We start from the raw sequence: 115343 nt of genomic DNA, 5'->3' as shown, positions 1-115343 counted from the left end.
ACCAAACTTATTTACTTAAACTATAATTATTTGATTAGCAAGTTAGGAATTATCTGAACAAGCCTAGCTTGCTGCATACCCAAAGAAAAGCAATAAAGATACCGAAATATGTTAGTAAAAAAATAAGGAGATTAATAAAGTCATTATATTCAGGGTCTTTAGAGTCTTTAATCTTAAACAGTTCAAATATAAACCCAATAATAGATTCCATAACTACGATTACCTCCGAGTTTATTAATATTTATCCCATACTTTATGAATAAGTTATTTAGCCATATTATACCATCATGTTCTTATTTAATTATACAAATTCCTAAATTAATTTTAAATAATTTAACATTATTACATAGAAATAACTTATACTTTATGGAAAATAGTATTTAATATAAAAGAGTTGTAATGACCAATATTAAAGACTTCAGAAGGAGATTTATACTCCTCCTGAAGTTTTTTATTTTAAGTTAATCTATTTTTATAAGTTCATCTTCACTATAGCCTTCAATAGTTCTTTTGACGAGGCCTAAGTCCTTCGCATAATACATTTTAGATTTAAAGGTATCCCTAATCGATGTAACTTCTATGGCGGAGAAGGAGCCTGCTGGAGCATTTACTGGAACATTAATTCCAGTAATCTCATATTTTAACTCTGAGGCATCAGTCCATCTTGTGCCAACTTCTAGAGGGGTTTTCAATATAATATCATTTGCGTTAGGTTCAACTAGCCCTATATAGTTCTCTTTAAACTTTCCCTCGGGCTCTTCCTTACTAAATATTAATCTTATATCCGTATCGGAAACTTGGTAAATAAGTATTACTCCAGTTGCTGTATCTTGTTGCTTTATCTGAAATTTATTTCCATTTATTTTATCAATTATTTGGGTGAATCCTGAATTTTCGAAACCACCACTGAACTTTTTTATCATTCCTTTCTTTGGAAAATAGTCTTGAATCCTAAGCACTGTGTCTTTGCTATTTTTAGCACAGGAACTTATTGTTATAATTATGGATATCAGGATTAAAATAATTACTGAAATTGATAATTTTGTTTTCATAACAAATCCTCCTAAGTGCATAATTTTTATGATGAAAATTTTATAGTTATAACTTTAGTATACATAACTTTCCATATAACCACAATATATGTATTCAGTAATTATGGCTTTTGGACATAACTACAATTCATTATGGGAAGGTTAATAAAGAGGTGATATTTATGCTATTAGAATTCCACTTTATCCTGCTGTTAAGGTAAATGGGAAATTTTTAAAGACCTTAGTACATGAAGTTTATATAATAATTTCTGAAAGCCAACCAGCATTTTTTATGATTTTTGAAGATGAAACTAAACTATTATGTTTCCCTTTTGAAGGTAACATTGATGAATTATCAAAAGTTTTAAACTTCAAATTAAAAGCGAATAATCTGGATATTAAAGAATAATAAGTAGTGTAATTTATATATCATAGGTTTTTCTAAAATAATAAGATTGAATTTCTCAAAACAGCTATATTTTAGTATAAGAGTGCTATAATACTAAATACTACTTAATCATATTTCCCTTAGTATTTTTGAATGGGAGTTTTAATATTACTCAAAAAAAAGGGGGCGAATGCACGAATCTGACTATCTCATAAATTAAATTATGACGAAATATAGATATAAGACCAAAATCATAAGTAGTGTTTAAGGTATAGTATATGTTTGAACTGAAATATAGAGTATAGAGAGAAGGTAATCGAATGAAAAAAAGAATAGCTTTTATAGTAATGTTACTTACAATGGTAAGTTCCAAAGTCGCACTTGCTGATAGTGGAGTTGTGAATACAGCCTCACTAAATGTTAGGCAAAAACCTTCACTGACCTCTGCTATTACAGGTTTTATTTTGAAGAATACAAAGATAAATACCCTTGGAAAAGAAGGGGATTTTTATAAAATAAGTTATAGTGGGAAAACTGGATATGTACATACTTCATATATAAATATAGTAAAAAGTACTTCTCCTGATAATAGTGCGGTAAGTGTAAAACCCGCTAACGTAGAAAAATATGGAGTTATAACAACAAGTATTTTAAATGTAAGGTCTGGAGCTGGGACAACCTATCCTGTTACTGGGACTATTAAGCTTGGAAGCAAAGTGACGATGCTTGAAAATACAAATGGTTTTTATAAAATAATTTTTTCAGGTAAAACAAGTTATATAAGTGCTTTGTATGTAAAAGTTACAGGGCAAAAGATTGTGAATACAAATGGTACAAGCAGTCCTACTGTACCTGTAACTAAACCAGCAACTGTACCTGCAGTAAAGCCTACGGGAGTTGGAACTGTTACAGCCTCAGATTTTTTAAGTGTAAGAAAAACAGCTTCATTGACTAATAATATTACTGTAATGGGAAAAATATATCCTAATGATAAAGTGGATATATATGGAACTGAAGGCGAATTCTATAAAATTAAATATGCTGGTGACTGGGGATATATATATAAATCTTATGTAAGCATGGTTACGGATACATCAAACAAAGCTCAATATGTTGAAAATGGACAACAATATGATACAAAAACAACTGGAAATAACTTAGTGTCATATTCGAATACATTTTTGGGGTCTCCTTATTTATGGGGTGGCGCAACACCAGCAAAATTCAACGCTACTGGCGGATATATAAGTGGTGGATTTGATTGTTCGGGCTTTGTACAGTATAGTTATAAAAACTTTGGTATAAGCTTGCCTAGAACAACTATGGATCAGGTAGATAAAGGTGCATCTGTTAAAGTAAATAATCTTCAAAATGGGGATTTAGTCTTTTTTACTACAAACACAGCTGCTCCTGCTGAAGTATCTCATGTAGGAATATATATTGGTAATAATAAATTTATGCATTCTCCTAAACCTGGTGATGTTGTTAAAATATCTGAATTAACTGGCTATTATCAAGATAACTTTGTAATAGGTAAAAGAATAATACAATAAGTAAAATTTAAGCTAAAATATACGGTATGAAATTTCTCCAGCGTGATTTGCAATACGAACTTGAAACTGGAAATTTGATTAAGAAATTCTAATGCTTTGCTCATGTAAAATTCTCTAACGCTCACATTCGGCGTCCTGCCTCAGGTTCGCTAGCTTGCCTTCCTGGCAAGCTTACGAGAATTTTACATTCGCAAAGCAAGAATTTCTAAATCAAATTTCAATAGTTTTGTCGTTTCGTATTGCAAATCACTACGGGGAGGTTTCATACCTGTTTTTATTTTTAGCATGCTATAAGTATTCTTTAGGTGGGACATAACGATTATTAGTTGTTAAGCATATCTTTATGCTAATATTTTAAGCGCCATGTGAGTATTCTTATGAGTATGTAACAATTATTAATTGTTTAAATTTAAGATAAAAAGTGAATAATATTTAATGAATAGGGACTTAGTTTCCTATTTTTTTATTTAATCTATAATATAAGAAGGAACAGAATTATGTATGACTTAATGGTTATAATTTGTTAACATTATTGACACCTGACTGTAACAATTATCTAGTAATATGAACTAATAGGATAAGATGTTATTAAAAAATAATATCAACTCAGTATTAAATTGAAATTATAATGTAGCCTTAAAGGGCGGAAATGGGGACAAATTATTATGGGAATTAAAGAAAAGAATGTATCTAAAAAACTTAAAGGATCTGCTATTTCAACTGTTATGTATGTTGCAGCATCAGTTGTTGCACTGATTGGAGTTGCTTTATTAGTAAATAACATTTTATTGTATAAAACTACTGTTAGTCAAGCTGTAACTCAGGGGTACGATGTTGCTACTGTAAGAAAAGCATTATTGACATCACAATTGCTACCAGGAATGTTTGAACCAATTGGTATATATGGAGGTATCGCATTTCTAATATTTGGTGTGGGTAAAGTCAATAAAAAAGTTTCGAATTGCTTTATGCTACTAACTAAAGCAGAGGTTTGTAACGATATTATTGAAGAGAGCATTGTGCAGCAAAATGTAGTTGATGTTGAAAATATAGAGGCAACAGAAATGGCTGAAACAACTGAACAGATAGAAATTGTGGAAGAAGTTGAAAAGGCGTAATTGAAATAAACAAAAGGACTTGCCAATTAAGTAAGTTTTTTTCTTAGAGGATGATATAACTAAAAGTATATATTGCTAAAATGCGTTCACTTGGCCAAGTAATTCTAAAATTTATTTTACTTCCAGCTGCTAATAAACATAAACTTACGCTCAAACATATGTTTTTCTTCACGTAGCTGCAAATAAAATAAATTGTGAATTACTAAGGCTTGTTCAACGTATTTTACGCAATATATACTTTTGTTGCATCCTCTTGAAAAAAGAGCTAATCTAAAAACTAGAATTTCTTAATGGAATTTCTAGTTTTTAGTTCGTTTACAAGGCACGTATGACAAATTTCATACTCGCTATTAACATTAATTACTGGCAAATTAGTTGTAGGAGATATTGACATATCAAAAACTTATAGTTAAAATGTAATAGACGAACAAATGTTCAGATACATGATAGCAATTAATAGTTGTTATCGCACAAGGCGGTGTTTTTATGAATGAATTTAAATTACATTCGAAGTTTAAACCTACGGGAGATCAACCACAGGCTATTGATAGTCTTGTAGCAGGGCTTGAAGAAGGTAAAAAATTTCAAACTCTTAAAGGAGTAACTGGTTCAGGTAAGACTTTTACTATGGCTAATATTATTGAAAGAGTTCAAAAGCCTACCTTGGTGCTGGCTCATAATAAGGTTTTAGCGGCACAGCTTTGCTCGGAGTTCAGAGAATTTTTTCCTGACAACTGTGTGGAGTATTTTGTGTCTTACTATGATTATTACCAGCCTGAGGCTTATATTGCACAAACGGATACTTTTATAGAAAAAGATTCATCTATTAATGATGATATAGATAAATTAAGACATTCAGCTACATCGGCACTACTCGAGCGTAATGATGTTATTGTGGTGGCTTCAGTTTCATGTATATATGGACTTGGAAACCCTGAAGAATATAAAAAACTTACAGTTTCCCTTCGGGAAGGCATGGAAAAGGATAGAAATGAAGTTTTAAGACAATTAGTAGATATACAGTATGAGAGAAATGACATTAATTTTATTCGCGGAACCTTTAGAGTAAGAGGGGATACTGTTGATATATTTCCGGCTTCATCGAGCAGTGAAGGAATTAGAGTAGAGTTTTTCGGTGATGAAATTGATAAAATTAGATCCTTTGATTCGCTAACAGGAGAAATTATTGGAGCTAGGAAGCATGTATCTATTTTCCCGGCTTCTCACTTTGCAACTTCAAAGGAGAAATTAGAGCCTGCCATAGAACAGATAGAAGAAGAATTAGAGCATAGGTTAAAGGAGCTTATATCACAGGATAAATTACTAGAAGCTCAAAGGCTTAAGCAAAGAACTAACTTTGACATTGAAATGATAAGAGAAGTTGGCTATTGTAGTGGTATAGAGAACTATTCTAGAATTTTAGATGGTAGGCCTGCTGGAACAGCGCCTCAAACCTTGATGCACTATTTTCCAGATGATTTCTTAATGTTTATAGATGAAAGTCATGTAACGCTACCACAGGTTAGGGCGATGTTTGGGGGAGATAAATCTAGAAAAACTAATTTAATTGAGTATGGATTTAGACTTCCTTCTGCCTTTGATAATAGGCCTCTCACCTTTGAAGAATTTGAGGGTACTATGAACAAGACAGTTTTCGTAAGTGCAACCCCGAACGTCTATGAGGCAGAGCATAGTGAGAATACTGCAGAGCAGGTGATAAGACCTACAGGCCTATTAGACCCTGAAATAGCTATTAGACCTGTTAAAGGGCAAATAGATGATTTATATGCGAGTATTCAGGACACAATAAAAAGAGGGTTTAGAGTTTTAGTTACAACGCTTACAAAAAAAATGTCAGAGGATTTGACTAAATACTTTAGAGAAATGGATATGAAAATTACCTATCTACATTCGGATATTGATACTATAGAAAGAATGAAGATTATTCAAGATCTTAGGCTTGGTACATTTGATGTACTAGTAGGTATTAATCTTTTAAGAGAAGGCTTAGATATTCCAGAAGTAGCTCTTGTGGCAATCCTGGATGCGGATAAGGAAGGGTTTTTGCGTTCTGAAACCTCTCTAATTCAAACTATAGGAAGAGCTGCAAGAAATTCAGAGAGTAAAGTAATAATGTATGCTGACAGAATCACAAAGTCTATGAAAAAGGCTATAGATGAAACTAATAGACGTAGAAAACTTCAAATGGATTATAATGAAGAACATGATATTATACCAACTACTATTATTAAAGACATTAGGGAAGTACTGGGAGCTGTCACAGTGGCTGAGGAAGAAGCGGTATATGAAACCCTTGAGGCTGCAATGGAAGCAAACTACGATGAAACAAAAAAGCTAATGGATAGGTATGAAGGTGAAATGAAGCAGGCGGCTAAGGATTTACAATTTGAAAGAGCAGCGCAGCTTAGAGATATAATTTATAAACTAAAGAAACAGATTAAAAATATTTAAGAGTTAATAGCCGAGAGAGATGTTAATTATTTAAGGGAAGTATACGAGGAGTGAAATTATGAGGGATAAGATTTTTATAAAGGGTGCTAAGGTTAACAATTTAAAAAATGTAGATTTAGAGATACCAAGAGATAAATTTGTAGTGTTTACTGGACTTTCAGGATCTGGTAAATCCTCACTAGCTTTTGATACATTATATGCAGAAGGTCAAAGACGGTATGTAGAGTCACTGTCAGCTTACGCAAGACAGTTCTTAGGTAATATGGATAAGCCAGATGTTGAGTACATAGAGGGGTTATCTCCGGCTATTTCAATAGATCAGAAAACTACTAATAGAAATCCACGTTCTACAGTAGGTACAGTAACTGAAATTTACGATTATTTGAGATTGCTTTATGCTAAAGTTGGAACGCCTCATTGTCCTAAATGTGGCAAGGTGATTTCTCAGCAGACTGTAGATCAGATGGTGGACAGAATAATGGAGATGCCACCGAAAACTAAGCTTTTGATCCTCTCACCTATAATACGAGGGAAAAAGGGTGAGCATGTTAAGATAATAGAAAATATTAAAAAGAATGGTTTTGTTCGTGCTAGAATTGATGGCAGTATAGTAGAGCTTATGGAAGAAGAGATAAAGCTAGCAAAGACTAAGAAGCATAGTATAGAAATAGTTATTGATAGAATTTCTGTAAAAGAAGAAATCCGTGGTAGACTTTCTGAATCCTTAGAAAGTGCTTTAAAATTAGCAGAAGGAACTGCAATAGCAAGCGTTGTAGATGGAGAAGACGTGCTTTTTAGTGAACATTTTGCTTGTCCGGATTGTGGTATAAGCCTGGGAGAATTGGCACCTAGGATGTTTTCTTTCAATTCCCCTTTTGGTAAATGTGATACCTGCGATGGACTTGGTACTCTTATGGAAATTGATGAGGATTTAATTATTCCAGATAAAAGTAAGAGTATTTTAGGGGGAGCTATTTTGTCTTTTGGAGAAGGAAGCCTTAAAGAGGATTCTTGGACTTTTGCAGTACTAAAGGCACTAAGTGAAAAATATAAGTTTAATTTAAATACGCCTATAGAAGAATATGATCCAGAAATCCTTAAAATACTATTATATGGAACTAATGGAGAGCGAATAAAGGTAGAGTACGTTAAAGAGTATAGAACAGGTACCTTTAATCATATTTATGAAGGAATTATAAATAATTTAAAAAGGCGATATTTTGAAACCTCTTCTGATTATATAAAAAGAGAAGTTGAACAGTATATGGGGGATAATGCATGCCCTAAGTGTAATGGTGCAAGGCTTAGCCCCGAAGCACTAGCCGTAACTGTTGGGGAAAAGAATATATATGAATTTTGCAACATGTCAATTGTAGATGAAGTGAATTTTTTAGGAAAAGTAAAGTTATCAGAAAAAAATGAGATGATAGCTAATCAAATTTTTAAAGAAATAAGTAGTAGACTCAGTTTCCTTACCAATGTGGGACTTGATTATCTAAATTTAACAAGATCTGCAGGTACCTTGTCCGGTGGAGAAGCGCAGAGAATAAGACTAGCAACTCAAATAGGTTCAAGCCTCATGGGAGTTTTATATATTTTAGATGAACCTAGTATCGGACTTCATCAAAGGGATAATGAAAAGCTTATTAAGACATTAAAACATCTAAGAGATTTAGGTAATAGTTTAGTTGTTGTAGAACATGATGAGGACACTATGATGGAAGCAGATTATATCGTAGATATTGGGCCAGGAGCTGGGGAACATGGAGGAGAAATTGTGGCAGCTGGAACAATCGACGACATAAAGAACTGCGAAGCGTCAATTACAGGGCAATATTTAAGTGGTAAAAAGAGAATTGATGTTCCGGAGAAAACTAGAGTGTCCAATGGATCATGTATAAAAATAATCAATGCGAAGCAAAATAACCTTAAGAATGTTAGTGTAGATTTTCCACTGGGCGTTTTTACTTGTGTTACTGGTGTCTCAGGCTCTGGAAAGAGCACTTTAGTAAATGAAATTCTATATAAAGGTCTTAACAAAAAACTAAATAACTCTAAAAAGAATGCAGGGCTGCATAAAGATATTTTAGGGGTAGAGAATATTGATAAAATTATAGATATTGACCAAGGTCCTATTGGACGTACTCCAAGATCCAATCCAGCTACGTATACAGGGGTATTTGATATAATTCGAGATGTTTTCTCCATGAGCTCAGAAGCGAAAATACGTGGCTATAAGCCAGGTAGATTCAGTTTTAATGTAAAGGGTGGAAGATGCGAGGCTTGCAAGGGTGATGGAATAATTAAAATAGAAATGCAATTTTTATCTGATGTATATGTACCTTGTGAGGTTTGTAAAGGCAAAAGATACAATAGAGAAACCTTAGAGGTTAAGTATAAAGGTAAAAATATCGATGAAATCTTAAATATGACCGTGGAGGAAGCTGTAAGGTTCTTTGAAAATATTCCAAGAATCCATAGTAAATTTAAAACACTTATTGATGTTGGATTAGGTTACATTAGACTAGGTCAGCCTTCCACTCAATTATCTGGTGGTGAGGCCCAAAGAATTAAACTGGCCTCAGAATTATCTAAGAGAAGCACAGGTAAGACTTTTTATATTTTAGATGAGCCTACTACAGGACTTCATATTGATGATGTTAGCAAACTTATTAAAATACTTCAAAGATTAGTTGACGCGGGTAACACTGTAGTGGTAATAGAACATAATTTAGACGTTATAAAGTGTTCAGATTATATTATAGATTTAGGTCCTGAAGGTGGAGATAAGGGAGGTTACATCATGTGCAGCGGAACTCCGAAAGAAATTTCCTTAAATGTAAATTCATATACAGGACAATATTTAAAAAAGATGTTATAATTTATTCAAGGCTAGCATATTAATTGAATGCTAGTCTTTGATTATTTTTATAAAGAGGAGAAAGTGACTTATGACTATTATAAGCTCGATCATGAAGTATGTAATTATAGCGATTATTTACCTCATAATAATATTTGCTTTGAGAATAATGTATAAAGACATAAAAGGTGGGGCAAAGAAGAAAACTGTAATAAAGAAAACTATGGGACTTGAGGTTATAGAAAGAGGAGAAAATTTCAACTTAAGAGTTGGTGCGGTCATTCCTCTGAATGACGAACTTTCCGTAGGTAGAAAAGCAGATAATCTTTTAATATTGGGTGATAAATACGTGTCTTCTCAGCATGCAAGAATATATAGAAAAAATACAGATTATATTCTGCAGGATTTGGGGAGTACTAATGGTACATTAATGAACAAGAAAAGGGTGAAGGACAGGGTTGTTATAAAAAAAGGCGACGAAATTAAAATAGGAACTTCAATTTTTAAGGTTATAGGATAAATTTCAGCACCGAGGGTGATGAACAGCTGCTAAGGTGATGATTAGGGAGGTGATATCATGGAAAGTATAAAGGAAGAACGGAAACTTCTAAGGTATACTTATCTTTTATGTATAGTTTTGTTTGTAAATATGTTTTTTATTGGTAAAGATGGTCTTGATAATGGCGCCTTAATAATGGGTGTAATAATATGTATACTTTTTGCCTATTCTCATTTTATAATAAGAAGATTTTTCCCGGACGGAGATAAATATATATTACTATTTTCAAATGTTTTGGCGGTTATAGGCATGGGGATGTTATATAGGTTAGATTCAGCTGTGGCGCTAAAACAACTTATATGGTATACCGTAGGCATAGCCATATTCATTTTAGTGGTAGTGCTTTTCCCGAGTTTAACTAATTTCGGAAAGTACAAATGGTTTTATTTGGTATGTACGCTTGTTCTTATGTCACTAGGAAGTTTATTTGGGAAAGAGGTTTTTGGAGCTAAAAACTGGATATCTGTTGGTGGCTTTAGTTTACAACCAACAGAATTTGGTAAATTATCCTTGGTGGCATATTTAGCTGCGTCACTACAGGATTATGGTAAGGATATTAAACAAAAGTCAGAGCTTATGAAGCTAAAAGATTTGATTGAACCTGGATTTGTAGTTATGATTTCACTTGGGTTAATGGTGCTTCAGAAGGATTTAGGGTCAGCACTTTTATTTTTTGCTGTTTCAGTAACTATGTTATATATTGCTACATCAAAATTTAGATATGTACTAGTATGTTTAGGACTTTTCATGGTAGGTGGATTTATAAGCTATAAACTTTTTGACCATGTGCGCCTAAGGATCATGATTTGGGGTGACCCATGGAAATACGGGTACGATCAAGGACATCAGGTAGTGCAATCCTTAATTTCTATAGCTTCAGGTGGACTTTTTGGAACAGGTCTTGGGCTTGGATATCCTAAAATGGTTCCTGTGCGAAATACAGATTTTATTTTTGCAGCTATATCTGAGGAAATGGGTATACTTATGGGACTCGCTATTCTTATATTATATTTTTTACTGTTTTATAGATGCATGAGGGTGCCTGTTTATGGCAAGGATAAATTTTCAAGACTACTGGCCGTGGGTTATAGCACAATGATAGCAGCTCAAGCATTAGTTATTGTTGGTGGGGTAGTTGGAGCTATACCATTAACAGGAATAACGCTACCACTGGTTAGTTATGGCGGAAGTTCTATGATAGTAACTTTCTTTTCCCTAGGCATAATTCAAAAAATTTCGGAGGAAGGTCAAAGTTATGAATGATTTTGTAATTAATATAAAAAAAGTCATGTTAGTATTTTTGATACTTTTTATTGCTTTAATTTCTTACATAACTTATATATATATGTTTAGTAGTGAAAAGGCAGTGGCTAGTACCTTTAATCAGAGATTATGGGCAGAAAGGAATAAGGTGCTCAGGGGGACAATTTACGATAAAGATATGACGCCCTTAACTAAAAGTACAAAAATAAGTGAAGTGTCTCAAAAGGAGCAATATTTGCAAGGTGAAGTTTTTGCTCATGCTATAGGGTATATGAATCCTATATACGGACTTGCAGGTCTTGAAAAAAAATATGATGCAGAGCTTATGGGATCTGGAGACACTGTAGTTTCAAAGTTTCTTGATTTTACTAAAAAGGAAGAAGAAAAGGTTGGTAATGGACTGCGAACAACTCTTGATTCTAAGCTTCAAAAGGTAGCTTATACAGCTTTAAAAGGTAAGCGTGGTGCAATAGTGGCCTTGAATCCCAAAACTGGGGAAATTTTAGCAATGGTGTCTATGCCTACTTATGATCCTAATAATTTAGAAAGGGATTGGAAAGCGATAAGGGCAAATAAGGATAGCCCACTGATGAATAGAGCAGTATCTGGCTTATATCCACCGGGGTCTATATTTAAAACTATTACGGCAATAAGTGCTTTAGAAAATCTTCCTGGTGTTTACAATAAAAGGTTTCAAGATAATGGCTCGTTAGTTTTTAATGGAAGTTCATCACTTAAAAATTATGATGGTGAGGTATTGGGGAATATAGATTTTAGAACTGCTTTCCTGCATTCCAGTAATGTGGTTTTTGGATCCTTAGGTATTGAACTCGGAAATAATGCACTTAAGGAAACTTCAGAAAAATTTTATTTTAACAAGGATACTCCAGCATCAGGTTTAGCCATAGAGAATAGCCAATTTCCAAGTTATAAAAGCAATGAAAAAGGTAATATAGCACAAAGTGCTATAGGTCAAGCTCAGGTTTTAGCTTCTCCTATGGAAATGGCGTTAGTGGCAAGTACTGTTGCTAATGGTGGGGTTATGATGCAACCAATGCTTGTTAAAGAGATATTAAGTAGTAAGGGTAAATCACTAAATAAGATAGCACCTAAAGCATTAGGCGAAAACATGTCAAAGGAAACTGCGAAGATTATGAAAGATTTAATGAGGGATGTTGTGGCTGAAGGCACAGGTAAAAGTGCAGCAGTACCTGGCATAACGGTTTCTGGAAAAACGGGCACAGCAGACCATAAGGGTGATGCTAGTAAACAAGTGGGACCACATTCTTGGTTTATTGGTTTTGCACCTTATGAAAATCCTCAAATTGCAATAGCGGTAATCGTAGAAGAAGGTGGAGTTGGTGGTGGAGTTGCTGCCAAGATAACTAGTGATATGATTAGTGCTTATTTGAAATAAAAGCAGAAAGAATTTGAAATGTGCACAAATACTAATATTATAAAGTCAGATATGGAATAATATCTGACTTTATTTTCATATACGGTACCATTATACTTTCAGTGGAAATACTTAGAAGCACTTCAAAGCGGAAGGTGATGACTTGATTACTATTTTAAGTAGAGAAGTCTGGCATTGTTAGAATTATAGCAACGTTATATATGTAGCAATTTGTAATAAATTGCCCAGGAAATAGGAGCATATAAAGAAAATTATGACTATATATGTTTGTGAACATGTGAGAGGGTATATTAATTGATAATTGTTATGCCACAGAGAGGGACTAGGAGGCATAGCAGTTAATAGCTGCTATGTGCTCCAAAGAAATACAAGGGGGTTAATATGTTTGATTTTGGATATCAACTAAAGATTCTTCCAGAGGCGCCAGGTGTTTATCTTATGAGAAACCATCTTGGTGAAATAATATATGTGGGGAAGGCTAAAATTCTAAAAAACAGAGTAAGACAATATTTTCAAACCTCAAAAAACCACTCTGAAAAAGTCAAAGCTATGGTGAAAAATATAGCTGAATTTGAATATATAGTAACGGATTCAGAAATGGAAGCACTAATACTTGAGTGTAATCTTATTAAAAAATATAGTCCAAGATATAATATTTTGCTTAAGGACGATAAGCATTATCCCTTTATAAAAATAACTATAAATGAAGAATTTCCAAGAGTTTTTGTAACTAGAAATATTGCAAATGATGGAGGGAAATATTTTGGACCCTATACAGATTCAGCAGCTGTATATACGGTTATTGAGCTTATAAAAAAAATATTCCCCCTTAGAACCTGCAAGCGAGTTATCAAAGAAGGGTTGCCTTATACTAGGCCTTGTTTGAACTATCATATTGGACTCTGCAAGGCCCCTTGTGCAGGATATATTAGTAGAGAAGAGTATGGAAAATTCATAAAAGGTACTATTGAACTGCTTACAGGAAAAGATAGAAATATCGTGGATGATCTAAAGCATAAGATGGAAAGTGCATCGGAGTCTTTGGAATTTGAAAAAGCAGCGGTATTTAGAGATAAAATTTTGGCCATAGATAAAATAAATGAAAAGCAAAAGATTGTAATAGGGAATTGTGAGAATGAAGATTTTATTAATTTATATGTGGATGAAAAAGATGTATGCCTTCAGGTGTTTTTCCTTCGGGATGGTAAAATAGTAGGACGTGAACATTTTATTTTAAATGATGCAGCGGATGAGATAGATACTGACCTTATAGAAGGATTTATAAAGAGATTTTATGGAGGCACAGCCTTTATTCCCAAAATTATATATGTTCCCTTTATAAATGAGGGAGATATTCTTGAGCAGTGGCTTAGCTTAAAAAAAGATTTAAAGGTAACCATTAAGATTCCTCAAAAGGGAGAAAAGAAGAGAATGTTAGATATGGTAGAAAATAATGCTAAGATAACCCTTGAGCAATTTAAAGTAAAGGATAAACAGGATAAGGAAATTCATAAAATTGCACTGGATGAGCTTGTAGATTTATTACAATTAGATGAAATACCAGAGCGAATTGAATCCTATGATATTTCAAATATAATGGGTGTAGATTCTGTAGGCACTATGGTAGTTTTTGAAGATGGCAAACCTAAAAGCAGCGATTATAGAAGGTTTAAAATAAAATCCGTAATAGGAGCTAACGATTATGATAGTATGCGTGAAATTTTAGAACGAAGATTTAAACGTGGTCTTTACGAAGTTGAAGAAATAAAAGAGAGAAATTTAGAGTTAAGTAAAGGCAAGTTTTGTATATTTCCTGATTTAATTCTTATGGATGGTGGAAAAGGACAGGTTAATGTAGCATTAGAAGTATTAGATAGTCTTAATATAAGTATACCTGTATGTGGAATGGTTAAGGATGATAAGCACAAAACTAGAGGACTTATATATAATAATATAGAGTTGATTATGAAAAGTAATGCTCAAAGCATGCATTTAATTACTAGAATACAGGATGAGGTGCATAGATTTGCTATTACTTATCACAGAACGCTAAGAGACAAAAGAACGCTATATTCTATACTAGATAATATACCTAATATAGGGGAAAAGAGAAGAAGAGAGCTACTTAAGAAATTTGGTAGCATTGATAATATAAAAAATGCAAAGATGGAGGAATTAATGGAAACCCCCTCCATAGATAGTAAAGCGGCGCAATGTGTTTTAGAATATTTTAAAAAACAGTAGATATTTCCAGAGAGATGAATAACGAACAATGTTGATTTAAATTGTTGAAATATATTGTGAAAAAGGTTAAACTAAAAGGGCTATAACTTTCCCCTCAGAATTATATAATTTATGCTAGGAAAGTATATAAATATATCAATATGTTCAAGGAGTGTATATGAATAAATATGTAGAATTATTTAAAAACTTATATGAAGTAATAGACAGGGCTAACATAATGATAGATGAGCCAATGAAAAACCATACTTATTTCAAAGTAGGTGGACCAGCGGATATTTTAGTAACTCCAGATGATATTAGTGAAATTCAAGCTGTTATAAAAATTTGCAAAGAAAACGGAGTTAAATATTATTTAATAGGCAATGGTTCTAATTTACTTGTAAAAGATGGTGGAATTAGAGGGGTAGTTATAAAGCTATCTAAAATTGATAAAATTGAGGTACAAGAGAATAAAATAATAGCACAAAGCGGAGCTACATTATACAATGTGGCGGAAGTAGCTTTAGGCAGTGGACTTAAAGGCATGGAGTTTGCAAGTGGAATACCCGGTAGTATTGGTGGCGCAGCAGCTATGAATGCAGGCGCCTATGATGGTGAAATGTCTATGGTAATTGAAAGTATGATAGCTATTGATGATAAGGGGGAATTATTAACCTTAACAAATGGTGAAATGGAACTTTCTTATAGGAGTAGTGCAATTTCAAAATATGGATATACAGTAGTATCAGTTACCCTTAGTCTCCAGGTGGGAGACGTAGAGGTTATAAAAGCAAGGATGGACACTCTTGCAAAAAGAAGAAGTGATAAGCAACCACTAGAATATCCATCAGCTGGAAGTACATTTAAAAGGCCAGAAGGGCATTTTGCAGGTAAGCTTATAGAAGATTGTAGTTTAAAAGGTACATGCGTCGGGGGTGCTCAAGTATCTGAGAAGCATTCTGGTTTTATTATTAATAAGAATAACGCCAGTGCAAAGGATATTCTGGACTTGATAAAGCTTGTGCAGAGCACCGTGGAAGAAAAATTCGGTGTACAACTTCACACTGAAGTAAAAGTTTGGGGAGAAGAAAAAGAAGCCTCTAAACCTGTTTAAATAAGATTTTAAAACGCACAACGAGTTAATTCGTTGTGCGTTTTTTTTATTCACACATATATTGAAGATGTCATAAAAAAATATCCTAGTAGGGCTAATTTGTTATTATTTTCAGATGCTTAATCACTGTTAAATGTGTTATAATAAAAAAATGAAACTGTATTAGTACAACGAGGTAAAAAAACTATTATCTTATAATTTTATGAAATTAAATTAGTTTGTTTATACCATAAACATATTTGTAGTAATAGATAATATTAATTTTGTAGAGGGGGGTTTTTAAATGAGATTTGTTATATTAACGGGGCTTTCCGGTGCTGGTAAAACACAAACCATAAGAAACCTTGAGGATTTAGGTTTTTTTTGTGTGGATAATTTACCGCCTACTGTAATTCCTAAATTTGCGGAGGCTTGTTATCAAACTAACGGAAATATAGATAAGATTGCACTAGTTATAGACATTAGAGGTGGAAAGTTTTTTGATGACTTATTTGAAAGCTTAACCTTTTTAAAAGAAGAAGGATATAAGTATGAAATATTATTTTTAGAGGCCTCAGATGAAGTGCTTGTTAAAAGATATAAAGAGTCAAGACGAAAGCATCCTCTAGCACCAGAGGGAAGAGTTTTAAATGGAATTGCCACTGAAAGAAAAAAACTTAAGGATGTACGTGAACGTGCTGACCATATAATTAATACTACTAAGCTTTCTGCAAGAGAACTTACAGAAGAAATTAATAATATTTATGGTGAGGAAGGTCAGATGGAAACTAAACTTATGATCACTATACTTTCTTTTGGGTTTAAGTATGGGATACCTGTGGATTCAGATTTAGTATTTGATGTTAGGTTTTTGCCAAACCCATATTATATTCCAGAGCTTAAGCAGTATTCAGGTAATGAAAAACCAGTTAGAGATTATGTGTTAGATTATGAAGGGACTGTAGTATTTATAGATAAGCTTCAAGATATGTTAGAGTTTCTCATTCCAAATTATAAAAAGGAAGGAAAAAGACAGCTAATAGTGTCTATTGGATGTACAGGGGGAAGACACAGATCTGTAGCTATATCCAATAAAATTTATGAACTGCTAGAGCAGAGCGGGCATAATGTTAACATAGATCACAGGGATATATTTGAAGATGTGAATAGAGGTGGCGGGAAGCTATGACAACCAGGGATTTATTGAAGCCTGGTATTAATATAAAAAGGTGGATTTTTCTGGGCATTGTAGGTATTTTGTTTTTGTTTTATGGAACTATTGTGTTTATTAATAAAAAATATTTATGGCCTAAAAACTTAGGTTTTCCTATTTTTTTCATTGTCCTTGGAGTTTTGATCTTATATGTTACCACCCTGCAAATTATTAAATCCTTTATTATACTAATAAACATAGGAAATGTAGATGTAGCCACTGACTCAAAAAACTTTGGGGATTTGATTTATGAAAAGAGGGCACTTGTAAAAGGTCCTAAAATAGTAGTAATCGGGGGCGGTACAGGTCTTGCAACTATGCTCCGAGGTTTGAAAAAATATACCAATAATATAACTGCAATAGTTACTGTGGCGGATGATGGTGGGGGATCAGGTGTTTTAAGAGAAGATTTAGGGATTCTCCCCCCGGGGGATATTAGAAATTGTATGTTGGCCTTAGCGGATACGGAGCCACTAATGGAGGAATTATTGCAGTATAGGTTTAAAGATGGGCGGCTCAAGGATCAAAGCTTTGGTAATTTGTTTTTAGCAGCAATGGATGGGATTTCAAATAATTTCGAAGAAGCTGTGCAGAAAATGAGCTCAGTCCTGGCTGTAACTGGAAGGGTTATACCAGTTACATTAGATAATATGATTTTAAAGGCGAAACTGAAAAATGGAAAAATAATTGATGGAGAATCAAATATACCAAAAGCTGCTCTAGAATATAACAGTCCTATTGAGGAGATTTTTATTGAGCCTAAAGATGCTATAGCAATTAAGGAAGCATTAATTGCTATAAATGGAGCAGATGCAGTAATCCTAGGCCCAGGGAGTCTTTATACTAGTATTATTCCAAATCTATTAGTAACAGAGATAAGAGACGCCTTATATAAGACAAAAGCTTTAAGAATTTATGTGTCAAATATAATGACTCAACCAGGAGAAAGTGATAATTACAGCGTATGCGACCACATAAACGCTATACATCAGCATGCTGGGTGCAAGGTGGTGGATTATGTTTTAGTAAACATAGGGAAAATAAATAATGATTTAGAAGAGAAATATCAAAATGATAATGCTTGTATGGTTAACATAAATGAAAAAGAAGTTACAAAGCTTGGTATAGAGGTAATTAAGAGCGATTTTGTCAAGATCCAAAAGGGATATGTAAGGCATGACGCGGACAAACTTGCAGCTATTATATTAGAAACAATTATGGAGAAAAAGCTGTTTTTCGATAAAAAGAGAATAGTGGAATATTTTTATTTATCACAGAGGCTTAAGGAAAATAAAAATATATAACCAATTAGATTTATTTTTATGTTCCTTCAGGAAAATAAAGATAAATAACTAATCAAATCTATTTTTATGTCTCTTCAGAAAATAAACGCAATAAGGAGTAATATAATGTCATTTTCGTCTAAGGTTAAAAATGAAATTTGTAGATTTACAGAAATGAGTAAGAAAGAAGCCATTGCAGAACTGGCGGCTATAATGAAGGTTAGCGGAACTATTGGACTTGGATCAAATAAGCAAATAAATTTTCAAATAACCACTGAAAATCCTGCAATAGCAAGACTTATATTTAAATTATTAAAGGAGCATTTTTTAATTCATGCTAGATTACTAGTTAAGAGAAGTAATTCACTTAAGAAAAAGAATGTTTATGTGGTTATAATTACAGAAGAAATGGGTGTTAAAGACCTATTGAAGCAAGTGGCAGTACTAGAAGACGAGAATTTTTTTTCCATAGATTATACTATACCAGAAAGATTAATTGATGCTGAAGAGTGCAAACGTAAATATATAAGAGGTGCCTTTTTAGGTGGCGGAAGTATTAGTAATCCAGAGAAAAACTACCATGTAGAATTTGTTACACATGATAGCGATTATGCAGAGGAGCTTTGCGCTCTTATTAATAGTTATGGACTATTATCAAAGATAATACAACGAAAAAGTAGTTTTGTAATTTATATTAAAGAGGGTGAGCAGATTGTTGACCTACTTAACATAATTGGTGCCCATAACTCCTTGTTATTCCTGGAGAATGTAAGAATAATGAAGGAAATGAGAAACAATGTAAATAGGCTTGTTAATTGCGAAACAGCAAATCTTAGTAAAACCGTAAATGCATCTGTAAGGCAAGTAGAAAGCATTAAATTAATACAAAGGGAATTAGGGTTCCAAAGGCTTCCTAAGAATTTAAGGGAGATTGCGGAGCTAAGACTTGATTATCCGGATGAATCTCTAAAAGAACTTGGTGCAATACTTGAGCCACCAGTGGGCAAATCTGGGATTAATCATAGGTTAAGAAGAATAGAAAAGATTGCAGAAGAATTAAGGAAAGAAGGAAGGTAATACGTCTAATGTCAAAGCATGAAGAGATTATTAATTATATTCACTCTCTAGAGATTGGAACTAAAATCTCAGTAAGAGGTGTAAGCAGCGAACTTGGGCTTAGCGATGGTACAGCTTATAGAGCTATAAAAGAAGCTGAAAATATGGGAATTGTTAAGACTGTACCTAGGGTTGGAACCATAAGAGTAGACAAGGTAGATAAAAAAAACATTGAAACCTTGACTTATGCTGAAGTTATAAACATCCTTGATGCAACGATTTTAGGTGGAAAAGAAGGCATAAACAGAAGTTTAAATAAATTCATAATAGGAGCTATGGACGTCGGAACAATTAGTAAATATATAAGTCCGGGTTACCTACTTATCGTTGGAAATAGGGAAGAAGCACAAGAACTTGCTCTTGAAAATGAAGCAGCGGTATTAATTACTGGAGGCTTTGATTGCAGTGAAAAAATAAAGGCCTTGGCAAATGAAAAGGGTATTCCTGTATTGTCTTCATCTTATGATACCTTCACAGTAGCAAGCATGATAAATAAAGCTATTTATGAAAGCATGGTTAAAAAAGATATTATTTTAGTTGAAGATGTGATGGATGTTAATACTACTTGTCTTATGGGCACCGACACTGTTGCTACCTGGAGAAAACTAATGATAGAAACTAATCATGAAAGATATCCGGTGCTAGACGAGAATATGAAGATTATTGGCATAGCTACTTTAAGAGATCTACAAGGACATGATGACGATAATGAACTAATTAATAGAATTATGAATAAGAATCCTATATGTGTAACACCTAAAACAACTGTAGCTTATGCAGCCCATATTATGGGATGGGATGGTATAAAGCTTTGCCCTGTGATTGATAAGAAGAAGTTAGTAGGAGTTTTAACAATAGAGCATGTTATAAAGGCCATGGAGTTTTCGCTAAGGCAGCCTCAAGTATCGGAAACTATAGATGATCTTATTTTAAAGAATTTTATATGTGAAATTGAGGGGGAAAGACTTCACTTTAATGGTCAGATTATTCCACAAATGTTAGACCCGGTTGGGACTGCTTCTTGGAGTTCGCTGAATATGCTTTTATCAACTATGGGAATAATGGCACTCAGAAAAAATAACAATATTAATATTTCAGTAGATAGTATTATGTCTTATTTTATGAAACCAGTACAAATGGGTAGTGATATTGATATATATACAGAAATTCTGGATAAGGGTAGAAATTTTTCTAAGGTAGAAATCAGTATGTACAATAGATTTAAGGAGCCTGTGGCAAAGGCAATGATTTCCGCAAAAATATTTAACAAATAATATGTATTTTTAATATTAATATAATTTTCTAATATAGGAGGTATTTTAATGTTTACACACATAGTATTTTTCAAGTTTAAAAATAGTGAACAAGTGATGGAGGCTAGAAATATATTACTTAGCATGGCGGGAAAGATACCTCAACTTAAGGGGCTAGAAGTGGGAGTGGATGTTCTACATACTGAGCGGTCTTTTGATTTAGCTTTGGTTACTAGGTTTGACTGCCTAGAGGATATGAATGCATATGCAGTGCATGAGTATCATGTAAATGAGGTGCTTAAATATTTAAAACCAATGCTGGAATCGTCCAAAGTTGTGGATTACGAGATTTTAAATGTGGATTATGAGGTTTAATTTGTGGACTAAGTAAGGCGTCTGTGGATAAAAAATATTTTTATATTCCTAATTATAGAGTTTGAGGGGAAGTGAAAAAATATGGAGGTCGAACTAGAGATAAAGGAGAGAGAAAACCTCGGAAGTTTTGTGCATCTTCATGTGCATACAGAGTATAGTTTGCTAGATGGTTCAGGGAAGATTAAAGAGCTTATTTCTAAAACCAAGGAACTGGGGATGAAGAGTCTTGCTATAACTGACCATGGAGCAATGTATGGCTGTGTTGAATTTTATAAGCAAGCAAAAGAGCAGGGAATTAAACCTATTATTGGTTGTGAAATATATGTAGCAGCTAAATCTATGAATATAAAAGAAGCGGATAGGGAGAATGATACTCATCATTTAGTGCTTTTAGTTAAGAATACACTGGGTTATGAAAATCTGATGCAGATTGTATCTGCAGCTTCCATTAAGGGTTTTTATTATAAACCAAGGGTTGATTTTGAATTTTTATCAAAGCATAGTGAGGGAATAATTGCTAGTAGCGCTTGTCTTGGTGGTGAAATTCAAAGAAATCTTCTAAGGGATAATTATGAAAAAGCTAAGGAAATAGCTTTAAAATATAGAGGAATATTCAAAGATGGTTTCTATTTAGAATTACAATATCATGGTATGCAGGACCAACTTAAGGTCAATGAACTTTTAATTAAACTTTCAAAGGATACAGGAATCCCTTTAATTTGTAGCAATGATACTCATTATATTAATAAAGAAGATGCTAAGGCTCATGATGTGCTCTTATGTATCCAAACAGCGAAAACTGTAGATGATGAAAATAGAATGAGATACCCATCAGATGAATTTTATTTAAAATCTCCAGGAGAAATGGAAAAGACTTTTTCCTATGTTCCAGAGGCTTTAAGTAACACAGTGAAAATTGCAGAGCAGTGTGATTTTGACTATGAATTTCATGTATCTAAATTACCTAAGTTTCCATTGCCAGACGCGGTAGATCCTTATGAATTTCTAAGAGAATATTGCTACAAGGGCATGGCGTCACTGTATAAAGTATTTAGTGAGGTGGAGGAAAAGGGTTTTTCTATAGAATATATAAATGAGATAGCTGAGGGGAATGACCAGGCTAAGGAGTATGTAGTCAGACTGGAATATGAACTTAATATAATAAAGCAAATGGGTTATATAGATTATTTTCTTATAGTATGGGATTTTATAAAGTTTGCAGTAGAACATGATATTCCAACAGGTCCTGGTCGTGGCTCTGCGGCAGGTTCTATAGTGGCTTATGCCTTAGGGATAACTAAGATAGACCCTATAAAATATAGTTTGATTTTTGAAAGGTTTCTAAATCCAGAAAGAGTTTCAATGCCAGATATAGATTCGGATTTTTGCTATGAAGGACGTCAAGCTGTAATTGATTATGTAGTTGAGAAATATGGCTCGGACAATGTGTCGCAAATTATAACCTTTGGAACTATGGCTCCAAGAGCTTGTATAAGGGATGTAGGAAGGGCTATGAACTATTCTTATGCAGAGGTAGATAGAATTGCTAAGATGATTCCAACTGTAATTGGTATAACTATAAATAAGGCTCTTGAGATGAATGCAGAACTCAATGAATTATATGAAGATGATATACGGGTGGAAGCACTTATAGACATTGCAAAAGCACTAGAGGGACTTCCAAGGCACAGTTCTACTCATGCAGCAGGAGTAGTTATTGCATCTCAGCCACTAGTAAATTATGTTCCTCTTCAGAAAAATGAGGAAATGATAGTAACACAATTCCCTATGGGAACCTTAGAGGAACTTGGTCTTTTAAAAATGGATTTTTTAGGGCTTCGAACACTTACAGTTATGAGGGATTGTGTGGACTTCATAAAACAAAATAGAAATGTAACTATAGATATAGATGATTTAGACATTGAAGATCACAAGGTCTATAAGATGATTGGAGAAGGGAAAACTGTAGGGATATTCCAATTAGAATCTGCAGGAATGACCAGCTTTATGAAGGAACTTAAGCCAGACAATTTAGAAGATATTATCGCCGGTATAAGTTTATATAGACCAGGCCCTATGGCGGAAATTCCACGCTATATAAAAAATAAAAATAGTATGGATAAGGTAGAATATGAAACACCGCAATTAGAAGAAATTCTTGGTGTTACCTATGGCGTAATGGTATATCAAGAACAAGTAATGGAGATTGTTAGAAAACTTGCTGGGTATTCCATGGGAAGATCAGATCTTGTACGGCGTGCTATGTCTAAAAAGAAGCACAAGGTTATGGAAGAGGAACGATATAACTTTATCCATGGAATAGTACGAGAGGATGAAACTATAGAAGTAGAGGGTTGTTTAAGAAATGGGATTACAGAAAAGGCGGCAAATCGCATCTTTGATCAAATGATGGATTTCGCCTCGTATGCCTTTAACAAATCCCATGCCGCAGCCTATGCAGTGGTAGGTTACCAAACAGCATATTTAATGTGTTATTATCCTACAGAATTTATAGCTTCTATGCTAAACAGTGTAAAGGGCGCTAGTGAGAAAATAGCCTTTTATACCAGATATGCAGTGCAAATTGGAATTGGAGTGCTGCCTCCTAGTATAAATGAAAGTTTTGCTGGTTTTACTGTAAAAGGAGATACTATAAGATTTGGTCTTACAGCACTAAAAAATGTAGGAGTAAATGTAATAGATAGTATTGTGAAAAATCGAGAAGAGAAAGGTGATTTCACCGGCTTCATGGATTTTTGCAATAAAATAGATACTTCCTGTGTAAGTAAAAGAGCAGTAGAAAGCCTTATTAAAGCAGGAGCCTTTGATGATTTTAAAATTCATAGGTCTCAGCTACTAGCAATCTATGAAAAAGTATTAGATGGAGTGAATAATGATAGAAAGAGAAATATCTCAGGACAAATAAATTTGTTTTTAGATTTTGAAAATGATTATAATAATTTCGAAATAGAGTATCCTAATATTAAAGAATTTAAAAAGAAACATCTTTTAGCTATGGAAAAAGAAATGACAGGAATATATTTATCTGGTCATCCACTAGATGAATATGAAGAGACTCTCAAAATACAAACGGATACAAGAATATCGGATATTGTGGTAGATGAAAGCCTTGAAGAAGGCAATGAAATATTGAATGAAAGCTTTAAACTTCAAGATGGTGATAAAGTTATTATCGGAGGCATAATATCAACTGTTTCAAGAAAAGTTACAAAGAATAATGCAATGATGGCTTTTATTAATTTAGAGGACTTATATGCAAGTGTAGAAGTAATAGTTTTCCCTAAGACATTTGAAAAATATAAATCCTTAATAGAAGAGGATGAAATAGTAATAATAAAAGGAAGAGTAAGCATTAGGGAAGAGGAACAACCCAAGATATTATGTGAAGATATTAAGCCACTATTAAAGATTAATAGTGAAAAAATTTATATTTTAATAGAAAATGAGACTATGATGAAGGATACACTAAAAAAATTAAAGCAAAACTTGTCCATATATAGAGGATATACTCCGGTGTTTCTTTGTACAAAACAGCCAAGAAAAATGTATGCTGTGGATAAAGCATTGTGGCTCAATGAGGAAACTGATACCATGGAGGTCCTAAGAAGCATATTTGGTGAAAGTAACGTAAAAATACAATAAAATATTCAGTTTTTATAAGTGTAACCTATGGTAACAATAGTGGGGGAAATATTTTTCTCCCGTTTTTGTTCATTGAAAGGTTTACAATGGCACCATAGTATGCTGATTGATAAAAATTTTATTTTTATCAATATAAAACGTTGAATATTTCGCGAATTTTGTATAAAATTAGAGTATAAGAAAAAAATAATCAGTATTAATATTACTGTCAATGAATATGGATATATTATAACCAAAGTGGGACTGGGTTTGACCCATCGGTACAGGGATTGTCCCAATAGTGTATGGAAGAAAGCTAAAGGAGGAATGTTTATGAAAACAATTGCGGTATTAACAAGTGGAGGAGACGCACCTGGAATGAATGCAGCCCTTAGAGCGGTAGTTAGAATGTCTATCTATAAAGGCATAAGAGTTATGGGTGTACAAAGGGGATATGCTGGGCTTATAAACGGTGAGCTTTTTGAAATGGATAGACGTTCTGTTTCTGATATAATTCATAAAGGTGGGACTATTCTTAGAACTGCCCGTTGTGAAGAATTTAAAACTCTAGAAGGAAGAGAAAAAGCAGCTAATGTACTAAGGGTATTTGGCATTGATGGGTTGGTGGTAATTGGAGGCGATGGTTCTTTCACAGGAGCACAATATTTATCAGAAATGGGTGTTGCAACTGTTGGTATTCCTGGAACTATAGATAATGATTTGCCTTATACTGAATATGCTATAGGCTTTGATACAGCATTAAATACAGTACTTGATGCTATAAACAAGATAAGAGATACTTCAAGTTCCCATGAAAGAATTAGTGTAGTTGAGGTAATGGGAAGAAATTGTGGAGATATAGCCTTATATGCTGGAATCGGTGGAGGAGCTGAAAAAGTAATTATTCCTGAAAAAGGGTATGAAATAGATGATTTATGCAAAACTATATTTGAAGGCAAGTTAAGAGGCAAAATGCACAATCTAATAATACTGGCTGAAGGTGTAGGCGGAGCGAATGAGCTTGCTAAGGAAATTGAAGAAATAACAGGTATAGAATCCAGAGCTACCATACTCGGACATATTCAAAGAGGTGGAAGTCCTAGTGGCTTTGATAGAATGTTAGCTTCGAGAATGGGAGTAGCAGCAGTAGAAGTTCTTATGGAAGGTAAATCAGGAAGAGTGATTGGTATGAGAAACGGCAAAATAATTGATGAAGATATCAATACTGCGCTTGCAATGCCAAGAAAATTAGACGAAGAACTATATGAGATTTCAAAAATTCTTTCCTACTAATTATCACCTACGTCCTGTTATTATCTCCTTCGGAGCTATAACCATCACTTACTAAAGAAAAGAAAAATTACATATTAAATTCAAAAATAATATTCAATAAGGGGAGTAATTTATGAAAAAAACTAAAATTATATGTACAGTAGGACCAGCTAGTGACAATAGTGAAACTATAAAAAACTTAATCAATGCGGGAATGGATGCTTCAAGACACAATTTTTCTCACGGAGATCACGAAGAACATAAGATAAGAATGGATTTAGTAAAGGATCTTAGAATAGAACTTAATAAACATATTGCAATAATACTAGATACTAAAGGCCCAGAAATTAGAACAGGGAATTTTGCAGCTGGTAAAGTTGAATTACAGGAAGGTTCAAAATTTACTGTTGTTTGTGGTGAGGAAGTTGTTGGAGATGCGACTGTTTGCTCAGTAACTTATGATAATTTATATGAGGATGTTAAACCAAATGATATTATATTAATAGATGATGGCTTAGTAGGACTTGTAGTGGAGGAAGTTAAAGGTAAAAAAATCCAATGCAAGGTTGCTAATACTGGAATGATAGGTAATCATAAAGGAGTTAATGTGCCAGGAGTTGCAATAAACCTGCCTTCACTTACAGAAAGAGATATAGAAGATTTAAAATTTGGAGTGGAACAAGAAGTTGATATCGTTGCAGCATCATTTATAAGAAAAGCTTCCGATGTACTTGATATAAGACGTGTGCTTAATGAAAATGGTGGAGCAGAAATACAAATATTCTCTAAGATTGAAAATAGAGAAGGGGTTAATAATATCGATGATATAATTAAGTTCTCTGATGGTATTATGGTTGCTAGAGGAGATCTAGGAGTTGAGATTCCTACTGAAGAAGTTCCAATAGTTCAGAAAATGATTATTGAGAAATGTAATGCTGCTGGAAAGGCGGTAATAACAGCTACTCAAATGTTAGATTCTATGATGAGAAATCCAAGACCAACTAGAGCAGAGTCCTCAGACGTTGCAAATGCAATATTTGATGGTACAGATGCTATAATGCTTAGCGGTGAAACTGCTAATGGAAAATATCCTATAGAGGCAGTACTTATAATGTCTAAAATAGCGATAGCTGCTGAAAATGCACTTAATTACGAAGAGAATTTAAAGAAGAAGAGAAAATCTCATATTCCTAATGTGCCAAATGCTATCAGTTTAGCAACTTGCAACACAGCTATGGAACTTAATGCTTCAGCTATTATTACTGCAACTCAAAGTGGTCATACAGCTAGAAAAGTTTCAGCTTATAGACCAGAATGCCCTGTTATAGCTGTAACTCCTTATGAAAAGGTAGCTAGAAGCCTTGCATTAAACTGGGGTGTATACGCAATATGTTCAGAAAAGGTAGAGTCTACAGATGAACTTATAGATAAATCTGTAAATATTGCACTAGAAGCAGGCTATGTAGAAAAGGGAGATTTAGTAGTTATTGCTGCTGGAATTCCAGCCAATTTTGTAGGTAGCACAAATATGATGAAGGTTCATATTGTTGGAGATATATTACTTCAAGGTAAGGGCAACATAAGTGCATCAGCTTGTGGTACAGCTCATTGTGTGAAAAGTGTAAAACAAGCCAATGACCATATGCAAGATGGAGATATTTTAGTAGTGAGAAAATTAAGTAGAGAATATATAGATATATTAGATAGAGTTTCTGGAATCATAGTAGAAGAAGATGAATTAAGTTCAAGTGTTGTTATTGAATGTACATCAAGAGGAATTCCAATAATATATAATGCAACAGGAGCCGCAGATATTATTAAAACCGGTTCATTCATAACAATGGATGCAGCTAGAGGTATTGTTTATAGCGGTAGAGCTAATATAAAATACTAAAGGGTTGCTAGAAGTTTAGATTATGAGCAACTTATTATTAAGGTAGTTTACTAATAAGCTGGAAAATTAACAATGTTGTTAGTGTGATTGCCAGACATCTGGCAGTCTTTCCTTGAATTTGAAAAATACTTTACAAATTGAATTAAATTATGTATAATTAAAACAAATATGGTTATAATTATAAACAATACTAGGCAACTGATTTCTATTTGAGCATCTATATGGTGCTTTTTTTTATTTCTCTTTGAAAAAAATATAAAAATTATATTTTAATTATCTTTATCTTTCTTATCTATAGTATAATAAAAGTAAAAGATACAAACTATAATTAAAATTAAAATTAAAATTTAATACTGGGAGGGATAAACATGAACGGAGCTTTAAGTTGCACTGCAACGAATTGTGTTAATAATATATCAGCAATATGCTCAGCTAGGACTATCCATGTTTCGGGTTCAAGCGCCCATAGTAGTAAGGAAACACAGTGTGAGAATTTTGCTGAAAAGGGATTAAAGAATTCATTATTGAATGTGCTCAATATGAATGTGGTGGGTGAATTTAAACAAACATTTAACAGTGAAACTATAGAGATGAGTCCAAAGATAAGATGTGAGGCTGAAAATTGTAAACATAATGAAAAAAAATTATGTTTAGCAGATAATATTGTAATATACGGGAAAGATGCATTAAGTCTTGAAAAAACAGAATGTGAGACCTTCGAAGAATAAGGTCATTTTTTAACTCTGGAGTGTGCCATTTTTATTAGATTAGGTTAAAAGGCATCTTGAAAGAAATTATTTTTTCAAGATGCCTTTATTATGGGCAAATAGTTATAAATATAGGTAAAGGTAGAAGTAGGAGGAAAGATAATGAATAATAAGAAAAAATTTGAAAATTATATTGTGCCAGTTGAAAAAAACGTGGACTATATAATGACTATAGATAACATGGGATACGAGGGTGAAGGAGTAGGTAAGATTGACAACTTTACGGTTTTTGTAGCTGGTGCAATTATAGGGGAAAAGGTGAAAATAAAAATTGTTAAGATTTCTAAAAATTTTGCTTTTGGTAAATTATTAGAGGTAATAGAATCATCAAGTAGTAGGATAGAGCCGGTTTGCAGTATATATAAAAATTGTGGAGGTTGTAATCTACAACATATAGATTACAAAGGGCAATTAGATTTTAAAACTAATAGAGTAATACAAGTTATAAGTAGGATAGGAAAGCTAGAAGATGTGATAATACATCCTACAATAGGAATGGCTAGTCCTTATAATTATAGAAATAAGGTTCAATTACCTGTGTCAAATAAAAATGGAGCAGTAAACATTGGATTTTATGCAGCAAGAAGCCATGACATAATAAACATGGAAACCTGCCATATTCAAGATAAGGTGGCAGATATAGTTGTGAAACTTACAAGACAATGGATGAAAGAGCATAATATCCAAAGTTATAATGAGGAAAACCATATGGGATCTCTTCGTCATATTATGATTAGAAAAGGGTTTAAAACAGGAGAAGTAATGGTGGTGCTAGTTACTAATGGTAAAAGCCTTCCACATAAAGAAGAGTTTATAGCATTAATCACTAAAAAAATCCAAGGAATTGTAAGTATAATACAAAACATTAATAGTGAAAAAACAAATGTAATACTCGGAGCGAAATGCGTAACACTATGGGGAAAAGATACTATAACTGATTACATAGGAGAATTTAAATTTGAAGTTTCTCCACTATCATTTTTTCAAGTTAATTCAATTCAAACAGAAATTTTGTACAGTAAGGCACTAGAATATGCAAATTTAAGCGGCGGAGAAGTGGTGCTGGATGCTTATTGTGGTACGGGAACTATATCCTTATTTCTATCTCAGAAGGCAAAAAAGGTATACGGTGTAGAGATAGTACCAGAAGCTATTGAAAATGCTAAAATAAATGCACAAGAAAACAAAGTAAATAATACAGAATTTATTGTAGGAGAGGCAGAAAAAGTTATTCCAAAACTTATTAGCCTTGGAGTACAGGCCGATATAGTGGTAGTTGATCCTCCGAGAAAAGGTTGCGATAAAACCCTTTTAGAAGCAATAAGTAGTATGGGACCTATTACTATAGTTTATGTTTCTTGTGATCCAGGTACGTTAGCCCGCGACTTAGGGATTTTAGATGAACTTGGATATAAGACTTTAGAGATTCAACCTGTGGACATGTTTCCTCAGACGGCTCATGTGGAGTGTGTTGCATTAATACAGAGAAAATAGGAGCCATCCACGTGGCAAGTGGCATGTTGGAAATTATAAGTATAAGTTTGGTTTATCTTCCCTCAGACGAAAGTTTGGGGGATTTCTTTTTTTGTGAGCCACCTTTATTAATTTTAATTGGATCTGCTGCCCGCCGTTATACAATCTCTGTAAACCTAGTAGAAAGTAAATAAATTATTAAATGGGATAAGAGGCATGTAAGTCTAAAATACCTCCTCACCTTGAAAAAAATAGTTTATGATTTATAAGAAATGAAAGATTGCTGGAGTATAAGCCTCAAAAAACTATTTGGCGATTATCTCTCTAGGATATAAAAAAGAAGCTTTACAGTAGAGGGTAATGGCTATAATAGGGCATTTGAGGGGGTAATTTAAAGGTTTAATTGACTAAGGATTTATGAAAAAATTCAATTATTATTTATAAAAATTGAATTTTTTGGGGATTTTTATAAAAGAATTTGTCGGAAAATTCTGATTTATATAATATTCTAAATAGTATACAATAGAAGTGATAAAACTATAAAAGGGGGATTTTTTATGGAATCATTCGGTCAACTAATTGCCCAAATAAATACATGGATATGGGGCCCACCACTTATTGTTATTTTATTCGGTACTCATTTATTTTTAACTTTTAGGCTTAGATTTATTCAACGCTATATTTTTAAAGCTATAAAACTTTCTGTAACTAAAGATGATTTTGGTGTGGGAGATGTAAGTCAATTTAGTGCTTTAACAACGGCACTTGCAGCCACTATAGGAACTGGAAACATAGTTGGTGTTGCAACAGCAATTGGTCTTGGTGGACCAGGTGCAGTTCTTTGGTGCTGGTTAACAGGTGTTTTTGGAATAGCTACAAAGTATTCCGAGGCTTTACTGTCTGTTAAGTATCGTGTTAAAACTAAAGATGGTACAATGGCAGGTGGACCTATGTATGTTCTAGAACATGCGCTTCATGCAAAATGGGCTGGAGTATTATTCGCGCTATTTACGAGCATTGCAGCTTTTGGTATTGGATGCATGGTACAAGCTAACTCAGTAGCAGCTATGGTATATGAAACTTTTAAACTTCCAACTTGGGTTACGGGAATTGTAATGGCTATATTAGTAGCAATTGTTATATTGGGCGGAATAAAGAAAATAGCTAAGGTTTGTGATATTCTAGTTCCATTCATGGCTATATTCTATGTGCTTGGATGTATTATACTTCTTGTAATCGGTTACAAAACCCTTGGAAGTACAATAGTATTAATATTTAGAGATGCTTTCTCACCTCAGGCAGCAGCTGGCGGATTTGCCGGTGCAGGAGTTATGATGGCAATGAGATATGGTATTTCAAGAGGGCTTTTCTCAAATGAATCAGGTCTTGGTAGTGCACCAATAGTTGCAGCTGCAGCACAAACAAGAAATCCTGTAAAGCAAGCGCTAGTATCTGCGACAGGAACTTTCTGGGATACAGTTGTTGTATGTGCAATGACTGGACTCGTTATTGTAAATTCAGGTTTATGGCAGGAGGGGTTGCAAGGTGCTGCACTTACTAAAGGAGCATTCGCAGCAATTCCAGTTATAGGACCTATAATTTTAACAGTAGGACTTATTACATTTGTATTTTCAACCATACTTGGTTGGTCATACTACGGAGAAAAGGCAATCGAATACTTACTTGGTAAAAAAGCTATTATGCCATATAGAATACTTTGGGTTCTATTTGTTTTCATTGGCTCAGTATTCTCACTTTCTCTAGTTTGGAATTTAGCAGATTTATTTAATGCATTAATGGCACTTCCAAATCTAATTGCACTAATCTTACTCAGCCCTGTAATTGTTAGTGAAACTAAGAAATATTTATGGGATGATAACCTTGAAGCAATAGATACTGATCCAATTAGGGTGGTTGATGAAAAAGGAAACTCTTTACCAATGTAATAGAATTTTATAATTATATCTCTAAAACTCCTGACATGTTAAAATGCCAGGAGTTTTAATGGTTTTATAGGTTTAAAATACTGAAAATTTATGGTTTGTTTACATTTACTAAATTTTAAATAATGATATATTTTAGATATTGTGATAAAATATCTATGTATTAGAATTGAGAGGGGATAATCATGGATATTATAAAAAAGATATTTAAAGATTGGATATTACCTATAATAGCAGCCATTATAATAGCATTTATCATAAATAAGCTTATTTTCTTTAACGTTTCTGTTCCAACGGGATCAATGCTTCCAACCATAAACCTAGGGGACAAGATTTTAGTAACAAGGGTCCATAACAAAGATAACCTTAAGCATGGTGATGTAGTAGTATTCCATTCTAATGAATTAAATGAAGACTTAATAAAAAGGCTTATTGGGTTGCCGAGTGATGAGGTAGAAATTAGAGATGACGGGTCACTGTACATAAATAAGAAGAAAATAGACGAGAGCTATGTTAAAAATCCAGGTGGCAAAGCAGGAATGAAATTCACGGTACCAGAAGATAGTTATTTTTTTATGGGAGATAACAGGATAAATTCTTTAGATGCAAGGTACTGGGCAAATCCATTTATATCCGAGAAAGATATAATGGGAAAAGCAAGGATTATAATTAGCCCTTTTAGTAGATTTGGAAAATTAAAATAAGAAAATAGCAGAGTGTGAATGCAAGTTTATACATCTGCTATTTTCATTTTTTGAAAATACATATATTGATATTTATAACTTACTTTAAAAAATAACAGCAGTAGCCTCATAGTAAAAGAAATTTAAGGAAAATACATTACAGAAAAGCTTTACACTTCAATAGTAGCTATTCGGAAGGATGGGAAAAAATTCTTTGTATTATTATGATCATTTTTAAAGAAAATATATATATATTAACAGAATTTTAAAAAAATTAACACAGTTATCTGTATAGTTTCAAAAAACGAAGTAATGCGTTGAAGTTATGAAGTAAAATGATGAAAAGTGGAGTATTTTGTAGATAGTTGCCTAAAAAATTAATATAATATGAGAATTTCGTCAAAAATGAAGGAATTTCACGGTTAGTTATTTTAAAAACATATGTTATTATAAATTAATTAATAAATAATTTACATTTATAATTTAATTTATAATTAAAAGGAGGCCATATCATGGAGAAATCTAAAAAACTTTCTCATACAGCTTACGGTGGTATTAAAGGTGAGGATTATTTACCATTTATACCGGCTAGTCAAGCAATGCCAGAAATAACGGCAATATCAATAATTATAGGTATGGTATTTGCAATGATTTTTGCAGCTGCAAACACCTATTTAGGGCTTAAAGTAGGTTTAACAATTTCAGCAGGTATCCCAGGAGCAATTTTGGCTACAGGATTACTTAAAGGTTTATTTAGAAGAAATAACATATTAGAGGCTAATATGATATCATCAATTGCTGCTATGGGAGAATCACTAGCAGGCGGAATTATATTTATACTTCCAGCAATTATTCTTTGGGGTATGGAATTAAAGCTTTCTACTATAGTTGTAGTAACATTACTTGGAGGACTACTTGGAGTATTCTTTGTTTCACCACTTAGAAGATTCTTAATAGTTGAAGAGCATGGTAATCTTGTATACCCAGAAAGTATGGCAGCCGCCGAAGTTCTTGTAACTGGTAGTGAGGGTGGGCCGGGATTTAAGACAGTATTAACAGGACTTATAGGCGGAGCGATTTATAAGTTATTCGCTGGTGGATTTAAATTTTGGCTTGAAGAAGCTGAATGGACTATCAAGCCAATGCAAGGAACAATGTTTGGTTTTGACACATTAGCATCTCTCATGGGTGTTGGTTATATAGTTGGAGTTAGAACTTCACTTTATATGTTTGGTGGTTCTTTAATAGCTTGGTTTGGACTTATTCCATTAATAATGTATGTTGGACATGGCCTGGCAGACCCACTATTCCCTTCCACAGTAGTTATTGCTAAAATGGGAGCTTGGGATATTTGGAGTAAATATATAAGATATATAGGTGCAGGCGCGGTTGCTACCGGTGGATTTATAAGTCTTGGAAAATCAGCTCCTACAATTATTAGATCTTTCAAATCGGCTATGTCTGGTATTGGAGCAGGTGGGGCTGGTGCTCAAAATAGAATAGACATCGATGCACCACTAAGTTGGGTTATAGGCTCAGCAGTGTTGGTATTCTTACTTTCATGGTTATTACCAATAGTTAATATTGGTATAATTGGAGCATTGCTTGCTGTTATATTTTCATTCTTCTTCTCAGTTGTATCAGCTAGAATGGTTGGTTTAATTGGGGCATCAAATAACCCAGTATCAGGTATGACTATAGCTACATTGTTATTTGTAACATCAGTATTAAAGCTTACAGGTAACGTTGGCGATAAAGGCATGGTTACAGCTGTTATTATAGGTGGTATAGTTTGTGTTGCTATCGCTGTTGCGGGTGGTACCGCACAAAGTTTAAAAACAACTTATATTATAGGTGGTACACCAAAGAACGTTCAAATTGGTATGTATTTAGGAATAGTTGCAGCAGCAGCAGTTGCTGGGGCAGTAGTATTAATGCTTGATAGCACATACGGTATAGGTAGCAAAGACGTTGCCGCACCTCAAGCAACATTAATGTCAATGGTTATCAAAGGTGTAATGACTGGTGAACTTCCATGGGCCTTAGTATTTGTTGGAGTTACCATTGCAATATTCTGTGAACTTGCAGGGATACCAATACTTCCAGTTGCACTTGGAATATATTTACCAATACACTTAAACGCAGCTATCCTTTGTGGTGGTATCGTTAGAGTATTAGTTGAAAAGAAATTCAAGAAAAATGAAGAGCAACAAAAGACACAAGTAGAAAAAGGTATACTTCTAGCATCAGGACTAGTTGCAGGAGATGCACTAATGGGTATAGTTGTTGCAGGAGTTGCAACAGTAGGTCTAGACATAGGATTTGGAGAGAGATTGCTTCCAGGCCTGGCAGCAAGTCCTTCATTCTCTACAATGATGTTCTTTGGACTAGGATTATGGATTTACTTGTATGCTACAAAAATAGACAAAAAAAGTATTTAATGTTATAATTAGATACGGTATAAAATGTGCAATTAAAGAAATAATAAAGATAAAAATATTAGTTAAGGGCCGCTTTGGCTCTTAACTATTTTGTAGGTGAAACGTATGTTTAATAAAAAAAACAAAGAAGCAGCACAAGAAAACTTTTTACTTTATAGACCACTAAGAAAGATTGAGCAATGGGAAGTAAGTGATGGAAAAGTAAAACTATTTTTTAAACATGACAAACCGGTAGAAAGATTCATGAGATGGCTCATAAAAAAATCGAAAGTTAGTGATATAAAACTTGATGAAATGGGTTCTATGGTTTGGCAACTTTGTGATGGAACTAAAACCGTTTATGAAATAGCATTATCCATGGTGGAAAAATTTAATGATACAGAACAGAACGCTATTGATAGATTAATTATGTATCTAAGGTATTTATCTCGTAAGGGATGGATTACTTTTGAAAAATAAATATATATCGTTCCTTAATCAGCTAATTTAGTAGATTAATCTATTTTATTAGATTAATCTACTTTAATACATTAACCCATCTAAAATGGGTTAAACCACTTTAAGTGGATCAAGCTACAAATGTAGACAAAACTACTAGTGTAGACGAAGCTACGGATGTAGACTATAAATGGAGGGAAACTAATATGGAATTAAATAAATTAATTGACGCTATGAAAGAGGATATTGTAAAATCTACTCAAGAAGTCGTAAGGATTAAGAGTATAGAAAGTGAACCAAAACCTGGCATGCCTTTTGGCGAGGGTGTAGCTAAAGCTCTAGAATGTGCTTTGAATACTGCAAAGAATTTAGGCTTTCATACAGTTAACTTAGATGGTTATGTTGGATATGCAGAGTATGGACAAGGTGAAGATTATGTTGTAGCTTTAGGTCACTTAGACGTAGTGCCTGAAGGCGATGGATGGATTTACCCACCTTATGGCGCAGAAATTCATGATGGTAAAATGTATGGACGTGGAACTACAGATGATAAAGGCCCTATAATGGCAACACTTTACGGACTAAAAGCCATTAAAGATGCAAAATTACCTGTTTCTAAAAGAATTAGGGTTTTATTTGGAACTAATGAAGAAACAGGAAGCAAGGAACTTGAACATTACCTAGAAAAAGAAAAAGCACCAGTTGCTGGTTTTACACCAGATGCAGACTATCCAATAATTAATGGAGAAAAAGGTATAACTATTTTCAACATTGTAAAAGATTTTAATAAGGTGAATTCAAGTGAAAATCACATAAAATATATCAAGGGTGGTCAAGTAGCTAATATAGTACCGGATTATTGTGAAGCGGGAATTGTAGCTAAAGACGCAAAAAATATTATTATTGCATTAGATGCTTTTGCAAAACAAATGGATTACAAGCTTTCAGCAGAAGTTAAAGAAGATATGGTAATAATTAAATCTATAGGTGAAGCAGCTCATGGAAGTACACCAGAGCTTGGAGTTAATGCTATAATGCAAGTATTTGCATTCCTTGGAACTGTGAACCTTGGAACAAACGATGTGTCAGCATTTGTAGGGTTTTTAAATAAGAACATAGGTATGGAAACACATGGTGAGTCTTTTGGTGTTTGTCTTGAAGATGAGAATTCAGGAAAATTATCCTTTAATGTTGGAGTTGTACGCATGGATGAAGATTCAGCTACAATGACTTTGAATTTAAGATACCCTGTAACCAAGAAATTAGAAGATATGATGAATCCATTTAATAATAGAATAGAAGGAACTGGAATAAAAGTAGAAAAATTTGTTCATCAAGAGCCTTTATACTTTTCACCAGACAGCCCAATTATAAAAGCGCTTCAAAAGGTTTATACTGAGCAAACTGGAGAAGAAGCTAAATTAGTATCTATTGGGGGAGGAACTTATGCTAAAGAAATGCCTAACACTGTAGCATTTGGACCAATGTTCCCAGGAGAACCAGATACTATTCATAAGAAAAATGAATATATTACAATTGATAATTTAATTAAGAATGCGAAAATATATGCTCATGCATTATATGAATTAGCAAAGTAGACTACATCTTATTTTATAACATGGATGTCTTAGCAAAAATGTAGTAAATTATAGACCTGTATCTTTTAAATAAGATATAGGTCTTAGTATTTAAATAGGGATATATTTTTAAAATAATTAATCTAAAAATTGTAGAATTAAAGTGGATATAGAGGTATAATATAATATTATGAACAAGTGCAACACTGTAAATAATATAAAACTTTTAGCGAGGGATAATTATGAAAATAAAAGAGATTAAAATGGGAAAAATTAGCACTCCTTTAAAACAACCATATAGAGTAGGAAAGAGATTTCTTACATACTCTGATGAAATAGTTATAAAAATGATTACAGATACAGGAGAAGTAGGTTACGGAAGTGCAGCTCCAACACCTTCTATAACGGGTGAAACCGAGAATTCAATTATTGGTGCAATAAATTATATTAAACCTGAAATTCTAGGCCTGGACATTGATAATCTTGAGGAAATTATGAAAGTAATTCATAATTCCATTCACGGAAATAATAGTGCGAAAGCTGCTATTGATATTGCTATATATGATTTGCTTTGTAAAAAATATGGGTTACCTCTTTATAAGTTTTTGGGGGGATATAAAACTTCATTAACTACAGATCTTACAATAGCAAATGATACAGTGGAACAAATGGTAAGGAAATCTTTAGAAGCCGTATTGAATGGGTATACTTATTTAAAAGTAAAAATTGGAAATGATATAGATCTTGATATAGAGAGAGTAAAAGCCGTGAGGAAAGCAGTAAGGCGAGGAACAAAAATAAGGGTAGACGCCAATCAAGGATGGAGACCAAAGGAAGCTGTAAGTATTATTAGGAAATTTGAAGATCTAGGACTGGATATTGAGTTCGTTGAGCAGCCGGTTAATGCTTGGGATATAGATGGATTAAAATATGTTACAGATAATGTAGAAACGAAAATTCTTGCAGACGAAGCAGTTTTTGGTCCTTCAGATGCCTTTAAGATAATTGAAAGAAGAGCAGCGGACCTTATAAGCATTAAGCTTATGAAGTGTGGAGGCATAAATAATGCAATAAAAATATACAATATGGCAGAAAATATGGGTATAAGATGCATGATGGGTTGTATGCTAGAAAGTAGAATTGGCATAACCGCAGCAGCTAGTTTTGCAGCATCAAAATCTAATATGATTAAAGCGGACCTAGACACTATGTTGTTATTTGAGCATGATTCGATAATTGGAGGGGCTAGTGTTACAGGCAATAGAATAAGTATTAATGATTCTCCAGGCCTTGGTATTGCAGATATTATAGGATGGCAAGAAATTTTATAAAAATATAACCATTGAAATGGGGTGATAGTTTTGAGTAATAATGAATATGATATGGATGCTAGTCTCATAGAAGTGGAATTAAAGAAGCAACTAGAATTCAATGTAGAAGAAGAAAAATTGAAGGTTGATGTTGAAATTATTAGTGAAGAAATTCTAAAATATATTGAGAAAAGAAAGGAAATTACAAAATATATTTTAGAATATAGGAAAAAAGTAATTGAAGACTACAGAGATGATGAAGATATGGTAATAGAATATTTTGATCATGAGATATATGTTAAAGAGGAAGCCTTCAAAACTATTGATAGAAGACTTAAGGAATTAACAGAGCTTAAGAGCTCTCCTTATTTTGGAAGAATTGATTTCTCAGAAGAAGATTTTGGTATTAATAAAATGTATATAGGAAGATTTGGAGTTACGCCAGAGGATACATATGAACCATTAATAGTAGATTGGAGGGCTCCAATTGCATCCCTATTTTACACTGGAGCACTGGGAGAGGCTTTTTATGAGGCTCCTAAAGAAAAGGTACTAGTAAACATTCTAGCTAAGAGACAATATATTATAAAAAAAGAAAAACTTATGGGTATGTTTGACTCAGCACTAGATATAAAAGATGAAATACTTCAAATGGTGCTTAGTAGCAATGCTTCAGAAAAATTAAAAGATATAATAATGACAATACAAAAGGAACAAGATGATTTAATAAGACAACCAAGAACCAAAACTATTGTAGTGGATGGTGTAGCAGGAAGCGGGAAAACTACTATCGCACTTCATAGGGTAGCATACCTACTTTATAATTACAGAAAAATACTTCAAGATAAGGTTCTAATACTCGGACCAAACAATGTATTTATGGAGTATATATCTTTAGTGCTTCCAAGCCTTGGGGAATCAGGGGTTAAACAGACAACTTTTAGAGACTTTGCCTTTGATATTTTAGAGGTTCAGGAAGTAATGAGTCTAAAAGAATACATGGAAAAAGTGCTTAGTGGAGAAAGTGAATTTACAGAGGACATCATGTATAAAAATTCTGTAGAGTATAAAAACTTCCTTGATGATGCAGTAGAAAAATTAGATATTGAATACTTTAAAATAGAAGATATATCATTTATGAATGAGGTAATATTATCTAAAGAAGACATAATGGAAATGTTTTATAATTATTTTAAAACTATGCCCTTATTTAGAAGAAGCAAGAAAATTAAAAGAATTATTTACTCTAAAATTAGGGATGTTCGTGATGAAAAAGTTAGACTTATACAAAAGGAATATGAAAGAACTGTAGCTTCATTATCTGAGGAAGAACAGGGTTTTAAAGTAAATGATTTAGAGTTTAATAGGAAACTTGAAATACGAGAAGTTATTAAGCAAATAATAAAATTAAAAAGAAATCTTACTTGGATGGAATATGGAAACTGTGTTGATTTATATAACAAGATTAATGGGTACAAAAGATTAACAGAAAATGATTTAGGTGGTATTTTATATTTTAAAATTAAGTTAGATGGAATAAAGATTTCTCAGCAAATAAAACATGTAGTAATAGATGAAGCTCAGGATTATAATCAACTTCAATTCCTAGTAATAAAGGAATTAACAAAGTGTACGTCTTTAACTATAGTTGGAGATAGCAATCAGAGAATAATTCCATATGAGGGAAGACTTCCTATGCACGACTTGAAAAATATACTCCCACAATGTAATGTTCATGAATTTAAATTAAATACTAGCTACAGATCTACGGTGGAAATTATGGAGTATGCTAATAAATATTTGAGCGCAGAGCCTATTGTTCCCATAGTAAGAAATGGTGAGGCTGTAACTGAAATATCAATTGACCATGTGGATGAATTTAAAAGTTATATGGAACAAAAAATTGAAGATTTTAAAAGTAAGGCATATGAAAATATTGCAATTATCTGTAAAGATATAAGTGAAACAGAAAAAATCTTTAAGCTAATTAAAGATAGTGCTAAGGTTAAAATTATTAGCAATGAAAATGCAGTGTATCATAGTGGCATTGTGGTCATTCCATCCTATTTTGCTAAGGGGCTTGAATTTGATGCAGTTATCATGGTATTAGATCAGCCAAGTGCTTCGGGGTATGAATATAAGCAAGAGGATAAACTTAGATATGTGATGGCAACTAGGGCGCTACATGAGCTTCATGTGGTTAAAAAAAGTTCATTTTAAATTAAAATTTTTTTCTTATATTATGCTATAACGAAAAGTATAGATTGCTAGAATGCTTTCGCTTTGCCAAGTAATTCTAAAATTTATTTTAATTGCAGTTGCTAAAAAATACTAACTCGCTAATGCTCAAACAAGTATTTTTCTTTACGCATCTGCAATTAAAATAAATTAAGAATTACTAAGGCTTGCTCAAATGCATTCCGCGCAATCTATACTTTTGTTAGCATAATCTAAGAAAAAAGAGTTTAGTTCAAAATTCCATATGGTCTCCGTTGTCCTTGAGCTGCTTGCAGGAATTTTACATTCCATAAACTAAGAGACTATATACTATCTTTCACTTCTTACATGACTGCCAATATTAAGTCAATTCTGACATTCATAAAAAGGCATTTTAATTCACCTCTGAAAAAGCGATAGCGTGGCCGTAGGCTTATATATATTAAAAGCCAAATATGTTTGTGTAAATAGATTTTGTTTTCGAAAGTCTTTAAAGGCGATAGCCTGCCTATTTGGAGCAAAAATTTTTATTTTCAAAACAAACTATTTTCTCTAGAGTAATCTAAATTAAATTCTTTAGGCTTTGAGGGTATACAACACTTCTCATCAAAAACTATTTTTGCAATACTTTGATTAATATTAAGTGAATTGGAAAACCCATAATTACTCAATACAAGAATGGTAACTTTATCATCTATATATCTATGAAATTGGTGACTAAAGCCGCTCCCCCCACCACTATGGTGAACCCTTTTACGATTATGGTTTTTATCTATTAACCAGCCATATCCATAATTTTCTTTGTAGGGTGTGAAAATTTCATTCATTGTCTCTTTTGATACAAGTTTATCACTGTATAGAGATTTATCCCAATAAGAATCTTATATTACAAATAAGATCAAATATTGTATAAAATATAAATTGATTTTTGTCTCTGCTACTATAATAGAGCCTTTTAAAATGATTGGGAATAAAGAAAGTATAATGTCTATTTTCAAAACAAACTTTTTTTTCTTATATTATGCTAACAAAAAGTATATATTGCGTAGAATGCGTTTGAACGAGCCTTAGTAATTCACAATTTATTTTATTTGCAGATGCGTGAAGAAAAGCATATGTTTGAGCGAAAGCGAGTTTATGCTTTTTAGCAGCTGTAAATAAAATAAATTTTAGAATTACTTGGCGAAGTGAACGCATTTTAGCGATATATACTTTTCGTTATAGCATAATATAAGAAAAAAATTTAATTTGAGCTTTATAAACTATCGTGTTAGCTCATCCCAATTTTCAATAATTTCATTTAATTCTATTAGTGTACTAGTTTTATCCTCAGAGGATATGGAGCCGCGAAGTCTAGCCAGGTTTAAGCTTATATTATATAGTTCATCTCTTTCAACGCTAAATTGAATGCGTGGTATAATTTTCTTCCAGGCAAAATCTATTCTCTCGATATCTTGCTGAAGCATATCCCATTTTTCAACTTTTGCATGTTTTATAGATAGATTTACAAGAGCAACCACATCTTCCGAAGAGTTATGAGGCTTTTTTAAATAATTACCTCCTAGCATTAATAATACAAAAAATGTTAAAGTAACTATGGGTATAGAATATGATATAAATTTTTTCATAATATTAAGCAGCTCCTTTATTATTTTTTGTTTTCTTCTATATGATCTTCATAGAGATCTATATGTAAGCCACTGGTCGCATTATAGGTAGCTAAGAACACTTCAGAAGCATCGGTAATACCTTGCTTTTTTAATTTCGTCATTAGCCATTTTTCACTCCGATGCATGCTATCTAAGCTGTCTTGCACAATAGATCCATCATAAATTACTTCGAAATCAATACTTGCAGTTGCAGTTTTAATTTTTAAATCTTTTGGAGTAACTGGATCACATTCGGGCTTTTTTAAGATGGATAGTTGGCCGTCTTTTTCCAGTATTGCATAAGCGACTTGGTCTAAGTCAAAAATGTCTTTATCTCTTAACTGCGATAGAAGGTCGCCTATGGTGTAACGAAATTTTTTCATGGATTCCTCGAGTATTTTTCCATTTATAATAACAATAGTTGGTTCACCATCTAGGAATTTTTCAGCAGTCTTTGATTTAAGGGTTATAAGTTGTAAAATTAAGCATAAAGCAGTCCATGTAAATAACCCTACCCAATGAGGCCATGCTCTACTAGTTAAATCTGTAGTTAGAGATGAGGCAGTAGACCCTATAGTTATACCAACTACATAATCAAAAAAAGTAAGCTGACTAACTTGTTGCTTGCCAAGAACACGGGTAAATATTAATAAGGTAAAAAATCCAACGATGCCTCTAACTAGTACTATTAGACCTTCGTCCATGGGAACACCTTCCTTCAATAATATTATCCCCAAATTTATGATTTGTATTTATTTTTGAGGATTTTAATAATATAGTTCAATTAATTGTTAACAGTCCCCATAGCTAGCCGGGAAACTTGCCACTTGCCACGTGGGTGGCACCAGATATATAATGAGGGGGAATTTAAGTAAAAAACAAAAGGATGATTAGGATGGATTTGATAAAAATTGTTTCAAATGTTCAGAAGATTTCTGAGGCAATATCAAGTGTCATAAGGGTTGATGTGACTGTTGTAGATAATAATTATAATAGAATAGCAGGTACCGGAAGATATAGAAATTGTATTGGAGAAAAGGTTGATGAAAAATCTGCTTTTGGATTTTCTTTAACTCGCGGAGAGAGTTTTATTATTGAAAATCCTGGGGAACATTTTACTTGCTTAGAATGTGAGAATGCAGACAACTGCGAGGAATTTGCAGAGGTCTGTTGTCCGATTCATGTAGGGAATGATACTGTTGGAGTTATTGGTCTTATCGCCTTTGAAGAAGAACAAAGGGATGCTATTATAAATAATAAAGAAAATTTAATGAATTTTTTAAATAGAATGGCAGATTTAATATCATCAAAGCTATTAGAACAGGAAAATACAGAGCAGATAAAGCTTTTAGCACGTGAACTTGAGATAGTTCTTGATTCTGTAGATAGAGGGATTATAGCAGCAGATCACTCAGGAAATATTCTTCATTATAATGCCAAAGCAGCAGAGCTATTTAAGCTGCAGGGAAACGAGATCTTAAATACCAATATAAAAAATCTTATTGGCAGTTTAGATTTTGATCTGCTTATTGAGAAACATAAGAATGTAAAAAATAAAGAATTCACTTATAATAGGGATAATCATCATTTTAGGGGAGTTTTTGATGCTAAGCCTATTAGTATTGGTGAAAAAAGTTTTGGCACCGTGTGTTCCTTTAGTAATATTTCTGATTTGCTAAAAACAGTAAATAATATTACCACAGGCACTATGATTACTTCTTTTGACAGTATTATAGGGAGTAGTTCATGTTTAGAGCAGGTTAAAGTAGAAGCAAAAAAAGCTTCGAAATCTACTTCTACAGTACTTATTCAGGGAGAAAGTGGAACGGGAAAAGAGCTATTTGCAAGGGCTGTTCACTTTTATAGTACTAGAGCTAAGGGGCCGTTTATTCCAATAAATTGTGCGGCCATACCAGAAGAATTGCTAGAAAGTGAACTTTTTGGATATGAGGATGGAGCATTTACAGGGGCAAGAAGAGGCGGGAAGGCTGGCAAATTTGAATTAGCAAATAAGGGAACTATTTTTTTAGATGAAATCGGAGATATGCCTATTCATCTTCAAACTAAACTTTTAAGGGTAGTACAGGAATTCGTTATTGAGAAGATTGGTGGAAAAGAGTCCATTCCCATAGATGTAAGAATTATTGCAGCTACAAATAAAGATTTAGAAGAAAAAGTGTTAGAAGGAGAGTTTAGGCAGGATTTGTTTTATAGATTAAATGTAATTCCAATTAATATACCTCCATTAAGAGATAGAAAAGATGACATAGTTATTCTTGTAGATTACCTTTTGGAAAAATGTAATGTTAAGCTAGAAAAGCATATAAGTAAAATAGAGGATGATGTATTAGAAATTTTTATGAATTATCAATGGCCAGGAAATGTACGTGAACTGGAAAATACCATAGAATATGCCGTAAACATGTGTGGTAGTTCAGTTATACAATGTAAGGATTTGCCCAAGAGGCTGAAATTTTCATCAGTTACTTTAGAAATCAATAAAAATGTAGGGATTGTACCTATTAAGGAATTAGAAAAAAAAGAAATTATAAAAGCTTTAGAACATTTTGGGAATAGTAAACAATCAATTACAAAGGCTGCCGAGGCTTTAGAATTAAGTAGGGCAACACTTTATAGAAAATTAAAAGAATATAAAATAAAGCAGTATCAAAATGAGAAATAAATCTCATTTTGATACTGTTTTTACTTGTATTTTATCATTTTGAGAAAAAATAGTATTTAAAGTGCTTTTCCAAGTATTATTTTCTTGGCATGAATATTGCTCTAATATGTATTAGGCATCTCCAAAAAAAACATTCATAAGAACTACATAAGTTTTTGATATATTAGAGGGATATTACTGGAATGCATATTACTATAGCCTAAAGTAGGCTAATACACAGAGGGAGTGATTTTATGAAATTAAGAAATCTTATAGTTGAAACACTGAAAGAAGAAGTTGTTCCTGCCATGGGATGTACTGAGCCAGTAGCTGTTGCGCTTGCTTGCGCAAAGGCTAAAGAATTAGTAACTTTTAATTATATAGAAAGTGCAGAAGTTTTCGTTAGTCCTAATATATATAAAAATGGATTGTCAGTTGGGATACCAAACACTCATGAAGTTGGGCTTTATATTGCAGCAGGCCTCGGTTTTATTGGTGGAGAAAGTCAAAAGGACTTAAGGGTACTTGAAGGAATTAATGAAAAACAAGTTCAGCTTGCAAAAGAACTTTTACATAGCGGAAAATTATCATTGAACATTAAAGATACTGTAGATAAGATTTATGTAGAAGTAAATCTTGTAACAGATAAAGGCAAGTGTAGTGTAATTATAAGCGGTAAACATAACAGATTTGTTTATATTGAAGCCCTTGGCGAAGTTCTTTTAGATTTAAGAATAGAGGATAAAAAAAGCAATGTGGGGAAAAATATTTTATATAGTTTAAAAATTAGAGAAATTATAGTGGAGATTGAAAAAATTCCTCATGAAGATATTGCTTTTATGTTAGAGGGAGTAGTAATGAATGAAACTATCGCTAGGCTAGGCCTTAAAGAAAAAATGGGCATGGGAGTTGGATTTAGTCTTAAGAAAAGCATAGACCAAGGCTTTCTTTCAGAGGACTTAATGACATCTTCAATGATGCTAACGGCAGCTGCTAGTGATGCTAGAATGTCCGGAATAAATTTATCTGTTATGAGCAGTAATGGAAGCGGAAATAACGGACTTACAGCAATATTACCCTTAGTTGCATATAAAAATAAATTTAATGTAGACGATGAGAAACTAGCTAAAGCTGTTGCAATAAGCCATTTGATGAACAGCTATATAAAACATTATATAGGAAGATTATCAGCACTGTGTGCTTGTGGTGTTGCAGCTGGAACAGGGGCAGGTATAGCAATAGCTTGGCTAATGGGCGCAAGTTATGATCAAATAGATGGAGTTATAAAGAATGCCATAGCAAATACCAGTGGTATGATATGTGATGGTGCAAAGGAAGGATGCGCATTAAAACTTTCTACCTCAGCATCAGTTGCTGTACAATCTGCAATTTTGGCTATAAATGATTCTATTGTGCCTGCTAGAAACGGAATTGTTGCAGAAACCGCAGAAGAGACAATAGCAAACTTAGGAATTTTATCTTCAGAAGGCATGAATATTGCCGATGTTATTATATTAAAGTCTATGAAGAAAATGCAAAGGGAGCATGAGGCTACGACTTCACATAAGAATTCGAAGGCATACTTAAAAAAACAAGGCATTATTGCTTAGATCTCACTAAAATAATTAATAAGTGTGAATGATACTATATTTTATATCTTGTGACCAGTTTTTTTTTTCAAAAACCCTTAATTTACTATTGAATTTTATTTTAATTCTGCTATAATGAAATTAATAAATAGGAATTAAACCTACTTGAAAATTTTATATAAATTTATATTTCTGGGATATTCGTGAAGCTCTTATTTTCAACCTACAATATTTATACGGGAGTTCAAGATCTAGGTGCATACTAGGCCTATAAGACCAATATTTAAGTGGCAAGGACTGCTAAACATCTCTGAGGACACCCACCTATCATAAAGATAGGTGCAAAAATTGGGGCAACGGTACCTTGGATTATAAATTTAAAAATTTTTGATTCGTTTATAAAAGAGATAGAAATATCTCTTTTTTTAGTTCGTAAAAAATAATTGAATTTTTGAAATGACCAGAAAATAGTCAGGAAATAGACAAGGGACAGTTAACAACTATTTATATTTTTCGTCTTTATGGTATAATTATATTAAATTAATAAGGCGGTTATAAAAAGATACTAGCGTACAGAATAGTTGATTTTTGGAGATGCCTAGCAGTGAGGTGAATTTTTATGACAGATGATAAAATTCTACAAATGATAGATAGTAACCCAATTATTATAAAAAATATTGAAAATCTTAGTGAAGAAATGAAATTTAGGGCTATAAAAAAAGATGGGATAATGATACGTTATATAAAAAATCCTACAGAAAAAATGCAGGACATGGCAATAAAAAGCAATTGCATGGCCATTGAATTTATAGAAAACCCAAATTATGATATGAAAAAATATGTTGTGTCCAAGAGTTGGAATACTTTGGGATTCATTGAAAATCCTTGTGAAGAATTGATAAAAGTGGGTCTTCTTCAAAAGGGATACGCAATAAAATATGCTAAAAGTCCCAGCGTGGAATTACAAAAACTAGCTATAGAAAAGGATTATGACTCTATAAGATTTATAGACAACCCAATTGAAGAAATACAGCTTTTAGCTATAGAAAAAAATTATGAGACATTAAGAGATATAGAAAATTCCACCACGGGGGCAGAGATATTGGCTATTACTAAAAATGAAGCTGCTATAAAGTTCATTTCAAATATAGATGAAAATAAAAAAATATTGTTTTTAAAACACAATGCCCTGGTAATAAAATATTTTATTAATGACCTACCGAGGGATACAGTAGAAATGGCTTTTAAAGATGCATTATCTAAAGAAGATATATCAGAAAAATACGTAAGGGATTTTATGAACTGTGAAAGTATAAATGAGAAATATGGTAATATATCAATGGATAAAACCATTTTTATTTATAAATATGGAAGTAAAACCTGCAAAAAAATAGCAGTTGATGAAAAACTGAAGCTGATATAAGAGGAGATAAATTATGAATTTTAAGGATACATTGCAAAGTGCTGAGCTTGTTATAGAAACAGATGAGGTTCCAATAATTGTAGGGGAAAGTGGTATAGGAAAAACTGCCTTGGCTAAAGAGTTAGCAAAGAAGAAAGGCTGGAGCCTAGTTATTATAGATGGAAACCTTTTAAAAGAAGGAGAAATCGGCGGTCTTCCAACAGTTGAGGACTATAGTTTTAAGGATGATAGCGGTAGGGTTATTAGTAAAAGAAATACTGTTTATGCCGTTCACACAAAGCTACAAGAAATAGATAGCTTGATACATGATGGCAAGGACGTGTTTTTATTTATTGATGAAATAAATCGTTGCGAGCATACAGTGCAACAAGAGCTTATGAATCTTATACTAAACAGAGATATAAATGGGTATAAGCTTGATGATAAAGTGAAAATATTAGCTGCAATGAATCCTTCTAGTAAATATGGCGATGATGTTGATTATCAAGTAGTTTATATGGATGCAGCACAAGAGAATAGATTTGTTTGGCTTTATATGGAAAGTGATTCAAAAGCTTGGCTGACCTGGGCTATTGAAAATAACCTAGAGCAAAAGGTTATAGAGTTTATATCTACTTTCCCAGAATATTTACAAAGTACATTAACAGGCGAGCAAATAAAGGCAACGCCTAGAAGTTTTGAACGGGTTTCTAAAAGCTATGGACTTTACAAAAAAAATAGTGATAAGATTCCTAAAAGAGTATTTTTAAATATTCTAAAGGGCAATTTAGGAGATAGGATCGCTCATGAGTTTATGGCTTTTGCACAGGAGAATAATAAACCTTTAATTTCCTATGAAGAGGTGTTTGCACATGCGGAATTATCAAAAGAGGTTATAGCAAAAGTGAAAAAAGAAAGCCACACAAGATTATATTTGATTGCAAAAAATATTTTACATACCTTAGATAGAAAAGAAATTTTAGAAAGTGATATAGAAAGATTAGTAGAGTTTTTAGGAGCTTATCCTGTGGACCTAGGGGTAGGTATTATGCAGGATATTAAAGAAAGCTATAATAATGTTTATAAGTTATGTTTGGAAAATGAAGCTTTTGTTGAAATGTATTTTAAGGCCTATAATGAGATAAAAGGCTAGGTGATATTATGGGAAAAATATTTGAAAGTCTTAAAAACTCGCTTTATGACGAGATTTCTAATGTGAAGACAATTGAAAACATGCCAAAAGATTTTAATGAAGATTTTTTGAAACTTGTTACCATGGTTAATTTTATGCTTATAGAAGATAATGAAAACTTCTATGGCTATTTTCTGCTTCAAATGTCTAGAGAGGTATTATATGATATAACGTCGCCCACAGCTGTTAATTTTAAATTATCTAGGTATGTAATTTATTTTAATCCATACATTTTTTTGAATCTTACTGCAGACCAGATGAAAAGCACTATTAAACATGAGATTTATCACATACTATCCTTCCATTTAAATCGTGCAAGGGTGCTTAAAAAAAAATATAGTAATTTGGCTATTAATATGGCCATGGACATAGTAGTGAATCAGCATCTGAAGGATCTTCCACACTTTGCAACAACTTTAGATAGTATAAATTTTAAGTATAGTTTAAAAATGCAAACATATATGACTATGGAGTATTACGCTGAAAAAATTCAAATGGCTCTAAATTTATTAGAGGAAAAAGATGAAAGTCAAGAAGATGAGTCTAAGTACGAGCACATAGAAAGTGAATATGATGCTTCTAAAACTCATGATTTGTGGCTAGAATCCACAGAAATGGATGAGGATACTCTTAAAAATTTTACAGAGAAATTTGTAGTGTTAGCAGAGAAGGGTGAAGTTCCTCTTTATTTGGAGGGTATTCTTAAGAGCCTTGCGGGTAATAAAGGTGAAATTCCTTGGAATATGTATCTAAGAAAAATGATGGGAACTTTAGAAGGAGACAAAAAAAAGACAATTACAAGAAGAAGTAGACGTCAACCAAACAGATTGGATTTAAGAGGAGAACTTAGGGGACATACAGCTAAGATTACCCTGGCTATAGATATAAGTGGTAGCATAAGTGATGAGGAATTTCATGGAGCGATAAAAGAAGTTTTTAATATAGTAAAAACATATAAACATGAAATAACACTGCTTGAATGTGATACTGAGATAAGACAAGCATACAAGGTAAAATCCATTTATAATGTACGCAGGCGAAGCATAACGGGTGGAGGTACAAAGTTTACACCAGTTTTTGATTATGTAAATAATTCTCATACAAACATACTAATATATTTTACAGATGGAAAGGGTGAAGTAAACCTAGGGGTAACTCCAAAAGGCTATAAAACCTTGTGGGTTATATCCGGACGTGGTGATAAACTTTCATTAAAGGAACCCTTTGGTATAGTAAAAAAATTAAAACCTGTAGAAATAAAAGAGGATACTGGGGAGAGACTAGATGTAATGGTGGATGGTTTTTCTGGGAATCACCATGAACCAATATATTAGGGCAATAAAGTATCAAAGTTCGACCAAGTGTCTTGCAATATGAGCTCTAAACAGGAAATTTGATTAAAAGTTTTTTCTTATATTATGCTTTAACAAAAAGTATATATTGCTAGAATGCTTTCACTTCGCCAAGTAATTCTAAAATTTATTTTATTCACAGTTGCTAAAAAACATTAACTCGCTTACGCTCAAACAAATGTTTTTCTTAACGCACCTGCAAATAAAATAAATTTTGAATTACTAAGGCTTGTTCAAATGCATTCTGAGCAATATATACTTTTGTTAGCATAATATAAGAAAAAACACCTAATCTAAATTAAGCTGTTTTATCGAGTCCTATTGCAAGTCACTTGGTCGAAATTACATACTTACTCTTTAACTTCTATTTTAAGCATAGCTTTCTTAGCTTTCTTTATATCGTCAAAAGTATATTTTAAAATTATTGTTGCAAATATAAAGGTTATAGCATTGGCTAGTGATACAGAGGCTTGTTTTGTAAGGATTCCATATATAAGCCATAAAAAAACACCTATGGTAAACATAAGATACATGCTAAAGGAAATGCCAGAGGTGTTTTTAGTTTTAATTACTTTTATCGCTTGTGGTAGAAAAGAAAGAGTAGTGAAAGCTGCGGCTATAAAGCCAATTGTTGTAATCATTGGGTACCTCCTAAAAGATAATTATTTATTTGTAATTTCAGTATAACAGTTTTAAAACGAAATTTGTTCTAATTTTACTTTAAAGTAAGCCAAATTAATGATAAATGTAATAGCTTTATTTTAACAGGAAAGTTATAATTAAAGTGTTCATAGGGTAAAATTAAATTATGAATAATCGAATAAGTTAAAGGCGGATATATATGAGAAATTTAAAGATGATATTAGCATATGATGGAAGTAGATATAAAGGTTGGCAAAAACAAGAGGATAATGATTTAACGGTGCAGGGTAAAATTCAAAGTGTATTGTCTAAGATGGCAGGAGAAACTATTGAGGTTTCAGGCTGCGCGCGAACGGATGTAGGGGTACATGCTGAAAATTATATGGCAAACTTTCATACCAATTGCGAGTTGAGTATTGACGCAATGCTAGACTATCTTTATGAATTTTTACCAGATGATATAGTAGTAAAGTTCATGGTGGAGGCAAGTGAAAAATTTCATGTGGCGCATAATATAAAATCAATTACTTATGTGTATAAAATAAATAATAATGAAGTAAGAAATGTATTTAATAGAAAATATGTTTATCATAGTGAGACGATACTTAATTTAGAAGAAATGAGGATTGCGGCAGAAGCTTTAGTTGGAACTCATGACTTTCAAGGGTTTGCTACGGTCACCGAGAATGGTAAATCTACTATTAAAACTATTAATTATATAAACATAACAGAAAAAAATGATGTGATAGAAATAGAAATTAACGGTGACGATTTTTTATGGAATATGGTAAGGATTATTATAGCAAGCCTTTTAGATATAGGTGAAGGAAAGCTTAAATTAGAGGATATAGAAACCTTGTTAAGTGAAAATACAGAGATAAAATATAGCTTAATGGCTAAATCAAAAGGGCTATCGTTAAGAAATGTGGAATATTAAGATTTTCGGAAACATGATTATAATAAATTTATAAATACAAAAAAGTAGAAAGTGGATAGCCTATTCACTTTCTACTTTTTTTACAGTTAGATTACTAAAAAAATTTACAAGTTTAGTAAATTGAGGTGTTAGAATTTTTTTGATAATTAATAATCTAAATAGCATTTTTCTATTTAACTATTACCAATTCATATTCGTCAGTACCAATGCCAATAGCTTTTGCATGGACTAGTCCAACCTTCCAATTTGTATCAGGATGTATATGAGAAAATTTATCCAGGCCCTCATGATAATGTCTATCAGTCAGCTCAGTTGAGTTCAATGCAATTGCATTGTTAACCATATCAACGCAGGCTTGATCTAAGGCAACTGGATCAAAGGAAGCGGCGATACCTATATCTGGAACGATTGCCACATCGTTTTCTGGTGAACAATCACAATTAGGGGAAACATTCATAATAAAGCTAATATGGAAATTTGGTTTGTCTTTAATAACAGCATAAGTATATTCAGCAATTTTTTCATTAGCGGTATCAGCAGATTCATTCCATTTTATTGTTGCTGAGCCAAAACGACATACTGCAACACATTGGCCACAGCCAATGCATTTATCATAATCTATGGTTGCTTTCTTGTTTTCATCAAAGGAAATTGCTTCATGTAGGCAATTCTTAACGCACATTCCACAGCTTATACAGTTCTTTTTTTTCATAAAAGGCTTAGAGGCAGAATGCATTTCAAGCTTTCCACCAACGGAACCAGAGCCCATACCTAAGTTCTTGAGTGTTCCGCCAAAGCCAGTCATTTCATGACCTTTAAAGTGAGTCATAGAAATAATTATATCTGAATCTGCAATAGCGGAGCCTATTTTAGCGGTTTTGCAATGTTTTTGATTGATGGGAATTTCTCTATAATCTCCGCCCTTTAATCCATCTGCTATAATTAAGTTACATCCAACAGAAATTGGATTAAAGCCATTTTCCATAGCAGCTTCAATATGGTCTATTGCATTATGCCTTCTTCCAGAGTATAAGGTGTTCGAATCAGTAAGAAAAGGTTTACCATCAAGCTCTTTAATAAGTTTAACAATAGTCGCAGCATAGTTTGGTCGTATGTAGGAAAGATTTCCTGGCTCTCCAAAATGAATTTTTACAGCTACAAATTTATCCTTAAAATCTATGTTTTTTATACCGGCTTCTACTACAAGTTTTTGAAGCTTATCTAGTAGATTACATCCCGGCTTTGTTCTTAAATTTGTGAAATATACCTTTGATTTATTCATTAACTTACCTCCTGAAGCGTTAATTATTTATCTAATTTACACTATGTAATTCTATAATTATAACATATTGTATCAGACTTTTTCAATTGCATTACAATCATTCACAAGCACATTTTAGAATCAGAGTACTCTTATATCTTAAGTGAAAATAGATAATTTACTAAAGATGAAAACTTCACTGGGAGCTTAAATCTCCTTGTGAAGTTTTACTTATCGCATAGGAAATATTATATAAAACAAAATAACAAAAACCATACTAAATGAGAAATATTGATTATAATATAAACTCCAGTAATAATATTAAGAATAAGGTTAGATTGTTTTAATTGGGTTCCAGTTGCCTTTTTCATTCTAAGGTATATGTATAATAATAATACTGCTGGTAGTACAATTTTCAATATAAAGCTAGAAGATATGCTTTGAACTGCTTTTGCCATTAAGAAGTTTGCCTCCATAAATAAGCCTGTAGACAGAAGTAAAAGAGTAAATAATATGTCTGTTACATTCAGCAGGTATAATAGTAAAAGCTTATATTTTATATTTTCAAATGTATAGGTTTTTATGAAAAACATCAATGTGAACACCTCCACTGAAAGGTTTGTATATCTTAGGGGAATGAAGACTATATTATTGTATAATATGTTAAAGTTTGTTTTTTATGTTCCTAGTATTTGCATATAAAAAATAAATATACAGCCATATGAAGGTGAGAGTTTAACAAAATTTGGACTTATATCCTTGTTTGGAATATAATTAATGACAAGCTTAAGGAATTGGAAAGATACAATCTTAAAATTAAGAATAAATGAAGTTGGAGGAATGAAATCATGAATGTAGATACCTATAAAAAGTTACTGGACGAAGTGGGATCAGGAAATAATGCCGTTATGATTACAATGCTGGATAACAAAGGTTGTGAAAATAAACCATTTAAGAATAAAACACTTTTTACTGAGGAAGGTCTGAATGCTTATAATCGCGTATCTGATTTAGATGAATTACTTTACCAAAAGGCAAAATATGCTTTAGAAACTGGAATTCTTCAGTTTGTTAAAATTAGTGAAAGTGAAACTTATTTAATTGAACCCTATTTTCCAGAACCAGTCCTAATAGTTTTAGGTGGTGGACATATAGCTAAGCCATTAGCTGAATTTGGTTCAAAAGCAGGTTTTTCAGTTACGGTTATCGATGACAGACCCTCGTTTGCTAATAGTGAAAGATTTCCTACTGCTAAAAAAGTAATTTGTGAGAGTTTTGATCACTGCTTCGACTTAGTTAATTTAAATAAGTCTGTCTACGTTGTTATTATAACTCGAGGACACAGGCATGATATGGATTGTCTTAGACAAGTCTTAAAACATAATACTGCATATGTTGGAATGATTGGTTCAAAGCGACGAGTTAAAAGTGTCATGGAACAAATGTTAAATGAAGGCTATCCTCAAGAGCAGTTAAACAAAGTCAAGGCCCCTATAGGTCTTGAGATAGGCGCAGTTACACCGGAAGAGATAGCGATTTCTATTATATCTCAGGTTATCAGTTATAGGCGACTGGGTGATATAACCAATGTTATTACTAAACCTACGAAAACTAATAGGCCAGAATTTGACCATGAAGTATTAATGGAATTATGCAAAGAAGATAATTCTCCAAAGGCAATCATTACAATTATTTCTACGAAAGGTTCAGTTCCAAGAAATGCAGGCGCTAAAATGCTTGTATGGCCCTATGGTAAGATTTTAGGGAGTATCGGTGGAGGGTGTAGCGAAGGAGAGATAATTAATACCGCCCGTAAATTACTTGGAAATGGCGGATATCAAATTCAAAGCATAGATATGACAGGTACCATGGCTGAAGATGAAGGTATGGTATGTGGAGGAATCATGGATGTAATAATAGAGTCTTTTTAAAAATGGCATCATAAAAAGCATTAATAACTTCACAATTCTTTTAAATAATATGCTAAAGGATTGTGAAGTTATTAATGCTTTGCTATTTTTTGAATGTAACTCAATTGCTATTGTTTTACTTGAATTTGTCCGTCTTCGATAAATTCATTTGCGAGCCATCTTGCGACTTTTCCAGTAATTGTAATGCAATGGCTCTTTCTTGCTGCGCTTTTAAAGTCATCTCCAGTCCATTCTCTTGTTATTACTCTACAGCAAGTTGATTTGTATTCATTCTTAATGTAGTCATGAAGACCCTTAGCTTTTTCAAACATAATATCTTGCATAGCTTCACCTTCGACTCTACCATATACCATACCTAGAGCCATTTGACCACCTGAAACTGCACCGCATAGACATCCTGCTTTACCCATTCCTATTGGAAATCCACTTGCCAGTTTAACTATATTTTCATCATATGGTTTCCCTAATAATTCATTGATTGTTTGCACTACTGATTCACTGCAAAAAAATGTACCGCTTCTGAAAAGCTCTTCTGCATTAGATTGAACTTTATCAAGAAGTTCTTCCTTTGTAAACTCTTTTGTGTTAGCGAAAGTCATTATTTATTCCCCCTAAAGATTATATCAAATTTAATTCAATTGTTATTATACTTTATATTTCTTAAGTTAACCAATAGATAAGACCTATAGCTAAACAGTTATCTATAGGGATTAGGGGTATGGTTTACGATGAAACAGAATTATAATATCTAATACTTTCATTTATTTGGTTGGAATACATATATTTTGTATTTCATTTAGCTGTTTTTCTAAAGAACAAATAACTGTCTCCTCGTTTTCTGACTCTACTCCATTGTATTCCAATGTAACTACATTTGGGTTTGTATAATTTAAAACCCATTCTAATAATTTGTAATCTTCATTTTCCATGGATTGATGTGTATCTGCTGGAAAACCATCTTTATCATAACCAGAACCATTTACGTGAATTTCTACAACTCGATTAAGTGGTAGCGCTCGAATATAATCATGAATATTCCAGCCACGATATTGTGCAGTAATCTTTGCGTGGGTAAGATCAAGCAAAAATGATACATCATTATCTGTAAACAACCGACTAAATTGTTCTGGCATAATATAAGGGTAATGATCAATAGTTATTGCACGCTCTTTCGGTGAATCAGGAATGTTTTCAAGTAATAATGGTACTGTTAAGTATTTTTTAAAAATCTGAATCTGTCTAGACATATGTTCATATATATTTTCATCAGTCATACCGGGATACATATCTGAATTTTTAATTGAAAGATGAACGCCGTAATGCGGAGAATTGCACTTTCTTAGGAGACTATTTGCAACATTAAAATCTATGATTTCTATATTTTTCATTCCCGTGTGTTCAAAATATCCTAGACCATGAAGTAGAATTGGGCGCATTGAACGCATGGTTGAAAACTGTTCATTAAACGTCCCATATGCACCTGACTTAATATAATCTACACTAACAGTTTCTTTTTCAAGAAGAAATTTCAAAGACTTTGACCAATTACATCCAATATACATATCTTATACCACACTCCTATCACATCTAAATAAAAATAATTCTTACATTTCCTTATCTTTATGTCTTAAGTTTTTTTGAATAACATCAAGTATTATAGGTATATTTTTAATTATTTGTGTTTCATTTACTTCACTAATGGTAATTCTGAAATAATTATTGCACTTATATTCTTTGAGGAAACATTCACTTGTATTAAATATTTTTATATTTTTGTTCTGTAGGCAGGCAACTATTTTATCATATTTTAAAGAACCATTTACATAAATGCAACCAAAGTACCCAGACACAGGAATATTGTATTGTATATTTGGATGCTTATATTCTAATAAAGTATTTTTCAAGCAATTGATGCGACCGTTATATAAAGTAACTAATTGTTTCATGTGAGCATCAAACATACCGTTTTTTATATATATTTCTAAGGCTCCTTGAGATAGTATTGGGCTGTTCATGTCAGTCCACTTTTTATATTGTAAAAATTTATTAATCAGTAAATTAGGCAATATAAGTGCAGCCACCCTTAAACCGGGCATAAGTATCTTTGAATAACTTTTCAGATATATTACTTTTGATGAAGTATCATAGGAAAACATAGGGTCATTTTTTTTATTCATGTCTAAATCAGCAGCAATATCATCTTCAACAATATACACATCATATTTTTCTGCCAATTTGATAATTTCTTGTTTTTCAAGTCTACTGTATGAAGTCCCAGTTGGATTATGGAACCGAGGTATACTATAAAAAAATTTAATATTACCATATTTAAATAATTTCTCTAATTCATATAAATTTATTCCATTTAAATCTCTATTTATGCCTAGAGTAGGAATATTATTAAGTTCTAGAGATTTTATCATTCCATAATATGTAGGTTGCTCTACAAGAATATTAGATTTACCATTTGGAAAGGGCATAATTGATAATATGTTTAATGATTGTTGAGCGCTTGATGTAATAATTATGTTATCTGGTTTTGTAAAAATTTGATAGTTTTGAATATGTTTTGATAATACGTTAATTAAGGAATTTAATCCTCTAGGATCCGAATATGTAAAAAGTTTTTCTTTATATAGGTCTATTGATTTATTTAGACAATGTTGAAAATTTCTATAGGGAAAAGCTTCGGCATTTAAATTTACAGCTGAAAAATCAATTACAGGGTGTTTAGAAGAATTTTGATTGTGAAAATTATCAACTACATAATATCCGCTTTTAGGTACGGAATAAATAATATGATCTTGCTCAAGTTTCTCATAAGCTTTTAAAACTGTACCCGTACTAAATTGAAATAGTTCTTGAATAGATCTTATAGAGGGTAATCTTTTTGAATGGCTGAGTTTCTCGGACTTTATGTTGTTTTTAATGTATTCTATAATTTCTTCATATTTCAACAAATTAAGTTCCTCCTTTAAAAGTGTGCTAGTACAGATTATAATTTTATTTATTGATATATAGATTAAACTATATTAACCTAATTGTATAGTAAATTAATATGCGGAAAAATCTTGGCTGGAGAGAGCCTTGATAAAAGGGGCATTTTGAATTTTAAATAGAATTTTAAGAATAAGGAGAAAAAAATTATGAATATAGCTAAGTATATAGACCATACAATATTAAAACCAGAGGCAACAAATGAAGATATTAAAAGATTTTGCACTGAAGCTAAAAAATTCGGCTTTGCTTCAGTTTGTGTGAATTCTTGTAATGCTGCATTAGTAAGTAAAGAACTTGAAGGAACAGCTGTTAACACTTGTGTAGTTGTTGGATTTCCTTTAGGAGCCACAACTAAAGAAGTTAAAGCTTTTGAAACAAAGCAAGCAATAGAAAATGGTGCAGATGAAATAGATACAGTAATAAATATCGGTGCTTTAAAAGAAAAGAATTATGAATTAGTTAGGGAAGATATAAAAGCGGTTGTAGATGTAGCTAATAAAAAAATAGTAGTTAAAGTGATTATTGAAGCATGTCTTTTAACGGATGAAGAAAAAGTTAAGGTATGCGAAATAGCTAAAGAAGTAGGAGCGGATTTTGTTAAGACATCAACAGGATTTTCTACTGGAGGAGCAATTAAAGAAGACGTAGCTCTTATGAGAAAAACAGTAGGATTAGAAATGGGGGTTAAGGCTTCAGGTGGGGTTAGAGATTTTAATTCAGCTATGGATATGATAAATGCAGGTGCCAGTAGGGTTGGTGCAAGTGCAAGCATTGATATTATTGAAGCTAGTAAATAAACATAGAAAAATTTGTGATAATAATACAGAAATTTTTAAGTATGAGGGGAAATAAATTATGAATAAGCCAGAGCTTTTAGCTCCAGCAGGAAATTTACAAAAACTTAAGACTGCTATAAATTTTGGTGCTGATGCTGTATATCTTGGAGGAAATAAATTGAATTTAAGAGCAGCTGCAAATAATTTTACAATTGAAGAATTGAAAGAAGGACTTGAATTTGCTCATTCAAGAGGGAAAAAAGTCCATGTTACATTAAACGTAATTCCACATAATGAAGATTTAGTAGGAATAGAAGAATATCTTAGTGAATTATATGATATTGGTGTTGATGCTTTACTTATTGCTGATCCAGGAGTTATTAGTATAGCACAAGAGGTAGTACCAAATCTTGAAATACATTTAAGTACTCAAGCTAACAGTGTAAACTACAAAACGGCTTTGTTTTGGCATAAGGTTGGAGTTAAGAGAATTGTAGCAGCAAGAGAAATGAGTCTTGAAGATTTAAAAAAATTAAGAAAAGAACTGCCAGAAACTTGTGATGTAGAAGCATTTGTACATGGATCTATGTGTATGGCATATTCTGGGAAATGCTTATTATCAAATTATATGACTGGTAGAGATTCCAATAGAGGAACTTGCACGCAGCCTTGTAGATATAAATATCATTTAGTTCAAGAGAAAGAACCAGGAAACTATGATAGAATTACTGAAGGTGATGATGGAGTTTATTTAATGAATTCAAAAGATCTATGTATGATAGAACATATTCCAGAACTTATTGAGTCAGGAATAAATTCTCTTAAAATTGAAGGAAGAATGAAAAGTTCTTATTATGTCGCATCAGTAGTAAAAGCGTATAGAGAAGCCATTGATAAATACATAGAATGTCCTGAAAATTATAAATTTGATTCTAAATGGATGGACAATCTTATAAAACCTAGCCATAGACCATATACAACTGGTTTTTACTTTGGTGAAGAAATGAAACAAAATCATGAAAGCTCATCATATATACGTAATTACGATATTGTAGGTATTGTGAAAAATTATAATAGTGAATCTCATATTGCAACTATAGAACAAAAAAATAAAGTTTATAATGGAGATTTTGTTGAAGTTTTAGCTGTAAAAGGAAATAACAAGATTATAAAACTTGAAGATATGAGGAAAGAAAATGGTGAAATTATAGAAAGTGCATCTTCTGCACAAATGATTTTTACTGTACAATGTCATGAAGAGTTGAGGGCTAATGATATAATTATTAAAAATAAAAAAGCTTAAATCAAAATTATAGTAATTAAAAATAAAATGATTATATACTTTAAAAATCTAGAATGAAGCAGTCTAATAGCTGCTTCATTTTTTATATGAGAAATTATATATGAATGCAAAAGAACTTTGAAAATGAATGATAATATACATACCTTATGCTTCAGAGGAGTCATTGGAAAGTAAAACAGTTTTAAATGAAAAATTCTTTGAAGAAGGGGTTGACATATCGTAGTATTAGTATTAATATATGAATATACCCCCCCACCAGGGGGTAGGGTATGGAAGAGGCGAAATAATGAATAATGAGCAAAAAGAAGCTATAAAGACTTTAAAGATATCAAAAGGACAAATAGAAGCAACTATCAAGATGATAGAAGCTGAGAGGTATTGCGTAGACGTATCAAACCAAATTATTGCTGCACAATCACTTTTAAAAAAAGCAAATTTGTTGATTTTAAAGCAGCACATGAATCACTGTGTTATTGAGGCTTTTGAGCATGACAAGGGAAGTGAGAAAATAGATGAAATTATAGATCTTTTATCAAAGATAATTAGTAAATAGAATATATGAAATTATACAAGGAGGGAAATTATATGGTAAATAAGTCATTAAAAATAGAAGGAATGACCTGTGCATCTTGCGCAAAAGCTGTAGAAAGAGCCACTAAAAAATTGCAAGGTGTAAATGAATCAAATGTAAATATTGCTACAGAAAAACTAAGTATAAACTTTGACGAAGCAGTGATTTCTGTAGAAGATATTCAAGCAGCTGTTGAAAAAGCAGGATATAAAGCAATTAGTGATGCTGGAAATAAAACTATGAAAATAGAAGGAATGACCTGTGCGTCTTGTGCAAAGGCTGTAGAAAGAGCGACAAGAAAGCTTGCTGGAGTTACAGAGGCAAATGTTAATTATGCAACTGAGAAGCTAATTATAAGCTACGACCCTTCAAAGGTGAAAATTATAGATATAAAGAAGGCAATAGAAAAAGCTGGATATAAGGCCATAGAAGAGGAGACTACATTAGATGCAGATAAAGAGAGAAAAGAAAAAGAAATAAAACTGCTATGGAAAAAGTTCATTATATCCGCCATATTTACAGTTCCACTACTTTATATATCTATGGGTCATATGATGGGACTCCCTCTACCGGATTTTGTTAATCCAATGATGAATCCTGAAGTGTTTGCTTTATCACAATTATTTTTAACTATTCCGGTTATAATTGCTGGTAATAGATACTATACAGTTGGATTTAAAGCATTAGTTAGAAGAAGTCCAAATATGGATTCACTTATTGCAATAGGTACATCAGCAGCTGTTCTTTATGGAATATTTGCAACAGTTAAGATTATTTACGGCGATACAAGTTATGCTATGGACTTATACTTTGAGTCTGCGGCAGTAATTATCACTTTAATAACCCTTGGTAAGTATTTAGAATCTGTTTCTAAGGGAAAGACCTCTGAAGCTATAAAGAAGCTTATGGGACTTGCTCCTAAGACGGCTATAGTGATAAGAAGTGGAAAAGAAATAGAAATCACCATTGAAGAAGTGGAAGTAGGAGATATTATAGTAGTTAAACCAGGAGAAAAGATGCCTGTAGATGGGGAAGTTGTAGAGGGTACTACTTCTGTAGATGAATCAATGCTTACGGGTGAAAGTATGCCAGTAGAAAAAAATGCTGGAGACAAGATTATTGGTGCAAGTATAAATAAAAACGGAACTATAAACTATAAAGCTACTAAAGTTGGCAAGGATACAGCTCTTGCTCAAATTATAAAATTAGTAGAAGATGCTCAAGGATCTAAAGCTCCAATTGCAAAACTTGCAGATGTTATTTCAGGTTATTTTGTTCCAATAGTTATAACCCTGGCGGTGTTAGCTGGTTTAGGATGGTACTTCATTGGTGGAGAATCAGAAATATTCTCACTTACAATATTTATATCTGTTCTAGTAATCGCTTGTCCTTGTGCCCTTGGACTAGCAACTCCAACAGCAATAATGGTGGGTACAGGTAAAGGTGCAGAATATGGCGTTTTAATAAAAAGTGGTGTAGCACTAGAAACTGCCCATAAGATACAAACTATAGTATTTGATAAAACAGGTACTATTACTGAAGGTAAACCAAAGGTTACAGATGTGGTTGTTATAAATGGAATAGCACAAAATGACTTATTACAATTAGCAGCCTCAGCAGAAAAAGGATCAGAACATCCACTTGGGGAGGCCATTGTAAAAGGTGCCACGGAAAAAGGATTAGAATTTAAGAAGCTTGATTTCTTCAAAGCTATCCCAGGTTATGGTATTGAAGTTAAAATAGATGGTAAAAACATTCTACTTGGAAACAGAAAACTTATGATGGATAGCAAAATATCCTTAGCAGAGCTTGAAAAGATTTCAGATGAATTAGCTGGAGAAGGTAAGACTCCAATGTATATTGCTATAGATAGCAAGATGGCGGGTATCATAGCTGTTGCTGATACTGTTAAAGCAAGTAGTAAGAAAGCAATAGAAAAGCTTCATGAGATGGGAATTGAAGTAGCCATGATAACTGGTGACAATAAGAGGACCGCGCAGGCTATAGCAAAACAAGTTGGAATTGATAGGATTTTAGCTGAAGTATTACCACAAGACAAGGCTAATGAAGTTAAAAAGCTTCAAGCTGAAGGTAAGAAGGTCGCTATGGTTGGCGATGGTATAAATGATGCTCCAGCACTAGCGCAAGCAGATATTGGTATAGCTATAGGTTCTGGAACAGACGTTGCAATGGAATCAGCAGACATAGTTCTTATGAGAAGCGACTTAATGGATGTTCCAACAGCGCTACAACTAAGTAAAAGTACTATAAGAAATATTAAACAAAACCTATTCTGGGCATTTGGGTATAATATAATAGGAATACCAGTTGCTATGGGAATCCTACATGTATTTGGTGGACCATTATTAAATCCTATGATAGCAGGAGCAGCAATGAGTCTTAGTTCTGTGTCAGTATTAACAAATGCTTTAAGGTTAAAGAGATTTAAGCCGGTTAGCTAGATATTAAAATATATAATTTTATGAAATATTATTGAATATATAGATAATATTAGTAATTATAGTGTATATATAAAGATTATTAGGAGGAGTATAAGATGATAAAAAAAATATTGATCGAAGGAATGAGCTGTGAACACTGTGTGGGTCACGTTAAGGAGGCATTAGGCGAACTTAATGGAGTAACTAGTGTAGATGTAAATTTGGATGCTAAGACTGCAGTACTTGAGGGAACTGTAGATGTTAATGATGAAGATATTAAAGCGACTATTGATGATGTTGGATACCAGGTTGTAGGAATAGAAGTGTTATAATACTAGGTTGGATAAAATAATTGAGAAAAATTGGGAGGAGAAAAGTAAAATGAAAAAGAAAGTAGTAGTTGAAGGTATGAAATGTGAAAATTGTGTTAAGCATGTAAAGGAAGCAATAAGTAGTGTAGAGGGTGTAACTAGTGCAGAGATAAATCTTTCTACTAAATCTGTTTTAGTTGAGACTAACACTGAGGTAAGTGATGAAGCTATAAAACTTGCCGTTAATAGTGAAAAATATAAAGTAGTTTAAATAGAGACAATATAGGTAAATAAAAGAACACTGGTGGCTAGAGAATAGAATATATTAGTTTGGAACCTCTGATGTAGATAAATACATCAGAGGTTTTTTGCATAAATAATCTTGACATAAATTGAATAATAATTTAGAATTAGACTCCATATGGGAGTGATAAAATATGAATGAAGAAAAGAAAAAAGCTTTACTGGCTTTAAAAACTTCAAAAGGACAAATAGAAGGCATAATTAAAATGATTGAAGAGGAAAGGTACTGCATGGATATATCTAATCAGATAGTTGCGTCTCAGTCTTTATTGAAAAAAGCTAATTTATTGATTTTAAAACAGCATCTAAATCATTGCGTAAAAGATGCCTTCATAAATAATATGGGGGATGAAAAAGTAGATGAAATAATAGGTTTACTTTCTAAGTTATTAAAAGACTAAATAAATGAGACTAGATAATGATAAATAGAACTCGCTAAGGAGCCCGTGAAGCTGTATTTGAATATGTTGAGGTTATTTTATAATCGACAGCGAATCCACGCCTTAAATGGATATGTGACACATAAAGACTATTATAATAAAGCTAATCAAAAATCTAAAGTAGCATAAAATGAAATGTTAAGTTATTGTACGAAAACAAGAGCTAATACGAATTTAGAGTGTGTAGTTTATTGGGTAAGGGTCAGTATTAGGCGTAAATATGGATGGAGTAAAAGAGGTTCTTGGTATCGGGGTAGGTGCAAATGAAAGCAGTAAGATACGTATATCCAAATGCAAGAGCGTAGCTTAGGGACGCAGTCCCCAAAACCTTGAGATTTACTGTTTTAGTTCTAACGGGAACGTGCAAAACGGGCCACCAAAAGGTTACCCGTTCCTGTATAGAAAATCAATAATACATAAAATAATTTACGCGCCTTTTTTACTTTGACTTTGCAAATATTAGAATTAAAATATTAATGGGAGAAGATTTTATCTTCAGTATATTTAAAAACTTCTGTATTAATATCACAAATTTTCGAGTAAACTTCTGGTCTTCTTAAATTAATATATGGCCTCTCATCTCTACTATCTAGCACCTTGGTTATATCAATATTAGCATAAACAATCTGTTCAGTATCATCAGCTTTCAAAACTACGTCACCATTTGGATCAACAACTATTGATTCCCCAGCAAAATTCATTTCTCCCTCTGTACCAACCCTATTACACATTGCTATAAACATATTATTTTGCATAGCAGGAATCCTAATCTCCCACTCGAATTTTTCTAATGGTTCTTCTTTAATATTTGCAGTAGGAATTATTATTAAGTCCGCCCCTTGTAAAGCGCACAATCTGAAGCTTTCCGCTAGATGTCTATCAAAACATATAATAATGCCTATTTTTCCTATTGAGGTATTGTACACCTTAAAACCAGTGTCAGATGGTGCATAATAGTCTTGTTCATAAAATTTAGGGGAGCTAATAATATGAACCATTTTTGAGGTTCCCATTATTTCGCCATGACCATTTATAAGCAAAGAAGCATCATAACATTTATTATTCTCTCTTATATATATATTCGGAACTGCTATTATATTAAATTTTTTGCACTTTTCTTGAATTTTTTTTATCTTTTTATCATCGATTGAGAGTACATAATTAGATATATCTACCCCTTCATATTGAGGGAAAAATGGGCTTAATTGTAACTCTGGGAAACAAATCAACTGGGCTCCATTACTAGCAGCAGTTTCAATTAACTGTAGTGTTTTTTCAAAATTTTCATTTATATCTTCACTTATTTTCATTTGTGCTAATGCAATCTTCATAGTTATCACCCCAACTAAAAAATTATTTTTATAATATTGTTATTATTTTCAGTGAAATTCATTAACCTTTTGATCTTTCGCTGTTTTTAGTGACTGCAGTGCTTTTTTGTTCTGCAGTCACATTATTACCTTCTTTAGGCACCTTTTGCCATTCTAATAAATCGCTTTAGCCCAAAATATCCCATGATTAATATACTTAATACTATTCCTAATATACTATATTGAATAGGCATATGAGTAATTTGAGGTGTTATGGCAGCTCTCAGAGCCTCATTTACATATAATAACGGGTTTATCAATACTAATATTTTGATTATTGGTGTTACGCTTAAAGCATTCCACGAGAAAAATATTGAACCTAAGAATACCATAGGCATTAGAAAACCAGGAAACATAGCTGCAATTTGACTTGGTTTGATTATAGTACCAACCAAAAGTCCTAAAGTAGCTGAAGAAAGAGCTGCAAGTAACAATATCGGTATTAGAATCAGTATACTTTGAGGAGTAAGATTCAAGTTCAAATTACCACCCATTAATATTAGGGAAATTGGTAATACAATTAACCCGCCAATCCATGACTCAATGATACCTACAGACATTTTTGCTAAGGCAACAGTTCTTACATTAACTGGAGCCGTCAAACGATCTTCTATTTCTCTGGACATATTAAAGTCCATAGTAAGAGGAACTGCAGTGCCATGTATACCTGTAACAAGAATACTCATCCCCACCATACCTGTAAACATCTGCGTTGTAAAGGTCGCTGGTATAAGACCTATCCTAGGTAATATATAGCCATATAATAAAATCAGCATGAAGGGTAACATTGCTACACGAAAAACAAATTCCCATTTATCGCGAGACTGAATGAGTAAGTCCCGTTTCACCATAGTTTTAAAAGCTATCCATCTTATATTTGCATCTGAATTATTTCTTTTCATCATTGCTAACAATCCCCTTCCCAGTTAAATGTATGAATACATCATCAAGTGTGCTTGTACTCAAGCTTATGTTTTGTAATGAAGTATCTAAAGTTTTTATCCATTCAAGAATTTGATTGAAATCGGGATGTTCTTGCTTCATATATAGAAGCAGTAATCCATTCTGAATAGCAGCATTTTCTACTTCAGGTAAATTTTTAGCCTGTTCAACAAATTCATTCTTAATATCGGACAATTTGATAGAGATAATATTATTAGTAGGAATTAAAGCCTTTAATTCATCGGCGGTACCAATCGCTTTCATTTCTCCTTGATCAACGATGGCAATCCGATCACATAATTGCTCAGGTTCTTCCATATAATGAGTTGTTAGGAATATGGTAGTACCCGCTTTGTTTAATGATAGCATTTGTTCCCACAAAATAGCTCTGTAGCTAGGGTCTAGGCCTGTAGTAGGTTCATCAAGAAACAATATATCTGGGTTATGCATAATTGCTCTTGCAATTTTCAATCGCTGAGCCATACCGCCAGAAAAACTTTTCACATAATCGTGTTGCCTCTCCGTTAAACCAAATTTTTCTAGATATTCATCTGCTCTTTTATTTGCGGTTTCATCATCAATTCCAAAATATTTAGCATGATATATGAGATTTTCTCGTGCTGTTAATCCTCGATCTAAATTATTATGTTGCGCTACAACCCCAATTTTTCGTCTAGCCTGAGCCGGATTATCTAAAAGAGATTGACCATCGATAAGTATTTCCCCCGATGTGGCTTCCTTTTGAGTTGTAATCATATTGATAGTAGTACTTTTACCTGCTCCATTTGGTCCAAGAAATCCAAATATCTCGCCTCTCTTAACTTCAAAACTTATTCCATTTACCGCTTTAATCTTTCGATCCTTGGATAATGCGAACTCTTTTGTTAAATTCTTTATTTCCAAAATATTGTTAGACATTACTTTGCACCTTCCTTATTTATAATTGCATTTTTATAGTTTATATTGCATATTGTCCCCAATCTGCATATTATTTATTTATATACCCCACCCCCTGGGTGGGGGTGTAAGCAAATGATAATACTTTTCATTTCACTTGTCAACTATTTTTACTGAAATCACTTAAATGCAGGCATTGTCAATTTAAAAGTTCGTTGATCAAGTTCAAATCATTTATTCATAACTTCTTCACAAAATTAGTGTATTGTTTATAGGAAAAAGCCAACAAGGAAAGTTTTGGTGATAAAAAATTAGCTTGCTGTGGTTTAAACTCCAGTCAAGCAAAAAATTCTAAACCTAATAAAACGCAAAAATAAGTCTACACCCCTTTAACGTGTGAATATATTGATGTAAAAAATATTAAGGCCTAAAAAGACACTGTGGAAAAATCTACAGTGTCTATTTTTATAGTCTTTTCTCCTGATGCTGTGCTCCATGTCCTACTTTAAAATAACATTATATTCCCTAAGCCAAGTATCAATCTGGATTAAATAGGCGATAAGTTGAGGTCCTGCCATAAGTTGTCCAAACCAAGGCTTACCATAGGCGCGTCCACCTGAATCAACTATTTCCTGAACTTTTTCTTTGTTTATTATCTGTAATATTGGTGAGGAATTATCCTTTAATATGCTATTCATCCACTTTTGAACTGCCATAGTATAACTAGGGTTATGGGTCTTTGGATAAGGACTCTTTTTCCTCCAAAGCACATCTTCTGGAAGTAAACCTGTAAGAGCTTCCCTTAATAGTCATTTTTCTCTATCTTTATAATATTTCATATCCATAGGGATATTATAGGCATACTCTACAAGTCTGTGGTCTGCAAAAGGAACTCGTACCTCGAGGCCACTGGCCATACTCATTCTATCTTTTCTCGTAAGTAAGGTTATCATAAACCATTTTACATTTAAATAGAATAATTCTCTCATTCGGTGCTCTCTTTGAGTCTCACCGTGAAGCCTTGGAACCTGCCTTAGACTTTCATCATATTTTTCTTGAACATATTCCTCGAGGGGAAGACTTTGAAGATCTTGTGATAGTATACTTTTTCTATCACTTACGGATTTTGACCAAGGAAAGGTGGTGGCATTTATATCTTCTTCACGTGTAAACCATGGGTAACCACCGAAGAGCTCATCAGCGCATTCACCTGATAGTGCCACTGTAGAATTATTTCTTATTTCCTTGCAAAATAGAAATAATGAGGAATCTACGTCGGCCATACCTGGAAGATCACTCGCAATAACTGCATCTCTAAGTGCTGAAGTGAGTTCAGGGGTATCAATAATTATATTGTGATGATTTGAGCCAATATAGTCTACCATTTTATAAACCCAGTCCGCATCTGAGTTTGGTTGAAATTCTGTAGGACTAAAAAACTTTTTATTATCAACATAATCTATATAATAAGTATCTAAGTTTCTTAAATTATTTTTCTTGAAGTAGGATGAAGCTACCGCTGAAATTATACTTGAATCAAGTCCACCAGATAAAAAAGTACAAACAGGAACATCAGCAGCTAGCTGTCTTTCAATTGAATTTACCAGAAGAGACCTTACATGCTCAGCAGTTGTAGGTAAATTTTCATCATGTGATTTAGCAGTAAGTTTCCAATATTCCTTTGTTTTAATGCCATCCTTACTGTAGCTTAAGCTAAAAGCAGGAGGCAGTTCATATATATTTTTAAAGATACCACTACCAAGAGGTCTTGCAGGTCCAAATCCAAAGAGTTCAGTTAGACCCTGTTTATCAAGAATTGCGTTTACTTTTGGATGTGCTAAAAGAGTCTTTATTTCTGAACCGAATATTAAGGAATTATCTTTAATTGTGTAGAATAGCGGTTTAACTCCGAGGGGGTCCCTTGCTAAAAATAGTTTTTGATGCTGTTCATTCCAAAGTCCAAAGGCATAAATTCCATTTATATAGTTAACACATTCCTCGCCCCAGAAAATGTAGGCTAATAAGAGCACCTCAGTATCAGAATATGAGTCAAAACTAAATCCATTTTCTTTTAAGGTTTTTCGCACTTCCTCTGTATTATATAGCTCACCATTATAAACAATAGTATAGGTATTATCTCCTATTTTTTTTGTCATAGGTTGTGCTCCACCTTTGGGATCTACAACCACTAAACGTCTATGACCTAAAATCGCATGATTTGAAAAATAGTAACCACTGTCATCAGGTCCTCTTTTTTTCAAGGTATCCGTCATTTTAAAGAGAATGACCTTTTCTTTGTCAATAGTGGTGTATAAATTAACCCATCCTGCAATGCCGCACATTTTAACATCTCCTAAAATCATATAACATATATTCATATTTATCTTATGCAATTTAATTAAAATTGTGCATCAACTGCAGAAAGACCTGTGTATTATGTGTATAGTATTGTGCATCAATTGCAATAATCTGTGCATAAACTTTAAAAAGGTGTGGATTAATTGCAAAGGCTTTACATTAATACTAAAGAGCTGTGGATAACCACAGCTCTTAAAAGTTTATCTGTTATTCAAATAGTCTATTTCATATCCATCTATCTTGTTAATGACCTTTGTAAGTACTTCGTCCACTTTAGAAAAGTCCATATTTGGTATAAAGGAAGTTTCAAGTTCATCATGTAGAACTTTAGCTTCTTTTATTGTAGCTAAACCCTTGTTTAAAAGTGTGAAAAACTCAGTTGAATCATATTCCATTTCAACTTTGTTTCTCTCAAGGGTACTTAGATTTAAACAGTCTTTCATGTCAATTATAGTACCTGGGATATCTAAATTATTTATTTCATTAGAGGTTAAAATAGCAACATTTAAGTCAGGGATCAATATATGCTCAATTTTTTCTGGAATAAGGGGTGTATGCAAAATTTCTACATAATAGCCACGCCTTAGGGCTTCAGCAGATAGGAATTCTAATACATTTGACTTGCCAGTACCAGGACCACCTTTTAATATATAAATTTTTTTATAATCTGAGCACAAGTTTTCAATATAGGTGATAATCCCGTTAGGAGTAAAAGCTGTAGCAAATAAATGCCTATCATAGCCTACATTTGATGGCGAGGTAGTAAATAGTGATTCTCTTAGATTTTCTTTTAGTAGGTTCAATTTATTAATATTTAAGGCTTCACTATTATAGGTATACCAATCATCATATACTAATTTAGCTGCTCCAAAAAATCTATAGGCTCTTTTAAAGGTTTTTCCAACTTTTTTGTTTATGTCGATTATTCTATGCCTATATTTCTTAAAGCCTTCCTCATTCCAACAATCTCCCATATTTAGAACTTCATCTACGGCTCCTGGATTTACGGGGTCTACTACATGTGGCGACGTTCCATCAAGTATTGCTACGTTAAGCCCTTTAATAACTAGCCCATCTAGTGAATTATTATCTGATGAGCAGTGATGGTATTCTATGTCGTAGCCTTTTTCATTGAAGTATTTCCCAACTTTCTTCATTAAGGAGGATTTACCCGTTCCAGGGCCTCCCTTTATGCATATTATTCTTCTTGCTTCCTCCTGACCTAGTATATACCTATAGAAGGAATAGAAGCCTCTTGAAGTATTGCCACCAGGAAAAATGTTTTTAATAGTACCTTGCATTAATATCACACTCCATATCATCATATCAATATATAATATTCAGAATAATGGAATTTGATATAATTAATTTCATTAATATTTTATGATGTAAATTGTTACACTTATCTAAAAGCTAGGGTTGACAAATATAAAATATGGCATATAATAAAAATATAACTATTCCTATATGAATACTATGAAATGCAATGAAAAAGGAAAGTAATATGTTGAAAGGGTACAGAGAAGAAGCGCTGCTGAGAAGCTTCTACCTAAAGATATATGAAGTGCCCTTTGGAGTATGGACCCGAAATTACAGTAGGGGACTACGGGTTCGCCCGTTAAAGCGATAAAGCATTTTGTGCTTGAATTTAAGTGAGATTTTATATCTCAATTAGGGTGGGACCGCAAAGTTTATAGCTTCGTCTCTATAAAAGGAGACGGGCTTTTTTTGCGTCAAAAATTAAACACAAAAATTAATAAATGGAGGTAATATTATGAGTTCATTAGATTATTTTAACGAAATAGCTAAAAGTTGGAACGTAATAAGAAGTGAGTATTTTGAGGAAAGATTAAAGTACGAAATATTATCTAAAGTAAATGTAAAAGACAAGGTAGTGGCTGATCTTGGTTGCGGCACTGGGTTTTTATCCTTAGCACTGGCCTTAGATGCAAGTATTGTGTTTTCCATAGATCAATCTGTAAATATGCTTAAAGAATCTAAAAAATTAGTGGATAGTAAAAAATTGAACAATGTATATCCAATAAAATCTGACTTAGACAATTTGGTTTTGTTTGATGAATCTGTAGATGTGGCCTTTATTAATATGGCTCTCCATCATGTTAAAGATGCTAAAAAAGCTATTGGGGAGATGCATCGAATAATTAAAAAGGATGGTACTTTAATAATATCAGATGTACTAGAGCACAATGGTCAGTGGGCTAAGGAGGAAATGTTTGATGAATGGCTTGGGTTTTCAAATAATCAGATGGAACAGTGGTTAGTGGATGCTGGCTTTGATGAAGTGAACATTGAAAATACAAATTTAAAATGCAAAGGATATTCTAGCAAAGGCGAATTTACTGAAACCGGGATTTTCATTGCAGTAGCAAATAAGGGAGGACTAAATTATGAGATTTAATACATTATTAACTGAGAACACAGTACCTAAAAAAATGGTAAAGGTTGAAAGTTTTTCATTAGATCACACAAAGGTAAAAGCACCTTTTGTAAGAAAATGTGAGGTAAAGATAGGGGAGAAGGGTGATATAGTAACGAAGTTTGATTTAAGGTTTATGCAACCAAATGAAGAGTTTATGGATATATCATCTATCCATACATTAGAGCATTTGCTTGCAGGATATATGAGAGAAGTAATGGAGGGGATTATAGACATTTCACCTATGGGATGTAGAACCGGGTTTTACATGATTACATGGAATGATGTGAGTGTAGATAAGGTTATAGAAACTTTAAATTATGGATTAAAAAGGGTAATAGAATCAGAGGAAATTCCAGCAGCCAATGAATTTCAGTGTGGAAATTATAGAGATCATTCCTTAGAAGGTGCAAAGGAATTTGCAAGATTAGTTCTAAATAGACGTGTTAGCAGTGAAATATATAAATAGTACATCAGCTGCAATAAAACTTGGAAAAACCATTAAGGTGGAAACATTGTAGTATTACTTCCTGATAGGGGAGATAGATATTTTAGTAAGGACACTTATAATTAATACTTGTTATTATAAACATACTATGATAAACTAATAACTAATTTAAAAAGTAAACTACCTAGGGTAGAGGTGCTATATCTAAGAGTACTTATTTGGAGCTGACAGGCGAGGATGAATAAGAAAAGGAGCTATGGCCGAAGAGAATATATTTTGTAAAAATATTTTCTGGTTATTCACATAATATGTGTATAATTGTCACTGATTATTTTTCAGTGGAGAGCTACAAGGTACACGAAGTTTGTATAAAAATATGTATTTTATGCAGCAAAGGTGTTCCTTTGCTGCATTTATTTTTTTTGAAACAGGTATTAATATTTTCAAGTTGATTCTAGAGATATTAGTAGTTTATTTGTGAAATATAGATTTGAATAAAGGGGATTGAGTTATGGGAGTAGTTGTTCAAAAATATGGAGGTTCATCTGTAGGAACTACAGAGAAAATTAAAGGAATTGCAAAGAATATAGTAAAAAGAAAAAGTGAAAATACAGATTTAGTTATTGTAGTATCTGCTATGGGAAAAACTACAGATGATTTAATATCCCTGTCAAAAGGTATAACGCAGGAGCCAGATAAAAGAGAATTAGATGCTATACTATCAACAGGGGAAATAATTTCAAGTGCACTACTCGCCATGGCAATTAAGGACTTAGGATATGAGGCAATAAGTTATACTGCACACCAAATTGGCATTCAGACTAGTGGACAATATGGTAAAGCGTTAATTAAGGATATAAATGTAAAGAAAATTAAGAAAAGCCTAGAAGAAGGAAAAATCGTAATAGTTGCTGGCTTCCAGGGAATAAATGGAGAAGGTGATATTACCACCTTAGGCAGGGGTGGTTCTGATACCACTGCTGTAGCAATGGCTGTGAAGCTTGGTGGCAGTTGTGAGATATATACGGATGTGGATGGAATATATAGTGTAGACCCAAGAGAATATAGCCAAGCTAAGAAGTTAGATGAAATAGAATATGAGGAGATGTTAGAGCTATCGAGTTTGGGAGCTCAAATAATGCATTCAAGGTCAATAGAACTTGCTCAAAAATATGGTATACCTATATATGTGGGACTAAGTAATAGCGATATCAAAGGAACTGTAATTCGGGAGGTTAAAAATATGGATATGGAAAGTAAACCAGTAACAGGAATAGCAACTAGTGATGAGGATGTTGCAGTGACATTGCAGCGTATCCCTAAAGATGTGAATATATTGGCCACTATATTTGAAACTATAGGAAGTAAAAGAATTAATATAGATATGATAAGTCAAACATCACCTATAGACGGAAAGGTAAATGTATCATTTACAATTCCTAAAGAAAGTCTAAAAGATAGTTTGGAAATTATAGATAACACAATAATAGATAATAAGGTTATAGTTGATGAGGACATAACTAAATTTTCTATGGTGGGGCTTGGAATGAAAACAACCTCTGGCGTAGCAGCTAGAATGTTTAAGGTATTTAGTAAAAATAATATCGAGATTAAAATGATTACTACGTCAGAAATAAGAATTACCTGTGCTATTAAAACAGAGGACAAAATAAAGGCCTTGCAGGTTATTGCAAGGGAGTTTAATCTATAAATAATGAAATTTAGAAGGAGGGATTTATGTGAGATTTTTTGGTAGTATAGTGGCTGAAAATAATAGATTAAATATTGCAGGCGTTAGTGCGCAGGTTCTAGCTAAGGAATATGGCACACCTCTTTATGTAATGGATGAACAGCTTATACGCGATAACTGCAGAAGGTTCGTAAAAGCTTTTAAAGGCGAGGAAGATTCGAATAAGGTAGCTTATGCTGGAAAAGCTTTTTTAACTATCGCAATGTGTGAAATTGTAAAAAGCGAAGGATTATATTTAGATGTAGTTTCAGGAGGAGAATTATATACTGCCTATAAGGCTGATTTTCCATTAAGAAAGGTATATTTTCATGGTAATAATAAAACATTGGATGAAATTGAAATGGCAATAGAACTTGGGGTAGGAACTTTTGTAGTGGATAATCTTCATGAAATGGAGATTATTAATGAAGTAGCAAAGGTTAAAGGCATAATGCAACGGGTTCTTCTTCGCGTAACTCCAGGCATAGAAGCTCATACTCATGAGTACATAAAAACTGGACAAATTGATTCAAAGTTTGGATTTACTGCATTAAATAATGAACTTGAGGGGGTTGTTAAAACTGCCTTAAGCTTTTCAAATATAAAACTTGCAGGACTACACTGTCATATAGGGTCTCAAATATTTGAGTTACAGCCTTATAGAGATGCTATGGATATAATGATGTCTTTCATTAAGGATATTAAAGAAAAGTTTAGCTATGATATAGAAGAATTAGATTTAGGGGGAGGCTTTGGAGTTTATTATGACCAAGGTGATAAGCCAAAAGAAATAGAGGAGTTCTGCAGCGCAATAATTGAACAAGCCAAAATTAAGTGCACAGAGTATGGAATACATTCTCCTAGGCTTGTTATAGAGCCAGGGAGGGCCATTGTGGCTAATGCAGGAATTACCTTATATACTGTAGGAGCTATAAAAGATATACCGGATGTTAGGAAATATGTGGCAGTTGATGGTGGTATGACAGATAATATAAGACCAGCCCTATATAATGCACAGTATCAATGCCTACTCGCCAATAGAATTGGTGAGCCTTGTACTGAAGTAGTTACAATAGCAGGTAAGTGCTGTGAAAGTGGAGATATTTTACTCGAGGGTGTAAAATTACCAGTGGTTGATAGTGGAGATCTTATGGCTATACTTTCAACGGGTGCTTATGGATATTCAATGAGCAGTAATTATAATAAAATACCCAAGGCGCCGGTGGTTTTAGTAAGTGAGGGAAGGCATAGGCTTATATGTAAAAGACAAACTTACAAAGACATGATTAGTAATGAAGTGTGCCTTTAGATAAAACGGCATGAAATTTCTACTGCGTGCCTTGCAATACGAACTTGAAACTTGAAATTTGATTTAGAAATTCTAATGTTTTGCTAATGTAAAATCCTCTAGCGCTCACACTCGCCGTCCTGGCTCGGGTTCGCTAGCTTGCCGTCCTGGCAAGCTTACGAGGATTTTACATTCGCAAAACAAGAATTTCTAAATCAAATTTCAATAGTTTCTGCGTTTCGTATTGCAAGTCACTACGTAGAAATTTCATGCTAATTTTATTTTAAGCAGTCTTTTGGGTAGTTCGCTAGGGGGTATAACAATTATTAATTGTTATACCCCCTAGCGGGCTCACGAGAATTTTATATTTGCAAAAGAAGAATTTCTAAATGGGATTTCAATGTTTATTTACTTCTTATTGCAAGTCGCTACGGAAAAATTTCATACTTATTTAGACTAAGCAGCCTTCTGTGGAGTTTTCTGTGGGACATACCAATTAATGTAAATGAAAAACCAGTTCCTAAAATTAATCCATTAATGAAACATGGCAATTGTATTGAAGAAGCCATTAATAGGGGCCTTATTGCAAAAATAATTACACCAATAATTAAAAATTTATTTAATTTTTTCAAAGAAATCACTCCCTTATATATTTTTGTTTATCATTTCTTAATATCACTTGTATAGTCTTAATTACAAAATATAAGAATGTTCATAAATAATTTCTTCTTTTAATAGCAATTATTTGTAAAATTTCCTTTTTTCATAAGAAGCTACCTCCTAAAATTTATTTCTATAATATATTTTTAAGGATCCTTTTACTAGGGACATAAAAGTTAGAACACTAAGTAAAGTTAAAAAAATAATTTGACTAAAAAATCTAGCCATAATAATAGCAGCCAGTTCTTCTTGAGATAACTTATGTTTTTTTCGCAGTTCCTGAATACATGTTTTCATTTGAATTCATCTCTCCTTTGCAATGTTTGCTTTGCATTTTAAGTATAGTGAGCTTTGCAAAAAAAGGAAATATATTTTCGAAAAAAATAGCAGTGGAATATCCACCGCTAAAAATTTTATTTAAATTTTTTTCATTTATATAACCCCTAAATAATCCCTATCTAACGTCATCAATGCATTATACTCAGGGCAACATTTCTTAAGTTCAATATTAATTTCCTCACCTAGTTTGGATTCATCATCTGCTGTAAAGCCTGGCTTAAAATCCATTACGGCATCAAAAATTAAGTTTTTATATTCACCGCTACCTACAATTCTAAAATCATGAATTGATTTTATTATAGGGAAATATTTTAATACATTTAATAGTTCTATTCGACAGGCATTAACCTCTTCATCATCTGTATTTATAGGATCCATGTGAATAACTAAATGTATGTCAAATTCCTCAGAAATTTCTTTTTCAGCTTTGTCTATAATTTCATGAATTTCAACTATAGAAATATCACAGGGAACTTCGGCGTGAACTGAACCCATACATCTGCTGGGTCCGTAGTTATGGATAACTAAATCATGGGCACCAGTAATATGATCATAGGATAGTAACTTTTCTTGAAGTCCTTTTACGAGCTCCATATCAGGAGCTTCACCAAGCAATGGATTCATAGTATCTTTAATAAGTGTATAGCCAGCATATATTATTATTAAAGATACTAGTATTCCTATATACCCATCTATGGGAAAGTCAATCCAGTTAGAAAGAAGTAGTGATAATGCAACACAGCTTGAGCTAATTACATCACTTAATGCATCAAAGGAGGAAGCTTGCAGGGCAGAAGATTTTATAGTTTTACCTATGGTCTTATTAAATCCACTAATCCAAATTTTAAACCCTATAGAAACTAATATTAATATAAAGGGTATAAGGGTGAAGATTGCCTTTGAGGGATGAACTATTCTATCAAAGGAGGTTTTAATAAACTCAAAACCTACTAGCATTACTAAAAATGAAACTATAAGTCCAGAAATATATTCAAGCCTTCCATGACCAAAGGGATGCTCCTTATCTGGTGGTTTATTGGCTAGCTTAAAACCTAAAATTGTAATAACTGAAGAAGCTACATCTGAAAGATTATTAAAGGCATCTGCAGTAACCGCTATACTATTTAATATTATTCCTATAATTAGTTTTGTAGAAAAAAGTATTAAGTTCACTATAATTCCAACTATGCCGCCAAGGTAACCATAGGCATCTCGTACTTTCTTGTTATTAATGTCCGAAGAGTTTTTTATGAATTTTGAAATTAAAAATTTTGATAACATATTTTCACCTCTGATTATATAGTATAATTTAAACTATTATATTTTAAACATATAGTTAACAATTAATTATAGCATTAATTTAGAATTTATAGAAATATTACCAATAAATTTGTTATAATAATGAAGGGGATAAGCAACGTGCTTATGGGCCACAATTTGCATTGGAGGGATATATATGAATAATGAATTAGAATTTGCCAAAGATCTTATTGATTATATTTACGATAGTCCGACAGCTTTTCATGCTGTAGCAAGGGTTAAAGAAGATTTATCTAAAGAAGGCTTTGTGGAAATTAAACAAGAAGAAAAGTGGGATCTTAAAAAAGGTGGAAAATATTTTGTTACTAAAAATGACTCTGCACTAACTGCGTTTGTAGTTGGAAAGGGAGAAATTGAAAAAAATGGATTTAAAATTATTGGAGCTCATACAGACTCACCTAGCTTTAGAATTAAGCCAGCACCAGAGATGGTGGTTGATAATACATATGTAAGGTTAAACACGGAGGTTTATGGCGGTCCTATATTGAATACTTGGATGGATAGGCCTCTTGCTGTAGCTGGACGGGTAACTTTAAGAAGTGATAATATTCTATTCCCAGAAACTAGGTTAGTAAATATTAATAAGCCTATAATGATAATACCTAATGTAGCTATTCATATGAATAGAGAGATAAATGCTGGAATTGAACTAAATAAACAAAAGGATACGCTGCCACTACTATCAATGGTGAGCACCGAATTAGAAAAAAACAATTATCTTATGAGTGCAGTTGCAAGCGAATTATCTGTTGAGATCAAACAAATTGTAGATTTTGATTTATTCCTTTATGAATACGAAAAAGGATCAATTATTGGTTTAAATAATGAATTTATTTCTAGTTCAAGATTAGATGATTTAGCTATGGTACATGCAGGAATAAGAGCATTAACTAGGACCAACCCAGCAGAGGCAACAAATGTGATGGTCTGCTTTGATAATGAAGAAGTGGGGAGTTCAACTAAGCAGGGTGCTGACTCTAATATGCTAATTGATATCTTAGAGCGCATTACAATATCACAAGGTAAAAGTAGAGAGGATTTTTTAAGAGCTATTTCTAAATCCTTTATAATATCTGCAGATAATGCACATGCTGTTCATCCCAATAGTCCAGAAAAGCATGATCCAACAAATAAGCCTTATATTAATAAGGGACCTGTTATAAAAATTAGTGCAAGTCAAAGCTACACTACTGATAGTAACTCCGATGCCGTTTATGAATTAATTTGCGAGAAAGCAGGGGTGCCAGTTCAAAAATTTGTTAATCGTTCTGATGCACGGGGTGGTTCAACTATAGGACCAATATCTTCAACCCATTTAAATATACGCTCAGTGGATATGGGAAATCCAACTCTCGCTATGCATTCTATAAGGGAACTAGGAGGAGTAATGGACCATACTTATGTTACAAGATCCTTCGAAGAATTTTATAAAATTTAGTGTAAAAACAAGAATAAAGAACTCACAATATTTTATTGTGAGTTCTTTTTCTTATTTTTACTAATAATTAAAGAGTTAGTTGGAGATAATAATTTAAGTTAGTCCTAAATCTTCATAAACATAATTGACAAAAAAGCGTTGAAAGGGTGGTTATAGTGCCATATGTTACATTAGGGGCAATAGTCGTAATAAGTGTTTTAATTTACTTAGTGGTAAGGCAAAATCTAAATTATTACCAAGAAGAAAATTTACTAAAAGATATTCCAACCATAAATGTGAATAGAGAGGATTTAGAAAAACATGCCTCTGAAATAGCACGCCATTATTCTGATATCAGGAATACTAATTGCAAGAAAAAGCTTATTAGTAATTTAGATAGAAGCTATGAAAAGATATTAAACGGCTATGAAAACATATATAAGGAAGGAAAAAATAAAAGAGAGGTAGTACCTGCGGCAGAATGGCTTTTGGATAATCTTTATTTGGTAGAAAAGGAGTATAAGAGTATTAAACATAATATGCCAAAATCATATTATAATGACCTGCCAGTTATATATAAAGGAGTCATGAAGGGATATCCAAGGGTTTATCATATTGCTATTGAAATGGTATCCCACACGGATGGTAGAATTGATGAAAGTATTATTGCAAACTTTATTAGGGCGTATCAAAAGAATACTTTGCTTAATAGTGGTGAACTATGGGCTGTTCCTATAATGCTGCGAATAGCATTAATTCAAAATATTAGTAAGATAACTGAGAAAATTGTTAAGGCAGAGCAGGATAAAAAGGAAGCAGAACTGGTTGCAGAGCGATTAATTAATAGTTTTAATGAAGGCAAAATTGTGAATGCTGTATCTATATTAAATAGTGAAAGGCTCATATTTAATTCTCATTTTACAGAAAGATTATTGAAACTACTCAGGGATAATGGCATTGATTCTAAAGAAGTTTATGATTTTATAGACGAAAAGCTCCAAGCAGTTGAAACAAGTTCAGAAAAAATCATATCCTTAGAGCATCAAATAGAAGCTAATTTTGAAATATCTATGGGTAATTCTATTAATAGTATAAGAGTAATTGAAGGCTTAAATTGGAAAAATTATTTTGAAAAACTAAGCTCTGTAGAAAGTATTTTAAAGGGTGATCCAGCCTGCATTTACGAGGAAATGGATTTTAAATCTAGAGATAATTATAGGCATGAAATAGAAAAATTGCACAAACATACAAAGCTTCCGGAATCATATATAGCAAAAAAGCTTATTGAATGTTGCAATGAAAGTGGTGCATCAGAAACCAATATATATAAACAACATGTTGGGTATTATTTGGTAGATGAAGGAAGCTATGAATTAAAGGAGAAAATAGGATACAGGAATACTGGTATAAGCTGGTTTGAAAATATTACAAAAAAGAATAGAGAAAATTTATATATAGGTACTATTGTTGCATTTACAATGCTAATAATATGTTTATTTATTGTGTTTAGCTTATTATATGATAATGATATAGCTTTATGGAAATATGTTGTTGCTGTAATTGTTATATTAGTCCCCTGTAGCGAAATAGCAATATCAATTTTCAACTGGAGTGTAAGTGTTTTAATTTCGCCCTCTTTTATTCCTAAAATGGAGTTTAAAGAAGTAATACCAGAGAAGTTTAGTACGGTGGTAGTAATTCCAACCTTATTAAATAATCCTTCTAGGGTAGATGAGTTAATTGGTGACTTAGAGATATACTATTTAGCCAATGCGCAAAAAAATTTGTATTTTGCGTTACTTGGAGACTTTAAGGACAGTGCGACAAAAGAGGAAGAGGTCGATAAAGCAGTAGTGAGCCGAGGGCTTTTGGCCATAGAATCACTAAATAAAAAGTATTGTACTAATGGGAAAGAAATATTTTTCTTCTTAAACAGATTAAGACAGTACAATAAAAGTGAAAATAAGTGGATAGGGTGGGAAAGAAAACGTGGAAAGCTTATGGAGTTTAATGAGTTTCTTCGAGGTAGTGTAAATACCAGTTACAATGTAATGAGTAGTAATGCGGAGAGCCTGAGATCGGTTAAGTATGTTATTACTTTAGATGCAGATACAAAGCTGCCAAGGGACTCTGCTAAGAAACTAATAGGTGCTATGGCACATCCACTAAATAATGCTGTTATAAATTATAGTAAAAAAACTGTGATTAGAGGCTATGGGTTAATGCAACCTAGGATAGGAGTATCGATTCTTAGCGCAAATAAAACACTGTTTTCAAAAATATTTTCTGGTGAAACAGGCATAGATATGTATACTACTGCTGTGTCTGATGTATATCAGGATTTATTTGGAGAAGGAATTTTTACTGGAAAAGGAATTTACGATGTAGATGTTTTTAATTATATGCTAAAAGATGAGATACCTGAAAATACTGTTTTAAGCCACGATTTATTAGAGGGGGCATATGTTAGGACTGCCTTAGTTACAGATGTGGAGTTTATAGATGGATACCCAGCTTATTACAATTCTAGTTGCATGAGACTACACAGATGGACTAGAGGAGATTGGCAATTACTACCTTGGCTTAAAAGTGCGTCACCTTTAAATAAAATGTCCAAATGGAAAATATTAGATAATCTGAGGAGAAGTTTACTAGCGCCCTCAATTACAATTTTGCTTTTACTTACTTTAGCTGGGATATTACCTGATGGCACTGATAAATGGTTTATTACAGCCTTTGTTGCGATTTTAGCACCTATACTTTTTGATGTAACAGAAGCTGTAGTATCTCCGGCTATAGGTATAAGTTTATCGGGTAAAATTCAAAATAGTAAGATGGCTATAGAACAGGTACTTTTAATTTTTTGCTTTATACCTTTTCAAGCATACCTGATGCTAGATGCCATAATTAGAACCTTATATAGATTAATGGTAAGTAAGAAAAATATGTTAGAGTGGCAGACGGCAGCAGACGTGGAGGTTAAACTAGGAAAAAGATTTAAAAATTTTGTAGCTTTTATGTGGATGGGTAGCGCAATTTCACTTTTGATTTTATTTCTAGCCTTTAATAGTGGTGGAAGTATTGGTATCCTTAGTGTACCTTCCTGTACCATATGGGTTTTAAGCCCTTTAGTCGCTTATTTTATAAGTAGAGATAGGGGAATTGATACATTTGAGATGAAAGTAGAAGAAGTGATTTTTCTTAGGAAAATAAGTAGAAAAACTTGGGCTTATTTTCAAGATTTCCTTAATGACGAAAATAATTGGCTTGGACCTGATAATTATCAAGAAGATCCGCCCAATGGAGTAGCGCATAGAACTTCTCCAACGGATTTAGGTATGGGACTTACCTCTAATATAGTTGCCTATGATCTAGGGTATATAGGAATCATAGACACTGTAAGCAGGATAGGGAAGATTATGACTTCAATGGAAGAGATGGCGACTTACAAAGGTCATTTTTATAATTGGTATGATACTAAAACTAAAACACCACTTTATCCTAGATACGTGTCCACTGTGGATAGTGGGAATTTAGTTGGTTACCTATGGGTAGTTTCGCAGGCCCTTGAGGATTATTTGTGTGTTCCAATATTTAACCACATGCAAGCTATAGGGTTACAAGATACTATGAGGCTTGCTAGTGATGAAATAGAAGAATCCACAGGAGTAAAGGAGTTATATCAGGGCGTCATAGGAGCCATAAGTAATGATAGAATAGATTTTAAATCCTGGGAAGCTATGCTTGTAGACTTAGCGATTAAGGTTGAAGAGTCAGAAAAAATCGGAGACGATAAAGAGCTTTATTGGAATAAGAAGCTCAAAGGGGATGTGGAAGGGTTTTTAGAAGAAATAAATGAATTTTTCCCTTGGTTTAGTATTACCTTAGAAGAAAACATTGATTTAGATATTAGTGAAGCCTTAAGGAGCTTATTAGAAAACACAGCCTTAAAGGATATTCCAATAAGAATAAGTAAAACATTAAATATTTTAAACAATAAGCCCCATAGCGATGAATATTTAAAAAAAATAAAAATATCCTTACAAAATACAAAAGAGAAATCTCAAATGATTATTAGTAGCATTGAGAATTTGAAACAAAGACTAAACTCTATGGCGGAAGCTACAGATTTCAAAATGGTATATAACAAAGACAGAGAACTGTTTAGTATTGGATATGACGTAGAGAATGATAATTTAGGTAAGAGCTATTATGATTTATTAGCATCTGAATCAAGGCAAGCAAGTTTTGTTGCCATAGCAAAAGGAGATGTTCCTAAAAAACATTGGTTTGTGCTTGGTAGATCCATGACTCATATGGGGAAAAGTAAGGGACTCGTTTCTTGGAGTGGAACTATGTTTGAATATCTGATGCCACTACTTATAATGAAAAATTATCAAGGTACAATGCTAGACGAAACTTATAAAGCTGTAATTGAGGCGCAAAAGAAATACTGTGATCAAAAGGAAGTGCCCTTTGGAATCTCTGAATCTGCATTTTATAATTTTGATGTGAATTTAAATTATCAATATAAGGCATTCGGAATAGCTGGAGTAGGCTTAAAGAGAGGACTAGCAAATGAATTGGTTGTTTCACCATATTCTACTGTTATGGCACTACAAATGGATTTTAGGGGAGCTTATGATAATCTTCGTAGACTTGCGAGTGAAGGTTTGGAGGGTATTTATGGCTTTTATGAAGCAGCAGATTATACTAAAAATAGAATACCTAATGAGCAGTCTAAGGCTATTATTAAGTGTTTTATGATTCACCATGAAGGAATGAGCTTAATGGCAATAGACAATGTATTATTAAGCAATATCCTTCAAAAAAGATTTCATAGTTTGCCAAAGGTGAAAGCTACAGAACTATTACTTCAAGAAAAAATTTCTAAAAGAGTAGTATATGATAGAGAACACAAATTTAATGTATCTGGAACTACTATGGGGAAACAAAAGATCATAGTTAGAAAATACACTACAGCAAACACAGAATCGCCAGAAACACATTTAATTTCTAATGGAAATTACTCCTTAATGATTTCTAATAGTGGGGCGGGATATGCTTCAAGAAATAGAACCATGATTTATAGATGGAAGGAAGATGTTACTAAAGACAATACAGGTATGTTCATGTATATCAAAGATGTGGATGAAAATGAATACTTTAGTGCTGCTTATGAACCTTGCAAAAGTGAAGGAGATAGCTATGAAGTAACCTTCGCCTTAGACAAAGCTGAATTTACAAGGGGTGATAACAATATTACTACTCGCATGGAAATCACTGTGTCTACAGAAGATGATTCAGAGGTAAGAAGATTATCCATTACAAATCATGGTACCAAGAGTAAAAATTTAGAAATAACTAGTTATTTGGAAGTAACGCTAGCTCATTATGATGCAGATATAGTTCATCCAGCCTTTGGGAATCTATTTGTAAAAACAGAGTATGTAGATAATCCCAGCTGCATCCTAGCAACGAGAAGACCTAGAGCTAAAGGGAAAAAACAACCTTGGGTTATGCAAACAGTTGCAACTTCCGGGACTACCGTTGGAACTGTTCAATATGAGACTAGTAGAGCCAGTTTCATAGGCCGTGGTGAAAATATAATACATCCTATAAGCATGAAGCGAGACTCACTTTTAACTAATACCGTGGGAGCGGTACTTGATCCTATAATAAGTTTAAGAAGAAGGGTTAAAATAAAACCTGGTGAAACCTGCATTATAGCCTTCACTACTTCAATAGCTAATAGTAAAGCGGAAGTACTTAGTTTAGCTAATAAATATAGTGAACTTCACAATGTAGATAGGGTATTTGATTTAGCGTGGAGTCAAACTCAGGTAGATATGAGATATTTAGGAATAAAATCCACGCAAGCAAACTTATATCAAGTAATGGCTTCTAAAATATTGTTTTTAAATTCTACTTTTAAAGAAAGAGGAGAGTTTATAAAAAAGGTGAAGAAGGGGCAAACTACACTTTGGGGATATGGTATTTCTGGAGATTTACCTATAATGCTCCTCATAGCAAGGGAGAGTAAAGACAGAGACTTAGCTCGGCAACTTGTAAATGCTCATGAATACCTAAGCCTTAAAGGGCTAAGAGTTGATTTGGTAATAATAAATCTTCAAACAACCTCATACGATCAGCCGCTACAAACTGATATTAAAAATTTAATAGGTAGTAGTCATTTAAGAGATAAAGAAAATAAACCAGGTGGACTCTTTATACTTAATAAGGCAACTATCTTAGAGGAAGATATAGATCTGTTTATAGCTATAGCTAGAATAGTCATAGATTCCAGTAAAGGGATGTTAGTATCCCAAATCAGGAATAATTACGACAAAATAGAAAAGCAACCATTTTTGAAAAAGACAGAAAGTAAATATAATATCAAACCTTATAAGTTTGATATTAAGCCATTAGAGTACTTCAATGACTTAGGCGGATTTGATGTAGAAAATGAAAATTACACTATTCTACTTAAAGATTTTAATAATACACCAGCACCTTGGATAAATGTAATTTCCAATGGGAATTTTGGATTCCATGTTTCAGAATGTGGAGCAGCTTATACTTGGCAGGGTAATAGTCGTGAAAATAAAATTACTACTTGGTCAAATGATTGGGTAAGCGATGAATGCACAGAAGCTATATATTTGAGAGATGATATTCAAGGTAATGTGTGGTCAATTACACCAAAACCTATAAGGGATGGTGGTGAATACTTAATCCAGCATGGCTTTGGATATTCAAATTTCAAACATGAGGCTTATGGAATTATGGGTGAAGTAATCATGTTTGCCCCGATGGAACATAACCTTAAGCTATGTAAAATAAAACTTGTGAATAATAGTGATGTAGCTCGTGAACTAAGTATAACCTATTATGCAGAGCTTGTAATGGGAGTGGTGCGAGAGCATACTGCTCAGCACATTGTTACTTATTACAACGAAGAAAAGAATTATATTTATGCTACAAATACTTATAGTCAGAATTTTGGTAAATTAAAGGCCTTCTTAAAATTAGTTGGAGGCGATCCGCAAAGCTTTACTGGCGACAGAGGTGAGTTTCTAGGTAGAGGAGGTAGCGTAGAAAGCCCAGAGGCACTGAAGAGAGTAAGACTTTCAAACACTGTAGGAGCTGGAATGGATCCATGCTTAGCAGTTACGTCAAAAATTCATCTAGAACCTAATATGGAGATAGAACTCATAGCTATGCTGGGTGAAAATGAAGATTTAGATAGTATTTCTAATGCTATTGTGGAATTCGAAAATCTTGAAAGAGTTAATACGCAGTTACAAAAGGTTAAGGATTATTGGGATAAATTACTTCATACATTACAGGTTAAGACTCCAGATAAGAGTATGGATTTAATGCTTAATGGATGGCTAATGTATCAGACTATAGTATGTAGACTATGGGCAAGAACTGCCTTTTACCAATCCGGTGGAGCCTATGGCTTTAGAGATCAGCTTCAGGATGTTATGCCAGTGAGCTTGCTCGAGCCTAGTATGGCTAAAAAACAGATTCTACTTAGTGCTTCAAGGCAATTTGTTGAAGGCGATGTGCAACATTGGTGGCATCCAATTGTAGATAGTGGAATAAGAACAAGATTCTCTGATGATTTATTATGGTTACCATTTGTAACTATGGATTATATAAGAAATACAGGGGATTTTGATATCCTTCTGGAAAGTGTCCAGTACTTAATGGATACGCCGCTAGCTGAAGGGGAAGACGAAAGATATAATATTTCAGGAAAGGCAGATTTTACAGGTAGTATATATGAGCACTGCACCAAAGCAATAGACAAAGCTCTTAAATTTGGTCCTCATAACATCCCATTAATGGGAAGTGGAGATTGGAATGATGGAATGAGTACCGTAGGAAACAAAGGAAGTGGAGAAAGTGTATGGCTAGGTTGGTTCTTATATGATATACTAGAAAATTTCGCACAGGCCTGCAGATTTAAAAAGGATGAGGGCAGACTTGAGAGATATAAGGAGATGCAAGATTTTATACGGATAAATATAGAGGATAATGCATGGGATGGCAATTGGTATAGGAGAGCATATTTTGATGATGGCACAGCCCTGGGCGCATCTGAAAATGAAGAGTGTAAGATAGATTCTCTAGCTCAATCCTGGGCAGTTATATCTGGAGCTGCAAATAGTGGAAGAGCAGGGGTGGCAATGAAATCCTTAGAACAATATTTAATAAAAGAAGATAGTGGAATGATCTTACTGCTAACACCACCTTTTAGCAAATCTACCTTGGAACCAGGGTATATCAAAGGCTATGTACCTGGAGTTAGAGAAAATGGCGGTCAATATACACATGCTGCAACTTGGGTAATTCTTGCCTTTGCTAAACTTCACAATGGTGATAAGGCAACCAAGTTGTATAATATGATAAACCCTATTAATCATACAAAAACCTTGATTGAGTGTGAGAGATATAAAACTGAGCCTTATGTAATGACTGCAGATGTTTATGGAAAAGAACCTCATATAGGACGTGGAGGATGGAGTTGGTATACTGGAACCTCAGGATGGATGTATACAACGGGAATAGAAGCTATTCTAGGGTTTAAATTAAAAGAGGGAAAAGGATTCACAATTGAACCCTGTGTGCCAGAGGAATGGTCACACTATGAGATTATTTATAAAAAAGATAAATTTGAGTATGTGATTGAGGTTAAACGTCAGGGAAATAAAGGTATTTGGCTTGATGGGAAATTATGTAGTGACGGCTTGGTTCCATTTCTTGATGGAGTGCATAAAGTGGAGGTTATAATTTAAAAAAACGGATAACTTCTAAAAAGAAGTTATCCGTTTTTCTGATTTAATGTGCCTTATAAATAGTTAATCGTCTATATCTAACATTTCTTCGCCACCGTAATAGGTATAGTCAAATTCAACATTAGATATATTCATAGCAACTATTGGATCAGTTACTGGATCGGGTAGCATAGTAGAATCATTTTCGGAATAAGATCGTATGTCTCTGGGTTCAACCTCGTAAAAATCTCTTTGGTGAGGAGCATACATTTTTATTTGGTTTTTATCCATATTTATCCCTCCCTTTTTCTTTATACTATATATTTATATAATATAGTGTTCCACACAAGGGAAAAAAAATGACGGTAATATTAGTTAAATCATTACCTATATAGATTTGTAGTATCTTAGATACTACAAATCAAGCGACTTCAAAAGGCTTTTATTCTTGAATGTCATAAAAAGAATATTATTGCATATAATAAATTGGCTTAACTTAAAATATATAAGTAACTAAAAATTCACAATTTAAAAGAGGAAAAACCAAAGAAATGCAGAATATATATATTTATAGTTATTATCAATAAATAACTATTATAAATTAAGCAGATAATAATTAGATTTGTAGTGTTCTAAATTTAAAGGAGGAATAATAATGACTGAATTAAGACAAATTTACAAATGTGAAATATGTGGTAATATAGTTGAAGTGGTTCACAATTCTGGAGGAACTTTAGTTTGTTGTGGAAAACCTATGACACTTAAATCAGAAAATACTCAGGATGCAGCAGTTGAAAAACACGTTCCTGTAGTAGAGAAAATAGAAGGCGGAATTAAAGTTATGGTTGGAGCAGTAGAGCATCCAATGACGCAGGAACATCATATTGAATTTATTGAAGTACATACAGAAAATAAAGTGTACAGAAAATATTTAAAAGCAGGTGAAAAACCAGTAGCAGAATTTAAATTAGATGAAGAAGTGTTATTCGTTCGCGAATACTGTAACTTACATGGTCTTTGGAAAGCATAAAATATTAATTTTTGTTGACAATTTAAGTAAATAGGCATACTATAGTTAAAAGAGATTTTAAAATTTTATAATGTTATAGTCGTTGATGAGAAGCAAGTAAATTTAAAAACAGATTTTCAGAGAGTCGTAGATGTTGGAATTACGATAATCATGTTTAAATTGAATGGGTCTCTAAGACTTGGGATGAATTGCAGTAGTCCTTAACGTTAGCCTTACGTTACAAAGGTAGGATATCATAAGTGTATCTGTTTGAGTAGAAGCTCTAATATAGCTTCTAAGTATTAGGTGGTACCGTGTATATGCGCCCTATGGATTTTATCCATAGGGCTTTTTTTAATTCAATGAAAAAAATAGGAGATGATTATTTTGGAAGGCAATAAAAAAGTAATATTTAGTGGAATTAAACCTTCTGGTGACTTAACCCTTGGAAATTATTTAGGAGCTATAAAAAATTGGGTTAAATTACAAGAAGAATATGAATGCTATTTCTGTGTGGTAGATTTGCACGCCATTACAGTGAAACAAGAGGCAAGGGATTTAAGAAAAAGAACCTTAGAAATATTAGCTATTTATATAGCATCGGGTATTGATCCGGAGAAAAATACTCTATTTATTCAATCACATGTTCCCGCACATAGTGAAGCATCTTGGCTTTTAACTTGCTCCACTTATATGGGAGAATTAAGTAGAATGACTCAATATAAAGATAAATCTAAAAATAGCGGAGAAAGTATAAGTGCAGGTTTATTTAACTATCCTGTGCTAATGGCAGCAGATATTTTATTATATCAAACAGATCTAGTGCCTGTAGGAAAAGATCAACTTCAACATCTTGAAATTGCCAGAGATATAGGAGAAAGATTTAATAGAACGTATAGCGACACCTTTGTTATACCTGAACCTTATATACCAAAAGCAGGGGCTAAGATAATGGACTTACAAGATCCAACTAAAAAAATGTCTAAATCAGAAGAAAATATTAATGGTTATATTTTAATAATGGATCCACCAGAAGTTATAAGAAAGAAAGTAAATAGAGCAGTTACAGATAGCTTAGGGGTAGTTAAGTATAATGATGAGCAAATAGGTGTTAAGAATTTAATGACGATACTAACTACTATAACAGGTATGTCTAGTGAAGAAATTGAAGAAAAATATGAAGGACTAGGCTATGCTCAATTTAAAAAAGATGTAGCGGAAGCAATTGTTTCAGAACTTGAACCTATACAGAAGAAGGTTTTGGAATATCTAGGTAACAAAACTTATTTAGAGGAAATTTATAAAAAAGGTTCTGAAAAGGCTAACTACGTTGCAAATAAGACACTAAGAAAAATGCAAAAGAAAATAGGATTTATACCTAGATAAAGTATAAAAATTCCTGCGTGCCTTGCAAACGAGCTCAGGACTAGAAATTCCATTAAGAAATTCTAATCTTTTGCGAATGTAAACTTCTCTAGCGCTCACACTCGACTTCCTGTCTCGGGTTCGCTAGCCTGCCGTCCTGGCAGGCTTACGAGAATTTTACATTCGCAAAAGAAGAATTTCTAAATGGAATTTCAATAGTCCTTTCGCTTCTTATTGCAAGTCACTCCGGAAAAGTTAATACTCTCATACTTAGACCCCTACGGGGCAGTGCGGAAGAAGTCAAACTATATTAATTGTCTTGCATCTGAAAATAAAGTCTATCGTAAAGCCCTAGTCTGTAGTATCATTTTAAACTTACAGACTAAGGTTTTTTTATTTATATGGTACAAGCTTAGTTGACAGAAATGTTCATAAAAGCTAAAATCAATAGGTAGAGAATTTAAAAATGAAAAATTTTAGAATCACTAGAAGTACAGAGAGTGGTTGTAGGAATATATATTTATAGTACATATTAAAATACTTAAAAAAGGAGTGTGATAACCTTGCTGGATTACATAAAAGAGATTCAAAAGAGAAGAACATTTGCTATAATATCTCATCCGGATGCTGGTAAAACTACATTGACAGAAAAATTATTATTATATGGAGGCGCAATAAGGCTTGCAGGTTCAGTTAAAGCTAGAAAAGCTTCTAAACATGCGGTTTCTGACTGGATGGAAATAGAAAAACAAAGAGGTATTTCTGTTACATCTTCAGTTATGCAATTTAATTATAATGATTTTTGTATAAACATACTTGATACACCAGGTCATCAAGATTTTAGTGAGGATACATATAGAACCCTTATGGCTGCAGATAGTGCAGTAATGATTATTGATGGTGCAAAAGGAGTAGAGGAACAAACAAGAAAGCTATTCCATGTATGTAGCATTAGAGAAATACCTATTTTTACTTTTATTAACAAGATGGATAGAGAGACTAGAGATATTTTTGAACTTATGGATGAGATAGAAAATGAATTTGGGATCAAATCTTACCCAATGAATTGGCCTATAGGTTGTGGAGTAGATTTTAAAGGTGTTTACGATAGACGCACAAAGGAAATCATTGTTTTTGATGATGCAAGGCATGGACAAATGGAAGCTAAAGAGACAAAAATTAATGCTTTTGATGAAAAGGCAATTGAACTTATCGGAGATGTACTATATAAAAAGCTTATGGAAGATATGGAGCTTTTAGATGTAGCAGGTGATGATTTTGATTTAGCAAAAGTAGCTACTGGAGAGCTTACCCCAGTATTTTTTGGAAGTGCTTCAACTAATTTTGGAGTTGAACCCTTTTTAGATAACTTTTTACGATTAACTTCACCACCATTACCAAGGAATTCAAGCATAGGTAAAATTGACGTTTTCAGCAAAGATTTTTCTGCCTTTGTATTTAAAATTCAAGCTAATATGAATAAAGCTCACAGGGATAGAATGGCTTTTATGAGAATTTGTTCTGGACAGTTTGAAAAAGGCATGGATGTTTATCATGTACAAGGTGGTAATAAAATAAAATTAGCGCAACCTCAACAGTTTTTAGCACAAGAGAGAGAAATAGTGGAGGAGGCTTATGCTGGAGATATTATTGGAGTTTTTGATCCAGGTATATTTAGCATAGGAGATACCATATGTACGTCATCAAATAAATTTAAGTTCGAAGGAATACCAACTTTTGCCCCAGAATATTTTGCAGCCGTTAGAACTGTTGATACCATGAAGAGAAAGCAATTTATAAAGGGTGTAACACAGATAGCTGAAGAAGGTGCAATCCAAGTATTTAAGCAACTTCATATAGGAATTGAACAAATTATAGTTGGGGTTGTAGGAGTGCTTCAGTTTGAAGTATTAGAATTCAGACTTAAAAATGAATACAATGTAGATATTAAGATGGATAGATTAGCATTTAAATATATAAGATGGATTGAAAATAGTAATATAGATAAAGAAGAGCTTAATTTGACTAGTGATACTAGAATAGTTAAAGATTTTAAGGATAGAGACTTGCTACTGTTTCAAAGTGATTGGTCCATTAGTTGGGCAATAGAACATAATAAAGGCTTGATTTTATCGGATGTTAGTAAAAACAACGACTAACTTAAAAATAAAAGAAAAAATCTCTTGAAATAATTTCAAGGGATTTTTTCTTTTATTTTTACATGCTTTTTTTTCTGCTAGATAGAGCATCGACTAAAAATATAATTGTAGCAACTATTAGTAGGATATTTATTAAGTTCCCGCCTATACTGAAAAGTACTCCCATTAACCCAAATAATACTACAAAGCCACCTAACCAACGTAAAAAAGGCATATGTATACCTCCATTTTTTAAAATAACAATGCAATAGAAATCTAAAAATTTACTAGAGTAGTTAATCTACTAGAGTATACTAATTCACGAAAGTGTTTTTATCCACTACAGTGAATTATATAGATGAATACTAGATATAGTATGTATTACTTTAGCAATGTATATGCAAAAAAATATATGGTAAACATCGTAAAAGCGTATCGATACATTTGAAAAATAATTATTATTGTATATAATGATAGTAGAGCTACGTTGAAAATTATATTGAAGAGTAAATTTTATTAAAGATTAAATGACAGGGGGAAAAGTGTGGAAAATAGAGTATCATCAATTAAGACTATTGATATAGTACAAATTAGTCTAATGGCGGCTATTACATTTATAGCTACTTCCGTTATACATATACCAACTTTTATGGGGGTACTTCATTTGGGAGATAGTATGATTTTTTTATCAGCTATATTATTTGGAAGAAAAAAATCAGCCATATCGTCGGCTGTTGGTATGTGTTTATTTGATTTAATGACTGGATATACCATGTGGGCACCGTTTACTTTCGTTATTAAAGGTGTGATGGGATATATTGCTGGGACTATCGCTTATAGAAAAGATTATGATGGCAATAATTTTTCAAATAATATTTTTGCTTTCGCTATGGCGGGCATTTGGATGATTGTAGCATATTATTTAGGTGGAGCTATTATAATGACATTTATTTCTAAAGAATTTGCACTTCAAAAGGCATTAATTCTTGCTTTAAAGGATATACCAACTAATATTCTTCAAGTAGTAGGAGGTATTGCTTTAGCACTACCACTAATAACTGCTTTAAAAACAAAAATTAATAGATGAGATAGCTAATTATAAAAAAAAGAGTGAAGCCTATCAATACTTTTCTGAAAGTAGTATTGATAATATTCGCTCTTTTTTTTAAAGTTTATTTGCATAGGAATTATTTTTGGATTTTTTAGTTTTAAAATAAAATATACTGAAAATAATTGTTGGTATTAATATGAAGCACACTACAGAAAAATATGCGTAAAGATTTAAGAATTTATATAAAGGTAACACTCTAGCCGAAACGAAATAGGAAATTATGAATACAAATAAAGTAATAATGTATATGGTATATTTATTAAGGAAAGAAAGCTTTTTTAAGAGAATTAGAATAGCATTTAGAGTTAATACATATTTTATAAACCACCCTCCTACCATTTGAAGCATTACGAAAAACTCTCCACCCTCTAAAAAATTGAAGTAACTAACTAACTGAGTTTGTATGAGCTTAGGGTAGTTAATGTTAAGAACTCTAGCAACACCAAAGGTAGTTAAAACACCTATGTTTGCCACAATTTCCATTTGTATTACAATTAATATTGCAATAACGCAATGCTTTGTGATTTTTGACTTATTCACTACCCTGGATAAAAACGGAATGAAAATACCTATACCACCATAGCATCCAAGAGCTTTTATTATAGATAAAATAAAAGAGGGGGTAACGCCATTCGCCATTATAGGAAGTAGGTAATTAAGCTTTTTATATTTAGCTGTAAGGACTGCTAGATTTATCCCCGCCACCATAATAAGACATATACCAATAATAGTAACTATAATTATTGCCCTTGTACCCTTTTTTGTAATATAAATGGCTGGTATCAATATAAATAAAAGAAAAAACCAAGGTGGAGTATCTGAAAGCATATTTAGGTGCAATGCGTTTGCTTCTACAGAAGAACTTTCTATCAAGCCGACAATTAGGCTTATGATAAATAGTATCAAAAAAATGTCACCCATAGTTTTACCTAAAGCTTTATGATATATTTCATTCATATTATAGCAATTGCTTTTTTTACAAATGAAAAGTATATAAATAAGAAACAATAATAAAATAATAGAGGCAATAATAACTGAAATCCAGGAATCCCTACCTCCATTTGCAATGAATATATTGGGGTAAGTTTTCATTGCTACAATAGAAGTTCCCCAAATTATAAACATTAAATGTTTTGAATTTATCTTATCCATTTTGCCTCCTCATATTTCCACGTTGCAATTTTACACTGCTGAAAATAAAACTTTTAATATATTAGAAGTATTTCCCAAATCGAGAATATTAATCTTAAATATTACAAATAATAAACTGGGTGATTAAAATGGAAAAACTAAATATAGATTATATTAAAGAAAAATTAAAAAATAGCTATGATGTGAAATACCGAGAGATAGAATGCGAGCTAGGAACAATATTCGGTGTATTTATTGATGATTTGTGTGACTCTAAATTTATTAGTGAATATATATTTGAACCTCTAATGCAAAATAAGATTTGGACTATAAATCTAGAGTTTCTAAAAAAGGAAGTATTACCTGCTAATAACATTGGAGATATCAATAGTAATGATGAGGCTATATCACACATTTTATCTGGAGACTTAGTGCTTCTATTCTCCTTTGCAAATAGTGCGATTTACTGTGAGGCAAAGGGGTATGTACATCGTAGTGTTGGAATTCCCGGTACAGAAAATGTTATTAAAGGACCAAGAGAAGGATTTACAGAGGCCTTTGTTGACAATGTATCACTAATAAGACGAAAAATAAAAAACCCGGATTTGAAATTTGAAACACTTATTTTAGGGAATAAATCCAACACAGTAGTTGTAATATGCTATATAGAAGGGGTGGCTCCGAGGAAACTTGTGGATTATATAAGAAAAAAAGTATCTAACATAAAATTAGAGTTTATATTAGACACAAATTACATTGAGGAACAATTAAAAAATAAGAACACAGCTTTTGATACAGTAGGTACTACGGAAAAGCCAGATGTGGCGGCGTCGAAACTTTTAGAAGGAAAAATAGCAATAATTGTAGATGGAACACCTTTTGTAATTACTGCTCCATATTTTTTTGTGGATAATTTCCAAGCGCCAGATGATTATTATACTAACAAATATTTTGCTAATTTATCCAGGATTACAAGGGTGTTTAGCTTCTTCTCAGCTAGCTTATTGTCAGGATTATATTTGGCTTTTGCTTGTTTCCACTTTTCACTTATTCCTACTGTATTTGCTATGAAGTTCACGATTTCTAGAGCAGGTGTGCCTCTCCCTACGGTTATAGAGTTGTTAGTAATGACTTTCTTCTTTCAATTACTTAGAGAGGCAGGAATAAGATTGCCACAGTCCATAGGCCAGTCAATGAGCATTGTTGGTGCTTTGATTTTAGGAGATGCTGCAGTGGGGGTAGGAATAGCCTCCCAAAGTACAGTAGTGATCGTGGCAATTTCTTCTATATCTTCTTTTTTAGTGCCTAAACTTTATGGGGCTCTAGCCATATGGAATATAGTTATTATTTTGTTTTCATCTGTGCTTGGGCTTCCAGGATTTTATATTGGTTTCTTTATTTTTACCTCACACATGGCGGGCCTTGAAAGTTGTGGATATCCATATTTATTTCCTTTAGGTACAGTAGAGAACTTTAAATTCAAGGATTTATTATATAGAAAAGATCTTAGCAAGATATCGAATAGTGTTTTTGATAAGGATGATTATAATGAAAAAGTATAAAAAAGTATTAATTATAAGCTGCATAATATTGAATTGCTTTAGTATGTCCTCATGTTTTAGTTATAAGGATATTAATAAAGTTTTATTTATTACTGCCTTAGTAATAGATGTAGATAATAACGGTAATCCTATATTATTTGCTGAAGCTTTTAAGGGGATAAGAGGATCGACGCCTCAAGGGGCGGATGAAAGGGTTTTATTCAAAGGAACAGGAAAAACAATGTTTGAAGCTGTTAGAAATATGAATACTGCTTCCAGTTATAAATTAAATTATACACAGAATAAGGCTATAATATTTACTCAAAAGGCCGCACAATTCGGTCTTGATAATTTTATTGATTTTTTAGATCGTGATCAGGAATTACTTATAAGGCCTTATATTGCGGTATACATAGGAGATCCAGAAAAGCTTATGAAACTACATCTTGTTGAAGATAAATATATTGGCACATTTTTAATGCAACTTATAGAAAATATTGGATCATCTTCAAGGGCTGTAAAACTAAGTCTAAATGAATTCTATAATCAAAGAACTACTGGAGACAAAACCAATGTAGTAACTATAATAGATATTTCAAAAGATAGCTTAGAGCCAGAACTAGAAGTAAATGGTGGAGCAGTTATTAAAGACGATAAAATGGTTAGCATATTATCAAGAGAAGAAGGGCAGGGATTTAACTTTTTAATAAATACTATTTCAGGAGGTACTTTAGAAATAACTAATCCCTGTGATATTAATAAGTTTGTAACTCTAGAAATTGAAAAAAATAAAACCAAGACAGAAATAAGCTATTTTGACAATACTATTCATTTAAAAAAGAAAATTAAAGTTAAGGTGAATTTTGCAGAAGCTCAAAAGAGTATTGTCCTTACAAAAGAAAATATTAAGAAAATCCAAGATAAGTCAGGAGAGAATATCGTGAAAGCCTGCAATGATTTATTTCAAAAATACAAGAGTATGGGCATAGACATCTTTGATATAACTGAAGAATTGTATGCTAAATATCCAAAGGAGAAAGTGAAAGATATTATAAGCAAAACTGAGTTAAAGGTGGAAGCAGAAGTAGAAGTAATAAATACAGGTGATGTTAATAATTTTGAATAAAAAAATCATAGAAAATTATGCAATTTAGTTGTATACTATGGTAATGGATTTATAATACATTTAATTAAAAGGAATGTTAAATTGCATGGATAAAAATTTAGAATTATTAGAAAAACTCGAAAGACTAACTGAAGAATTTGAAACTTATCAAAATTTCGCTGAAAGCACTATACAAATTATGAGTGAAAAAAATACTAAATTAGAGAAAAGGTTAGATAATCTTACCAACATTGTTGAAATTAGCAAATATATTAATTCTAATATTCGTGATACTAACTTAATATCTATGATAAATGACATGATTATAGGTATTTCAGGTGTAACCTGTTCCTCTGTATATTTATTGGAATTTGATAAATTGGTAGTTAAGGCAACAAATAGCCATGAGGTAGACTTGAATTTAAAATTCAAAGACCATTTTGTCCAATTAAATGAAGGTAAATTATTTATTGTTAATTCTAAGGATTTTCTTGAAGAGGATTTAATAAAAGATAAAATACATTCAATAATAGGTATACCAATTAATTTAAGAGATAAATTTACAGGCTACATAATAGTTGAACATACACTGTATAATTTTTTTGGCCAAGAGCACATAAAGTTTATTTCTTCTATTGCAAATCAAATTGCTATAGCCATTGAAAATAGTTTATTGTATGCTAAGGTTAAAGAGAGTTCAATAAGAGATCCCCTACTTGAAATATACAATAGAAAATATTTCTTTGACACCATAGAAGATAAACTTAGTAGGGATGAATCTATTGAATTTGCAATAGTTATGATGGATATTGATGATTTTAAAAAAATAAATGATGTATACGGACATCAAGTTGGTGATGAAATTTTACTGTGCATAACCAATACTATAAATGAAAATTTGCATGAGGAAGACATATTGGCTAGATATGGTGGGGAAGAGATAGTTATCTATGTCCATGATGTTAAAGACTATTGCATAGTTTATAATAGGATTGATAATATCAGGAAACAAATAACTAATATATTGGGTGTGGTAAAGAATCCCATTACAGCTAGCTTTGGCATAAGCTATTACAAGGGAAATAAAAGTGTAGATAAAGTATTAGAAATGGCAGATAGAATGCTTTATAAAGCTAAATCAAGTGGAAAAAACAGAGTTGTAAGTGAATAAAAGGGCGATGGCATTCCATCGTCTTTTGTCGAATGTGCCCGAACTATTATTTGAAGAATTATCCTAGAAACATTGTAGAGCAATAAACATAATATATTATTATAGCGCGCTTGGAGTGAAATATATGGATACCAGAAAAATTAAGATATTGCTAAAGAGAGAAGAAGGTACAAAATTAGATTTTAAGTTAAAAATGGATATATTAATAGAAAGCGGTAAAAAAGAATTAGCTAAAGATATATGTGCTATAGCAAATTCTCGCGGAGGAAGAGGATATATTGTTATTGGAGTGGAAGATAAGACAAAAAGAGTGGTAGGTATTAATCTTGACGATTTTAAAGAAGAACAGTTTCAGCAAATTATTAGTTCAAGATGTGAACCACCTATTCCAATTTCCATAGATTTTGTGATATATCAAAATAAGAACTTAGCAATTTTAACTATATATGATGGTGGTCAGAAACCTTATCAATTAAGGGAGAACGGCGCGTTTTACATCAGACGTGGCTCCACAACAGATACCATGAGAAAAGATGAATTAATCTCCTGTTTACAAGAAAATCTAAGTCTAAATATTGAAACTATGCCTATCATGAATAGTGATATCAATAGTTTGGATTTTAAAATAATCAATAAATACTTTTTAAACAAGGGAATTGTAGTAAATGATGACAATAGGTTAGAATTTATGGATAATGCAGGAATAACCTTTATTGAAAGGGATTATAATAAGAGAGTAGTGACCCTTGGAGGCTTATTGGTATTTTCTGATATTAATAGTATTTATATACCGCATAATATGATTAAAATAGTAAACAAGGTAAATAATAAGGTTGATGAGGTTATAATTGTACAAGGAAGTCTGCTCGATATGCTAGATAGGGTAGAAGAATTGTTCAAAGAGATATTCCCTATGAATTATCCTATAGCTTCCGTACATGAAGCTGTAAAGAATGCAATACTTTATAGGGACTATACTATGTTTTATAAGGAAATAGAAATAGTAATAAACTATAATAGTGTCAGCGTAATTAGTCCTGGTAATTTATTATTTTTAACTAAAATTAATACTCATAATTATTCAAGAAGAAATATGTGGATATATGATAAGTTAATAGCCTTAGATGATAAAAAAAGGTTTATAAAATCAGGAAAAGGCTTTACATTCATCTCAAAAGCCTTTAAAAGGTATGGTAAAGTAATATTTGTAGATTCAAAAGAAGATATTAGTTTTAAGGTAATTTTTCCTGGAATTAAAAATTTTATTTAATAAGTATAATATTGCAAAAATATTCTGAATAATATATAATGAGTGTAACTATATTGCGTACATTGTAGACCTGTTTAATAATTATCTGGTTATGTTAGATAAAATAGGAGGCGGTTAACATGATTCATGTATTTTGCGGTAGAAAAGGTTCAGGTAAAACTAAAGCTTTGATTAAACTCGCCAATGAAAAGGTTGATGAAGTTAAGGGGAACATAGTTTATATTGATGATGACACTAAAGCAGTACTACAATTAAACAGAAAAATGAGATTTGTGGCTACGAATGAGTTTAATTTAAAAAGTAATAATGATTTTTATGGTTTTTTGTGCGGTATGCTTTCAAAAGATTACGATATTGATACCATTTTTGTTGATGGTGTATTTAATATTGTTGATGATAAACTTGAGCATACGGCACAATTGTTTTCTAAAATGGATTCTTTAGCTAAGAAGTACAATGTGGAATTTTACGTAAATGTTAGTTGTGAGAACTTAAATCCGCCAGAATTTTTAAAGGAGTATATCGCATAGACATTTAATTGATTTTTAGTGTAATGCAGGGTTTTAACGACATTTCACCTGCCTAGATGAGGAATTTAACCCTGCATTTATTGTAAATAGAGCAAATAAGCGAAAATAAGCGTATATAGATAATAAACCGATGTGAATAGAGCGAATGAGCAATTAGCAAACTTGATATAATTTAAATACATCTATACAATTAATAAAATGGAAGTTTATATTTAAATGCTGTGAAGGAAAAAAGTAACTGTAGGAATTATTAAGAGAGCTAGTGGTAGGTGTGAACTAGTTAATGAATATAGTGAAATACATTCTGGAGCTTTAAGCTGAAATAAAGTTATTTATGAGTAAGCTGAGACGGGTTAACCTTACGTTATAAGGAATGAGCGGATTGTTAAATCAATTTGGGTGGTACCACGGAATTATTTCGTCCCTTTCACAGGGGCGTTTTTTTATTTCCCAAAAATAAGGCAAAGGTAAAAATAAGGAGGAATAATTTATGTCAAATGTATATGATACACTATGCGAGCGAGGATACATCAAACAACTTACTCATGAGGATGAAATAAAGAAAATATTAAACACTGAAAAGGTAACATTTTATATAGGCTTTGACCCCACAGCAGATAGTCTACATATTGGCCATTTTATTGCTATGATGTTTATGGCACATATGCAAAGGGCAGGTCATAGACCAATAGCCTTAGTTGGTGGTGGAACTGCTATGATAGGGGATCCATCAGGAAAAACAGATATGAGAAAAATGCTTACAAAAGAAGAAATTGATTATAATATATCCTGTATAAAATTGCAACTTTCAAAACTTATAGACTTTAGTGATGGCAAAGCTATACTAGAAAATAATGCAAACTGGCTTTTGGACTTAAACTATGTAGACTTTATAAGAGATATAGGAGTACATTTTTCAGTAAACAGGATGTTAACTGCTGAGTGCTTTAAACAGAGATTAGAAAAAGGTTTATCATTTTTTGAGTTTAACTATATGCTTATGCAAGGATATGATTTTTTAGTGTTAAATGAAAAATATGGGTGTACTATGCAACTCGGCGGAGATGATCAATGGTCTAACATAATTGCTGGTATGGAACTAATAAGAAGAAAAGAAAGTAAAGCTTCATATGGAATGACCTGTGCATTACTTACTAATAGTGAAGGCAAGAAGATGGGTAAGACTGAAAATGGTGCACTATGGCTTGATGCAAATAAAACATCACCTTATGATTTTTACCAATACTGGAGAAATGTAGAGGATTCAGATGTGAAGCAATGTTTATCCCTGCTTACATTTGTACCAATGGACGAGGTTAGACAATTAAGTGCACTAAAAGATGAGAAGATCAATGAAGCCAAAAAAGTTTTAGCTTTTGAGGTCACAAAACTTATTCATGGCGAAGAAGAAGCTATCAAGGCTCAGGCCGCAGCAGAAGCGCTGTTTGGTGGCGGAACTAATATGAGTAACGTTCCTACAGTATCGATTCCCTTAGATATGAAGACTTCAGGACTCATGGATATATTAGTGTACACTAAAGTGGTACCATCAAAAGCAGAAGCTAGAAGGCTTATTGAACAGGGTGGGTTAACCATTAACGATAAAAAAATTGAAGATAAAAATGCAGCACTTTTAGACACAGATTTTAAAGAGGGTAGTGTGCTTATAAAAAAAGGAAAGAAAAAATACTATTCCTTAATCATAGAATAATGAAATTTTAAAAAAGCAAAGCTGAAGTTAATATTTTAGCTTTGTTTTTTTAGTGACGTTTTTATTTATTTATTTAATGGGGACGGTTAACAACTATTTGACATTTTGTACTTTAAAAGAGTGAGAAAGAGTGGGGACAGTTAACAACTAATTGAAGTATTGCACAAAAGGTGTCTGTCCCCTTAAAAAAAAAATGTTTCATACGATAATTAAGTATTGATAACTTTTAAAAATGGTATTATGTAAAAAATGGGGGTGGATTATGTCTATAATTAGCAATATTGCAATACAGAATTTACAAGCTAAAAAGGCTTTTAGTAAAATATCTTTTGAAGCTGGGGAAACCTTTAGTGCTAGAATAGTAAGTACAGATAAGGAAAAGGGAGAAGTTAATTTAAAATTATTAGATGGATGGCAATTTTCTGCAAAGCTTGATAAGCCACTGCAGCAAGCTCCTGAGGGTAGTGTGCTTAAATTTAAAGTAGAAGGTTTTGAAAATGATAAGCTTAAAATAAAATTAGTATATGAAGATAAGGAAGAAAAAATTATTGATACTGAAGGCTTAGAAGCTTTCAGTAAGAGGGATACTCCAGGCACTGAAAAAGCAGATGCTTTGCTTTTTTCTAAAATGATAAAACATGATATGCCATTAACTAAAGATAATATAATTGATATAAAAAATTTAGTTGATTTTAGAGAAAGGATATCCTTAAATTCTAATAAAGAAGAAATTTTTATTGCTAAATATCTTGAAAGTAGAAATATTGACCCCAACAGTGAAAAGGGAAAGGAAATAGTAAAAATTTTAAAAAATTTTTTCGAGGCATTAAAGAGTTTAGATATTGACGAGATATTATTATTTAAAGAAAATAATATAGAACTCACTAAAGGAAATTTGGATAGCTTTATAAAGCTATTTAAAGGAGAGTCTGCGGTATATAATAATTTAAAAGATATTAATAACTATCTTTTAAACAGTGATACAAATAAAAGTATGATAAGGAATATACAGAATTCTGAAGTAGTTGGGATCCAAAATAGTTTTATGGATTTAGATCAAGGTAATGAAGGGTTTACAAATGTGGAATTTAAAAATATCAGTAAAGAAACAAAAGGACTAGAACCGATAAATAATGGAAAAATAGTGGAAAAAACTCAAAATTCAGATAACGCTATCCGCAATAACGACTTAAAAGTGGTAGTTAGTTTGATAAATAAAGAGTTAAAGGATTTAGATGTTTATTATAGAGTATTAAATTCTACTATTAAAAATTTAGAACTGGATAAAAATTCACAACTCAATATAGGCTTCAGAATAGATAAAGATATAAAACCTAATAATATTAATTTTAATAGGGGCGAAATAGCAGCAATGGTTGACAAAATTTTCAAGGCGGAACAAATATCACTAAGTCCAGATAATTATATTAAATTAATAGAGAATTTAGAGGCAAAATTAAATATAACAAAGGTTGAAACTAGCAGTGTGAAATTAGAAAATATAGTTCCAAATGAAGAATTGACTTTGAATATACTACCAAAGGATGAGGTTAGTGAAGCTGAATTGGATATTAAAAGCACTATAAATACTAAAACTAGTGTATATGGAAAAAACAATTCACTTAATGAAATTATAAATATGATAAAAAAAGAATTGAATATTTCAGAGGTAGAAAAGGGAATTATAAATAATGTGGAAAAAGGAATTATGAATAATGTAGAAAAAGATATAGAAAAGATAACTACTGATTTTCTCATTAAAGAACAAATTAAATTAAAAACTGAAGAGATTAAAAATATAGTTAAAGACCTTATTGAAAATAAACTTAATATAAAACCTGAAAGTTATGAAAAAGTTATGAATTTATTTCATGAAAAGCTTAATGATTTAAAGATGTTTAATTCTATTTCAGAACAATATTATATTTTGGATCTGCCAATAAATGTTAAAGATGATGAATATCAATTTAAATTAATTATTAAAGATGATAGAAAAAAAGGAAAAAAGATCGACAGTAAGAATGTTAAAATTGCTACAAGTGTTAAAACGATAAATATGGGAATTGTGGATGCATATATAAAAATTAACAATAATAATATGAATATTGATATTAATTGTGATAAATTCTGGGTTAAAGTTTTAAAATTGGGCAAAGAAAAGTTAATAAAGGACTTATCTAATCTAAATTATAGAGTTAATATTGAGGTTAATTACAAGGCTAAAGAATTTACACTAGCTAATTGTGGGGAATTTTTTGATGATAGAAGTTTTAATACCCTCAATATAAAGGTATAATGAAATAGATAATTCAAAAAAATTAATCCTGAATATGCAAGAGGATGAGATTTAATATAACTGTAAACACTAATGTGGGGTGTTAAAATGAAAAAAGTAAAAAAAGCAGCTGCTATAAAATATGAACAAGGATATGATGTACCTATAGTAACAGCAGCTGGAATGGGCTATATTGCAGATAAAATTTTGATTAAGGCGGAGGAAAGTAAGGTGGCTATAGTCCAAAATGAGGAATTAGCTAATTTACTTTTAAATGTTGATATAGGATCAGAAATACCTTTCGAATTATATGATGCAATAGCTAAGGTTATTGCTTATGTAATGGATATAGATGGATTAATGAGAAAAGACTAATGGGTAATGAAACAATTAAAAGATTAATACGAGGAGGTTTATTATGGCGTTATGGGCAATATCTGATCTTCATTTAGCTTTAAATTCAGATAAACCCATGGATATATTTGGAGATAAATGGGAAAAGCATCATGAGAAAATAAAGGAAAATTGGCTTAGCAAAGTTTCCACCGAGGATACTGTATTAATTGCAGGGGATATTTCATGGTCAATGAATATTTCTGAGGGCCTAGAGGATTTGGAGTGGATTCATAAACTGCCCGGTAAGAAAATACTTATTAAAGGAAATCATGACTATTGGTGGAGTAGCATCACAAAACTTAATTCTCTGTATGAAGATATGAATTTTATTCAAAATAATTTTTTTAACTATAAAGATTTTGCTATATGCGGAACCCGCGGGTGGAATTGCCCAGGAGGTGCAAGATTTACAGAACATGATGAAAAAATATATAATAGAGAGTTAATAAGGCTTCGAATATCCTTAGATGAGGCAGTGCGGAATGGGTATAGTAAATTTATTGTAATGCTTCATTATCCACCTACTAATGATAAATTTGAAGAAACTAAACTTATAAGTATAATAAAAGAATATAATGTGGCAAAGGTTATATATGGTCATTTACATGGACCATCACTAAATAGGTTATATGAAGGTAATATAGAGGGCGTGGAGTATATAGTAACTTCTTGTGATTATTTGGATTTTGATCCACTAAAGATATTAGAATAGCACAAAAAGTCAATTTATTGTGGATAAGTATAACTATTAAATTTATTTATGTGGATAACAAATTCAATAGCCATAATCATATGAAAACAAATAACAAGTCAAAGATGCTAGCATATTGACTTGTTATTTTTTATGTATTTAAAATACTATTTAAATATTTTAGAAAAAAAACCGGTTTTCTTAATAGTTTCTATTGGCTCAAAGTTCTCTGTAGAAGCTTTATTTAGATTATCAGTGGCAACTAATAATGCAGCAGCTTCTTCTTTTATCAAGTCTTTCATATCACGAGCAAGTTCTTTCAAACTCTGCTTTACATTAGGAGTTGTTATTACATTACTAAACCAAACTAGTGAATCTTCTGTATTGCCTATACGTCTATTTAATTCTCCAATAAGATACATGGCACTATATTTATCCATGCCATAAATGGGAAAGGCCTCTGAGTAATATGCATCATTAAGCCCTTCTAAAGCCTGTTTCAAAAATATTATTTCCATTTCCTTAGCCTCTTCAGTTTCGAGTAGTCTGTGCATCCAGGCTAGCTTCATACAATTGATAGCTTTTTTACTTGATTTTGCATTAGTTACTATATAATTTAAAAGGGATAGTTTGTACCTTTCTATAGCAACATGCACATCATAAATTTCAGGATACATTCTCCCCTTCCACTTAGGAGATATAGATTTTTGTACTTGTTCTATTTCTATGCTCCTTATAGCATAAAAATCTGCTTTCATAGCTGAATATCCACAAGAATTACAAACCCAAACATCATAGAAATAAGGGTTAATTAGTGAATATCTAATAAAAAAGTCACTATCTTTTTTTATCATTCTGTAAGCCGAGGACTTTACTGTGCTAGCTTTAAAAGCATTGTTACATACTGGACAGATAACTTCTTTACTATATAGAAGCGACGGTGACCTGTTCTCTTCTTTTTTTTCTTTCACAGTTTCAGTTTCTTTATTATATATTTTAATATCGTTAATATTATCAAATCCCATATTTTCTAAGCCGGAAAATATTTTTTTATCCATTTAATCACCCCAAAATAAAATTTAATGTGTTATGATTAGTTATGTAACTTAGTATATAATCCTAAAAAATTGCTTTTATGCTAATTTAGTAGTAAATTAATTATAACAGAAAATTAATAAAAATATAATATTAATATAAATCACCATCAAAAAGTTTCTATATTTTAATTGTAGACAAAATATTAATTGTAAACATGAAATTTTATGTAAAGGACTGAGTATATGGCAATAAGAGAGTGGAAAAAATTCTTAATACCTTATGAACAGGCAGTAGAAGAGTTGAAATTAAAATTCAAAAGCATAAGGCGCGAATATAGACGCAAAAATGATTATTCACCTGTAGAATTTGTTACAGGACGGGTTAAAGAAATATCTAGCATTCTTGAAAAAGCTAATAAATTCGCTATACCTATAGATCGAATTGAATTTGAAATGGAGGATATTGCTGGAATAAGAGTAATGTGTCAATTTGTTGATGACATTGATAAGGTGGTAAATTTAATTCGTGAAAGACGTGATATGCAGATAGTCTATGAAAAAGATTACGTTGCCAATGTAAAAGAGAGTGGATATAGAAGCTATCATATGATTATAAAGTATCCTGTAAATTTAGTTGATGGTCAAACGGAGATACTAGCGGAATTTCAAATTAGAACCTTGGCAATGAATTTCTGGGCCACAGTAGAGCATTCCCTAAATTATAAATATAAGCATGATATACCAGAGGATATAAGAGAAAAACTTAAAAATGCAGCAGATGCTGCTTTTCAATTAGACCAGCAGATGTTAGAAATTAAAGACGAAATTAAAGATGCGCAAAAACTCTTTGAGGTTAAATCTAATTTGGTATCTGATATAATGAATAACATTCTTATGATTTCTTCCCTTGGAAAATTAATGGAGTCAACCAGGTATAGAGAACAACTAAATAAGCTACTTGAAGAAGGAGAAGTCTTTGAACTTAGCAGTCTTCTTAAAGCAACTCAAAAAACTTTAGATATGTATGGAGTTTTATAATATATAAATAGTCTAAATAAGAATAAGGAGAGTAGAGAGTCTAAACTAAGACAATCTATTCTCCTTTTCTAATATGAAACTTTAATCTTTAAAAACTGTATGAAGTTTTTATTAAGAAGCTACTATATTAACTAGTCGTCCTTTAATTACAATAATCTTTCGCACAGTTATTCCTTCAAGTGCAGCAAGTAGGGTTTCATCCTTAAGAGCGGCCTTTTTAATACTTTCTTCATCTAAATCTTGAGCTATAATTATTCTAGACTTAATTTTGCCATTTACTTGAATAGCTATCTCTATTTCATCTTTGATTAGAGCTTTTTCATCAAATTTAGGCCAACTTTGATTAAATATAGAGTAATCCATACCTAAGGTCTCCCACTTTTCTTCCGAGAAGTGAGGAGCAAATGGAGCTAAAAGTAAAAGGTAATCCGCAAGCACTTCTTTTAAGAAATTACTATCTACGGTTTCTTCGTTAACATATTTGGATATGGCATTTGTAAATTCCATAAGTCTTGCAATAGCCGTATTAAACTGAAGTTTTTCTGCGTCTTCGGTAACTCCCTTTATCGCAAAATGTCTCCAGTAGTTTAATTCTTTTTCTGCCTTATGGAGAGAAGCGACCTTGTTACTTTCCTTTAACATTTCAGAAATTCCGGTGTCGACTGCTCGTTCAATCCTATCAACGAATCTTCCAATAGCTTTTATGCCATCATCACTCCAAGCACCACCATCAGTATACCCAAAACCAAACATTAGGTACATTCTAAACACATCTGCTCCAAACTCTTTTATATATTGGTCTGGTGAAATAGTGTTCCCTTTGGATTTACTCATTTTTAATCCGTCTGGTCCTAAAATTAAGCCTTGGTGAGTAAGAGACACGAAAGGTTCATCAAAGTTTAAATAGCCCATATCGCGAAGAGCCTTGGTAATAAATCTTGCATATAGTAAGTGCATGCATGCATGTTCTGGTCCGCCTACATATTTGTCAACAGGTAGCATTTTGTTTATTAAGTCCGTATCAAAAGCCTTTTCACTATTTTTGTTATCTACATATCTTAAATAGTAGAAAGAAGAACAAACAAAGGTATCCAAGGTGTCAGCCTCTCGATGCGCAGGACTACCACAAACAGGGCAAGGTACATTAATAAAATCTGCACATTTAGCTAGTGGAGATTCTCCGTCAGGTGCGAATTCTACGTCATAAGGTAGCTCTACAGGAAGTTGATTCTCAGGTACTGGAACAGTTCCACATGTATCACAATGAATTATTGGAATAGGAGCTCCCCAATATCTTTGTCTTGAAACTAACCAATCACGAAGTCTAAAGTTTACTTTGCCTGTTCCTAAATTTTGAGCTTCTAATTTTTTTACTACTGCTTCAATTCCCTCTTCCGTAGATAAACCATTAAACTCTTCACTATTTACCATTTTTCCATGTTCGGTATAAGGAAGATTTTCCTCCTCCTCGTTTACACTTTTAAAACCAGAAATTACTCTTTCTATAGGTAAATTGTATTTAGTAGCAAAGGCAAAATCCCTATCATCGTGAGCGGGAACAGCCATTACAACACCAGTTCCATAGGTATTTAGAACATAGTCAGCTACCCAAATAGGTACTTTTCTTCCGTTAATAGGATTAATAGCATAGGAACCAGTAAATACACCAGTTTTTTCTCTTGTAATAGATTGTCTTTCTATATCAGACTGTTTATTAGCTTCATCTCTATAAGCCACCACAGCGTCTTTATATTCATCTTTAGTGAGAACACCTACAAGGTCATTTTCAGGGGCTATAACTACATAGGATACGCCAAATAGAGTATCAGCCCTTGTAGTGAATACACTAAAATCTATTTGGGAATCTACTACTTTAAAATTAACTTCAGCACCAATGGATTTACCTATCCAATGTTTTTGCATTGATTTAGTTTTTTCTGGCCAATCCAAGGTATCAAGTTTTTCTAATAGTTCATCAGCATAGTCAGTAATTTTTAAAAACCATTGAGTTAAATTCTTTTTAGTGACCTCAGTGCCACATCGCTCACAAGCACCATCTAATACTTGTTCATTTGCAAGAACTGTACTACAGCTAGGGCACCAATTTACAGGCGCTTTTTTTCTGTAGGCAAGACCTTTTTCAAATAGTTTTAAGAATAACCATTGAGTCCATTTATAATAATCTGGACGGCAAGTTACAACTTCATGATCCCAATTAAACATTGCTCCCATAGCTTTTAATTGTTTTTTCATAGTAGCAATGTTTTGCTCAGTAGAATCCTTTGGGTGTACACCGGTTTTTATTGCGTAGTTTTCAGCAGGTAGTCCAAAGGCATCAAAGCCCATTGGTTGAAATACATTATAACCCTGCATTTTCTTCATTCTAGCCCAAGTATCTACAGGACCATAGTTAAACCAATGCCCAGCATGTAATTGGCTAGCAGATGGATAAGAGAACATTTCAAGTACATATAGCTTTTTCGCAGTATTATTCTCATCAAATTTGTAGAGATTAGTATCTTCCCATTTTTGTTGCCATTTTTCATCGATGGTAGTATTGTATTTTGCCATTAATATTCCTCCTTGATGTTCTAAAGTAGAAAACAATTATTGATTATTAAATTTTGCCTTTAATGTTTGCCGAAGTAAGATTTTACTAGAAAATAAAAAAAACCTTCATCTCAACAAAGAGACGAAAGTAAAATTCCGCGGTACCACTCTAATTAGGCATTACACCTCACTTACGAATATAACGGTTTTAACCGTACTTGTTTTAACAAGTAAGCTCATAGGCAAGTTCATATTATATCATTACTGCTTCACACCAAATAAGCAGCTCTCTTTAAAATGATATAAATACTACTACTCCTAATCAAAGCAATTTATTATATTATACTTTGTTTATGAAAGGATTATTATCAATTATAATTTAAATAGAATTTTCTGTCAAGAGTATGGTTTAAACACATCGAAAGGCACAGGCTACTAGTGCATTTGACTTAACTGAATTTTTTAATAAGCTTTTTATTTGCATAGACTATAAAAATAGTAAGGGCATAGTCATATACTAAGAAACCGAACTCCATAAAGGGTATTAATAAATATATATTTATATTAGGAATTTTTAATAATAGTAATTTATATATAAATATAATTATAGCGGAACTTATATTAAAATATAAAAACTTAAGTACAAACTCTAGAGGAATACTCCTTAATTTTTCTACAAAATACTTCACAAAACCATAGGAACCAAAAATCAGTATATAGGCAATGCTTATAAGCTTTGAAGGTATAATAAACAGACTAAGCAAGGATACAGCACTATATACTATAATAGTATTTTTTACTCCAGTAAGTAGAATGGAAAGTGGTATAATGCAAGAAGCGATACCTAATATAAATAATCTATTTGTAGGGAAAACAGAAGAAAGATATAGTAATATCAAACTAAGTGCTGCGAATATGCCACCCTTAGCAATATTATTAGATTTCATAAAATTCATCTCCTAAATTATTATGCTTAACAACAGGAAATAAGATCTCCGCCTAAACATTCACAAAGACTATCGGCACACCATAAGTTAATACACATATTACCCATATCAGAATCTTTGTTTCTCCTGCCATAATAGTTGCCTCTATAATTTGTATTTCTAGTGTTTAAATCATTAAAGCTTCGCCTATATTCAACATTATTAGGTTCCAAAGAGCAGGCTTTACTAATAAAATTGTAAGCACTATCATGCCAACTCTTTTTCAAATGAACCATTCCCATCAAATAATTCCACTCAGCAGTTTTTGTATTCATGGAACCTAATTTCTGCTCAGCCAAAGGAAGGTTTCCACTATTTAAATCCATTCTTATTGATTGATATATGTCTCTGTTAATATAGTCATCATTTGAAGAAGAATTATAATTGTTAGAAGAATTATAAGTATTTGAAGATTGGTAGTTACTCGAAGAACTAGCATTTTTCATAAGTGAATCATAAGCTTCATTTAGTTCCTGCATTTTTTCTTCTGCTAAGTCTTTTAGAGGGTTATCACCATACTGATCAGGGTGATATTTTTTTGCCTGCTCTCTATAAGCTTTTTTAATATCTTCTTTTGACGTGCCTTCGCGTACACCAAGTATTTCATAGGGATTTGCCATCTTAATATTCCACTCCTTTTATATAATCAATACCTAAACTTTTATTAAAAACCACATTCATTTTTTCCATGAGTCCGAGCTCTAATATATTATATAATATATCTTCATTTTTAGTTAGTGGTAATGAATTTAAATTTTTCAAACATTGCTCAGCACAGGTAGTTAATATATAATCAATCCTTGGCTGTATACATTTCGAAAAACTTTTAAAATCCAAATTATCTGTATTAAGCAATGAACTTATAGCATTAAAAGAATTGCTTTTTAAGTCCTTTTCTAAATCATCGTAAGCATCTATAATATATATCCATTTACCTAAATTATAGCCAAGCCAATATAAATCCTCTTTAAAGGGTGCATCCTTATAATAAAAGGATATTATAAAGCCCGTAAGGTCAGCAAAAACATGAGACAGTTCATCTAAAGTTAGCTGTTCATCTATGGAAATATTCATAGAATTTGCTTCTTGAGTATTTAGCAGTATTAGCTTCTCTTCAGTATACTTCATTACCTCATTATATTCTACTTTCGAGTTTGACAAATATTTCTTTAAAAATGTTGAGAAAACCTTGCTTTTCATTGTTCTATTATCTTGAACATCATCCTTTAACTTATAATATGCTAAAGTTGTATTACAAAAGGCCGCATAGTCCAAAGCCAAATTATTATTAATCATAACCCTTTTTTTTAGTGGATGAATTGCACAACTAAATTTAGTAAAGTTGATTTTATTATCCCCAAGTGAATCTAGAAGTATCGCTAAAAAGGTCATATCATAATTTAAAGTAAGCCTTGGTAGCTGACCATAGCTATTTTTTATAGAATTACATAGACCACAATAATAAGCTTTGAATTTTTCGAAGTCTTTTATCTTCATCTCCATTTTACATGGAGTTACATATCCAAACATTATAGGCCCTTTGCTACTATTTTTTTCGATTTTAGTATTTCATAAATAGTTTTAGAGGTAGTATCCGAGAGGCTGTAACCTAGCAAGATTACAACATCTTCAAGTTCATCTTCATCTGCGCTTTCAATTTCTATATAAGGAAAAGGACAAAATTCCTTGTCATTTATGTCTATTTCTATAAGAGTATTTTTATACTTATAGCTTTCCCTATACTTTTTAATGGATTGTATAAGCTCAAGACCTAAGGCTTCAAATATTCCAATAGCTGCAGCTTCATCTTTTATTTCTGTTTCATGCTCATCCATTATCTTGTACTTTTCTTGGCTTATAAGTTTTTTTGTGGTGATATAGTACAGCGTGGAATTTGTTAACTCATCATGAATGGTGCGTATTCTTGCATAGCCTTTGCTATTAAGTAGCCTTTTATCTGGGAAATCATAAATATTATTTATTTGATTTTCTTGTTTTACTTTTGGAGCATTTATATTCAATAATTTCCTTCGAATTTCTTCTACATCAATATCTATAATTCTAGTTTCTATTTCTTTCATATTTCCCTCCTACTGTTCTCTAGGGTTCATAACAATAATCAATTTTTTGCGTGACACTAATTGTAATTATATCATAATCTAAATAAAGTAACATTAATAATAGATTAGAATTTCAGATTTGAATAAAAGTACATATACCTTTACAATTACTAAATTAGGGCAATAAGGGTCTCTTTATATCTGTGGATATGGCAATATATGAATTTGTTATAAATGCATTTACATAGTATAATTATTAAGGGTAATAATTAAGGTCATTATATAAATATCAAGGTGGTGTTTTTTTGGAGTACATAAAAGAAGTTAATATAAATGAGGCTATTATTCATGTTTTAGATAACAATGCAGATGAACCTATCTTGAATGAATATGCATTGGACTTAGATGAAGAAAAATATAATTTTTTATTGAAACATATTCAGAAGTGTTTAAAAGATGAAGATTTAAAATATGGAGTTTTTAATCCCAATAGAAACATAGTAAAAGAAATATCTGCGGAATACTTAAATGGTGAAAATAATTTACTGGATGTATCTAAAGAACTCGCAAGACAGATGTTTGGTTTGATGAGGTCTAAGGGGAGCATTCCATCTTGTGATTTGATAGTAGTATCCTTTACTACAGAATTTGGACCGATACTCGGTATATTCAAAATGGATTATATTAAAAATTATGTTCACACTATAGAGTTTGTAGACAATAAGTTAGGCATTGATATAGTACCGCAGTTCACTGGACTTCCTGGTTCATCTCAAAGGATACAGAAATGTGCTTTTTTAAAGCCTATTAGAAAAGAAAATAATTTTGATTTAATGGTTATTGATAAAAGAATTAAAACTAAAGAAGCGAGTAACGATCAAGCCATTAGCAGTGAAAATCAGGAATATGGTTCAAACTACTTTATTAATGATTATTTAGGTTGTACAATTATTGATAACGAAAGAGATGTAACTAAAAGCTTTGTGAAAGCAGCTGAAAAATTCACCCAAAATACCTTCCCAGAAAATGCAGACAAAGCAGAGGCTGTTAGAACTGCTATAAAAAGAAAACTTAAAGAAGAAGATAGTATTGATGTTAGAGAGTTGTCTCAGGAAATGTTTTCTGAAAATCATGAGACTAAGGAAAAATTTGTTGATTTTATTACGCAGCAAGGAATCTCAGAAAATATTAATCTTGATAAAGAATGGATAGATAAAAAACTAAAAAGGGTAAGACTTAAAATTGATAAGGATATAGACTTATATGTGGACACTGAAACATATCATGATAATAGCCGATTTGAAATACAAAGAAATGGTGATGGAACAATTAATATGGTTATTAAACATGTAAGTAATTATGTTGAAAAATAGAAAAGAAAAAAGTATATATTACTACTAATGCAATCACTTTGCTAAGAACTACTAATTATATTTTTAAATAATCTGCTAAAAAACATAAACTCGCTGTAATCTGTACCCTTTGTCAAGGACAATTTAAAAAAACTTATATTAAATTAAGGAGATGATTTCTGTATTGAACAGGAGTCATCTTTTCTAAATCCCATTGATATCTATATCTATTATAATAAATCATATATT

89 protein-coding genes, 1 other RNA gene, 2 pseudogenes, 1 riboswitch and 3 other annotated features are annotated in these 115343 nt (G+C 32.3%); of the genes and pseudogenes, 64 read left to right on the top strand and 28 right to left on the bottom strand.

Going from position 1 to position 115343, the window contains the following annotated elements:
• Nucleotides 1-461: 461 nt before the first annotated feature.
• Nucleotides 462-1052 carry a hypothetical protein gene (locus KPL50_RS03135; protein WP_216296989.1) on the bottom strand — a complete coding sequence of 197 codons (591 nt, stop codon included), beginning with the start codon at nt 1050-1052 and terminating at the stop codon, nt 462-464.
• 687 nt (nt 1053-1739) lie between these two features.
• Between KPL50_RS03135 and KPL50_RS03130 the strand changes: the two genes are divergently transcribed.
• The 27 genes from KPL50_RS03130 to KPL50_RS03000 all read left to right on the top strand — a co-directional run bounded on the left by KPL50_RS03130 (nt 1740) and on the right by KPL50_RS03000 (nt 40877).
• On the top strand, nt 1740-2972 hold the full coding sequence (locus KPL50_RS03130; RefSeq protein ID WP_216296988.1) for a C40 family peptidase: 1233 nt from the start codon (nt 1740-1742) through the stop codon (nt 2970-2972).
• A gap of 665 nt (nt 2973-3637) precedes the next feature.
• Nucleotides 3638-4090, top strand: coding sequence for a hypothetical protein (locus KPL50_RS03125; RefSeq protein WP_253200424.1), 453 nt, complete (start codon nt 3638-3640; stop codon nt 4088-4090).
• 486 nt (nt 4091-4576) lie between these two features.
• Entirely contained in the window at nt 4577-6562 is a 1986-nt protein-coding gene (gene uvrB, locus KPL50_RS03120; protein ID WP_216296987.1) for an excinuclease ABC subunit UvrB, read from the top strand.
• Between the two features lie 58 nt (nt 6563-6620).
• A complete protein-coding gene (uvrA, locus tag KPL50_RS03115; RefSeq protein ID WP_216296986.1) occupies nt 6621-9443 on the top strand; it encodes an excinuclease ABC subunit UvrA in 2823 nt (940 codons plus the stop codon).
• 70 nt (nt 9444-9513) lie between these two features.
• Nucleotides 9514-9942 carry an FHA domain-containing protein gene (locus KPL50_RS03110; RefSeq protein WP_216296985.1) on the top strand — a complete coding sequence of 143 codons (429 nt, stop codon included), beginning with the start codon at nt 9514-9516 and terminating at the stop codon, nt 9940-9942.
• Between the two features lie 57 nt (nt 9943-9999).
• Entirely contained in the window at nt 10000-11244 is a 1245-nt protein-coding gene (locus tag KPL50_RS03105) for an FtsW/RodA/SpoVE family cell cycle protein (RefSeq protein ID WP_216296984.1), read from the top strand.
• Nucleotides 11237-12661 carry a penicillin-binding protein 2 gene (locus tag KPL50_RS03100; RefSeq protein ID WP_216296983.1) on the top strand — a complete coding sequence of 475 codons (1425 nt, stop codon included), beginning with the start codon at nt 11237-11239 and terminating at the stop codon, nt 12659-12661. The genes KPL50_RS03105 and KPL50_RS03100 overlap by 8 nt, the downstream gene beginning before the upstream one ends.
• Nucleotides 12662-13042: 381 nt before the next feature.
• Entirely contained in the window at nt 13043-14905 is a 1863-nt protein-coding gene (gene uvrC, locus KPL50_RS03095) for an excinuclease ABC subunit UvrC (protein ID WP_216296982.1), read from the top strand.
• A 157-nt stretch (nt 14906-15062) separates the two neighbouring features.
• A complete protein-coding gene (gene murB / locus KPL50_RS03090) occupies nt 15063-15998 on the top strand; it encodes a UDP-N-acetylmuramate dehydrogenase (RefSeq protein ID WP_216296981.1) in 936 nt (311 codons plus the stop codon).
• A gap of 283 nt (nt 15999-16281) precedes the next feature.
• The gene (rapZ, locus tag KPL50_RS03085) at nt 16282-17166 is read left to right on the top strand and encodes an RNase adapter RapZ (protein ID WP_216296980.1); all 885 of its coding nucleotides are present in this window, start codon (nt 16282-16284) and stop codon (nt 17164-17166) included.
• Nucleotides 17163-18494, top strand: coding sequence for a YvcK family protein (gene yvcK, locus KPL50_RS03080; protein WP_216296979.1), 1332 nt, complete (start codon nt 17163-17165; stop codon nt 18492-18494). The genes rapZ and yvcK overlap by 4 nt, the downstream gene beginning before the upstream one ends.
• A gap of 105 nt (nt 18495-18599) precedes the next feature.
• The gene (gene whiA, locus KPL50_RS03075) at nt 18600-19550 is read left to right on the top strand and encodes a DNA-binding protein WhiA (RefSeq protein ID WP_216296978.1); all 951 of its coding nucleotides are present in this window, start codon (nt 18600-18602) and stop codon (nt 19548-19550) included.
• A gap of 8 nt (nt 19551-19558) precedes the next feature.
• Nucleotides 19559-20863, top strand: a complete 1305-nt coding sequence (locus KPL50_RS03070; RefSeq protein ID WP_216296977.1) for a DRTGG domain-containing protein — start codon at nt 19559-19561, stop codon at nt 20861-20863.
• A 48-nt stretch (nt 20864-20911) separates the two neighbouring features.
• The gene (locus tag KPL50_RS03065; protein ID WP_216296976.1) at nt 20912-21217 is read left to right on the top strand and encodes a Dabb family protein; all 306 of its coding nucleotides are present in this window, start codon (nt 20912-20914) and stop codon (nt 21215-21217) included.
• A gap of 81 nt (nt 21218-21298) precedes the next feature.
• On the top strand, nt 21299-24880 hold the full coding sequence (locus KPL50_RS03060; RefSeq protein ID WP_216296975.1) for a DNA polymerase III subunit alpha: 3582 nt from the start codon (nt 21299-21301) through the stop codon (nt 24878-24880).
• Between the two features lie 312 nt (nt 24881-25192).
• Entirely contained in the window at nt 25193-26152 is a 960-nt protein-coding gene (pfkA, locus tag KPL50_RS03055) for a 6-phosphofructokinase (RefSeq protein ID WP_216296974.1), read from the top strand.
• Nucleotides 26153-26264: 112 nt separating this feature from the next.
• A complete protein-coding gene (pyk, locus tag KPL50_RS03050; protein ID WP_216296973.1) occupies nt 26265-28025 on the top strand; it encodes a pyruvate kinase in 1761 nt (586 codons plus the stop codon).
• Between the two features lie 368 nt (nt 28026-28393).
• Nucleotides 28394-28753 carry a DUF1540 domain-containing protein gene (locus KPL50_RS03045; RefSeq protein WP_216296972.1) on the top strand — a complete coding sequence of 120 codons (360 nt, stop codon included), beginning with the start codon at nt 28394-28396 and terminating at the stop codon, nt 28751-28753.
• A gap of 141 nt (nt 28754-28894) precedes the next feature.
• On the top strand, nt 28895-30286 hold the full coding sequence (gene rlmD, locus KPL50_RS03040; RefSeq protein ID WP_216296971.1) for a 23S rRNA (uracil(1939)-C(5))-methyltransferase RlmD: 1392 nt from the start codon (nt 28895-28897) through the stop codon (nt 30284-30286).
• 11 nt (nt 30287-30297) lie between these two features.
• Nucleotides 30298-30459 carry a hypothetical protein gene (locus KPL50_RS03035; protein WP_216296970.1) on the top strand — a complete coding sequence of 54 codons (162 nt, stop codon included), beginning with the start codon at nt 30298-30300 and terminating at the stop codon, nt 30457-30459.
• Nucleotides 30460-30822: 363 nt separating this feature from the next.
• Nucleotides 30823-32211, top strand: a complete 1389-nt coding sequence (locus tag KPL50_RS03030) for a sodium:alanine symporter family protein (protein WP_216296969.1) — start codon at nt 30823-30825, stop codon at nt 32209-32211.
• 182 nt (nt 32212-32393) lie between these two features.
• A complete protein-coding gene (lepB, locus tag KPL50_RS03025) occupies nt 32394-32912 on the top strand; it encodes a signal peptidase I (RefSeq protein WP_216296968.1) in 519 nt (172 codons plus the stop codon).
• Between the two features lie 491 nt (nt 32913-33403).
• Nucleotides 33404-35332, top strand: a complete 1929-nt coding sequence (locus KPL50_RS03020) for an OPT family oligopeptide transporter (RefSeq protein ID WP_216296967.1) — start codon at nt 33404-33406, stop codon at nt 35330-35332.
• A gap of 105 nt (nt 35333-35437) precedes the next feature.
• The gene (locus tag KPL50_RS03015) at nt 35438-35791 is read left to right on the top strand and encodes a PqqD family protein (protein WP_216296966.1); all 354 of its coding nucleotides are present in this window, start codon (nt 35438-35440) and stop codon (nt 35789-35791) included.
• A gap of 185 nt (nt 35792-35976) precedes the next feature.
• Nucleotides 35977-37368 carry a dipeptidase PepV gene (gene pepV, locus KPL50_RS03010; RefSeq protein ID WP_216297201.1) on the top strand — a complete coding sequence of 464 codons (1392 nt, stop codon included), beginning with the start codon at nt 35977-35979 and terminating at the stop codon, nt 37366-37368.
• 221 nt (nt 37369-37589) lie between these two features.
• A complete protein-coding gene (locus tag KPL50_RS03005) occupies nt 37590-38678 on the top strand; it encodes a dipeptide epimerase (protein ID WP_216296965.1) in 1089 nt (362 codons plus the stop codon).
• 21 nt (nt 38679-38699) lie between these two features.
• Nucleotides 38700-40877, top strand: a complete 2178-nt coding sequence (locus tag KPL50_RS03000; protein WP_375372901.1) for a HelD family protein — start codon at nt 38700-38702, stop codon at nt 40875-40877.
• Between the two features lie 530 nt (nt 40878-41407).
• On the opposite strand, the gene KPL50_RS02995 is transcribed toward KPL50_RS03000, so the two are convergent.
• The 3 genes from KPL50_RS02995 to KPL50_RS02985 all read right to left on the bottom strand — a co-directional run bounded on the left by KPL50_RS02995 (nt 41408) and on the right by KPL50_RS02985 (nt 43227).
• Nucleotides 41408-41701, bottom strand: a complete 294-nt coding sequence (locus tag KPL50_RS02995) for a hypothetical protein (protein ID WP_216296964.1) — start codon at nt 41699-41701, stop codon at nt 41408-41410.
• Nucleotides 41702-42136: 435 nt separating this feature from the next.
• Nucleotides 42137-42502: a DUF4363 family protein gene (locus KPL50_RS02990; RefSeq protein WP_253200423.1), complete on the bottom strand. Its 366-nt coding sequence runs from the start codon at nt 42500-42502 to the stop codon at nt 42137-42139.
• Nucleotides 42503-42522: 20 nt separating this feature from the next.
• Complete coding sequence (locus KPL50_RS02985) at nt 42523-43227, bottom strand: DUF421 domain-containing protein (protein ID WP_216296963.1); 705 nt, start codon at nt 43225-43227, stop codon at nt 42523-42525.
• A gap of 191 nt (nt 43228-43418) precedes the next feature.
• Here KPL50_RS02985 and KPL50_RS02980 point away from each other — a divergent pair, with 191 nt between their 5' ends.
• From KPL50_RS02980 to KPL50_RS02955, 6 genes are all read left to right on the top strand, one after another.
• Nucleotides 43419-45206 carry a sigma 54-interacting transcriptional regulator gene (locus KPL50_RS02980; protein ID WP_216296962.1) on the top strand — a complete coding sequence of 596 codons (1788 nt, stop codon included), beginning with the start codon at nt 43419-43421 and terminating at the stop codon, nt 45204-45206.
• Nucleotides 45207-45439: 233 nt separating this feature from the next.
• On the top strand, nt 45440-46795 hold the full coding sequence (locus KPL50_RS02975) for a serine dehydratase subunit alpha family protein (protein ID WP_216296961.1): 1356 nt from the start codon (nt 45440-45442) through the stop codon (nt 46793-46795).
• Nucleotides 46796-46960: 165 nt separating this feature from the next.
• Nucleotides 46961-47148: non-coding RNA, 6S RNA (gene ssrS / locus KPL50_RS02970), on the top strand.
• Nucleotides 47149-47393: 245 nt separating this feature from the next.
• Nucleotides 47394-48197 (top strand): hypothetical protein, encoded by an 804-nt coding sequence (locus KPL50_RS02965; protein ID WP_216296960.1) that lies wholly within the window; start codon nt 47394-47396, stop codon nt 48195-48197.
• 13 nt (nt 48198-48210) lie between these two features.
• On the top strand, nt 48211-49329 hold the full coding sequence (locus KPL50_RS02960; RefSeq protein WP_216296959.1) for an ATP-binding protein: 1119 nt from the start codon (nt 48211-48213) through the stop codon (nt 49327-49329).
• Between the two features lie 8 nt (nt 49330-49337).
• Nucleotides 49338-50702 carry a VWA-like domain-containing protein gene (locus tag KPL50_RS02955; RefSeq protein ID WP_216296958.1) on the top strand — a complete coding sequence of 455 codons (1365 nt, stop codon included), beginning with the start codon at nt 49338-49340 and terminating at the stop codon, nt 50700-50702.
• Nucleotides 50703-51070: 368 nt separating this feature from the next.
• On the opposite strand, the gene KPL50_RS02950 is transcribed toward KPL50_RS02955, so the two are convergent.
• The gene (locus tag KPL50_RS02950; RefSeq protein ID WP_216296957.1) at nt 51071-51361 is read right to left on the bottom strand and encodes a SemiSWEET transporter; all 291 of its coding nucleotides are present in this window, start codon (nt 51359-51361) and stop codon (nt 51071-51073) included.
• A 200-nt stretch (nt 51362-51561) separates the two neighbouring features.
• On the opposite strand from KPL50_RS02950, the gene truA reads away from it, so the two are divergent.
• Nucleotides 51562-52299: a tRNA pseudouridine(38-40) synthase TruA gene (gene truA / locus KPL50_RS02945; protein WP_216296956.1), complete on the top strand. Its 738-nt coding sequence runs from the start codon at nt 51562-51564 to the stop codon at nt 52297-52299.
• A gap of 169 nt (nt 52300-52468) precedes the next feature.
• On the opposite strand, the gene KPL50_RS02940 is transcribed toward truA, so the two are convergent.
• Together KPL50_RS02940 and KPL50_RS02935 are read right to left on the bottom strand one after the other, a co-directional pair.
• Nucleotides 52469-53581 carry a DUF362 domain-containing protein gene (locus KPL50_RS02940; protein ID WP_216296955.1) on the bottom strand — a complete coding sequence of 371 codons (1113 nt, stop codon included), beginning with the start codon at nt 53579-53581 and terminating at the stop codon, nt 52469-52471.
• Between the two features lie 227 nt (nt 53582-53808).
• Nucleotides 53809-54153 carry a DUF5658 family protein gene (locus KPL50_RS02935; RefSeq protein ID WP_253200438.1) on the bottom strand — a complete coding sequence of 115 codons (345 nt, stop codon included), beginning with the start codon at nt 54151-54153 and terminating at the stop codon, nt 53809-53811.
• Nucleotides 54154-54408: 255 nt separating this feature from the next.
• Between KPL50_RS02935 and KPL50_RS02930 the strand changes: the two genes are divergently transcribed.
• Nucleotides 54409-55491 (top strand): XdhC/CoxI family protein, encoded by a 1083-nt coding sequence (locus KPL50_RS02930; protein ID WP_216296953.1) that lies wholly within the window; start codon nt 54409-54411, stop codon nt 55489-55491.
• A 107-nt stretch (nt 55492-55598) separates the two neighbouring features.
• On the opposite strand, the gene KPL50_RS02925 is transcribed toward KPL50_RS02930, so the two are convergent.
• From KPL50_RS02925 to KPL50_RS02915, 3 genes are all read right to left on the bottom strand, one after another.
• Nucleotides 55599-56090, bottom strand: a complete 492-nt coding sequence (locus KPL50_RS02925; protein WP_216296952.1) for a C-GCAxxG-C-C family protein — start codon at nt 56088-56090, stop codon at nt 55599-55601.
• A gap of 162 nt (nt 56091-56252) precedes the next feature.
• Complete coding sequence (locus KPL50_RS02920) at nt 56253-57053, bottom strand: DUF692 family multinuclear iron-containing protein (RefSeq protein WP_216296951.1); 801 nt, start codon at nt 57051-57053, stop codon at nt 56253-56255.
• Nucleotides 57054-57095: 42 nt separating this feature from the next.
• On the bottom strand, nt 57096-58451 hold the full coding sequence (locus KPL50_RS02915; protein WP_216296950.1) for a PLP-dependent aminotransferase family protein: 1356 nt from the start codon (nt 58449-58451) through the stop codon (nt 57096-57098).
• A 186-nt stretch (nt 58452-58637) separates the two neighbouring features.
• Between KPL50_RS02915 and deoC the strand changes: the two genes are divergently transcribed.
• The 7 genes from deoC (at nt 58638) to KPL50_RS02880 (ending at nt 64597) form a co-directional block, all read left to right on the top strand.
• Nucleotides 58638-59288: a deoxyribose-phosphate aldolase gene (gene deoC / locus KPL50_RS02910; RefSeq protein ID WP_216296949.1), complete on the top strand. Its 651-nt coding sequence runs from the start codon at nt 58638-58640 to the stop codon at nt 59286-59288.
• Nucleotides 59289-59346: 58 nt separating this feature from the next.
• Nucleotides 59347-60570 carry a U32 family peptidase gene (locus KPL50_RS02905; RefSeq protein ID WP_216296948.1) on the top strand — a complete coding sequence of 408 codons (1224 nt, stop codon included), beginning with the start codon at nt 59347-59349 and terminating at the stop codon, nt 60568-60570.
• A 286-nt stretch (nt 60571-60856) separates the two neighbouring features.
• Nucleotides 60857-61123 (top strand): metal-sensing transcriptional repressor, encoded by a 267-nt coding sequence (locus KPL50_RS02900; RefSeq protein WP_216296947.1) that lies wholly within the window; start codon nt 60857-60859, stop codon nt 61121-61123.
• Between the two features lie 32 nt (nt 61124-61155).
• The gene (locus tag KPL50_RS02895; RefSeq protein ID WP_216296946.1) at nt 61156-63603 is read left to right on the top strand and encodes a heavy metal translocating P-type ATPase; all 2448 of its coding nucleotides are present in this window, start codon (nt 61156-61158) and stop codon (nt 63601-63603) included.
• A 95-nt stretch (nt 63604-63698) separates the two neighbouring features.
• Nucleotides 63699-63914: a heavy-metal-associated domain-containing protein gene (locus tag KPL50_RS02890; RefSeq protein WP_216296945.1), complete on the top strand. Its 216-nt coding sequence runs from the start codon at nt 63699-63701 to the stop codon at nt 63912-63914.
• A gap of 49 nt (nt 63915-63963) precedes the next feature.
• Nucleotides 63964-64164: a heavy-metal-associated domain-containing protein gene (locus KPL50_RS02885; RefSeq protein ID WP_216296944.1), complete on the top strand. Its 201-nt coding sequence runs from the start codon at nt 63964-63966 to the stop codon at nt 64162-64164.
• Between the two features lie 166 nt (nt 64165-64330).
• On the top strand, nt 64331-64597 hold the full coding sequence (locus KPL50_RS02880; RefSeq protein WP_125004119.1) for a metal-sensing transcriptional repressor: 267 nt from the start codon (nt 64331-64333) through the stop codon (nt 64595-64597).
• Between the two features lie 512 nt (nt 64598-65109).
• Here the strand turns inward: KPL50_RS02880 and KPL50_RS02875 are convergent.
• From KPL50_RS02875 to KPL50_RS02855, 5 genes and pseudogenes are all read right to left on the bottom strand, one after another.
• Complete coding sequence (locus KPL50_RS02875) at nt 65110-65967, bottom strand: carbon-nitrogen hydrolase family protein (RefSeq protein WP_216296943.1); 858 nt, start codon at nt 65965-65967, stop codon at nt 65110-65112.
• A gap of 134 nt (nt 65968-66101) precedes the next feature.
• Entirely contained in the window at nt 66102-66911 is an 810-nt protein-coding gene (locus tag KPL50_RS02870) for an ABC transporter permease (RefSeq protein WP_216296942.1), read from the bottom strand.
• A complete protein-coding gene (locus KPL50_RS02865; RefSeq protein WP_216296941.1) occupies nt 66895-67866 on the bottom strand; it encodes an ABC transporter ATP-binding protein in 972 nt (323 codons plus the stop codon). Before KPL50_RS02865 ends, KPL50_RS02870 begins: the two co-directional genes overlap by 17 nt.
• Nucleotides 67867-68345: 479 nt before the next feature.
• Nucleotides 68346-70187, bottom strand: a pseudogene (gene asnB, locus KPL50_RS02860) (asparagine synthase (glutamine-hydrolyzing)).
• Nucleotides 70188-70403: 216 nt separating this feature from the next.
• Nucleotides 70404-71504, bottom strand: a complete 1101-nt coding sequence (locus tag KPL50_RS02855; RefSeq protein WP_216296940.1) for a PRK06851 family protein — start codon at nt 71502-71504, stop codon at nt 70404-70406.
• Between the two features lie 176 nt (nt 71505-71680).
• Nucleotides 71681-71913: a binding site (T-box leader), on the top strand.
• A gap of 64 nt (nt 71914-71977) precedes the next feature.
• Between KPL50_RS02855 and KPL50_RS02850 the strand changes: the two genes are divergently transcribed.
• The 5 genes and pseudogenes from KPL50_RS02850 to lysA all read left to right on the top strand — a co-directional run bounded on the left by KPL50_RS02850 (nt 71978) and on the right by lysA (nt 76126).
• Nucleotides 71978-72622: a class I SAM-dependent methyltransferase gene (locus tag KPL50_RS02850; RefSeq protein ID WP_216296939.1), complete on the top strand. Its 645-nt coding sequence runs from the start codon at nt 71978-71980 to the stop codon at nt 72620-72622.
• 34 nt (nt 72623-72656) lie between these two features.
• Nucleotides 72657-73109, top strand: a complete 453-nt coding sequence (locus KPL50_RS02845) for an S-ribosylhomocysteine lyase (protein ID WP_216297198.1) — start codon at nt 72657-72659, stop codon at nt 73107-73109.
• A pseudogene (locus tag KPL50_RS27825) lies at nt 73108-73214 on the top strand (cysteine synthase); the annotation flags it as partial. The gene KPL50_RS02845 and the pseudogene KPL50_RS27825, both read left to right, overlap by 2 nt.
• Nucleotides 73215-73270: 56 nt before the next feature.
• Nucleotides 73271-73445: riboswitch (Lysine riboswitch) on the top strand.
• 154 nt (nt 73446-73599) lie between these two features.
• Nucleotides 73600-74799 (top strand): aspartate kinase, encoded by a 1200-nt coding sequence (locus KPL50_RS02840; RefSeq protein WP_216296938.1) that lies wholly within the window; start codon nt 73600-73602, stop codon nt 74797-74799.
• Nucleotides 74800-74827: 28 nt separating this feature from the next.
• Entirely contained in the window at nt 74828-76126 is a 1299-nt protein-coding gene (gene lysA, locus KPL50_RS02835) for a diaminopimelate decarboxylase (RefSeq protein WP_216296937.1), read from the top strand.
• Nucleotides 76127-76533: 407 nt separating this feature from the next.
• On the opposite strand, the gene KPL50_RS02830 is transcribed toward lysA, so the two are convergent.
• The 3 genes from KPL50_RS02830 to KPL50_RS02820 all read right to left on the bottom strand — a co-directional run bounded on the left by KPL50_RS02830 (nt 76534) and on the right by KPL50_RS02820 (nt 78385).
• The gene (locus KPL50_RS02830; protein ID WP_216296936.1) at nt 76534-76737 is read right to left on the bottom strand and encodes a hypothetical protein; all 204 of its coding nucleotides are present in this window, start codon (nt 76735-76737) and stop codon (nt 76534-76536) included.
• Nucleotides 76738-76885: 148 nt separating this feature from the next.
• Nucleotides 76886-77062 carry a hypothetical protein gene (locus KPL50_RS02825; RefSeq protein ID WP_216296935.1) on the bottom strand — a complete coding sequence of 59 codons (177 nt, stop codon included), beginning with the start codon at nt 77060-77062 and terminating at the stop codon, nt 76886-76888.
• 135 nt (nt 77063-77197) lie between these two features.
• Complete coding sequence (locus KPL50_RS02820) at nt 77198-78385, bottom strand: cation diffusion facilitator family transporter (protein ID WP_216296934.1); 1188 nt, start codon at nt 78383-78385, stop codon at nt 77198-77200.
• Between the two features lie 175 nt (nt 78386-78560).
• Here KPL50_RS02820 and KPL50_RS02815 point away from each other — a divergent pair, with 175 nt between their 5' ends.
• Entirely contained in the window at nt 78561-79862 is a 1302-nt protein-coding gene (locus KPL50_RS02815; protein WP_216296933.1) for a M18 family aminopeptidase, read from the top strand.
• Nucleotides 79863-80017: 155 nt separating this feature from the next.
• A complete protein-coding gene (locus KPL50_RS27685) occupies nt 80018-88648 on the top strand; it encodes a GH36-type glycosyl hydrolase domain-containing protein (protein ID WP_216296932.1) in 8631 nt (2876 codons plus the stop codon).
• A 63-nt stretch (nt 88649-88711) separates the two neighbouring features.
• On the opposite strand, the gene KPL50_RS02805 is transcribed toward KPL50_RS27685, so the two are convergent.
• Nucleotides 88712-88918, bottom strand: coding sequence for a hypothetical protein (locus KPL50_RS02805; RefSeq protein ID WP_216296931.1), 207 nt, complete (start codon nt 88916-88918; stop codon nt 88712-88714).
• Between the two features lie 364 nt (nt 88919-89282).
• Between KPL50_RS02805 and KPL50_RS02800 the strand changes: the two genes are divergently transcribed.
• The 3 genes from KPL50_RS02800 to KPL50_RS02790 all read left to right on the top strand — a co-directional run bounded on the left by KPL50_RS02800 (nt 89283) and on the right by KPL50_RS02790 (nt 93160).
• The gene (locus tag KPL50_RS02800) at nt 89283-89657 is read left to right on the top strand and encodes a desulfoferrodoxin (RefSeq protein WP_216296930.1); all 375 of its coding nucleotides are present in this window, start codon (nt 89283-89285) and stop codon (nt 89655-89657) included.
• Nucleotides 89658-90023: 366 nt separating this feature from the next.
• Complete coding sequence (gene trpS / locus KPL50_RS02795; RefSeq protein WP_216296929.1) at nt 90024-91022, top strand: tryptophan--tRNA ligase; 999 nt, start codon at nt 90024-90026, stop codon at nt 91020-91022.
• Nucleotides 91023-91564: 542 nt separating this feature from the next.
• Nucleotides 91565-93160 (top strand): peptide chain release factor 3, encoded by a 1596-nt coding sequence (locus KPL50_RS02790; RefSeq protein ID WP_216296928.1) that lies wholly within the window; start codon nt 91565-91567, stop codon nt 93158-93160.
• Nucleotides 93161-93218: 58 nt separating this feature from the next.
• Here the strand turns inward: KPL50_RS02790 and KPL50_RS02785 are convergent, their stop codons facing one another.
• Complete coding sequence (locus tag KPL50_RS02785) at nt 93219-93374, bottom strand: DUF5670 family protein (RefSeq protein WP_216296927.1); 156 nt, start codon at nt 93372-93374, stop codon at nt 93219-93221.
• 309 nt (nt 93375-93683) lie between these two features.
• On the opposite strand from KPL50_RS02785, the gene KPL50_RS02780 reads away from it, so the two are divergent.
• Nucleotides 93684-94226 carry an ECF transporter S component gene (locus KPL50_RS02780; RefSeq protein ID WP_216296926.1) on the top strand — a complete coding sequence of 181 codons (543 nt, stop codon included), beginning with the start codon at nt 93684-93686 and terminating at the stop codon, nt 94224-94226.
• A 78-nt stretch (nt 94227-94304) separates the two neighbouring features.
• On the opposite strand, the gene KPL50_RS02775 is transcribed toward KPL50_RS02780, so the two are convergent.
• Nucleotides 94305-95402, bottom strand: coding sequence for an endospore germination permease (locus KPL50_RS02775; protein ID WP_216296925.1), 1098 nt, complete (start codon nt 95400-95402; stop codon nt 94305-94307).
• Nucleotides 95403-95530: 128 nt separating this feature from the next.
• Between KPL50_RS02775 and KPL50_RS02770 the strand changes: the two genes are divergently transcribed.
• The 9 genes from KPL50_RS02770 to KPL50_RS02730 all read left to right on the top strand — a co-directional run bounded on the left by KPL50_RS02770 (nt 95531) and on the right by KPL50_RS02730 (nt 106092).
• On the top strand, nt 95531-96943 hold the full coding sequence (locus KPL50_RS02770) for a spore germination protein (RefSeq protein WP_216296924.1): 1413 nt from the start codon (nt 95531-95533) through the stop codon (nt 96941-96943).
• Nucleotides 96930-98048: a Ger(x)C family spore germination protein gene (locus KPL50_RS02765; RefSeq protein WP_216296923.1), complete on the top strand. Its 1119-nt coding sequence runs from the start codon at nt 96930-96932 to the stop codon at nt 98046-98048. The genes KPL50_RS02770 and KPL50_RS02765 overlap by 14 nt, the downstream gene beginning before the upstream one ends.
• Before the next feature lie 85 nt (nt 98049-98133).
• The gene (locus tag KPL50_RS02760; RefSeq protein WP_216296922.1) at nt 98134-99198 is read left to right on the top strand and encodes a sensor domain-containing diguanylate cyclase; all 1065 of its coding nucleotides are present in this window, start codon (nt 98134-98136) and stop codon (nt 99196-99198) included.
• Between the two features lie 124 nt (nt 99199-99322).
• Entirely contained in the window at nt 99323-100468 is a 1146-nt protein-coding gene (locus KPL50_RS02755; RefSeq protein ID WP_216296921.1) for a helix-turn-helix domain-containing protein, read from the top strand.
• A gap of 119 nt (nt 100469-100587) precedes the next feature.
• On the top strand, nt 100588-100998 hold the full coding sequence (locus KPL50_RS02750; RefSeq protein WP_216296920.1) for an ATP-binding protein: 411 nt from the start codon (nt 100588-100590) through the stop codon (nt 100996-100998).
• A gap of 212 nt (nt 100999-101210) precedes the next feature.
• Nucleotides 101211-101427 (top strand) — a binding site (T-box leader).
• 61 nt (nt 101428-101488) lie between these two features.
• Nucleotides 101489-102709: a tyrosine--tRNA ligase gene (tyrS, locus tag KPL50_RS02745; RefSeq protein WP_216296919.1), complete on the top strand. Its 1221-nt coding sequence runs from the start codon at nt 101489-101491 to the stop codon at nt 102707-102709.
• A gap of 262 nt (nt 102710-102971) precedes the next feature.
• A complete protein-coding gene (locus KPL50_RS02740) occupies nt 102972-105005 on the top strand; it encodes a hypothetical protein (RefSeq protein WP_216296918.1) in 2034 nt (677 codons plus the stop codon).
• Nucleotides 105006-105092: 87 nt separating this feature from the next.
• Nucleotides 105093-105359 carry an EscU/YscU/HrcU family type III secretion system export apparatus switch protein gene (locus KPL50_RS02735; protein WP_216296917.1) on the top strand — a complete coding sequence of 89 codons (267 nt, stop codon included), beginning with the start codon at nt 105093-105095 and terminating at the stop codon, nt 105357-105359.
• Nucleotides 105360-105402: 43 nt separating this feature from the next.
• The gene (locus KPL50_RS02730; protein ID WP_216296916.1) at nt 105403-106092 is read left to right on the top strand and encodes a metallophosphoesterase; all 690 of its coding nucleotides are present in this window, start codon (nt 105403-105405) and stop codon (nt 106090-106092) included.
• Nucleotides 106093-106238: 146 nt separating this feature from the next.
• Here the strand turns inward: KPL50_RS02730 and KPL50_RS02725 are convergent, their stop codons facing one another.
• On the bottom strand, nt 106239-107129 hold the full coding sequence (locus KPL50_RS02725; protein WP_216296915.1) for a DUF2225 domain-containing protein: 891 nt from the start codon (nt 107127-107129) through the stop codon (nt 106239-106241).
• A 222-nt stretch (nt 107130-107351) separates the two neighbouring features.
• On the opposite strand from KPL50_RS02725, the gene KPL50_RS02720 reads away from it, so the two are divergent.
• Nucleotides 107352-108146, top strand: coding sequence for a GTP pyrophosphokinase family protein (locus KPL50_RS02720; protein ID WP_216296914.1), 795 nt, complete (start codon nt 107352-107354; stop codon nt 108144-108146).
• 111 nt (nt 108147-108257) lie between these two features.
• Here the strand turns inward: KPL50_RS02720 and leuS are convergent, their stop codons facing one another.
• From leuS to KPL50_RS02695, 5 genes are all read right to left on the bottom strand, one after another.
• Entirely contained in the window at nt 108258-110717 is a 2460-nt protein-coding gene (gene leuS / locus KPL50_RS02715; protein ID WP_216296913.1) for a leucine--tRNA ligase, read from the bottom strand.
• Between the two features lie 114 nt (nt 110718-110831).
• Nucleotides 110832-111031, bottom strand: a binding site (T-box leader).
• Nucleotides 111032-111145: 114 nt separating this feature from the next.
• Nucleotides 111146-111643 (bottom strand): hypothetical protein, encoded by a 498-nt coding sequence (locus KPL50_RS02710; RefSeq protein ID WP_216296912.1) that lies wholly within the window; start codon nt 111641-111643, stop codon nt 111146-111148.
• A gap of 26 nt (nt 111644-111669) precedes the next feature.
• A complete protein-coding gene (locus KPL50_RS02705; protein WP_216296911.1) occupies nt 111670-112302 on the bottom strand; it encodes a J domain-containing protein in 633 nt (210 codons plus the stop codon).
• Nucleotide 112303: 1 nt separating this feature from the next.
• Entirely contained in the window at nt 112304-113212 is a 909-nt protein-coding gene (locus tag KPL50_RS02700) for a DUF5685 family protein (protein ID WP_216296910.1), read from the bottom strand.
• Complete coding sequence (locus KPL50_RS02695; RefSeq protein WP_216296909.1) at nt 113212-113763, bottom strand: class IV adenylate cyclase; 552 nt, start codon at nt 113761-113763, stop codon at nt 113212-113214. The genes KPL50_RS02700 and KPL50_RS02695 overlap by 1 nt, the downstream gene beginning before the upstream one ends.
• 284 nt (nt 113764-114047) lie before the next feature.
• On the opposite strand from KPL50_RS02695, the gene KPL50_RS02690 reads away from it, so the two are divergent.
• Entirely contained in the window at nt 114048-115115 is a 1068-nt protein-coding gene (locus tag KPL50_RS02690; RefSeq protein ID WP_216296908.1) for a nucleoid-associated protein, read from the top strand.
• 133 nt (nt 115116-115248) lie between these two features.
• On the opposite strand, the gene KPL50_RS02685 is transcribed toward KPL50_RS02690, so the two are convergent.
• The coding region (locus tag KPL50_RS02685) for an IS3 family transposase (RefSeq protein WP_216297197.1) at nt 115249-115343 on the bottom strand (95 nt) is incomplete at its 5' end.

This window comes from Clostridium sp. CF012 (assembly GCF_018861755.1).
In the GTDB taxonomy this organism is placed as follows: Bacteria; Bacillota; Clostridia; order Clostridiales; family Clostridiaceae; genus Clostridium_AD.
The sequence above is the reverse complement of the archived record's forward strand: the minus strand, read 5'-3'. Positions and strand labels throughout refer to the sequence as shown.

Bases quoted from the DNA above. Each gene is read 5' to 3' on its own strand.
- KPL50_RS03135 (WP_216296989.1), bottom strand. From the start codon at position 1,052: ATGAAAACAAAATTATCAATTTCAGTAATTATTTTAATCCTGATATCC.
- KPL50_RS03130 (WP_216296988.1), top strand. From the start codon at position 1,740: ATGAAAAAAAGAATAGCTTTTATAGTAATGTTACTTACAATGGTAAGT.
- KPL50_RS03125 (WP_253200424.1), top strand. From the start codon at position 3,638: ATGGGAATTAAAGAAAAGAATGTATCTAAAAAACTTAAAGGATCTGCT.
- uvrB (WP_216296987.1), top strand. From the start codon at position 4,577: ATGAATGAATTTAAATTACATTCGAAGTTTAAACCTACGGGAGATCAA.
- uvrA (WP_216296986.1), top strand. From the start codon at position 6,621: ATGAGGGATAAGATTTTTATAAAGGGTGCTAAGGTTAACAATTTAAAA.
- KPL50_RS03110 (WP_216296985.1), top strand. From the start codon at position 9,514: ATGACTATTATAAGCTCGATCATGAAGTATGTAATTATAGCGATTATT.
- KPL50_RS03105 (WP_216296984.1), top strand. From the start codon at position 10,000: ATGGAAAGTATAAAGGAAGAACGGAAACTTCTAAGGTATACTTATCTT.
- KPL50_RS03100 (WP_216296983.1), top strand. From the start codon at position 11,237: ATGAATGATTTTGTAATTAATATAAAAAAAGTCATGTTAGTATTTTTG.
- uvrC (WP_216296982.1), top strand. From the start codon at position 13,043: ATGTTTGATTTTGGATATCAACTAAAGATTCTTCCAGAGGCGCCAGGT.
- murB (WP_216296981.1), top strand. From the start codon at position 15,063: ATGAATAAATATGTAGAATTATTTAAAAACTTATATGAAGTAATAGAC.
- rapZ (WP_216296980.1), top strand. From the start codon at position 16,282: ATGAGATTTGTTATATTAACGGGGCTTTCCGGTGCTGGTAAAACACAA.
- yvcK (WP_216296979.1), top strand. From the start codon at position 17,163: ATGACAACCAGGGATTTATTGAAGCCTGGTATTAATATAAAAAGGTGG.
- whiA (WP_216296978.1), top strand. From the start codon at position 18,600: ATGTCATTTTCGTCTAAGGTTAAAAATGAAATTTGTAGATTTACAGAA.
- KPL50_RS03070 (WP_216296977.1), top strand. From the start codon at position 19,559: ATGTCAAAGCATGAAGAGATTATTAATTATATTCACTCTCTAGAGATT.
- KPL50_RS03065 (WP_216296976.1), top strand. From the start codon at position 20,912: ATGTTTACACACATAGTATTTTTCAAGTTTAAAAATAGTGAACAAGTG.
- KPL50_RS03060 (WP_216296975.1), top strand. From the start codon at position 21,299: ATGGAGGTCGAACTAGAGATAAAGGAGAGAGAAAACCTCGGAAGTTTT.
- pfkA (WP_216296974.1), top strand. From the start codon at position 25,193: ATGAAAACAATTGCGGTATTAACAAGTGGAGGAGACGCACCTGGAATG.
- pyk (WP_216296973.1), top strand. From the start codon at position 26,265: ATGAAAAAAACTAAAATTATATGTACAGTAGGACCAGCTAGTGACAAT.
- KPL50_RS03045 (WP_216296972.1), top strand. From the start codon at position 28,394: ATGAACGGAGCTTTAAGTTGCACTGCAACGAATTGTGTTAATAATATA.
- rlmD (WP_216296971.1), top strand. From the start codon at position 28,895: ATGAATAATAAGAAAAAATTTGAAAATTATATTGTGCCAGTTGAAAAA.
- KPL50_RS03030 (WP_216296969.1), top strand. From the start codon at position 30,823: ATGGAATCATTCGGTCAACTAATTGCCCAAATAAATACATGGATATGG.
- lepB (WP_216296968.1), top strand. From the start codon at position 32,394: ATGGATATTATAAAAAAGATATTTAAAGATTGGATATTACCTATAATA.
- KPL50_RS03020 (WP_216296967.1), top strand. From the start codon at position 33,404: ATGGAGAAATCTAAAAAACTTTCTCATACAGCTTACGGTGGTATTAAA.
- KPL50_RS03015 (WP_216296966.1), top strand. From the start codon at position 35,438: ATGTTTAATAAAAAAAACAAAGAAGCAGCACAAGAAAACTTTTTACTT.
- pepV (WP_216297201.1), top strand. From the start codon at position 35,977: ATGGAATTAAATAAATTAATTGACGCTATGAAAGAGGATATTGTAAAA.
- KPL50_RS03005 (WP_216296965.1), top strand. From the start codon at position 37,590: ATGAAAATAAAAGAGATTAAAATGGGAAAAATTAGCACTCCTTTAAAA.
- KPL50_RS02995 (WP_216296964.1), bottom strand. From the start codon at position 41,701: ATGAATGAAATTTTCACACCCTACAAAGAAAATTATGGATATGGCTGG.
- KPL50_RS02990 (WP_253200423.1), bottom strand. From the start codon at position 42,502: ATGAAAAAATTTATATCATATTCTATACCCATAGTTACTTTAACATTT.
- KPL50_RS02985 (WP_216296963.1), bottom strand. From the start codon at position 43,227: ATGGACGAAGGTCTAATAGTACTAGTTAGAGGCATCGTTGGATTTTTT.
- KPL50_RS02980 (WP_216296962.1), top strand. From the start codon at position 43,419: ATGGATTTGATAAAAATTGTTTCAAATGTTCAGAAGATTTCTGAGGCA.
- KPL50_RS02975 (WP_216296961.1), top strand. From the start codon at position 45,440: ATGAAATTAAGAAATCTTATAGTTGAAACACTGAAAGAAGAAGTTGTT.
- KPL50_RS02965 (WP_216296960.1), top strand. From the start codon at position 47,394: ATGACAGATGATAAAATTCTACAAATGATAGATAGTAACCCAATTATT.
- KPL50_RS02960 (WP_216296959.1), top strand. From the start codon at position 48,211: ATGAATTTTAAGGATACATTGCAAAGTGCTGAGCTTGTTATAGAAACA.
- KPL50_RS02955 (WP_216296958.1), top strand. From the start codon at position 49,338: ATGGGAAAAATATTTGAAAGTCTTAAAAACTCGCTTTATGACGAGATT.
- KPL50_RS02950 (WP_216296957.1), bottom strand. From the start codon at position 51,361: ATGATTACAACAATTGGCTTTATAGCCGCAGCTTTCACTACTCTTTCT.
- truA (WP_216296956.1), top strand. From the start codon at position 51,562: ATGAGAAATTTAAAGATGATATTAGCATATGATGGAAGTAGATATAAA.
- KPL50_RS02940 (WP_216296955.1), bottom strand. From the start codon at position 53,581: ATGAATAAATCAAAGGTATATTTCACAAATTTAAGAACAAAGCCGGGA.
- KPL50_RS02935 (WP_253200438.1), bottom strand. From the start codon at position 54,153: ATGTTTTTCATAAAAACCTATACATTTGAAAATATAAAATATAAGCTT.
- KPL50_RS02930 (WP_216296953.1), top strand. From the start codon at position 54,409: ATGAATGTAGATACCTATAAAAAGTTACTGGACGAAGTGGGATCAGGA.
- KPL50_RS02925 (WP_216296952.1), bottom strand. From the start codon at position 56,090: ATGACTTTCGCTAACACAAAAGAGTTTACAAAGGAAGAACTTCTTGAT.
- KPL50_RS02920 (WP_216296951.1), bottom strand. From the start codon at position 57,053: ATGTATATTGGATGTAATTGGTCAAAGTCTTTGAAATTTCTTCTTGAA.
- deoC (WP_216296949.1), top strand. From the start codon at position 58,638: ATGAATATAGCTAAGTATATAGACCATACAATATTAAAACCAGAGGCA.
- KPL50_RS02905 (WP_216296948.1), top strand. From the start codon at position 59,347: ATGAATAAGCCAGAGCTTTTAGCTCCAGCAGGAAATTTACAAAAACTT.
- KPL50_RS02900 (WP_216296947.1), top strand. From the start codon at position 60,857: ATGAATAATGAGCAAAAAGAAGCTATAAAGACTTTAAAGATATCAAAA.
- KPL50_RS02895 (WP_216296946.1), top strand. From the start codon at position 61,156: ATGGTAAATAAGTCATTAAAAATAGAAGGAATGACCTGTGCATCTTGC.
- KPL50_RS02890 (WP_216296945.1), top strand. From the start codon at position 63,699: ATGATAAAAAAAATATTGATCGAAGGAATGAGCTGTGAACACTGTGTG.
- KPL50_RS02885 (WP_216296944.1), top strand. From the start codon at position 63,964: ATGAAAAAGAAAGTAGTAGTTGAAGGTATGAAATGTGAAAATTGTGTT.
- KPL50_RS02880 (WP_125004119.1), top strand. From the start codon at position 64,331: ATGAATGAAGAAAAGAAAAAAGCTTTACTGGCTTTAAAAACTTCAAAA.
- KPL50_RS02875 (WP_216296943.1), bottom strand. From the start codon at position 65,967: ATGAAGATTGCATTAGCACAAATGAAAATAAGTGAAGATATAAATGAA.
- KPL50_RS02870 (WP_216296942.1), bottom strand. From the start codon at position 66,911: ATGATGAAAAGAAATAATTCAGATGCAAATATAAGATGGATAGCTTTT.
- KPL50_RS02865 (WP_216296941.1), bottom strand. From the start codon at position 67,866: ATGTCTAACAATATTTTGGAAATAAAGAATTTAACAAAAGAGTTCGCA.
- KPL50_RS02855 (WP_216296940.1), bottom strand. From the start codon at position 71,504: ATGCAAGGTACTATTAAAAACATTTTTCCTGGTGGCAATACTTCAAGA.
- KPL50_RS02850 (WP_216296939.1), top strand. From the start codon at position 71,978: ATGAGTTCATTAGATTATTTTAACGAAATAGCTAAAAGTTGGAACGTA.
- KPL50_RS02845 (WP_216297198.1), top strand. From the start codon at position 72,657: ATGGTAAAGGTTGAAAGTTTTTCATTAGATCACACAAAGGTAAAAGCA.
- KPL50_RS02840 (WP_216296938.1), top strand. From the start codon at position 73,600: ATGGGAGTAGTTGTTCAAAAATATGGAGGTTCATCTGTAGGAACTACA.
- KPL50_RS02825 (WP_216296935.1), bottom strand. From the start codon at position 77,062: ATGAAAACATGTATTCAGGAACTGCGAAAAAAACATAAGTTATCTCAA.
- KPL50_RS02820 (WP_216296934.1), bottom strand. From the start codon at position 78,385: ATGTTATCAAAATTTTTAATTTCAAAATTCATAAAAAACTCTTCGGAC.
- KPL50_RS02815 (WP_216296933.1), top strand. From the start codon at position 78,561: ATGAATAATGAATTAGAATTTGCCAAAGATCTTATTGATTATATTTAC.
- KPL50_RS02805 (WP_216296931.1), bottom strand. From the start codon at position 88,918: ATGGATAAAAACCAAATAAAAATGTATGCTCCTCACCAAAGAGATTTT.
- KPL50_RS02800 (WP_216296930.1), top strand. From the start codon at position 89,283: ATGACTGAATTAAGACAAATTTACAAATGTGAAATATGTGGTAATATA.
- KPL50_RS02785 (WP_216296927.1), bottom strand. From the start codon at position 93,374: ATGCCTTTTTTACGTTGGTTAGGTGGCTTTGTAGTATTATTTGGGTTA.
- KPL50_RS02775 (WP_216296925.1), bottom strand. From the start codon at position 95,402: ATGGATAAGATAAATTCAAAACATTTAATGTTTATAATTTGGGGAACT.
- KPL50_RS02770 (WP_216296924.1), top strand. From the start codon at position 95,531: ATGGAAAAACTAAATATAGATTATATTAAAGAAAAATTAAAAAATAGC.
- KPL50_RS02765 (WP_216296923.1), top strand. From the start codon at position 96,930: ATGAAAAAGTATAAAAAAGTATTAATTATAAGCTGCATAATATTGAAT.
- KPL50_RS02760 (WP_216296922.1), top strand. From the start codon at position 98,134: ATGGATAAAAATTTAGAATTATTAGAAAAACTCGAAAGACTAACTGAA.
- KPL50_RS02755 (WP_216296921.1), top strand. From the start codon at position 99,323: ATGGATACCAGAAAAATTAAGATATTGCTAAAGAGAGAAGAAGGTACA.
- KPL50_RS02750 (WP_216296920.1), top strand. From the start codon at position 100,588: ATGATTCATGTATTTTGCGGTAGAAAAGGTTCAGGTAAAACTAAAGCT.
- tyrS (WP_216296919.1), top strand. From the start codon at position 101,489: ATGTCAAATGTATATGATACACTATGCGAGCGAGGATACATCAAACAA.
- KPL50_RS02740 (WP_216296918.1), top strand. From the start codon at position 102,972: ATGTCTATAATTAGCAATATTGCAATACAGAATTTACAAGCTAAAAAG.
- KPL50_RS02735 (WP_216296917.1), top strand. From the start codon at position 105,093: ATGAAAAAAGTAAAAAAAGCAGCTGCTATAAAATATGAACAAGGATAT.
- KPL50_RS02730 (WP_216296916.1), top strand. From the start codon at position 105,403: ATGGCGTTATGGGCAATATCTGATCTTCATTTAGCTTTAAATTCAGAT.
- KPL50_RS02725 (WP_216296915.1), bottom strand. From the start codon at position 107,129: ATGGATAAAAAAATATTTTCCGGCTTAGAAAATATGGGATTTGATAAT.
- KPL50_RS02720 (WP_216296914.1), top strand. From the start codon at position 107,352: ATGGCAATAAGAGAGTGGAAAAAATTCTTAATACCTTATGAACAGGCA.
- leuS (WP_216296913.1), bottom strand. From the start codon at position 110,717: ATGGCAAAATACAATACTACCATCGATGAAAAATGGCAACAAAAATGG.
- KPL50_RS02710 (WP_216296912.1), bottom strand. From the start codon at position 111,643: ATGAAATCTAATAATATTGCTAAGGGTGGCATATTCGCAGCACTTAGT.
- KPL50_RS02705 (WP_216296911.1), bottom strand. From the start codon at position 112,302: ATGGCAAATCCCTATGAAATACTTGGTGTACGCGAAGGCACGTCAAAA.
- KPL50_RS02700 (WP_216296910.1), bottom strand. From the start codon at position 113,212: ATGTTTGGATATGTAACTCCATGTAAAATGGAGATGAAGATAAAAGAC.
- KPL50_RS02695 (WP_216296909.1), bottom strand. From the start codon at position 113,763: ATGAAAGAAATAGAAACTAGAATTATAGATATTGATGTAGAAGAAATT.